The sequence below is a fragment of the Haemophilus sp. HN_Hi10 genome, from assembly GCF_049821985.1.
Classification (GTDB): domain Bacteria; phylum Pseudomonadota; class Gammaproteobacteria; order Enterobacterales; family Pasteurellaceae; genus Haemophilus; species Haemophilus influenzae_D.
On sequence record NZ_CP187495.1, the window covers coordinates 1,842,645 to 1,924,886 of the forward strand.

An 82,242-nucleotide genomic window follows, 5' to 3' on the forward strand; every position below is an offset into this window, starting at 1 on the left:
CATGGCATTGATTTTGAAAAATCCATGACCAACGAAATGAAAACAGGCAAAAATGCGATTGAAGCCTTTATGAGCATAATTGATCAGGTGCTTGCAAGCGATAGAACGTATCAAAAACTGCTAAAAAAACTTAATAACGCAAAAGACGATAAAGAAGCTCAGGCTATTGCAGAGCATATAGCGAAATATGTGGAAACCACAAAACTTGCTGAAGTGATGCCAGATATTCAAGCAGGCACGGCAATGTTTGCAATGCGTCGGGATAAAAATACGGCTCAAAATGTAGATGAGCAATATGCCATTGCTGAAAAAGGCGACTTCAACAAAGAAGATTTTGATTTTATGCGCCAACAAAATTCAGTTCGTTTTCAGATTGCTAAAAACAAACAGGAAATGAATTCAATTGAAAACTGGAATGGTGCAAATGATAGATTAGGAAATGCCGCAGACTGGTTAAGTGAAAATATAGAAGAATTTCCAAATTTAACCAAAGCCGTTGTTGGTGCGACTGACGCGTTACAAATTTTCAGTGCAGGACTTGCTGGGTTTTCTCTAGTTGATTTATTAACAGGTGGGAAAATGGGGGGCGGTGCTTTAGGTAAAGTGACCCAAGGTGCAGCAACAACATCCGCGATTGCGAATGGAGCTGGCAAATTACTCAATATCGGCGGAAAAGCCGCTACCGCAACAGGTGCGGCAATGGGTGTAGGTGGTTTAATGATTGCTGGAGAAGAACGTACAACGGAAGAAGCAAAGGCTGAAGAAAAAGCTGAGGCGAAAACTGCTCAAGAAAAACAGCTTGAAAACCAATTTTATCCCAATGCTTACGGTGGCAATAAACCGACCACAACCCATTACGCACCGCAAGGTTTCGGTTATAACAAAAATTCTGTATGGGGGACGGCTTCTCGCTCGGGCGAAGTGGCTGAAATTGCACGTAAAGATGAAGTTGCCGCTTTACGCCTTGAGCGAGGCACTCTCACTCAAGCCCAATATGATGAGCGCACGCGCCAAAGTGCGGTAAAAATTGCGGAAATTCGCAATCAGGGGAAAGGCTATTCAGGTTTATCTGTAGCAGCTAATGACACCGACTCCGCTTTAAGTCGCACACTGGGTGATTTATCTAGCTTGGCTAACTATCAAGCGGATTTTTAGCATTTTGGGCAAACCATTCGCGACGGATTAAAAACCGCCATTGAAAGCCAAAATTTTACAATTCAAAATCAAATTAAGATTGATATGGATGGGCGACCTGTTTATGAAGGGGTTGCTGAAAATATCTATCAATCAATGAAACGGGGGTAACTATGGGTTGGACAATGCCTGTACAACGTGCAAGTTTTCGCGGTGTGCGTTTTGATGTGCTTTCGGTGGATGATGATGTCTATCGCTCGACCATTGAGCATGCTTATCCTTTCGTCAATGGCGCAGACGTGGAAGATTTGGGATTAAATCCATTAACCGTGCGTATGCAAGCCGTATTTTATGGGACAGGCTATTATACGGACTTTAAGAAGTTTTTAAGCGTGTTACAAAAATCAGGGGCAGCAACATTAGTGCATCCGATTCGTGGGCGTTTGCAAAATATGATTTGCACTGGGGCGAGTTTTCACCACGAAGCAGAAATGATTGATTATGTGGCGTTAGATTTGACTTTTATTGAATCTACGCCAGCTAAACCGATTTTTGTCTTTAATTATTCCCTATTGGCAAAAATAGATGCCTTACTGACTGAATTAGAAAATTTTGTTGATGATGTGATGGCATTGTATGGCGAATTTATGGAGATTGTTGCCTTTGCCGCTAATACAAAATCACGTTTGTTGGGTGTTTATGGCGCATTATTTGGCTGTTTTGAGCAAGTGCGCGGGTTATTTGATTTTGACAAAACCAAGTATGGTGTGTCGCCTGTCGTGACACAAGATAACTTTAAAGCAAAATCTAGCCGTGCTGTGCGTGATTTGGTGACAATGATTGATTCTGGGTTGCGCCAAATTGCTTCGTGCAAGGACTTAACCCTGCGTGCAAAATTTGATGAGGTACTCCGCACAATACGTCAAATCAAGCATATTCCTGCTGATTTAGTGAGTGGTAAGAATATTAAATCTGCCAAAGAACAAGCGGCGTTGAAATCATTAACGACCTCTTTTAGTAAGGACGATACTGAATCTGTGCATTTAATGATGCAGTTAGCCTCTAGTGTTGCTTTGTTGCGTATTGCCACTGAATTGGTAGAGGACGATGATTTATTGCCACAGGATATTGATTACATCACGACTCAAGTGCGGTCACAAATTATGGATAATTTACAATTGTTACGCAAACAAGTGGACGATGAACATCGTGGGGAAAATATCACGGTATTAAGCACGCCTAATACGAGTTTTTATACTGCTGCGCACAATACGGCAGAACAATTACGCAATAAAGCGCATAAGTTTACTCAACTTGCCCTTGCGGCAATTAATCGTAAACCGCCTTTAATGGTGCGTGAGGTGCCATTTAGCGGTACTGTGCAACAAATTGCACATGCATTTTATCAGGATTACAAACGTGCAGATGAATTATTAAGATTGAATCCGCAGATCCGTTATCCGAATTTTATTGAGCGTGGGGAGTGGTTAAATAGCTATGTCAAATAATTACCCTTATGAAAATGATGTTACGGTGGAAGTGGACGATAAAGCCCACAATAGCTGGAAAAGTTATGATATTGATAGTGACTTTTTAATCCCTGCCGACGCCTTTAAATTTGATTTGGGCGTGCCTTCAAACAGCACGGTTTTACCTGATTTTTCGGGGGCTGAAGTGAAAGTGCGTATTAATGGCGAGCTGGTAATGACAGGTATCGTAGATACAACACAGCATACATACTATGAGTAAAACTAACCGCACTTATAGCCTCAATGGGCGCGACCGTGCGAGTATCCTTGTGGATTGCTCGGCACCCATTACCAATGTGAAAGGCTTGACTGTGTTGGATTCGGTAAAAAAAATTGTCGAACCCCTTGGTATTAAAAAAGTGGCGTTGCGTGCGGAAAATAACCCAACATTAGATAAAGTCGATATTGACGTGGGCGAAACAGCATGGAACGCGGCAATGCGTTGTGCGAACTCGGCAGGCTTGCACTTGTGGTTTGAACCCAATGGAGAGCTGATTGTGGGCGGTGCGGATTACAGCACGCCACCTGTGGCGACCTTGTGTTGCATGAAAGACGGCAAACGAAACAACTTTGAGCAGGCGGATTTAACGTTTGATGTATCAAATCGTTTTAGCGAAGTCACTTTTCTTGCACAAAGCCACGGCAAGCAAGGACAAGATAACAAAAACGATCTGAAATGGGTTTATCACGATCCTGAAATGACCACCTACAAGCCGAAAACCGTGGTGGTGTCTGATGTGGATAATTTGGAAGCCTTGCAAAAATGGGCGAAAAAATACATTGCGGACAGTGTGCTGGAAGGTTTTACCCTTACTATCGTTGTACCCGATCACAAAATGCAAGACGGCACATTATGGCAACCAGGGCAACGTGTACATGTAATTTGCGAAGAATATGATATTGATGCCATTTTCTTTTTAATGGGGCGTCGTTTTACGTTGAGCCGAAACGGTGGCACACAAACGGAACTACGCTTTAAACAAGATGGCATTTGGACACCAGACTCTTACAGCGCAAAAGCAGAAAAAGCTCGCAAGCGCAAAGGCAAGAAATTAATAGCTACTAACGGACATGGCAGCTGGGTGGATGCGAATTAAGGGGACAAAATGAGACGATTAAGCCAAGCCATTCAACAAAAGGCGCAAGGTGCGGTGGACGAAATCCGTCAAGCCTTTCGTGGTGTATTGCACTTGGTGAAAAGTGCGGACAATATTCAAAAAGTTCAGGCCTCAGGTCTTGCCGATGAAACCTTGCAAGATGTGGAGCTGATGCAGCAGTTTGGTTTTACCTCTGTGCCTCCCACAAATACGCAAGCGGTGATTTTACCCATTGGCGGACAAACCACCCACGGCATTGTGATTGCGACCGAGAGCGGTTCTTTCCGCGTAAAAAATCTGCAAGGTGGCGAAGTGGCCGTTTATGATGAAAGTGGCTCTAGCATTGTGTTAAAAAAGGGGCGGTTAATTGAGATTGATTGTGATGTGTTAAAGATTAACGCTGCAACAAAAGTGGATATATCAAGTCCATTGGTTGAAACCGATCAGGTCTTTACTGCCCAAGGGCAAATCAATGGTAATGGTGGTATGGCTGTGCAAGGTGGCAGTGATGCAATCTTTACTGGTGATGTACAACAACGTGGTGGTAGCTTTACGACTGACGGCGACGTGACAGCTGGTGCAATTTCATTAAGGAACCATAAACATACTGGCGATAGCGGAGGCAAAACCACTAAACCTGAATAATCTAACCTTAAAGGAGATGCTGAAACCCTGCATCTCCTTTCTTTTTACCTCTTATCTTATTCTGTCAATATGGACAGAGAGATCAGCCCGTTTACTGGGGACTATACAAGTAAACAAATCAGTACCCTTGCCAACGCAGCGTATATCAGATTGACCACACCATTAGGTTCTTGGTGGGCAGATGGGCGTGTAGGCTCTCTGCTCCATCTTATTCCGCGCGAAAAAGATTTGTCGCGCATAGGTTTAATTGCACAACAATATGCCGAAGAAGCCTTGCAACCCTTGATTGATGATGGACGTGCGGACGAAATTATTGTCAATCATACCCAGCCACATAACGGTGTATTGATGTTAGATATATCCATCCGAGATAACCGGGGCGAAACCTATCATTTTAAACACCCGGTAAAAGTCATTTAAAAAGGGTTTAAACCATGTTTATTGTGCCGAGTTTAGAAGATATTCGCCAAGCGATTTTGCGCGATGTGCAGTCATTAGAGCCGAGTGCTGATGTGAGCATAGATAGTGACTATTATGCACGTGCCAGTAGCCTTGCTGCCGTAGCGGAAGGTATTTACGCTCATCAAAAATGGATTATTAAACCATTCTTTCCCGATACTGCCGACACAGATTTTCTTGAAAAACATGCTGGCTTGCGTGGTATTCGCCGTCGTAATGCGACTTATGCCAGTGGCCGTGGCGCAACTGTAACCGGTACCCCCTGATACGGTGATTAAAGCTGGATTACAAATTAAAACAGACGATAACCGATTTTATGAAACCACCGAAAGTGTAGTGATTTCTGCAAGTGGTTCTGCCGTTGTTGCCGTGCGAAGTCTTGCGACAGGTGCCAGCCAAAATATTAAAACTGCGACAAAAGCAAACTTTATGGCGGCACCTTTAGGCGTGCAATCTGATGTGGTGCTAAATGATGTAATTGGTGCAACGGATGCGGAAAGCGATGCGTCTTTGCTTGAACGTTTGCTTGAGATTATTCGCCGACCACCTGCTGGGGGCAATCGTTATGACTATCGTACATGGGCATTATCGGTGGATGGCGTGGATGCTGCTTATGTTTACCCGTTGCGTCGTGGGCTTGGTACGGTAGATATTGCGATTACATCAAATAACGATGTGCCAAGCGATGAAACAATACGTCGCTGCCAAGAATATATTGATGATGTGCGCCCAGTAACCGCGCGAGAAAGCAAAGTGGTGAAACCTGATGTAACGAAAGTCAATTTTAATATTCAGGTGAAAATCAGCGGCGTGACCTTGCCCGAAATTAAGGCAGCGATTTCCACCGCACTTGCAGATTATTTTAATACGTTAATCCCAGGCGATGATTTGATTGTGTCGCAATGTGAAGCGGTAGTAAATAACTTGGTCGGTGTGGTTGATCGTAAGTTTACGGCACCTATCACTAATCTAAAAGCGGATGTGCGTACAAAAATTGAGTGGTTTCGGTTAGGTCAAATCACCGTTACGGAGATGGCATGATGCAAACTGACCACAAAAAGGTGTTAGCAAAACTTTATCCGCCTGTTTCATACGACGTAAATGGAGAGCGTTTTTTAGCACAGTGTGAGGTGGATGGTAATGCCTTTGACCGATTACAAAAAAGTGCGGTGGATTTATTGCAAATTATTGAACCTACTACCTCCAATACAATGTTGTCCGATTGGGAACGTTTATGCGGCATAAAAACAGATTATAGCAATAACTATCAAGCACGAGTAAAACGTGTCATTGCCAAGTTAAATGCGATTGGGGGATTATCTATTCCCTATTTTAAACGGATTGCGGAAAGTATTGGATATCGCATCGAAATTAAAGAGTTTTCTCCCCTTGCTAATGATTTGCCAACGACGGGAGATTTGGTTCAATTTCGCAACGAAGAGCGTGATAACTTGATTTTTATGTGGCGAGTATCGGTGCTTAATGGCGATGACAATATTGTGTATTTTCGCGCAGGTAGTTCCTTTGCGGGTAATCATTTAGTGGAATTTGGTGACCCAATTATTGAGGAGTTCTTCCGAGATTTAAAACCCGCACACACCTACTGTTATTTTGCTTATCAAACAGGATCTTAATATATGAAAAGTTTAATGCCTCAAATTGATTCAAATGATGGCCTTTTTCACAACGGTAATCCAGCAACAGGCGAACAAGGCACACGAGTAACCGATACGTGGCTTAATAATTTGCAAGACCGAGTACGCGATGTACAAGCGGAAGTGCATTATGTGTTGCAAAAAGCGGGGTTCAAGCCCGTAGAAAATAAGCAAACTCAGCTTTATGAGGCGATTGTTAAGATTATTGATGACAACCGAAAGACGGCAAGTTTAACTCAAAAAGGCGAAACCAAACTTTACACAGGCTACGATAGCCAAAGTGAAGATTTAGCATTGACGCCTAAAACCGGTTATCAGTTAAAACAGCTTATTGACTCCAACACACGCTCGCTTGGCAATGTTATCCCCAACAGCAAAAAATCCAGTGTAGTCAACAGTAACAGCAACGATACCGTGGCAACCTCTGCAGCAGTCAAGACAGCTTACGATAAAGCAGTCTCTGCCGAAGAAAACAACCTCTATCAGAAAATCTATGTTGGTAAAGATAATTTGCAATTAGATCTAACAGATCGCCAGCAACTCATTAATCTTTTTGGCTATAGCTACCGCATTAACGGGCATTTATCATTCACCGCACATAACAATGCGCAAAGTAATATCACCGGCTTACCGTTAACCACAAAAAGCCCGATTGCTGTCACATTTTATATTATTGGTGGTTATTCGTCTGTTTATTGTCATTATCCACTTTTAGGTCGCTCATTTTTTAGTCGCATCAATTTTAATAACACGGCACTTACATATAAATGGATTGAGTTGCTTACCAACACTGGGGAACAAACCATCAATAATCAACTGGTTTTAGCAACAAGAGGTTGGAGTAAAATCAAGTTTTCAATTGATAGCGGGGGGGTATGGCGTGTTGAAATGAATCCAAACAGCGAAACTGACCCACGTTTTAATTTTGTGTACAAAATGAAAGATAACACGTCACGTTATTGCTCTTTCCCAGTATTAAGAAAAAATGAAGTCGTTGCGTATCAAGACTGGGTTAATGCACAAATAGCCGACAATTTCACGCGTGGTAAACTGACCACACAAAATCTTAATGACATTAAAGCCTACGGTATTTACGCGCAAGAGGCGAATAGAGATGCTACACCTGAGCGAAATTATCCGACCAATTTTGCCGGGACGTTGATTGTCTATCCATCGGCTTATAACGTCATGCAGAAATACATCAATTTCCGCTCGGGCGAAACCTATCAACGGAATGTCAATATTGACTTGCGCACATGGAGCGAGTGGCGGCGGATTGATGGGCTTAATAGCGTATCTCGTTCAGGTGATAAGATGACTGGCTCATTAATGATTGAGGGCAGTGCACCAGGGGGATTTGCCAATGGACTTATGCTTAAAAATAAAGCTGGGGGTCAAAATACAGGCGTATTTGTTGATTTTTATCAAACCGATAACATCCCTCGCGCATCAATGTTAATGAGGGATGCTGGTAATAATTCAACCCAAATTGAATTTCTGAACACTCCGGAAGGAGCGGATTGGTATAGAGATAGCCGACAAGGAGTGCTTACAATTTCATCGACTGGGGGGTTGTGGAGTAAATCTTACGGCTGGCTGCATGATCACTTTGCCAAACAAGATGATATTCGCAATGTTTGGAACGAATTAAACAACACCTACCGAAAAAATAGATACCGACACCAGTATTATCCGCACCATTACAACAGTGCAGAAGTGTTTGATATACCAATGGCAGATAATGGTGTAATGCGAGTAATTATTATGAATGTAACTATTAATGGCTACGCTAAAGTCAATCTACCTGAAGCATTTAATGGGAGCTGTGTGGTGCAAGCAACCGATGTTGGTGGCGGTCAAAAGCGTGTTGGTGCAAATATCCAAAATGGGAATGTTGTTGAAATCCACAATAGTGGACAAACAGACTTTCAAATTTTAGCTATAGGCTGGTATGGATGGTAAAAAATATGATGTTATTTAATATAGAAACAAGCATGTTCGCACCTGATTGTCTAGTAACAGATAATCAAAATTGGATTGAAGTGAGCGATGAAGAAATTGATGGTATTTCTGCCAGTATAACCGGCGGTGGTGCGGTTTGGGCTGAAAATGGCAAAATCAAATGCTCGGGCAAGGCACCGAGTCGATTTCATGTTTTCAACATGGCGACTAAATCCTTTGAGCTATCGGAGGAAAAACAAACCGCACTTTTAGCCGAAACCCAAACTCGCCTTATCGCCAACATCGATGAGCACGCAGCAAAAATCTACAGTACATGGACACGCTTTGAGAGTGAGTATCGTGAGCGTCAAGCCGCAGCAGAAGCCTTTAAAGCGGCAAATTATGAAGGTGATTGCAGTCGATATATCTCAGATTTTGCGCAACGTGCCAGACTGGATAATAAGACCGCTGCAAACCTGATTTTGACACAGGCAGCAGGCTTGGAAAAGTTGCAAGTTGAGTTGGCTAACCAACGTATGCGCAAGTATGAAGTCAAAGCCCCTAATCTTACGCTTGAGCAACTGCAATCAATCCATGATGACATTATCAAACAAATGGATAACTTGATGGAGGCATATCAAAATGGCTAAGGTGTATTTGGCGATGTACAAACACAAACGCGACTGGCGCAAAGAGCCATTCAAAGCGATAGCCGACCGCATTACTCGATTTTTTACCAAAGGCAACTATTCTCACTGCGAGATTGCCATTGAGCGCATTGAGTTTGGCAATGGGCATCATTATGAGCATGCGACAGTGTATGACTGCTACTCATCATCGGTACAAGACGGTGGCGTGCGTTGCAAACAGATTGATGTGTCCGATAACACCAAATGGGATTTAATCCCACATCAACGATGTCACCGAGGCGCAAATCAAAGCCTGTTTTAACCGCACTTCTGGCAAAAAATATGACTGGTGGGGAGCATTAGGCATCGTGCTTGGAACCAAACAAAAACGCTCAAAGTATTTTTGTAGTGAGTGGTGCTTCAATGCGATTTTGGGCAGTGAAGAAGGCTGGCGGTTTAGTCCAAATCAACTGGCCGTAATGTTCAATAAAAGAAGAATTTAAAAGGGGGGGGGTTACCCTGCACAAAGTTTAATTCAGTAAAGAAAAGACGGCGATAACAACGGCACTAGGAATGCTCGTTGTTACCAGCTACGCAGAACGAACCTGCATATAGCCATATGCCGCCTACCTTGTGCAAGGCGGGCGGATTGTAACAAATCTTTTAACTAGGAGAAATATATGCAGTCAATTAAAGCAATCCGTTACACATTTTGTAACAAATTATTGGCGAAAGTGGGGATAGTTGGTTATTTAGAAATCAAATGCCCTCGTTGCAAAACCGTTAATACTACACGTTAATTTGATTTGAGTGTCAGAATGCCTTGAGCATCGGAACGCCATAGAATAGAAAGGAAAAACTATGGCAAATCAAAACACCTTTAAACAAGCTCCATTGCCGTTTATCGGACAAAAACGAATGTTTCTTAAACATTTTGAAACAGTTTTAAATAAGAATATTAAAGGTGATGGCGAAGGCTGGACGATTATTGATACATTCGACGGCTCGGGCTTATTAAGCCACGCAGCCAAAGTAATTAAAACCAAAGCACACGTAATTTACAATGATTTTGATGGATATGCGGAGCGATTGGCGCACATTGATGACATTAACAAGTTGCGTGCCGAGCTTTACTCTGTAGTTGGTAACGCTACGCAAAAAAATAAACGTATGACGAAGGATTGCAAAGCAGAATGCATCAGAATCATTCAAAACTTCAAAGGGTATAAAGATTTAAATTGCTTAGCGAGTTGGTTATTGTTCAGTGGGCAACAAGTAGCAACGCTTGATGACTTATTCCAACATGATTTCTGGCATTGTATTCGTCAGTCTGATTATCCAAAGGCAGACGGTTATTTGGACGGCGTAGAGATTGTACGTGAATCATTCCACACGTTACTACCGAAATTTGCTGATAATCCCAAAGCATTATTTGTGTTAGATCCTCCGTATCTATGCACACGCCAAGAGAGCTACAAGCAAGTAACTTACTTTGATTTAATCGACTTTCTACGTTTGATTAACATCACACGACCGCCTTATGTATTCTTTAGTTCTACTAAGAGCGAGTTTGTGCGGTTTATTGAATATATGGTCGAGGACAAAGTGGATAATTGGCAGACTTTTGACAACGCACAGCGCATTGTAGTCAATGCTTCGGCTAGTTATACAGGCAAGTATGAAGATAACATAGTTTATAAATTTTGAGTATGCTTTAGCCATTGAAAAGGCGTAAAATGATTGCGGAGTGCGGAGGAGGTAACTATGAATAAGCTCAAAATTGATAACGGCGATGAGTATATCGAAAAATTAGTAGCATTTGTATCTCAGTTTTACGCCGACAACCCAATATTTACCGAACTAAACTTAACAGATGAACAACAAAATCTTCTTATGGATAAGCTAATCATGCCAAAATTCAAAGATATTTATGATGTTTCTTATCAAGCATTAAGGCAAAGCTATTTTAAGTTGAATGGCTAATAACAGGATTTAAACGCCCTTTAAATAGTAATTAAAGGGCGTTTTTATTTGCTTTAAAGTTGTGATTCATTTTGCATAAATATTTTTTGGTTTATGCAAAATAAAAGCCTATTTTATGCAAAAAGATTCGCAAAATTATACAATTAGCTTATTTTTCATTTTTGATATTGGAGAAAATATTTGCCAAAATTGGACCCGATACATTGTGCCAGAAACTAAATAAAGCACTTGGTACCGTTGCAATTGGGTTGAAATGTGTGGCAGCCAGTGCGGCGCCTAAACCTGAGTTTTTGTTAAAAAGAATGAAAAGAGCGGTCAATTTAAAGACGTTTTTTGAGATGTCTATCCCTAACTTGTATTTATAGGTGGCTAGGAAGTGTTTATTTGCCAAGCATTTTCATCAAGCAATTGACCAAAATGACTTTCTACAAGAAGGCGAGTGATGTTATTTTGAGGATTAGTGAAGCTCTCTCTTGGTGTACCCGATTCGATAATTTCACCTTGATCCATCACCAAGACTTGATCAGCAATGTGTTTGATAATGCCTAAGTTTTGCCCTACATAAATATAGGAAAGCCCCAAATGTTCTTGTAAATCTAAAATTAAGTTAAGTAATTGAACACGTACAGAAGCATCTAATGCGCTAAGAACATCATCAATAATAATAATTTCAGGCTGAAGAATCAGTGCGCGAGCTAAGGCGATCCGCTGTTTTTGGCTCATTGAGAGATGTTTAATTTTAAGATTAGTATAATCGGGATAAAGTCCCACTAATGAAAGCGTTTCAAAGATCTTTTGATTGCGTGTTTCTTCATCCCAATCGGTAATTAATTTCAATGGTGCGTCTAAGGCTTGTCCTATATTTAAGCGAGGGTTAAATGCTGAATTCGCATCTTGGAAAACCATTCGGATATGCTGTGCTCGATTATGAAAATCTTCAAATTGTAACGGTAAATCATTGAATAATATTTTTCCTGAAGTTGGGGGGTAATCCCTGCGATCATTTTAACTAAGGTTGATTTACCCGAACCATTTTTACCAATGATCGCAAGCGTTTCTTTGCGATTAAGTGAAAAGCTTATCTCTTTTACTGCATAAAACTGCTCTGTGCCAAAAAATTTAGCCGGACCTTCAAAGGTTTTGCTAAGATTTTCCACTTGTAGTAAAGGCATTATTCACTTCCTTTTGATTCTGTATTGAGCGTAAGTGGTGACGTTGTCATTTTATCTTTAAACTGCCTTTCTCGGATATTTATTGGATGATGGCAGGAAAACTCGTGCTGTTTAATGCGATATCGGCTTGGCTTTTGAATACATTCACGTTGTGCGAAAGGACAGCGAGGCCCTAATCGACACCCCATCGGCATTTGTTCCAGAATGGGGACAATGCCTTCCAATGTTCCCAATCGGCTTTTAAAACTTAAGGGGCGACTAAAGTCGGGAACTGAGTAGAGTAATGCTTGTGTATAAGGATGATGAGGCATTTCTAATAATTGCTCGGTTGGGCCAGACTCTGTATTTTGACCACAATAAAGCACAGAAATGCTATCACACCATTCACTAATACTTTTCAGATCATTACTCGCTAATAAAATCGTTGTGCCTTGGTTTTGATTCATGCTTGAAAGTAAGCGGAAAATTTGTAATGCTGTAATTGACTCCAAAGAATTGGTGGGCTCATCCGCAATTAATAAGCGAGGCTGATTTGCAATCGCTACTGCGATCATGACTTTTTGACCTTCACCTTCTGTGAGATCGTCAGGATAATGCCATAATGTCCAGGTGATCTTTAATACCTACACGGTGTAGTAATTCAATTGCTCGACGTTTTTTCCAGCCGAACCATTGCCACCAATGACCTTTAAATGTCCAGTTCGGAATACTCTGAATAAGCTGTTTGCCGATTCTTCGGCTTGAATCTAGGTAGCTTAATGGATTTTGGAAAATCATTGAAATTTCTTTACCAACGATTTTTCGACGTTGATTCGGTGTTAGTTTAAGTAATTCAACATCATTAAAACGAAAACGGTCAGCCGTAACAATCCAGTTATCTTTAATGGAATTACTGATTATTTTAGCGATTAAACTTTTACCGGAACCGGATTCACCAACAAGTCCTAGAATTTCCCCTTCATTGACTGAAAGATTGACGCCGTCCACAATTTTTATACGGCCGTTTGGTGTTTGAATTTCAATATTAAGATTGCGAATATCTAACAGCGCCATGGGTTACTCGTAATATTTATTGATTGCTTTACACAATCCGTTAGTAAAAATAATGCTCAATAAAATGGTAAAAATAATAGCAAAACCGGGTAATAACACTGTCCATGGTGCAAGATAAATTAATTCTAATGAATCTTTAATCATTGCGCCCCATTCAGGCATTGGACGTTGTGCACCTAGAGAAATAAAGCTTAATGCTGCAATATCTAAAATAGCAACCACAAATGCACGGGCGATTTCTTGCGTATAGGCAACACTAATATTCGGCAAAATGGTGCTTTTTAATAGCTCCCAGTTTGAAATCCCATCTAATCTTAGTAAGAGAACATAGTCTTTCTTCAGCTCTTGTTGAATGGCTTGATAAATGGCATGTACAAAATACGGCAAAATAGCTAATAGAGTAGCAAATATGGCATTCATCAAGCTCGGTTCCATTAATGTTGAAATGATAATGGCAATCAACAAAATAGGAATGGATAAAAACGCATCAAAAATATGGCCTAAGACACGAAATTTAATCCCTTCTGACATGCCCGCAAGAATACCTAATGCACCACCAATAATCGCTACAGCAATGACGACTAAAAGAGATGAACCAAGGGTATAGTGCGTTCCCATGATGAGTCGACTGAATACATCACGACCGAGATCATCGGTTCCAAAGAAAAAGGCAATACGGCCTTTTTCGACCCAAGATGGCGGCATCAATTCTTCTCCCACAAATTCCATGCTTTCGTTATAAGGCATGATTAGCTTGGGAAAAAGTGCGATAAAAATAAGAAAAACAAATAAATATAAACTAAATAACGCTACACGATTTTGACGAAAAAGCAACCAAATCTGAAAAAAGGAGGTACTTTCACGAAATTCATCAGGTTCTCTATCTTGCATACCATCCCTTCTTATTAAATGGATCTAATATAAACATGAGTAATTTGGCTAAGGTATCAATAATGATTATACAAATACCAATTACCACTACACCGGCAGAAATGCTATTGTAATCTTGTTGGGTTACAGCATTTATGAGCCAAAGTCCAATACCAGGCCAGCCTAAGACTGTCTCTACTAGCATACATTGTGTTAACACTAAGGTAAATACACGAGTAAACTGTGGAATTAATAATGGAAATGTATTTCGAAAAACATAACGTCTTAAGATCATCCATTTTGACCATCCACGAGTTACTGCTGCTTTAGCATATTCTTGCTGAAGTAGATAATTTGCTCGTTGTTGAATAATACGGATAAATTCCATTGTTGGTAGAATGCAAAGCACCAATGTGGGCAAGGCTAAATGTTGTAAAACGTTCTGTACTATTTTTGTTCGGTAAGTCACATCTAAAAACCACATATCAATGATGGGAAAACCTGTTATTGGTTTGATTTCATAGAGTAAATTATATTGTCCAATTGCTGCAATTTCCCAATTTTGAATTGCTGCAACATAAAGCAAAATAGGGGCTAACCAGAAACTAGGAATCGATAAACCAACATTCGAGATACTTTGCAATGTTCGTGAAAAAGCACCTTGATTATAGACCGCACTTAATACACCCAAAGGAATACTTAAAAGACAAGCTAATAAGAGCGCAGTAAAGCAGAGTTCTAATGTGGGTGGTAAGACGGTGAAAATTAAATCTTTTAAGGATTTTCCGCCGTTATAAGTAATGCCCAAATCGCCTTGTAATAATGATGTTAAATAGTGATAGTAAGTACTATAAATATTATTGGTAATAAGAGCAGCATTAAGCGGATCACGCATTAAAATGACAAAGCTTAGCAAAGAGAGAATCAATAATAAGATAATCACCCAAACTATATGTCTAATTGCTGAAAGGAGCATTATTTTTTCTCCTTAGTTTTCATAAAATATAAAGTAGAAAAATTGATGCTACCAAATGGTGTCATTTCTATGCCTTTTACGTGCCACTTGCGACTAAAAGTCGTTGAACGTTTGCAATTGGCACAATAGGTAATTCATTTAAATGATTAGTCGACAGTGCACGATCCATCATCTTATCAAATTCAGGGTTACACCAATTTGATAAATTTGTGATTTCATTTTGAGTATCACAACTTAAAATCGGGCGCATAAAACCATCAGGATCAAGGTTTCCTGCAAGCCACCCCGTTAAAATCAAATCGTAATCTTCAGTGTGATTGCGTAATTGTTCGGTTAAAAATGTACGTGTGACTGACCGCACTTTAACATCCACTCCAACCTTTGCTAAATCCCATTTGATAAGTTCAGCCATTTTAATGGGGGCAGGATTATATACTTGCTCTTCGTTTATTACCCACATTTTCAATGCTAATTTCTTATCTCGTAAGATTTTTTCCGCTTTTGAAGGCTGATAATCATAAGTAAAATCAGGTGTGTTAATCGCCGAAGCCCAAGAAATATCAGGAATAATATTATTCGCTACAGTTGCCGTGTTATGATAAATGTTTCGTACAATTCTAAAACGGTTTAAGCTTTGCGAAATGGCTTGACGAATAGTTTTATCCTGCATTAACGATTTTTGAAAATTGAAAGCTAAATAAGCTAAATTCATCCCTTCTGTTGATTGTAAATAATAAGAGGCATTTTTTTCACTTAACAAACCAAGTTGGCTGATTTCTGGAGAAGAAGCAATCTGACATTCATTATTAAAGAATTTTATTAAACGACCACTGCGCTCAGCTGAAAGATCTACAATAATATTTTTAATTTTGGCTTCTTTTTTCCAATACTCCTCATTACGTATTAAGCGAACATATTGATTATAAACGTAGTCTTTTACTTGGTACGGCCCCGTGCCGACAGGATGAGTATCCAATTGGGAGAGGTTATCATCAGCACTTAATTGGTATGCATATTCTTGCGAGAAAATAATAGAGTATTGACTGGCAAGATGCGACAGAATTGAGGCATCAGGTTCAAACAGTTCAATTTTGACCTGATAAGGATTCGTTGCTGTGATACTTTTAATTTTTTGATTCAGCTTAATACTTTCAAAATAGGGAAAGTGAACCTTCTTGGCTTGCTCGTGAAAGATTCTATATTGTGGATTTTTATAGGTTACTACATCGTCTGAAAGTGTCGGTAGATAAGTATCATGCCCTAAAACACGATTAATCGAAAAGACCACATCTTCTGCATTAAACTCACGTGTTGGGGTAAACCAAGGCGTACGATGGAATTTCACCCCTTGACGAAGATTAATGAGAATTTGTTTGCCATCAGATGAAATTGAATAGGATTGTGCTAACACAGGAACAAGTGCTGCACTGTGGTCTTTCATATCAAACAATTTGTTATAAATTTGCTCCGTCACCACATTCATACTGGTACCTGCGTCTGCAGTTTGCGGGTTAAAGGAAAAACCCGATGCATTTGTGCAGTATGTTAAGCCATTTTCTGTCAGCATTTTAGGTATGCGCGGGGCAGCTTGTGCCAGATTAATTAGGCTCAACCCACACAATAAAAAACAAAAAGTGACATTTCGATGTAACATAGCTTTATTATTAAAGACCGTTTTTTGATAAATTGAGTGAATTGTAAAATAATCAATCGTGGATTTGACCGCACTTTGCGCTTGGCTGTAACCGGGTTAAGTCGAAGCGGTAAAACGGCTTTTATTACGAGTTTGATTAATCAACTGTTACATATTAATCAAGAGGAAAATGCTCATCTTCCTTTATTTGAGGCTGCCCGAAATCAGTCTATTTTGGCGGTAAAACGAGTGCCTCAACAGGATTTAAGTATTCCACGTTTTGATTATGAAGCGAATCTCAATGATTTAGTGAATAATCCACCACAATGGTGCCAATCTACTCGAGGGGTGAGTGAAACACGTCTTGCTATTCGTTTTGAACGTCAATCGGGCTTACTTCGTCATTTTAAAGAACGTGGCACATTATACTTGGATATTTTCGATTATCCTGGTGAATGGCTATTGGATTTACCTTTGCTGAATCTAGATTTTCAACAATGGTCACTTGAACAAGCTAAAATTACATCGGGTATTCGCCAACAGTTTGCCCAAGAGTGGTTGGATAAACTGAAAAAGCTCGACTTAAGTGCGGTCGTCAATGAAGATGTTTTAGCGCAGATTGCAAAATCTTATACCGACTATTTACTTGCTTGCAAAGCAGAAGGAATGCAATTTATTCAACCAGGCCGATTTGTCTTGCCTGGGGAATTAGAAGTCGCACCTGTTTTGCAATTTTTCCCGTTATTGCATTTGTCGGAAGAACAATGGCAAAAACTGAAAAGAGAGGCGAAATCCAATAGCTATTTTGCCGTGTTAAATAAACGATATGATTATTATCGTAATAAGGTGGTGAAAGGCTTTTATGAAAATTATTTTTCTACTTTTGATCGCCAAGTAATTTTAGCGGATTGCTTAACGCCACTAAATCATAGTCAACAAGCCTTTATTAATATGCAAACGGGGCTTAATCAGCTTTTCAAAAATTTCCGTTATGGGAAACGCAATTTACTTAATCGCTTGTTTTCCCCGAATATTGATAAGCTCATGTTTGTGGCAACAAAAGCCGATCATATCACGACAGATCAAATTCAAAACTTAATTAGTCTGATGCGCCAATTGGTGCAAGAAGGCGGTCGTCATGTAGAATTTGAAGGGATTGATACAGAATATACGGCAATTGCTGCGATTCGAGCGACAAAACAAGTTTTAGTTAATCAAAACGGTAAACAAATCAAAGCTATTCAAGGTGTGCGTTCTTTAGATAAACAACTGATTACACTTTATCCAGGATCTGTTCCAAGTAAACTACCTAATGCTGAGTTCTGGTCAAAACAATCTTTTGACTTTGATTCCTTTGAACCTCAAGTTTTACAACAAGGTGAAAGCATCCCGCATTTAAGAATGGATGCAGTTTTACAGTTTTTATTGGCGGATAGGTTTGATTAATTTTTATCCGGATGTAAGGGAAGGATCACTCGATTATAAAAACTACCATTAATCATGGTTTTATTCAGATGATATTTGCGGTAAGCCTCAAATACAGGCATATCAGGCTTGGTTGGATTTTGCCAAAATGAAGCCAAATCCCCTTGGTGTGTAAGACCTTCAAAATGATAATTAGCACGCCCAAGCGTAATAACGGGCATTCCATGTAATAAGGCTGAAATACCACTCGTACTGTTTAATGTTACCATGCCTTTTCCATGGCGAAGTAGAACAGGCAATGACACATCGTACACATAGAATAGTCGCCCTTTTAATTGAGGATAGCGGCTTTCAAACTCTAGAATAACAGACTCATAATGAATAAAACCTCTATCCATTGGGTGGTGCTTAATGATCAAGTTTAAATGATTAGGCGCAGATGTAGCAAAAGACTGTAGTACTTCAGCTAAGAATTCACCGACGCTATTGAAGTCGCAATGTACTTTTACTTGGCTGTCATCGTAAACTTGCAGTGGTACAATAAAAAAATAACCGAGTTCTCCTTTTGTTACTTTTTTTGCAAACGAGCGATCACGCAAGTAATAACAAGTCCGCTTAATGCCTGATGTAACCCAGAGTTTTATATAGTATTTCAGATTCAGAATACGGTGGTGCTGGTATTTCGGGTAATTATCTCGCCCCAAATAAGCTTTAATATAATAAGCGATTGCCACTTTTGCCATCGATAAAAAACCTTTGGCTAATTTAAGTGGTACAGCTGGCTCAGGTAAATTTTCGGCTTGCTCAAGATAGAAATCTGCTTGACGAGGAAGAGGAGAGAACGCATTTACCCCTTGTTTTTCGAGTGTGACGTAATCAGGACGGAAATAGCCTTCTTCAAACACCCAAAATGGAATTTTTTCATCTTGTAATATTTTTTTTGCAATTTTGTGGTATTTACGGTTGTCACCAAAGCAAACCATCGCATCAATATTGTGTTGTTTGCAAAATAGTTGCAAGTAAGGGTAGAACTCACTCACTGAGCCACGATAAGCAATCGTGTTTTCAATCGATGACGGATAAAAATGCTCATCGCCACCGTTAAAATTGATTTTATAAACGGTTTTTCCTTGTCCCACTAACCAAGCTGAAAGATCGGTAAAAAAGTGGCCGATTGGTCCTTGCAAAAGTAAAATCCGTTTCGAACTTTGGACTAATTCATCTAAATAGTGGTTCATACGAAAATGATTATTGATTATATGATTAAGACATATTGCCATAACTGCATTGTTAAGTACGCAATGTGCGCACTAAATGCTGTAATTTGCCATATTGTTTTGCCAACCAATGGCGATGAATGCCACTGTGATTAAGCGCTAAACGCTGTGCTTTTAAAATTTCAATCGCTGTTTGAGCATTGGTTAGCTCACCCGTATTCGGATTAACATATTGTGGATAATAGACCAATGTGCCAGCAATAAGTTCTAACAATGAAAGTTTTCGATTGCGGCGGTTAAAAGAGCAGTGATCAACGGTCAATCCCCAGTGGCTATAAAATGGCAAACCATAACAATGCACCGTTTTGTTTCTTAGCAAGGCTTCAAAACCTGCAAGAGATGTCATGGTGTGTAGTTCATCCACGGCATTGATGCAGTCAAGCACGTTTTCTGTTTTTGCAATTTGATCCGCTAATTTGACCGCTTGCGATTCTGCAATATGACCAATGCGATTACCACTTACAACATCCGGGTGTGCCTTATAAACGATATAAGCTTGAGGATTTGCGGCGCGTACTGTTTTTAATAAATCTAAATTAGTGCGAATATTCGGTGAGGCAGTTCGAATAGAGGCATCGTCTTCGACCTGTCCTACCACTAAAATTTTCTTTTTGACTGTATTCGGTAAAGAAAATGTTCCTTCACCGACATTATATTTACCGATATGTTGCGATACCAACACATGTTGTAGCTGACTGGCTTCGATTAAATCTGCTTCGGTAAATTGTTGATGCTGCAAAATCTCTTCTAAGCGAGAAGGACTTTCTGCATTGAAATAGATACCTAAATCGTCACACACTAAAGAAAGTGGTGCAACCAAGTTTGAGCCAAGCCCAACTGAACGAATAAACCCATCTTCCATTCTGAGCACGTTAATATTATGCGCTTTAGCATAATTTAGCGCGGCTTCTTTACCCGTTCCCCATAGTAACAAGCGGTCATTTTTTGTGAATGTTTTACCATTGAGTTTGCTCACATCTTTAACAAAATGTAGCTTGCAGCTTGGTAAACGGAAAAACGGTTTAATAACCGCACGTTTCCACAAGGATATTCCAACGCAATAGAGATTGCCTTGTAAGCGCAAGTTAAGTGCTTTGGTGTGAATGATGTGGTTAATGACATCAAAAATCGTTCCCGATTTGCCGGTATTCGGATTCAAATAACGAGTATATTGAAAATACGCCGCATAAAACAGTTGTAAAATTGACCGCACTTTACGGCGCTCACTTTGTGCTAGCGCTTTAGCATTAGGATGACGATCATCCGTTACGCCCCAGCCAGCAAACCATGGTACGCCAAAAGTCACCACTGGTTTACCCACTAATAATGCTTCAAACCCCATTTGAGAGGTAACACAATAAACTTTCTCTACGGCTTTAATTAGCGAAATCGGATTGACGGGATCACCAAAAAAATGCACGTCGCTTGGATTATTTTCATTTGGCGAAAAATAACCCTGCTTTTTACCACTTAATACATCAGGATGGGTTTTCACTAAAATTTTGGCATTGGGATTTTCTGTAATGGCAGCTTGTAACATTTGTGCAAAATGCTCAGTATCGGCTTGACCATATTTAACCGCTATATCGCCAAAGGTTTGGTCGATAACAAGCACTAATGGCTCGTCACCTTCTTTCTCATAATCCACTAATGTTTGGTTATATTTTGAAAGTTGATACGTCACAATTTGTGTCCGAGCCTTTTCCGCTAAAACCTCATCACATTCACCTGCCTGAATAAGCTGTTCCAATGTTGAGGGACGAGTCGTGTCGTAATAAATACCTAATTTATCCACGACCATAGAAAGTGGTGGATAACCATCAACCCCTAGACCAAGAGAACGTAAAAAACCGTCTTCTAAGAGCAAATAAGGCTGATGAAAAATGGTTGCAAGGAACTTAGCTCTCTTTCCACTTTTTTTATGTCCCCAGCCAATTCGAATGGCATTTTTTGTTTTTCGGTCGAAGCTAATTTTGCCTTGTAGTAATGTGGAAAAACGATGTCGATTTTTCCACAGACCGAAATCTAAGAGCGTAATAACATATTGATACACAATAATTAGTCTAATCCTATAACATCAGCAATTTGTTTTAACCGATGAGCCCAAGTATGATGATTAGCTACATAATCCGCACCGGCTTTTGCTCGTTCTAAATCTAGTGGGTTTGGGCCATATTTTAGTCGATTAAATAGTTCTAACATTTCTTCTTCAGAGTGAACAGTGTAGCAATAATCTTTAAATAAACGTTCTACGGCTAGTGATGGATTGGTTACTGAAATACCCCCGCAAGCAAGAATTTCTATCAATCTACGAGAAAACATTGTCGGTGAATCTGTAACAGTGTTGACATTTAAAGAAACTAAGTAATCCTTATAGATTTTTGCCGTATCAGGATATTTCAAAGCTGGATGAATATTAATTCCCTCTAAATTCGGATAACGATAATTTTGCGATTTTCTATCTGAATTTCGATCAAAAACAGCTAATCCCAATCCACTTATTAGCGCAGTTGAAAATAAGCTATTTTGCCATTGTCGTCTAACATCATGAATATGGTGGCTGTAACTACCTACAAAGTTTGCTTTATGATATTTAAAATTAAAACCAGTAAAAGAATGAAACTTTGGTTGCACTGCAAACATTAATGTATGGACAGAAGCATTTTCCCCCATCACTGCTTTATATTTAGGAATGCAATTTTCATCAACAGTAAACACATGATCAAAGTGCTTCGCAGAATCAATAAAGCGATCAAAATGAACAGCATCCTCTTTATTCCAAAAGACTGTTGGAATATCTTTTTCTTTTGCATTTTCAACTAATCGAACTAATTTTTCATTAGTTCGATTAGGATAATCTGGATAAGAAGCTATTTTGTATTTCCAACAGTTTCGGTAGCCTTGCCAAGCTGATTCAACGAGTAATATTGGATTATTAATTTTATTAAATAAAAACCATGATTCTCTTACCTTAGTGTCATTCTCTAAATTTAACGAATGGCTTGTAAGAGAATCACTGATTAAGTAAATTTTCATTTTTTAATAATTATAGTCCTTTCCACATTACATATAATCTTAATGCATTTGCTAGCATAGCTTCTTGTCTTTTCGGTTTATCAAAATGCAATGGTATCATAGATAAGAACAAAAGAATGGTTGCTGGCAAAATATATTTATTATTGATATTAGGAATCAAATTTTTTTCCATGAATTTATTTTGAATTAGTTTTATTCTTTCACTAATGCTAAATTTAATTTTAATGCCATTTGATTCAGAATGTTCTAGCTCAAAATAATCTGAAATAATAAAATCATATAACCCAATAAAAGAGTGACACAATTTAGCTAAATCATATGTCTGGTTGCCATAAATCGTTTTTTCTTTATTTAGGTTAATTCCTCTTGGATCAATAACTTTAATTGTATTACATCTAGAGTCGAACATAATATTACTAAAACATAAGTCACCATGAAGTATTGATGGAATGATAGGGAGTTCTAGAGTTTTATTTATACATTCTTCAGCGATTTTATATATAGATGGTAATGTCTTGCCATCGTATATAGTTTGTTTATGAATATCTAATTTAATTTTTTGGGCATATTCGTGTAATCTTTCAAACGTTTTATTTTTGTATAGCCCAATAGAATCTAAAGTAATTTTCTCTGGATCTTCATTAATTAAAAAATCTGGGGTTCTGCATTCGTTCATATATAATGAAATTGAATCGAAAATTTTTTCCCAAAACTCTGGAGGATTTGAACCGTGAACAAAAATCTCATTTAATGGAAGATAAGGTAAATATTCCGTTTCATAAAATACCAGTCCATTAACTTCACCACTTTGTAATAGCTGTGGCGTAAATCTTTTTAGATGAGGTGGTAGGGAAGCGAACCAATTTGCTTCAGCCTCTATTTTGATTGATGGAGCCCCTGACTTCCAAACAATCCCGTTAGCAATTTTTAAGTGATTAAATGCCCTTTGAGTAGTTATTTCTGAACGAGAACGGAAATATGTATTAATATGCCCAAAATCATACCAATGTTCTACTTCTTCATATACACAAGGTATTTCTAACGAGTATTTATGGATTGATTCAGTAAATTTCCCTTGTGTTTTAGCTAAACTACGAATAAATTTTTTAATAGATGAAAATGCAAAATATCCACACCAGGCTAATCTAGAGAAAGAATTATTTTGATATTCCCATTCATAGTTATCATTTGTTCTTGCTACGGCAATACAATTTTCTTTTGTCGGTATTTCACTGAGTAGTGTATCGCCGTGAAGTAAACGTAATACTTCATTATCATTATAGTCAATGGTATTTAATGCATACAGCAATGCCATTCCTAAAGATATTCCTGTAGGAATAAATATAGGGATTATGTTTAGACTACTAATAAGTTTTAATGAGTTCTTGTCTAATTCAAAATTGTCTGGTAAAGATAAATATATCCTCTCTTCGTTGAATACTTTTCTTAAATTATTCACTTGAAATGTGAAAAGTTTTTTATTCCCGATAGGTAAAAAAGAAGGTGGAATAGCACCAAACTCATTTCTAAATTCAGGAATAACATAATCAGCGGAATTAATAATGATCATTCTGAGGTATCCATTTTTGTGATTTTTCTTATTTCTTCATAAGTTAATGAAGTAAACTCATCAGGTCTAATTGCTCTATCATCAATATAGAACCCATCATGTCCACACCATGGTTTACCAATATAAATTTCATCATATGGCACATTATAGGAATTAAGCCATTGAATAATAGTTGGAAGTGTATAAATATTTATTTTTCCAATGTTTCCTTCAAAAGTTCTCATGTTTCTGCTAGAAGAAATAACTATTTCAAAACCATTTTTTTTATATTCTATTAATTTATCTATAACATCTTGAATTGGTGAGGCGCTTGCATAATTACCATCTTGGGTTAGTGTTATAGTGTTATCTAAATCAACAATTAATCTTTTCATTTTGTTTGTCACTTTTGTTTTTCTAATATATCGAGATATTCCTCTGGCGTGCCACAAAATAAAATATTCTCGATATTAATAAGATCATAGAGGATAGTATTATTTTCTCTAATTAAAGTATTGTATAAAGGTGCTATGTAAAATTCTTCTTTTACTTTTTCATTCTTTGCTTTTGCCTTTAAAAAGGCATTTTCAAATAGAGATTTTTTGCTAAAGTAATATAGTCCATCGCTACAAAAATCAGAGATTCTTTCTTTTTCTGCTGTTTTAATTACTTTCAAGGTATTTTCTTCTGCTAGTGCGAATGACCAATGATCTCCTTCACCTTTAAACACTTCTAAGTAACCATCACATGAATTAACCCATTTAGGTTTAATAAAATTAATGATTTTTGAATCAATATTGAAAATATATACTTCATCGTCAGCTTCTATATGCTTTAAGCCTTGATAAACAGTATCTGCTTGTCCCAATGTCTCTTTATCAAGGCAAACTAGATGAAAGTTTTTGATGCCTAAATGAGAAATTTCTTTCTCTATAAATTCTTTAGTATTATAAATATCTCTATATACGAAAATAAATGTATCAGTTTCAAAGTATTTCTCAAATGAACGGACTGACCACGAGAAAATACTTTCATCTTTCAGCATTAATTGATATTTAGGTTTTGTATATCCAGCTTTAAAGAAACGAGAGCTTAACCCTGCCATAGGAATAATAAATAGGCTCATATTTTCCTCATTTAATTATTTATAAATATCCATATCTCTTAAGACATTAAGAGGTATAAGTTTAGTTCCTGATAATCTAGATTTTTGCAGAGAACTAGGTGTTTCTAATAGAGATAGTGCATTTCCCCAAGCTTCTAATCCGCAGTTTATGTGTCCATGGTAAGCTCCCTTCTCTAAAGTATTGCTAGTAAACTGATATGATATTGTTGAATGATTGTGACATTTAAGTATAGGCAATATTGAATCTGGTTTACCTATCCATAATTGATCTCCCATTCCAAAGCCCCATTCTAAGAATAGATAATTTGATGTATCAGTAATTAAAGTTTTATATTCGTTTAATCTTTTATCTAAAATAAGAGGAGTACTATCTTTGAAAAAATAATCAGGTCTTATTTTGATTATAAGATCATATTGTTTAAAATATTCTTCTCCTAAAGTATTTACCCAATATGCATTATGGTAATACATTTTTTCAGAGTTAGACATCAAGTTATATGGGTACTCAGTATATTTTTTTATATTAAATTGGATAAGATTACACCATTGAAGATAGTTTGAAATATTATCTTTTATTATTGTTTCTATAGTATCATTGGAGAGATATGAATTTATCGCAGTATCAAATTTTGAGAAATCAAAAATATCTTGTTCTTTAGCAATAAAATCACAAGCCTCTTTTTCAAATATACGATAGCTATTTTGTGCATTAAATCTTGTAGAACCTATATTATCCCAAGTGCTAATATATGCATCTACGCTACCAAGAAATCTAAATTTAGAGGCAAATCTAGGAATTGCTTCTTCATATCCTCGCAATTGTCCACATATAAGCAGGGCAATTTTCATTAGCATATTTTTAGAATTGTTGTTTTTCCCTTGAGATACTTTGTTTTTTAAAGAGTTAAGACGAAACTCCAATATATCCTTATAGGTAGAATTAATTTTAGAGTTGGCTTTTATAAATAATGAGATTAAATTTATCTCATCTTTAATGCTTACGTAGTTTTTCTTCGTTAGTGCTAATAGTAAGTTTATAAAGAAGATGGGGTTTATTCTTCGTAACACAAAGATGAATAAAGGATTTTTAAATAATGTAATAAAGAAATCCATTATTTCATCTTTTACGAGTACATATACAAGTTGTTGTTGATTCAAGTTGTTAATAATATCAATTATTTCATATTCTTTTAATTTTAAGAATATACTTGGTGCAAAATAAGCAACGTTGACATTAAATGTTTCAGATGATGGTTCAAATTTCCAATCTTTCTCGCTCAAGAATTTGTTAATCATTATACTAACACGTTCCCAGCTACCCCAGCTTTTAGCGCCCATAGAATAGACATAGCGAGTATGACTAATCAAGTTACTACGATGGAATTGCTCAACTAGTTCATTAATATCAAGTAAATTATTTTCTATTAGAGATTGTATGTTTTCTTCAGAAAAAATTAATTCTTTCATTTTTTTCATCCTTTATTTTTATTTAGTCTGGGTAATATAGATATAATACTCTCTTTATCTTTTAATTCAACTTTAAATAAATTAGGGTGATTTATTTTACTCATCGGACTCCCTGTCTCAATAAGGGCAATTATATCAGATTTACTACCTAAATAATCGCTAATTTTAGATGGTAAATAAGGATTATTAACTTTTAGTCCTTCAGTTTCTGCGTCCATAACAACTAGTGCATCGAATTGGTCCGATAAATGCAGAAAGTCAAAATAAGAAACATAAGGTTGAATAATGATTAAATCATGCAATTCTTTCGGTGTAGTTTCTAGAATGCTCTCTCTATTTTGTTGAGTATAGATATAGAGTCTGAATGATTCTCTTAATTGGTTTGGTAATTCTTTCCAAGCATCAACAAAAGGCGTAAATCCTCTATTGACATAGAATGAGCCGAAGTATGCTAAGTTTGTATAGTTGTTATCTAACTCAATTTTAGCGCAGGAAATTTCATAGAAATTTCTTGGGAGCGTTGGTTGAGGTAAGATCACAGCTTTACTTCTTATTATATCTTTATGAGACTCATCAGCATAAGAAAGCATATATTCTAATTGGTTCTCATTAGTGAAGATTAATTCATCTGCATATAAATATGGTAGTGCTTCACACCAATAAAATAAATTATTGTTAATATATGTCTCAGTTTTACCTGAGATAAATCCATGGTGAATTAACCATTCAATAGGTAATTCTTCAAATCTTGCTTTACCAGAAACGTCCATTAAAACTGGATCTGAAAATTCTGCACTCCATTTCAATTGCGGATATTTTATTTTTAATATCGCAGCTGCAAAGTGAGAGGCTGGCCACATTGCTCGGCTATAAATTGATTTATAGACCCGTCTTTTAGTAAACAATTTTGCAACTTCAACTAATGTATTAGTTGCAAATTGTTCAATAGAATGCCAGTTTGAAAACGATTGAGGGCTATTTAATTTTATTGTTTCTCCTAGATAAGGATCTGCAATGAGCATTAATTCTTCATCAATAGGCCTTACCTTATCCATATTGTTATAAATAATATCAACAGGCTTATTCATTTCTCTAATTCGTTTACTCATTACTACACCAGAGGTATCAATAAATGGTGCAAAGCAATAAGAAATAATAAGTGTATCACTAAATAGAGCATTTATATCTCGAATGATATGGTTATTTATTTTGAGATTTTGAATATCTCGTATGCATTTAGAAAAATCATCAGGATTTTTCTTGAGATATCTAGTGATAAAGCCGGATTGAGCCTTAATTTTACTCTGAATAAACTGATTAATATATTGATTATAAGTTCCTTTAATTAAATCGGAGAGTTTTTTGATAACTTCTAAACGTTGCAATACATTAAAATCATAAGATTCTTTTTGGCGAGATACGGAGTTATCCCGAACAACGCGTTTATAATTTGCATATTGATATTCAGGGACTAAGCTAACTCTTGGCATAAATTTAGCAAGTACTTCGCTCCAAAATACCACATCTTCACCACTGCGCAGATTTGAATCGTATTCTACAGATTTCACCATATATGTTGGTACAAGTTTGCAAGCATTCATAGTCAGTGTTGAAGTGACATCATTATATTGGATATCATCTTTTAGAATAGCTTTATCAAGTTGTTTAGTTATTGGACTTACAACAATTTCTTCCCCATACACATCTTCAATACCAGTTAATGTTAATGTGTTATACATAGCTTTACTGTATAAGCTAGAAAGGAATTTTGTGTCTACATAATCATCATCATCAATAAATGTAGTCCAAGAAAATTTGGCTTTCTGAATAGCGAAATTTCGAGCTTTGCTTACATTAGCTTCTTTCAAAGAATAATATCTTAAATTAAGATTAGGATTTTCCAACTTATATTGTCTTAATAACTCTTCTGTGCCATCTTTAGGACCATTCATCACAACAATAATTTCAAATAGGCTATAACTTAGGTCTTGATTATTTAAAGAATCTAAGCATTTCTTAATAGTATTAACTCCTTTATATGTTGGAAGAATGATACTAATACCATTTGTATAGTGAGATATGCCTACTTTATTATGTACAGATATTTTTCCTTTTATATCCCAAGGAACAATATCTAATTTTATATTTTCACAATCTAAAGGTGGGATAATAAATAAATTATCCTGTTGATCTTTCTCTGTATTAAGGTAGAAATAGTATTTCCCCAGTTTTTTACTTTGTGGTAATTCAATACTAGATTCTAGTGTATTATTATCTTTATCTAAGAATGTAATAGCTGCCAGTGCTTGTTTAGTCTGCTTAGGGGTTTCTTCACTATCAATGTTGATTGATAAGACAAGTTGGTCAATATTTTTGCAAGCAATAGTTTGAAAGAACCCTCTGTTTCTTAATTCAAGCCGCTCCACTGCGAAAAGCTCAATAAAATCCTTAAACTCTTTTTGAGGTAGACTTGTCCATTGAGTAATAGTACGGCGACCTTTCCAATTAATAGTTAAATAATCAGGTTTGCGAAGTGTAACTGATATTTCTGTACGTTGTTGTTTTTTAGTTCTCTTCTCAAAAGGTAGTGTGTAAAGTGTTTTAATTAAATGTTTAAAGCCTGTCCATGATTTAAAACCAAAAATGAGGGCGTATCCCAATCGAAATGACATTGAGTGCTCATAACTAAGAGCTTTTTTTTCTAATTGTTCTTTCTGTCTAGTTAAGTTAGATTTTTCTTGTAACCATTCTCTATGGACGACTTCAAATTCACGGATCGCTTTAGTTAAATTTTTCTTTTCTTCCTGTAAGAAATCAATTTTATTTTGTAATCTTTGGATTCGTTTATCTTGTTCAATAGCTGTATTGTGAAACAGCGTTAAGCTTGTATTAAACTGAAAAAATTCTTGCTGCGGTACTATTTTTTCTTCATAAGAGTGATATTTTTTTTGATTTTTTTTGATTTTTTTTCTTTTAGACATACCTATTCCTATTATTTAGGGGACAAAAGCCCCCTTATCTTTAATTACCAGATCCCTTTCATATCTACTACCACTACATTGTTACCAAAGTGCGGTTTGTTTTCAACGAATTCTTTATGGTTAACTAATAATACAGCAACATCTGCAGTTTTTAGGCTTTCTTGGTAGTCTAGTAAAGTTAGTTTTTTGTCACTATGGTTTGCTTCTGCATTATAGTTTGGTTCAACCGCTTTTACTTGATTTGGATATAAATTCATTAATTTCTCAGTAATCGCTAATGCTGGACTTTCACGTAAATCATCGATATCTGGTTTGAAAGCTAATCCATAACAAACGATGTTGATTTCATTTGTTGATTTATTTGTAAGGTTTGCTGCTTTTTCTACAGCTTGTTTGACTTGCTCAATAACCCAATTAGGTTTGTTGTCATTTACTTCTCGTGCAGTACGAACTATATTTGCTAAATCGGGTGTTTTATCTACAATAAACCATGGATCAACAGCAATGCAATGACCACCGACACCACAACCGGGTTGAAGAATATTTACACGAGGATGGCGGTTAGCTAGAGCAATTAACTCCCAAACATTAATATTTAAGCGTTCAGAGATCAAAGAGAGCTCATTCGCAAAGGCGATATTTACATCACGAAAAGCATTTTCAGTAAGCTTACTCATTTCAGCCGTACGTGCATTAGTTTTCACTAGATCGCCTTTTACGAAAATTTTATAAACATCAATTGCTTTATTTGAACATTCGTCAGTAATACCACCGATAATTCGGTCATTTTCTACTAACTCGCGAATAACCTGGCCTGGTAATACGCGCTCAGGGCAATAAGCAACATAAACATCAATATCATCGATGTTACTATTTTCATGTGGGAATTTTAAATCTGGGCGTGAAGTTGACAGCCATTCAACCATTTGCTCAGTGGTACCGACCGGTGAAGTAGATTCTAGAATAACGGTATCTCCTTTTTTGAGAACAGGAGCTAATGCTTTTGATACAGCTTCAATATAGCTTACATCTGGTTCATGATCACCTTTAAATGGAGTTGGCACTGCGATTAGAAATGCATCAGCCTGCTCAGGCTTAGTAACTGCTTTTAATAATCCATCGGCTACTGCTTTTTGAACAATTTCACCTAAACCAGGTTCAACAATGTGAATTTTTCCTTGATTGATAGTATCAACAGCATGTTGGTTAACATCTACACCGATAACTTTAGTACCTTGTGCGGCGAACATTGCTGCGGCAGGTAAACCGATGTAACCTAAACCAATAACTGAGATTGTTTTGTTTTTCATATTGTTTATTTCCTATTTTATAAAAGATTATTTTTTAAAAGTGTTTCTACGATACGATGGGAAGCCATGCCGTCTCCATAAGGATTTTTTGCCATTGACATTTTTTCGTACAAATATGGATTATCTGTTAATAGAGAAAATTCTTTTACAATAGTATCTGTATCTGAACCTACAAGTTTCACAGTTCCAGCTGCTACTGCTTCAGGTCTTTCTGTTGTATCACGCATAACTAGCACTGGTTTTCCTAAGGATGGAGCCTCTTCTTGCACTCCACCTGAATCACTTAGAATAATATGAGAACATGACATTAAATAGACGAATGGCAGATATTCTTGTGGTTCAATAAGATGGACGTTCTCAATATTTGAAAGCATTTCTAGTAATGGTCTTCTTACGTTAGGATTAAGATGTAGAGGAAGTACAAATTCAAATTCAGAATATTTCTGCGCTAATTCTAATATCGCAAGCCCGATATTCTTAATACCATCACCATGATTTTCTCGACGATGAGCTGTAATTAAAATGATTTTTTTATCATATTTAGTAAATGGAAAACATTCTTCCATTTGAGTTCTTAAAATAGGATTTTTTAATTTCTCAGTTACTATTAAAAGTGCATCAATAACCGTATTCCCTGTAATAATAATGCCTTCTGGCTTTTTATTCTCTGCAATTAAATTCTTTTTTGCAGTTTCAGTTGGAGCAAAATGTAAAGATGTTAACATTGACGTTAAACAACGATTCGCTTCTTCAGGCCAAGGTGAATATATATTTTGCGTGCGCAAACCAGCTTCAACATGACCGACAGGAATTTTTTGATAAAAAGCAGCTAAACTTGCAGCAAAAGTTGTAGTTGTGTCTCCGTGAACTAAAATATAGTGAGGTTTGAATTCTTCTAAAACTGGAGTTAGTTTTTCAATAATACTCGTTGTAATTCCCTGTAGTGTTTGAGATTCTTTCATAATATTCAGATCATAGTCCGGTTCAATTTCGAATAGGGAAAGAACTTGATCTAACATTTCACGATGTTGTCCTGTTACACAGACTTTAGATATGATTTGTGGGTTTTCTCTAAGTTGATGTACTAAAGGCGCCATTTTTATTGCCTCAGGTCGTGTACCGAAAACAGTCAGTATTTTCATATGTGGTTTCCTTTAAGTTAGGTTAGTAAAATGAGAAAAATTTTTACATGTAAAAGTGAGTTTACACTTTCCCCTATATCTCAATAATATCGAATGAGAAAGACAGAATATTTCATATAATTCAGCGCCTCTGCATATAATATCATAGATAACTCAGCTAAGAAAGATATGGGAGATCTAGTTGCTTTCATCAAAGAGTTTCTTGTCGTTAAATCCTTAAAACAACTATTGACATATCAGTAAATTCAATAGTATTTTTTTATTTCTAGAATAAATGGTATACTCCTAAGGTTGATTTTCGAATACGGAAGAATGAAGGAGAGAGAGCTGCGATGCATTTTTTCATCTTTTTCACAATTTATTTTCTTGTATTCATTTATATTTTTCTTAGATTTTATAGGAATGAAACATTCAATGAAAAATTATCCATTAAGAGCGGTCAGCTTTGCCTTGATATTTGGACTTTCCGCTTGTTCTTCGCTACCCACTTCAGGGCCGAGCCATTCTGCAGTGTTGGATATAAACCAAGGGGCTGATGCATCGGAATTAGCTACAAAAGTTAATGTTGTTGAGTTAAATGAATTACTTGTGCAACAAATGTATATGGCACAACAAAGTCAACGCTTTTCAGGGTTTGCAGATGTGTCTGGTAGCAGCGGTTATGCTGGTGCTGTAAATGTAGGTGATGTATTGGAGATTTCCATTTGGGAGGCGCCTCCTGCAGTATTATTTGGTACAACCTTTAGTAGTGAAGGACAGGGCAGTGGCCATGTTACGCAATTGCCTTCACAAATCGTGAATAAAAATGGTACGGTAACCGTACCATTTGTTGGAAATATCAGTGTCGTAGGTAAGACACCAGAGGTTGTTCAAGCTCAGATTGTGGCAAGCCTTAGACGTAAAGCAAATCAACCACAGGCAGTAGTTAAAATTGCTAACAATAATTCAGCAGATGTGACTGTTATTCGTCAAGGTAATACTGTGCGTATGCCATTAACTTCAAATGATGAACGTGTTTTAGATGCAGTGGCTGCAGTAGGTGGGTCAACAGAAAATATTGAAGATGTGACTGTTCAGCTTACGCGAGGAAATCAAGTGAAAACATTGGCATTTGAAACCTTAATTGCCGATCCTAAGCAAAATATTGTATTACGTGCAGGGGATGTGATTTCACTTTTAAATACGCCATATAAATTCACAGGGCTAGGCGCTGTAGGTAATAATCAACAGTTACGTTTTTCTAGCAGTGGTATTACGCTTGCTGAGGCAATTGGTAAAATGGGCGGTTTGATTGACACGCGTTCTGACCCACGAGGTGTCTTTGTATTCCGTTATACGCCGTTTGCACAATTAGACTCTAAAGCACAGCAAGAATGGGCGGCTAAGGGGTATGGTAATGGCATGGAAGTGCCAACCGTATACCGTGCGAATTTATTACAACCGGAAACCATGTTTTTATTACAACGCTTCCCTATCCAAGATAAAGATATTGTGTATGTGTCGAATGCACCGCTTTCAGAATTCCAAAAATTCTTGAGAATGATTTTCTCGATTACCTCGCCGGTAACGAGTACGACCAATACGATCAGAAGTTATTAATTTAAGGGGATAATATGACAACCGAAAACCCAGTGGCACCGAAGAAAAAGAAGAAATCACTTTGGAATAAAATGAATTCGCTTTTTGGATTAACTGTATTGATTCCAACTGCTTTTTCTGCAGTATATTTTGGTCTGTTAGCATCTGATATTTATGTTTCAGAATCTAGTTTTGTAGTACGTTCTCCTCGTAGTCAGTCTTCTTTAAGCGGAGTTGGTGCATTATTGCAAAGTACGGGTTTTTCTCGTTCACAGGATGATACTTACTCTGTGCAAGAGTATATGCGTTCACGTACAGCACTATCAGCATTAGAGCAAAGTTTGCCTCTTCGCACTTTTTATTCTGAAAAAGGCGATTTATTAAGCCGCTTTAATGGGTTTGGTTTGAATGATACACAAGAGGCATTCTATCGTTATTTTAAAGAACGTTTGAGTGTTGATGTGGATTCTATTTCTGGCATTGCAACATTGCGAGTGCATGCTTTTGATGCTGAAGAAGGTTATCAAATCAATGAGCGCTTATTGAAAGAAGGTGAATCATTAATCAATAGATTAAATGAGCGTGCAAGAAAAGATACGATTGAATTTGCTGAGCAGGCCGTAAAAGATGCAGAGAAAAATGTGAATGAAACTGCACAAGCATTGAGTCAATATCGTATTAAAAATAAAATTTTTGATTTACCGGCTCAATCTGGAGTGCAAATTTCATTAATTTCAATGTTGAAAAGTGAATTAATCCGAGTTGAAACTCAATTAGCACAATTAACTTCAATCACGCCAGATAACCCACAAGTACCCGCATTGCAAATGCGCCAGAAAAGTTTGAAAAGAGAAATTGATGAACAAACACGTCAATTATCAGGTAATGGAAATTCAGCTGCAACACAAACTGCAGATTATCAACGTTTAGTCTTAGACAATGAGCTTGCTCAACAACAATTGACCGCAGCAATGACATCTTTACAAAACACTCGCGGAGAAGCCGATCGCCAACAACTTTATTTAGAAATAATTAGTCAACCAAGTAAACCTGACTGGGCATTAGAGCCAAGTCGTATTTATAATATCATTGCGACCTTTATTGTCGGTTTAATGTTATATGGTGTATTGAGTTTACTTATCGCAAGCATAAGAGAGCATAAAAACTAATGAAATATGGTGATCAAACAACGTTTAAACAATCATTAGCGATTCAAGGGAAGGTGATTAACGCATTACTTATGCGTGAAATAATCACTCGTTATGGGCGTAAAAATATTGGCTTTCTATGGCTGTTTGTTGAGCCTTTACTCATGACTTTTTTTATTGTGATGATGTGGAAATTTATTCGTGCTGATAAATTTTCAACTTTAAATATGATTGCTTTTGTCATGACGGGCTATCCTATGGCGATGATGTGGCGCAATGCTTCGAATCGTGCAATTGGATCAATTTCAGCAAATCTTAGCTTACTTTATCATCGAAATGTTCGTGTGTTAGATACTATTTTTACACGAGTTTTACTGGAGGTGGCGGGGGCTTCTATTGCTCAAATTCTTTTTATGGTAATCCTGGTGATGATCGGTTGGATTGATGCGCCACAAGATGTGTTTTATATGCTTATTGCATGGTTTCTCATGGCTATGTTTGCTTTTAGCTTAGGCCTAATTATTTGTGCTATCGCTCAGCAATTTGAGGTTTTTGGTAAAATTTGGGGGACCTTAAGTTTCGTATTGTTACCTATTTCAGGAGCATTTTTCTTTGTACATAATCTTCCATCACAGGCTCAATCTATTGCACTTTGGCTTCCAATGATTCATGGTACGGAAATGTTTCGTCATGGTTACTTTGGGGATACGGTAGTCACTTATGAGAGCATCGGATTTTTAGTCGTAAGTGATTTGGCTTTATTGCTAATTGGCTTAGTGATGGTTAAAAATTTCAGTAAAGGGATTGAGCCGCAATGATTCGTGTGAATAAAGTGTGTAAAAAGTATCACACTAATAGTGGTTGGAAAACGGTACTAAAAGATATCAATTTTGAGTTAAAAAAAGGTGAGAAAATTGGGATCCTAGGACGAAATGGAGCAGGCAAATCAACACTTATTCGGTTGATCAGTGGAGTAGAACCCCCAACAAGCGGCACTATTGATCGTTCAATGAGTATTTCTTGGCCATTAGCTTTTAGTGGTGCATTTCAGGGAAGCTTAACCGGGATGGATAACCTGCTTTTTATCTGCCGTTTATGTGATGTTGATCCTGAATATGTGACTCGTTTTACAAAAGAGTTTTCTGAATTAGGTGATTATCTTTATGAACCAGTTAAGAAATACTCTTCAGGGATGAAAGCTCGGCTTGCATTTGCTCTTTCGCTTTCTGTTGAATTTGATTGTTACTTGATCGATGAAGTAATAGCGGTGGGAGACTCTCGATTTACAGAGAAATGCAAGTATGAATTATTTGAAAAGCGCAAAGATCGTTCAATTATTTTGGTTTCACACAGTCCAAGTGCAATGAGAGCTTATTGTGATAATGCGGTAGTATTGGAAAATGGCATCATGCATCATTTTGAAGATATGGATAAAGCATATCAATACTACAATGAAACGCAAAAATAATTAATAATCAGTAATTTAATTTACGATCAATAGGGAAATTAAGTCAATTTAATTGTCAAATATTTAATATAAACCACTATTTTTTTATTGGTATTTAAGTAGAATTAATTTGAGTCTTTCTAAAGTAAAGGAGCTTATGATGAAAATGAAAACTCTCTTAGCATTAGCAATCAGCGGAATTTGTGCTGCTGGCGTGGCAAATGCACATGACCATATGGCAAAACCAGCAGGTCCTTCAATCGAAGTAAAAGTACAACAATTAGATCCTGCAAATGGTAACAAAGATGTAGGGACTGTAACCATTACTGAATCAAATTATGGTTTAGTGTTTACACCAAATCTACAAGGTTTAGCTGAAGGTTTACATGGTTTCCATATTCATGAAAACCCAAGCTGTGAACCAAAAGAAAAAGACGGTAAATTAATAGCAGGTTTAGGCGGCTGGCGGTCACTGGGATTCTAAAGGTGCAAAACAACATGGTTACCCATGGCAAGATGATGCTCACTTAGGTGACTTACCGGCTTTAACAGTATTACATGATGGTACAGCAACTAACCCTGTTTTAGCTCCACGTCTTAAAAAATTAGATGAAGTTCGTGGTCACTCTATTATGATTCACGCAGGTGGCGATAACCACTCAGATCATCCTGCTCCACTTGGCGGTGGCGGTCCACGTATGGCATGTGGCGTGATTAAATAAGTCGATTCTTAAAGATAAAAAGTGAGGTCAATTTCTAAAGAGTTTTAAAACCTCTCAAAAATCGACCGCACTTTTATTTTTTTATCACTTTATTTAATCACTTCCGTTGTATATTCCAATTTGTGAATGGCATTAATCAATTGCTCATCAACCACTTTGGGGTCTTCTACAACAGTAACGGTTCTATCTTTAATGGAGGCTTTAGTGGAAATCACGCCATCAATATTGCGTAACTCTTTATTCACTAAATAAGCACAAAGCTGGCAGTTCATTTCATTCACTTTTAGCACAACTTGCTTTGTTTCTTCCGCCTGAGCGATAAAGAAGGTGAATAATGAAAGTAAAAGTGCGATCGTTAATTTCTTCATTTTTTGTTCCTAATTAGAAAGCTCTAAAATCCACGGTAAAATGGTTGGATAAGTTAAGAAAAAGAGCATGACAATAAATACAATCCAATATAAAACAATGAGCTTTTTACGGGAAATATATTTGCTACAAATGATTTTTTTGGAAAACATCAACAGCCAAAATCCATAGGTAAAGGCACATAATGAAACGATAAGCATAGGAATACGCAAATAATCATATTCGCCCAAGCCAATCAACCATGTAGATGACACGCCAAATACTAAATAGATCAAAGGCGCAATACAGCACAACGTTGATGCCACCGCGGCACTAAGTGCGGTGGCTATGGCAATCCAAAAGGATTTATTAGAGTTTTTTAGAGACGTAGTCATATTTAAATTCTTTTGGATCAAAGGAATTTAACGGATCGCCACCCACTTCAGCATACGGATAGCCGAAGTTATTGATTGGAGCCAGTTCTGGTTGTGGATATAAATCGAAGTCACGGGCATGATTAAATCCGACCCAGTTTGCTTCCCAGTTACCAAACAAATATTTTGCTACGGCCTGTGTATCTTTATCTTCAACAGATTTTTTCTCAGCTAAACGCATTTTGGCAACGTCTGCGGAATCCACTGGTACCCAACCAAAACCAGCAAGGTAGAATTCAGCACGGCAGTGCTGACCGCCACTTACGTTTGCGATGCCTTGTTCATTCGCACTACCGAAAGCACCTTTGGAATATTTGCCCATTTTCTCTGCCGCACCTAAGCGAATACCAAAAATTTCACGGGCTGGGATGTCTGCCGCACGAGCAAGCGCCACAAATACAGAGTTAATATCGGTACATTTACCTTTTAATACGCCAGTAGTAAGAATTTTTTCTACATCGCCGTCGCCACAACCTAATACAGAATTATCACGTTCCATATTTTTTACGATCCAATGGTGAATAAGTTCTGCTTTTTTCAATGGATTAGTTTCTTTACCTACGATTTTGTCAGCAAATTCTTTCACAATGCCATCAGTTTTAATATGTGGAGTAGCTTTTAAGTACTCTTGTACATCCACTGAATACTGAATATCTTTTGGCGGAGTATAATTCTCTAAAGCACCTTTCACCATCGGTTCACGGTCTTTTGTTTCAATGACCATCGTGACTTTTAAATCACGTTTTTGTGCATCTTTATCCCAAGTGGCAAATAAGGTTTTCGCACCGTATTTATTGTTTTCTGTTATATAGGCATTCATGTAATTACCTTCAAAATGAATCGATTTCACTTGTTGGTATTCTCCATTAAATGGCAATGGAACCCATAAATTGGTTTGTCCTTGCGAGCCTTTTGGTGCAACTAAATCGTAGGTTTGCGTGAATTCGTAAAGATGGGCGTCTGTATTGTAGTTGGGAATAATGGTGTTTGCATGGGCTAACGAGCCACACGCAGAAAACACCGCAACCGCGATAAGTTTCTTCATGAAAAGATCCTCTAGTTAATAATAGTTAAACTTAACATATTAGATAAACTAATACGCCACTATGCTAACGGATTTTTAAATCTATAGTCAATTTGTTATTCCAAAATTTATAAAAACATCAACCTACTAAAATACCCTATAAATAATGTACCTATTAATAATTAGTTGATTTGGCTCAAGTAAAACTTCTATACAAAGATTATAATTAACTCGTTTTAGTTATTACTCGATCTTACTGTGGGGGACGATATTATGAGTAACTTTAATCAAATAAGTCGCCGAGATTTTGTCAAGGCGTCATCTGCGGGAGCTGCACTGGCAGTTTCAAATCTTACTTTACCTTTCAATGTAATGGCTAAAGAGACACAATACCTCAATGAAAATAGCCAGGAACGTATTGTTTGGAGTGCTTGTACAGTAAACTGTGGTAGCCGTTGTCCATTACGAATGCACGTAAAAGATAACCGAATCACTTATGTGGAAACCGATAATACGGGGACAGAAACATATAATCTTGATCATCAGGTTCGTGCTTGTCTACGTGGACGTTCTATGCGTCGTCGGGTGTATAACCCAGACCGTTTAAAATATCCAATGAAACGTATAGGTAAACGCGGAGAAGGTAAATTCAAACGAATCAGTTGGGATGAGGCTTTAACTGAAATTGCAGACGCATTGAAACGCAATATCAAAAAATATGGCAATGAATCAATTTATTTAAACTATGGTACGGGAACACTCGGTGGCACAATGGCTAAATCTTGGCCACCTGCATCCACTATGATCGCTCGTTTTATGAATTGTATTGGTGGATATTTAAACCATTATGGTGATTACAGCACCGCACAAATTGCAGTCGGTTTAGATTATACCTATGGTGGTGGTTGGGCATTGGGAAATGGAATGGCTGACATTGAAAACACCAAATTAATAGTGTTATTCGGTAATAATCCTGCAGAAACTCGTATGAGTGGAGGTGGTTTAACTTATTGTATTGAACAAGCCAAAGCTCGTTCCAATGCCAAAATGATTATTATCGATCCTCGTTATAATGATACTGGTGCAGGGCGTGAAGATGAGTGGATCCCAATTCGTCCGGGTACTGATGCAGCCCTTGTTGCTGCCCTTGCTTATGTAATGATTAAAGAAAATCTCGTGGATCAACCTTTCTTAGATAAATATTGTGTTGGTTATGATGAAAAAACATTACCCGCTGACGCCCCTAAAAATGGTCATTATAAAGCCTATATTTTAGGTTATGGTGATGATGATGGTATCGCTAAAACCCCTGAATGGGCGGCTAAAATCACTGGTATTCCAGCGGAGAGAATTATTAAACTCGCACGTGAAATTGGTAGTACAAAACCTGCCTTTATTTCCCAAGGCTGGGGGCCTCAACGTCGTAGTAATGGAGAATTAATCTCTCGTGCCATTGCGATGTTACCAATCTTAACGGGTAATGTTGGAATTCACGGCGGTAACACTGGTGCACGTGAAAGTGCGTACAGCATTCCATTTGTGCGGATGCCTACGCTGAAAAATCCCGTGAAAGCAAGCATTCCAATGTTTTTATGGACAGATGCAATTATTCGAGGCACAGAAATGACCGCACTTACAGATGGTATTCGTGGTGTTGATAAATTATCTTCCCCCATTAAAGTAATTTGGAATTACGCAAGTAACTGTTTGATTAATCAGCATGCACAAATCAATCGTACCCACGATATTTTACAAGATGATACCCAATGTGAAATGATCATTACTATTGATAATCATATGACATCTACTGCCAAATACAGTGATATTTTATTACCAGATTGTACAACTTCAGAACAAATGGATTTCGCTTTAGATGCCTTTGTATCCAATATGGCCTATGTCATTTTTGCAGATCAAGTGATCAAACCATCTTTTGAATGTAGACCTATTTACGATATGTTGAGTGATTTAGCTGAGAAAATGGGCGTAAAAGAAAAATTTACTGAAGGAAGAACACAAGAGGAATGGTTACGCCATATTTATGAGCAATCTCGAGAAAAATTACCTGAATTACCTACTTTTGAAGAATTTAGACAACAAGGTATTTTTAAAAAGGTTGATCCTAATGGCTTTAAAGTTGCATACAAAGATTTCCGTGATAATCCAGAAGCCCATCCACTTAAAACGCCATCTGGCAAAATTGAAATTTATTCTTCTCGTCTAGCTGAAATAGCAAAAACTTGGAAATTAGCAGAAGATGAAGTGATTCATCCCTTACCTATTCACGCCCAAAGTTTTGAGCATTACGGTGATCCATTAATGGAAAAATATCCGTTACAACTAAGTGGTTTTCACTATAAAGCGAGAACCCATTCAACTTATGGCAATGTGGATGTATTAAAAGCAGCTAATCCACAAGAAGTTTGGATGAATCCTATTGATGCAGAACCTCGTAATATTAAAAATGGCGATATGATTCGTATCTTTAATGATCGAGGCGAAGTACGTATTAATGTAAAAATTACCCCCCGTATTATTCCAGGGGTTGTGGCATTAAGCGAGGGGGCTTGGTATGCACCAGATAAAGATCGTATCGATCATTCAGGTTGCATTAATGTACTTACGACACAACGCCCATCACCGCTTGCGAAAGGTAATCCGCAACATTCTAATTTAGTTCAAGTGGAACGTTTGTAGGGGGATAATTATGGAACAATATGGTTTTTATTTTGATTCTGAACGCTGCACAGGCTGTAAAACTTGTGAATTAGCCTGTAAGGATTACAAAGATCTTGGCACAGAAGTCAATTTTCGTCGTATTTATGAATATACAGGTGGTCAGTGGAATCAACAAGCAGATGGATGCTGGCATCAAAATATATTTGCTTATTATATGTCTATTTCTTGTAATCATTGTGCAGATCCTGCTTGTACAAAAGTTTGCCCAACTGGTGCAATGCACAAAAATGCAGATGGTTTCGTGATCGTCAATGAAGAAATTTGTATCGGTTGTCGTTATTGCCATATGGCATGTCCTTATGATGCACCGCAATATGATGCACAAAAAGGTCATATGACAAAATGTGATGGATGTTATTCTCGCGTAAAATCAGGTCAAAAACCGATTTGTGTTGATGCCTGCCCACTACGAGCATTGGATTTCGCTCCTATTGATGAACTTCGAGCAAAATATGGCACACAAGCCTCCATCGCACCACTACCACCGGCTGATATCACTCAACCAAATTTAGTGGTAAAACCCAATAAACACGCTCGTTTAAGTGGCGATACAAGTGGGTTCTTAGGAAACCCAAGAGAGGTGTAAGATGAATACAGGATTATATGAACTGCCACTAGTATTTTTTACAGTTTTGGCACAAAGTGCGGTCGGTGCTTGGCTTGTTTTCACATTTGTACTATTTAATGAGAAAAATACAAAAAGTAGCACTTATATTCATAAAGTAATGTTTGTGATTTTGGCTTTGCTAGGTATTGGATTTATTGCTTCCATTATGCATCTTGGCTTACCTATACGTGCATTTAATTCACTTAATAGAGTCGGCTCATCAATGATGAGTAATGAAATTGCCACTGGTGCAATATTTTTCGCATTAGCAGGTTTCTACTGGCTGATTGCAATTTTAGGTAAAATGCCAGTTTCACTTGGAAATGTATGGCGAATTGTGACCGCTCTTATCGGCATACTATTTATGTATGTAATGAATCAGGTTTACCATATTACAAGCATACCAACTTGGAATAATGCATTAACCTCTTGGTCATTCTATCTTACCGTTGTATTAGGTGGATTAACATTAAGCTATGCGTTATTAATCCCTAATAAACAACGTGAATATCAGCTTCAGCATCTGCCAAGTTTATTTGCCATTGGAGTATTATTGGTCGCAATAGTAGCCATATATCAAGGCTTCAATTTACACAATATTCACAGTGCTATTCAAAATGCCGCTGACCTCGTACCAAATTATGCCATAATGACCGTAACTCGCTTATGTTTACTTTCCATTGTAGCTTTCCTCTTATTCCGAGTGAAAAACATAGGACTATTAGGTATTTCCGTTCTATTAACGTTAGTAGCTGAAGGCATCGGTCGCGTATTATTTTATGGATTACATATGACTTACGGCATGACGATTGGTGGTTAAATTATGTTGAGGCGTATAGCATACGCCTCAATTTTTAGAAACGTTAATTAGTAATATTTAACCAACCCTCATATCCCCATTCACTAACGACAAATTGTTTTCGGAGATACTATGCAAAATACTCTTCAACAAATTTCTATTTATGGGCGTTTACTCGGTGCAGTATTTTACTATGAGCCTAATGATGCACGACTTACTGATATTTTGACATTCTTTCGCCAACCAAATTGGATGCAAGAATGGGAAATTTCATTTGATGTAAAAACACATAAAAAAATCACCGCACTTATTGAAAAAGGGCTGCAACAAAATATCACTGAACAATATCAGTATTTATTTATTGGTCCAAATGAATTACCTACGCCACCTTGGGGATCCGTATATCTTGATCCTGAATGTGTTATTTTTGGTAATTCTCTCTTAGCATTACGCGATTTCTTACAACAACATCAAATCGCATTTCAAACACAACAAGATGAACCAGAAGATCATATTGGCTTAATGCTAATGCTTGCTGCATATTTAGCAGAAAATCAACCGCACTTATTAATCGAATTTCTACGTGAACACTTCTTAACTTGGGCGTATCATTTCCTTGAACAACTAAGCAAAATAGAAAATTCTGATTTTTATCAAGCTCTTGCATTACTTACCATAAAAACTTTACAACAATGGCAAGTAGATTTACATATTAATGTACCGACAGTAAGATTTTATCGATAATGAAAAACGAAGCCTATTATCAGGCTTATTTAAGCCACCATCACATTTCTCGTAGAGGACTATTGCGTCATGTATTTCCAGCTACAAAATCAACAATAGAAAAAACGCAGTTTCGTCCTCCCTTTTCAGCACGAGAAGATTTATTTTCCGCCGTCTGCAATGGTTGTGGGGAATGCGCTTCAGCTTGCCCTAATGGTTTAATTCAACTAAAACAGCAACAAGCCACCCTTGAAATTAACTACGCACCTTGTGATTTGTGTGGTAAATGCGCAGAAGTTTGTCCGACAAATGCACTACATCCTAATTTTCCAGCGGATACATTACTTCGTCCACAATTTTCCTCAGCCTGTTTAATCCTACAAAATCAAACCTGTCCAGACTGCCAAACCGCTTGCCCACAACAAGCAATCTCCAGCACTTTAGAGATTGATAATGAACGTTGCAATGGATGCGGAGAATGTAAAATTACCTGTTTTGTCGCAGCCATTACACTTAAATAAAAATCTTGAGACTGTACTAAATAACGACTAAAAATCCCATTTAGTATTCAGGCTTCTCAAACGAAATGGCAAGGTTTATACCATCGTTGTCCCTAATGCACAATCAGCGATATTATTGCCAATTATCCGAGAGAAAGTTAAGCCTGATAGCATTGTGTACACGGATACCTTTCGTAGTTATGATGTGCTTGATATCAGTGAATTTAGCCATTTTCGGCATTAATCACAGCTTGCATTTTACTGAAAATCACAACCACGTGAACGGAATTTAAAATTTTTGGAATCAAGCAAAATGCCATTGACGCAAGTTAGAAACTCAAGAACTGGAAGATTTGTCGGGCAGTCAAATAGTTTTTGTGGTTGCGGATACACTTATTAAAGAAGAATGGATTAAAACTTTTCAAGCGAATCCCAAATTGGTTGTAGCAATAGGTTGTTGCATTCCTAAAAAAATTGGGCTTGATGGCTGTTCTATCAGTGAAACACAGATACAAATATATGCAAAAACGATACTGGCAATTATGTTTAGCGTTTCATATAATTTTTTCCGTCTTGACTGGTAAAATATGAGATATGCTTTACTTCAGCAGGAGAAACAAACCAAAGCTATTTATATTGAATCTATGGAAACAACAGAACTAGCTAAATCAGCATTAAAAAAACTAGTGGATGAGAAAATACCATTAACACAGATCAAAGCAGTACTTTACTAACCTAAATGGCATTTAACCTATTCTGCCTTTGATTAGGCAAGCTTTTAATCTTGTGCCTAATTCCACTAAAACACCTCAAAAACTCACCGCACTTTATTTAATTTCCAAGGCACTAGTTAAAAAATGTGCATCAGTATAAATTTTCAATACAAAAAGTGCGGTCAAAATTTTCAAGGTTTTTGTATTTATGAATAAATTAAAGATGGCATTGTTTGTTGGGGCTCTTGTGAATTTATTTGCTTGTACCACAACACATCAGCCGAAAGAGACCATTAAATCTCGATTTTTAAAGAATAATATTAGCCAAGCTGAATTAAATATCATTATCGTTGTAATAATAAAGAAACTGGCAAAATTTCTAATTTAACGACTTATTTTCCGCTTTCTCGAGAAAGTCGTATGAAAGAGAATTTTGGTTTTTATTTTCAGTTAGATAATGGCAAGGCGATACCTTTTGATCATTCATACACACTGACACTGAATGCGCGTGGTACAAAATTTGAAGCGATTTATCGTTCGTATGATCCAATTCAAGGAAGTTATGTAGATTTAATCGTGCGATCTCAAAGTTCAATTTACTACAAGAATCAACAAGGCAAGCAAGTAACTTAGTTAAGTTGCAAAGGTGGTTAATTTTATCTAAGCAATGATTTTTTTCAAATATCAGTGGTTTTACCATTCTTTAAAAATAATAGATTAAATACGATTTCTATCATTAATATCTATACAACATAAAAATTCATTAAATCTCTCTTGATATTCTCCCTATAATGGTGTTAAATCGCTCACATATTGTGAGGTTATATCTAATTAAAATTATGTGTCAATTACTCGGAATGAATTGTAATACGCCGACGGATATTGTTTTTTCTTTTGAAGGTTTCCGTCGTCGCGCAGGTTTAACAGATTGCCATTCAGATGGCTTTGGGGTCGCTTTTTTTGAAGGACGAGGTGTACGTATTTTTCGTGATAATCAAACAGCCAGTCTTTCCCCCATCGCAGATTGTGTAAAACAATATAATATTAAATCTCTTAATGTCATTGCGCATATTCGTAAAGCAACACAAGGCGAAGTCAATATTGAAAACACCCATCCGTTCATTCGTGAAATTTGGGGACAAAACTGGGTTTTTGCACATAATGGTAATTTAAAAAACTTACCAGATATGACAGATCATTTTTTACAGCCAATAGGTTCTACAGATTCTGAAGCTGCTTTCTGTTATATGGCTGAGTATCTTAAAAATACTTTCCGCAAAAAACCAAGTGAAATGGAAATTTTTGAAGCAATTCAAAAAGTAACACAAGAACTTGCTCAACACGGTACGTTTAATTTCATTCTTTCTAATGGCGAGTGGATGATTGCACATTGCTCAACAAACTTACATTATGTTATGCGAAAAGCACCTTTTGGCAAAGCTCACCGTATTGATGATGATGGAGTAATTGATTTTAGCAATTATGCAAAAGCAGGAGATAAGGTCAATATCATCACAACATTTCCTTTAACCAAAGATGAATCTTGGACAAAAATGGAAAATGGTGGATTTGTATTTTTTAAAAATGGAGAGAAAATCGCCGAAGTTATTGGGACGCCAAAAGAAGCGATTGATGATGGTACTTTAGGTAATAGGACAATAAATTCTGCTATTTAAATATCAATATAAATAAACCCGCCCTTATTTTTATAAAAGAATTTTATATCTTTTATAAGAATTATAAAAATCAAAAACCTCTAAAAAAAAAGGTAAGAATAGAAAATACTATTCTTACCAACTAAATCTTCAATATTTTTTATAAAGCAATATTTAAATAAGGAATATGAATATCTAACCAGCGATAATCCAAAGTCCACCTAGAAGATCAAGCATAAAATTATTTAAAAATAATAAGATAAACACAACAACCATAGGAGAAAAATCAATCATTCCTAATGTAGGTAAGAATCGACGGATTGGTTTTAAAAGTGGTTCAGAAAGTTGATAAAAGGCATAACTTATAGAATTATTACCTCGATTAAACCAACTTAAAACAGCCCCAATAAAAAGCACATAGAAAATAGCTAAACCAATGCTTTTCAATACAGTTAATACGCCCAATACTAAGAGTACATTTACTGATAAACCAAAATAAATAATACCTTTCAACATACCGATAATAAATACTAACAGTAAAGCAGAAGTATCGATATTTTTCACAGTAGGCGCAATTTTACGTAGAGGTTTTAATACTGGATCAGTCATTTTGACTGCAAATGTTGAAACGGGACTGTAATAATCCACTCGAGCAAACTGTAACCAAGCTCGTAAGATCAATACAAGTGCGTAAAGATTAATAATTGATCCAATAAATAATGCGGTTTGGGATAATTCCATCATAACCATCCTTTTCTTCTAAAATAAATATATGGTGTCAGTGCGGCTGCGATCATTAATCCAATTGCCATTGGATAGCCATATTTAAAATGTAATTCAGGCATAAAATCAAAGTTCATACCATAAGTGGATGCAACTAATGTTGCAGGAAGAAACATCACAGAAACAACTGAGAAGAATTTCATAATTTTGTTCTGTTCAATATTGATATAACCCATTGCAGCTTGCATTAAAAAGTTTACTTTTTGGAACAATGATTCATTATGAGGCTGTAAAGATTCAATATCTCGTAAGATTTCTCGTGCTTGTTCTAACTGATTAGTTGGTAAGCGAGTTTTGCGAACCAAGAAACCTAATGCACGTTGGGTATCCATCAAGCACAAACGAACTTTTGAACTCGTATCTTCTTGTTCTGTGAGTGTATTTAATGCTTCATCAAAGGCTTCATCTTGTTTTCCGTTTAAAATAACACGACTCAACTCTTCCAAATCTGCATAAACATTTTCAATCACGTCCGCTAATTGCTCAATTTTCGTTTCAAATAAATCCAGCAAAACTTCATAAGAATTACATTCTAACAAACGCTGGCTACGTGAACGCATACGATATAAACGGAATGCAGGTAGCTCGCGATCACGCAACGTAAATAAACGACCATCACGAATAGTAAAAGCGACACTCGCTAAATCAGCATAATTGTCTTCATCTTCGCAATAAAAAAATGAGTGCAGGTGTAAACCATCTTCATCTTCAAAGAAACGGGCGGAAGCTTCAATATCTTCCAATTCTAGAAAAGAGGCTAAGCTCTGACCTAAGCCTTCTTGTAGTATTTCACGTTCTTCGCCTGTTGGCTCAAGTAAATCAAGCCAAATGGCAGTATTGAGATCAGTTTGGTCTTCGTCAATGCGAACCAAGCGGGAATCATTGATAGCAAACGCGTTGATCATTTCATACTCCTTGTAGGATTATGAACAGCTAACAGTGAACAAATTAAAGAAGAAACGAAAGTGCGGTGAAAAATCGCAAAGTTTTCGTTAAGAGATGCCGAAACAACGGTAAATTTACCGGCGAACGCGCACCGATAATAAAAAGGCGGGCGTCTAGAGCGATATTCGGTATCGACTATGACTGTCCAAAGTGTGTGTCCTTCTCGTTAAAAAATCGGGCGAATGTTACGCTTGAAAGTGGTGTTCGTCAAGTTTTATCAAAAAACGATGACAACATTTCGCCCTTATTTGAAAACTAATCTCTAAAATTATTAAATTGGAATGGTTGGCCTAATTCAGCGCCTTTAACAAGTTGAATGACTGCCTGTAAGTCATCGCGTGACTTACCTGTCACACGCACTTGTTCGCCCTGAATTTGAGTTTGAACTTTGATTTTAGAATCTTTTACCAATTTAGTAATTTTCTTCGCCATCTCTGTTTCAATACCCTGCTTAAGTTTGATTTCTTTACTATAAAGTTTACCGTGGTGTTCGCTTTCTGCGGGAATATCTAAGGAACTGTGCTCAATACCACGTTTAATGCAAGATCCAATTAAAATCTCAATTAATTGCTCAAGTTGGAAATCAGATTCTGTGGTAATTTTAATCGTTTCATTTTTTTCATTTAATTCAATTACCGCTTCTACACCACGAAAATCATAACGCGTGCTAAGCACACGGTTTGCATTTTCCACTGCATTACGGACTTCGTGTAAAGTGATTTCAGAAACAATATCAAAAGATGGCATAGTCTTCTCCCATTTTATTAAATTCGATCATTGGCACTTAAAAGGCATAAAAGTGCGGTTAAGTCGGCGAAGTTTACCACAATTTGCGCTTGTTGTTGCACTTTAGGTTTTGCATGGAACGCAACACCCAGCCCCGCCACATTCATCATTGCCAAGTCATTTGCACCGTCACCGATAGCAATAGAATATTGTGAATCAATACCGTATTCCTCTAACAAACGTTGTAATGTTTTAGCTTTATATTGGGCATCAACCACATCGCCTTTAACTAAGCCAGTGAGTTTTCCATCTTCAATATCAAATTGATTTGATGCAGCAAAATCAAGCTGTAATAACGCTTTCAAATAATCCGCAAAATAAGTAAATCCGCCTGAAGCAATTGCGGTTTTCCAGCCATATTTTTGTAAGGTTTGGATAGTTTCGATTAGTCCAGACATTAGCGGTAAATTCTCTCTAACTTGCTGCAAAATGCTTTCTGGCGCACCTTTTAATGTGCTAACTCGACGACGCAAACTTTGCTCGAAATCTAATTCACCTCTCATTGCGCTTTCCGTAATCGCAGAAACAAGTTCGCCAACACCCACTAGTTTCGCAATTTCATCAATACACTCAATTTGAATAGCGGTAGAATCCATATCCATCACGAGCAATCCAGCTTGAGACAATTTAGGGCTGAAATCTAATTTAGCAATATCTACTTCAACACCATTCGCAAATTTAACGAAGTCAGCAACCCATTGCCCTTTCAACAAAACCACAATATTTTGTGCTACCATCCAAACATCAAAAATCTGAAAATTTTGACCGCACTTTTGTTGAAATTTTTCTAGCGTGCTTATGTCCAATTTCGTACCGTATAAAACAAAAAAGTCCCCCCCCTGTATTAGTGCTTCATTGGCTAAAAGTGCGGTAGGAAATTGTGGGTATTTTTGTGTAATACTTTCGAAACGTTGAATTTGCATAAAAATCCTGTAAGTTGCTAAAAAATTGAATTATTCTAACTGATCGTAACAAATAATTAAGAAGATTCTATTACGTATAATTCTTCACAATAACACAGAAAGTGCAGTTAATTTTAGAATATTTTATCTGTTATTATATGACACCTATGTTAGATATTTTCATATCCCAATTCTAAAGAAATCTGTTCCGCCGTCTTCCTGATTTCTTGTAAAAAAGCATCTGTACCAAATTTATTGAGTCTATAAATAGACATTGAAACTGAGATAGCGTATTCCACTTGACCAAATGAATCAAAAATTGGGCAAGCAATACAGGTTACGCCTAGTTCATTTTCTTCTCTATCCATCGCATAAGCTGTTTGACGGATTGTTTCAAGTTCAAGTTTTATATCATCTAATTCTGTAATCGTATGACGAGTTAATTGTTTAATTTCCTTTTGATGCGATTGCCAATAATGAGAAAGATAATCTACTTTTTTTTCATACGCTAAGAAAATTTTTCCCATTGCAGAGCAATATAATTTCAAGTATTGACCAATGTAAGCTCGTGTTTTTAACATTCCATTAGTCGGCTCTAATTTATAAATCATAATAGCATGATCATCTTCCCTTTTTGAGAAATTGATAGTTTCGCCTAATTTCAGATTAAGTTGTTCTAAATAAGGTGAAGCCACGTGAATAATATTCATAGACGATAACACTTTTTGACCAATACTTAAACATTTTATGGTTAATCGATAACTACCAGCAGCATTTGCTGGTTTGACATAACCTTCATTTTGTAATCCTTGTAACAACCGATGTACGGTACTTTTATTTAAATTAGCAAGTTCAGCTAATTTAGCAAGTGGGCAACCGTTAGGATAATCACTAAGAATATCTAATAATCGTAATCCTCTGATTAAAGCTTGATTACCTAAACTTTTTTCTTTTTCCATTTTTACCTCAATATTAATTTCATAATATGAAATATTATCACAAAAAAAATGAGATCTAGATCGCAAAATCAGTAAAATTATTTTAACATATTGATTTATAAATAATTTATTTATTTTACATTTATTGACTGCTCTTTCTTATTTTTGTAAATTATGAAACATAGTTTTACTATATGAAATACAGGAAGGAAAAAATGAGAGTTTCTTATGATGAATTAAAAAATGAGCTTAAGCGTGTTTTATTAGATCGTCAGCTTACTGAGGAATTAGCAGAAGAATGCGCTACTGCATTTGCAGATACAACACAAGCTGGTGCTTATTCACATGGTGTAAATCGTTTTCCTCGTTTTATTCAACAACTTGAACAGGGAGATATTGTACCCAATGCAATCCCTACAAAAGTATTAAGTTTAGGTTCTATAGAACAGTGGGATGCACATCAAGCAATAGGTAATTTGACTGCCAAAAAAATGATGGATAGAGCAATAGAGTTAGCTTCACAACATGGCGTCGGTGTAATAGCGCTTCGTAATGCTAATCACTGGATGCGAGGAGGATCTTACGGTTGGCAAGCTGCTGAAAAAGGTTATATCGGGATCTGTTGGACAAATGCATTAGCGGTAATGCCCCCTTGGGGAGCTAAAGAATGCCGTATAGGGACGAATCCATTAATTATTGCAGTTCCTACCACACCAATCACTATGGTGGATATGTCTTGCTCAATGTATTCTTATGGAATGTTAGAAGTCCATCGTTTAGCAGGTCGTCAAACCTTTGTTGATGCAGGTTTTGATGATGAAGGAAATTTAACTCGTGATCCCTCTATTGTAGAAAAAAACCGTCGTTTGCTCCCTATGGGATTTTGGAAAGGTTCTGGTTTATCTATCGTGCTGGATATGATTGCAACCTTACTATCGAATGGTGAATCGACAGTTGCTGTAACTGAAGATAAAAACGATGAATACTGTGTTTCTCAAGTGTTTATCGCCATTGAAGTAGATCGCTTAATTGATGGTAAAAGCAAAGATGAAAAATTAAACCGCATTATGGATTATGTAAAAACAGCAGAACGATCTGATCCAACTCAATCTGTTCGCCTGCCTGGCCATGAATTTACCACTATTCTTTCTGATAACCAAGCTAATGGTATTCCAGTGGATGAACGAGTTTGGGCAAAATTAAAGACGTTATAACAGCAATATGTTTCCAGTAAAACGCCATAATATAAAACGAATCACATTTGTGATAATCAATTGGAGGTGTAATGATGAGATCTCTCGCCCACTTTATTAACAAAGCACTAGAGATACTTTGTATTTCTATTTTAGCCTTGATGTCCATTCTAGTGTTTTTGAATGTCGTTTTACGCTATGGATTTAATAGTGGTATTAGTATAACTGAAGAAATTTCTCGTTATCTCTTTATTTGGCTGGCATTTTTAGGTGCGGTGTTAGCTTTCAATGAGAATCAACACGTTAGTGTCACTGTTTTGGTAAACAAGCTGCCTCCATTTGGTCAAGCTATACTTAAATTTATTACAGATATGATGATGCTGATTTGTTGCTATCTCATCATTGCGGGCAGTTGGATTCAATTTCAGCTTAATCTTAATAATTTCGCTCCTATTTCTGGATTACCTCAGGGACTAACTTACTTTGCAAGTGTAATCGCAGGCATTTTAGTTAGCGCACTACTGATTACTCGCTTGATAAGCACAATATTCTTTATATTCAGAGGAGAAGTAAAATGACAGTGATTATTTTTCTTTCCGTCTTGCTTGGTACCATTATTCTTGGTGTACCTGTTGCCTTTGCCTTGCTAATTTGTGGAATAGCACTAATGATCCATCTAGACTTTTTTAATGCACAAATACTTGCACAACAACTTGTCAGTGGCGCAGATAGTTTTTCTCTAATGGCTATTCCCTTTTTTATCCTTGCTGGTGAAATAATGAATGAGGGAGGACTTTCTAAACGTATTATTGATTTACCTATGAAACTTGTAGGTCATAAACGAGGAGGGCTGGGATTTGTTGCTATTTTAAGTGCAATGATTATGGCAAGCTTATCTGGTTCGGCTGTTGCTGATACTGCTGCTGTAGCTGCTATGTTACTACCAATGATGAAAACCACAGGCTATCCAATACATCGTTCTGCAGGTTTAATCGGCACTGCTGGTATCATTGCGCCCATAATTCCTCCATCAATTCCTTTTATTGTCTTTGGCGTTGCCAGTGGTGTATCTATCACTAAATTATTTTTAGCAGGTATTTTTCCTGGCGTGATGATGGGATGTTGCTTAGCTATTTTATGGTGGCGGCAAGCTAAACGCCTTAATTTAATGACATTTTCAAAAGCGACGAAGCAAGATCTTTGCTTTTCTTTTAAAAATAGTATTTGGGCATTAATGCTACCAGTAATCATTATAGGAGGATTTCGTTCAGGTATATTTACACCTACAGAAGCTGGTGTAGTTGCGACATTTTATGCATTAATTGTTTCTCTCTTTATATATCGTGAATTGCCCTTAAAACATTTGCCAAAAGTATTGTTAGCTGCAGCAAAAACTACCGCAGTTGTTATGTTTTTGGTTGCCGCAGCCAATGTAACTGGCTACTTAATTACTGTTGCTGAACTTCCCACAATACTGACAATATTGCTTGAACCTTTAATTGAAAATCCAACTATTTTACTTTTGGTCATTATGCTTGCTGTATTTGTGATAGGAATGGTAATGGATTTAACACCAACAGTCTTAATTTTAACCCCCGTTTTAATGCCACTTGTGGAAGAAGCTGGAATTGATCCAGTTTATTTCGGCGTATTGTTTATCTTAAATACCTCAATTGGCTTAATTACACCGCCCGTGGGCAATGTGTTGAACGTTATCACTGGAGTATCAAAGCTTCCTTTTGATCAGGCTGCGAAAGGTATTATGCCCTATTTAGGGATGATGATTATGTTATTACTTACCTTTATTTTTATTCCAGAACTAATTTTAATGCCACTACAATGGATCCAGTAAAACAAATTTTCTTAACACAAGGAGACTTTTATGAAACTTTTCAACTTCAAAAAACTTAGCATGCTAATCGCTGGTTTTACGTTAGTTACTTCTCCAGCATTAGCTGAAATATCACTACGTTTTGGCTATGAAGCGCCACGCTCAGATAGCCAACATAGTGCGGCTAAAAAATTTAATGATCTTTTGATGAAAAAAACGAAAGGTGAAATCAAATTAAAATTATTTCCCGATAGTACTTTAGGCAATGCACAAACAATGATTAGTAGTGTAAGAGGAGGAACAATTGATCTCGAAATGTCTGGATCACCAAATTTTACAGGATTAGAACCTAAATTAAATGTCATTGATATTCCTTTTATTTTTAAAGATCGTGAACACGTTTATAAAGTATTAGATGGCGAAGTGGGACAGAATTTATTAAAAGACTTAGAGAAACAAGGATTAAAAGGCTTAGCATTTTGGGATGTAGGTTTCCGCGCATTTTCAAATTCTAAACAAACAGTAACAAAACCTGAACATATTAAAGGGTTAAAAGTACGGACAAATCAAAATCCGATGTACATTGAGGCATTCAAATTACTAGGAAGTAATCCTGTTCCAATGCCATTAGCAGAACTTTACACGGCATTAGAAACTCGAGCTGTAGATGCGCAAGAGCATCCGATTGGAATTTTTTGGTCTTCAAAACTCTATGAAGTACAAAAATATTTAAGTTTGACTAATCATGGCTATACACCTCTCATTGTTGTGATGAATAAAGCAAAATTTGATTCACTTTTACCAGCCTTACAAACAGCTATTATAGAAGCGGCTAAAGAAGCTGGACAATTCCAACGAGATCTGAATGTAAAAAACGAACAAAATATTATTAGTAAATTACGTAAACAAGGAGTTGAAGTCATTGAAAAAGTCAATACAGAGCCCTTTAAAACCTTGATTGAAGAAAAAGTTCGCAAAAGCTTTATTGAAAAACATGGCGATGATTTATTGAAGAAAGTGGATGCATTATCGGAATAGTCAATAGGCTGGATTTTATACAATAAAAATCCAGCCCATAAAAAACTAAGGAGAATATATGCACTACTATCTTGGTATTGATTGTGGTGGTACGTTTATAAAAGCAGCGATTTTTGATCAAAATGGTACTCTACAAAGTATTGCACGCAGAAATATTCCTATTATTAGTGAAAAACCCGGTTATGCTGAACGGGATATGGATGAATTATGGAATCTTTGCGCACAAGTTATTCAGAAAACTATAAGACAAAGTAGTATTTTGCCTCAACAAATAAAAGCTATTGGTATTTCTGCACAGGGTAAAGGCGCGTTTTTTTTAGACAAAGATAATAAACCATTAGGGCGAGCAATCTTATCATCTGACCAACGGGCACGCGAAATTGTGCAATGTTGGCAAAAAGAAAACATACTACAAAAATTTTATCCTATCACACGCCAAACTCTTTGGATGGGACATCCTGCCTCGATTTTACGCTGGATAAAAGAAAATGAACCTAGTCGATATGAGCAAATTCATACGATTTTAATGTCTCACGATTACCTTCGATTTTGTTTAACTGAAAAATTGTATTGTGAAGAAACAAACATTTCTGAATCTAATTTTTACAATATGCGAGAAGGAAAATATGACATTCAGTTAGCTAAGTTATTCGGTATAACAGAATGTATAGATAAATTACCTCCAATCATTAAATCAAATAAAATTGCAGGATATGTAACTTCCAAAGCAGCAGAACAATCTGGTTTGGTAGAAGGAATACCTGTTGTTGGAGGATTATTTGATGTGGTATCCACTGCATTATGTGCTGATTTGAAGGATGATCAACATCTTAATGTTGTATTAGGGACGTGGTCTGTTGTTAGTGGAGTGACCCATTATATTGATGATAACCAAACAATTCCTTTTGTGTATGGCAAATATGCAGAAAAAAATAAATTCATTATTCATGAAGCAAGTCCAACATCAGCAGGTAATTTAGAGTGGTTTGTAAATCAATTTAATTTGCCTAACTATGATGACATTAATCACGAAATTGCAAAACTTAAACCCGCAAGTAGCTCAGTGTTATTTGCACCTTTTTTATATGGCTCTAATGCTAAGTTAGGTATGCAAGCAGGGTTTTATGGAATTCAATCTCATCATACCCAAATACATTTACTCCAAGCAATTTATGAAGGTGTGATATTTAGCCTAATGTCTCATTTAGAAAGAATGCAAGTACGTTTTCCTAATGCAAGCACGCTTCGCGTAACTGGTGGACCAGCAAAATCAGAAGTTTGGATGCAAATGCTTGCGGATATAAGTGGTATGAGACTAGAAATCCCTAATATTGAAGAAACTGGTTGCTTAGGTGCAGCATTGATGGCGATGCAATCCGAAAGTGCGGTTGAAATTTCTCAAATATTAAATATTGATAGGAAAATATTTTTACCTGATAAAAATCAATATAGTAAATATCAGCATAAATATCATCGCTATTTAAAGTTTATTGAAGCATTAAAAAATTTAGACTAAAAAAGGAAAAGTTATGAAAAAACATAAAATCGGTATTTATGAAAAAGCATTACCGAAAAATATTACTTGGCAAGAGCGTTTATCTCTCGCTAAAGCATGTGGCTTTGAATTTATTGAAATGTCTATTGATGAAAGCGATGACAGATTATCTCGTTTAAACTGGACAAAATCAGAAAGAATAGCTCTGCATCAATCTATTATTCAAAGTGGAATAACTATCCCCTCTATGTGCTTGTCGGCTCATCGTCGCTTCCCTTTTGGCAGTAAAGACAAAAAAATTCGTCAAAAATCCTTTGAAATTATGGAAAAAGCCATTGATCTTTCGGTGAATTTAGGCATTAGAACCATACAGTTAGCAGGTTATGATGTGTATTACGAAAAACAAGATGAAGAAACAATCAAATATTTTCAGGAGGGTATTGAATTCGCTGTAACTCTTGCTGCATCAGCTCAAGTTACTCTTGCTGTCGAAATTATGGATACGCCTTTTATGAGTTCTATTTCTCGTTGGAAAAAATGGGATACCATCATTAATTCTCCGTGGTTTACCGTTTACCCAGACATAGGAAATTTAAGTGCTTGGAATAATAATATTGAAGAAGAACTTACATTAGGCATAGATAAAATATCAGCTATTCATTTAAAAGATACTTACCCCGTCACTGAAACAAGTAAAGGACAATTTAGAGATGTACCTTTTGGTCAAGGATGTGTTGATTTTGTTCATTTTTTTAGCCTATTAAAAAAATTGAATTACAGAGGTGCATTCTTAATTGAAATGTGGACAGAAAAAAATGAAGAACCCTTATTAGAAATTATTCAAGCTCGTAAGTGGATAGTTCAACAAATGGAAAAGGCAGGATTATTATGTTAGCACAATTAAAAAAAGAGGTTTTTGAAGCCAATTTAGCATTACCTAAACATCATTTAGTGACTTTTACTTGGGGTAATGTTTCAGCAATTGATCGTGAAAAAAATTTAGTCGTCATTAAACCATCTGGTGTAGATTATGATGTAATGACAGAAAACGATATGGTTGTCGTAGATTTATTTACAGGAAATATTGTTGAAGGCAATAAAAAACCTTCTTCTGACACACCAACTCATCTTGAGCTTTATCGACAATTTCCTCATATTGGTGGTATTGTTCATACACATTCTCGACATGCCACAATTTGGGCTCAGGCTGGCTTAGATATTATTGAGGTGGGAACTACACATGGCGATTATTTTTACGGCACGATTCCTTGTACTCGTCAAATGACAACAAAAGAAATAAAAGGTAACTACGAATTAGAAACAGGAAAAGTGATTGTCGAAACTTTTCTTTCGAGAGGAATTAAACCTGATAATATTCCTGCGGTATTAGTGCATAGTCATGGTCCATTTGCTTGGGGAAAAGATGCAAATAATGCGGTACATAATGCCGTTGTTTTAGAAGAAGTTGCTTATATGAACCTATTTTCTCAGCAACTTAATCCTTATCTATCTCCTATGCAAAAAGATCTATTGGATAAACATTATCTACGCAAACATGGTCAAAATGCCTATTATGGTCAATAAATTGAGGACAGAATTATACTGCCTTCCTCATATTATTTAAGGAAAAATGATGGGAAAACCTTTATTACAAATCGCTCTTGATGCTCAATATTTAGAAACTGCATTAGTTGATGTAAAACAGATTGAGCATAATATAGATATTATTGAAGTAGGAACAATTCTTGCATGTTCAGAGGGGATGCGTGCAATGCGAATATTACGTGCATTATATCCTAATCACATTCTTGTTTGCGATCTTAAAACAACAGATGCAGGTGCAACTTTAGCAAAAATGGCATTTGAAGCTGGGGCAGATTGGCTTACCGTATCAGCAGCAGCTCATCCAGCAACAAAAGCAGCTTGTCAAAAAGTAGCAGAAGAATTTAACAAAATTCAACCTAATCTTGATGTACCAAAGGAAATTCAAATTGAACTTTATGGTAATTGGAATTTTGATGAAGTAAAAAACTGGCTTCAACTTGGTATTAAACAAGCCATCTATCACCGTTCAAGAGATGCAGAATTATCTGGTTTAAGTTGGTCAAATCAAGATATTGAAAATATAGAAAAATTAGATTCATTAGGTATCGAATTATCTATTACAGGAGGTATTACTCCTGACGATCTCCATTTGTTTAAAAATACAAAAAATTTGAAAGCGTTTATTGTGGGTAGAGCATTAGTTGGTAAATCAGGTCGAGAGATAGCAGAGCAATTAAAACATAAAATAGGGCAATTTTGGATATAAAGGCAGAATAGTATAAAATAGCTGCCACCTAATTTTCACATAGTAACCTTGTAAGGTATTGTTACAAGTATTTGCACTCACTTTCTGTCAAGATTAGGAAAATAACAAAATATTCACAGGAGAACAAAATGGCAACTCGTAGACAATTAGCCAATGCAATTCGTGTCTTAGCAATGGATTCTGTACAAAAAGCGAAATCAGGTCACCCTGGAGCGCCAATGGGGATGGCGGATATTGCTGAAGTATTATGGCGCGACTTTTTAAAACACAATCCAACTAATCCTAAATGGGCTGACCGAGATCGTTTTGTACTTTCTAACGGCCATGGTTCTATGTTGATTTATAGTCTTTTACATTTAACTGGCTATGATCTTTCTATCGAAGATTTAAAACAATTCCGTCAATTACATTCTAAAACCCCTGGCCACCCAGAATATGGTTATGCGCCCGGTGTTGAAACCACGACTGGCCCTCTTGGTCAAGGTATTACCAATGCTGTTGGTATGGCAATTGCAGAAAAAACACTTGCAGGTCAATTTAACCGTGAAGGCCATGAAATTGTCGATCACCATACTTATGTGTTCTTAGGCGATGGCTGTTTAATGGAAGGAATTTCACACGAAGCTTGCTCTTTAGCAGGAACATTAGGTCTTGGTAAATTAATCGCATTCTACGATGACAATAATATTTCCATTGATGGTCATGTTGATGGTTGGTTCAGCGATGATACTGCAGCACGTTTTGAAGCTTATGGCTGGCAAGTAATTCGTAATGTAGATGGTCACGATGCAGAGCAAATTCGTGCTGCTACCATTCTTGCTCAAGCAGAAAAAGAAAAACCAACGTTAATAATTTGTAAAACCATCATTGGTTTTGGTTCTCCAAATAAATCAGGCTCTCACGATAGCCACGGTGCACCATTAGGCGATGAAGAAATCGCTTTAACTCGCAAAGCACTTGGTTGGGAATATGCGCCATTTGAAATTCCAGCTGAATACTATGCTGAATGGTCTGCAAAAGAGAAAGGCTCAGCAGCAGAAAAATCTTGGGAAGAAAAATTTGCCGCCTATGCAAAAGCCTATCCTGAATTAGCAGCAGAATTTAAACGTCGTGTAAACGGTGAATTACCAGCAAATTGGGCGGCAGAATCTAAAACGTTCATTGAAAAATTACAAGCTAACCCAGCAAGCATTGCGAGCCGTAAAGCATCACAAAATGCAATCGAGGCGTACGCTCACGTATTACCTGAATTTTTAGGTGGTTCTGCAGACTTAGCAAGCTCTAACTTAACCTTATGGAGTGGTTCTAAACCGATTCGTGCGCATGAAAACGTAGGTGGTAACTACATCAACTACGGTGTGCGTGAATTTGGTATGTCTGCCATTATGAACGGTATTGCTTTACACGGAGGTTTCATTCCTTATGGTGCAACTTTCTTAATGTTCTACGAGTATGCACACAATGCGGTACGTATGGCGGCATTAATGAAACAACGCGCTTTATTCGTTTACACTCACGACTCTATCGGTTTAGGCGAAGATGGCCCGACACACCAACCTGTAGAACAAACGACTTCACTACGCTTAATTCCAAACCTTGAAACATGGCGTCCATGTGACCAAGTGGAATCTGCTATTGCATGGCAACAAGCGGTTGAACGTCAAGATGGCCCAAGTGCGTTGATCTTTACCCGTCAAAATCTTGCTCAAATGAACCGCACTTCTGCACAATTAGATGCAGTTAAACGTGGTGCTTATGTGTTAAAAGATTGTGATGGCACACCTGAGTTAATCTTCATTGCGACAGGTTCTGAAGTGGAATTAGCAGTAAAAGCTGCAGATGTATTGAGTGCTGAAGGTAAAAAAGTGCGTGTTGTTTCTATGCCAAGCACTAATCGTTTTGATAAACAAGATGCAGCATACCGTGAAAGCGTATTGCCTGCAGCTGTAACAAAACGTGTTGCAATTGAAGCGGGTATTGCTGACTTCTGGTATAAATACGTTGGATTCAACGGTCGTGTTGTCGGTATGAATAGCTTCGGCGAATCCGCACCAGCAGATCAATTATTTAAACTCTTTGGTTTCACTGTTGAAAACGTGGTAGCGAAAGCAAAAGAAATTCTTTAAGATTCATATAATTAGCTCCTTGATATTCAAGGAGCTATTTTATTGGCTATTAAAAATTATTGTGAGATATGAAATAAAGAAAGGAATAGATGTATACTTAATTTCTCAGCTATCTAACGAAAACTACAACTTTTTATTTTCTGCAGTTTCTGGCTCTAAATCTAATTTTGCCATTAATAACTGATCGCCATCTTCTTCTGGATTATCTGTAACAAGTAATTTATCGCCATAGAAAATCGAATTTGCCCCCGCCATAAAACACATCGCTTGCATTTCTTCAGTCATACCACTGCGACCTGCAGAAAGACGAACATAACTTTTTGGCATGGTAATACGTGCAACAGCAATCGTTCGCACAAACTCCGTCCAATCTAATTCTTCCGCATCGGCTAAGGGTGTACCTTCAACCTTAACGAGTTGATTAATCGGCACTGACTCAGGTTGCGGATCAAGATTTGCAAGGCTCGCGATTAATCCTGCTCGTTCTTTACGAGTTTCATTCATCCCCACAATGCCGCCACAACACACTTTTAACCCAGCTTTGCGTACTTTTCCTAAAGTGCTAAGACGATCATCAAAACGGCGTGTACCAATCACTTCCGCATAATGTTCTGGCGCGGTATCAAGATTATGATTGTAATAATCTAATCCAGCTTCTTTTAAATCTTCTGCCATACCGTCTTGCAATAAACCAAAGGTACCGCAAGTTTCTAAACCAAGGGATTTCACTGCTTTAATAATTTCTGTGACTTTCTCAATATCTTTTGGCTTAGGGCCTCGCCAAGCTGCTCCCATACAAAAACGCCCTGCACCACGCGCTTTCGCAATTTTTGCTTTCGCAATAATTTCATTAACATCTAATAACTGTTGATTTTGTACGCCAGTATGATAACGGGCTGATTGAGGGCAATAACCACAGTCTTCTGGGCATCCACCCGTTTTGATAGACATTAACGTGGATAACTGAATCGTGCGAGGATTAAAATGCTTACGATGAATTTGCGCTGCTCGGTAAACTAATTCCAAAAATGGCGTTTCAAATAACGCCTCTACTTTGCAAACAGACCAATATTCTACACTTGGATGAGGTGTAATAGAGTTAATTTGTAATTTTTCCGCTAACATATTTTTCCTTTGAAAGTGCGGTTAAAAACACCACGCTTTTTATACTTTCTTAATTGATGAATTAGTGTATATGGTAGAAACAATCAATTCAACGTTATGAATGAAACTAATTTTACACCCCTTTTTGTAATTGACTTATCTGACCATTTTCCACCACTAACATCTGATCTATCGAACCGATTAATTCCGATGGTTGGTGGGTAACAAGTAGCAATGTTAAATCTTTCTCGTCACAAAGTTTAGCGATTAAAGCCAGCATTTCTACCCGAAGTTTCTGATCTAATGCAGAAAAAGGCTCATCTAATAACAAAATTGGCTTATCTCGCAACAAACAACGTGCCAATGCCACTCGTTGTTTTTGCCCCCCTGAAAGAGAATTCGGTAAACGCTCTAAATAATCGCCCAATCCTACGGAGCAAGCGGCCTGTTCAATTTTTTCCTGCTCAAGTGCGGTTAATTTTAAAGAGGGTTTTATTCCTAAGGCAAGATTTTGTTGTACAGTCAAATGGGGAAATAAGTTATTTTCTTGAAATAGCATAGAAACAGGACGCTCGTAAGGCGCACTACGCGTATGATTTTTATCGTTTAACCAAATTTCTCCTTGAGCAGGAAATTCAAACCCAGCAATTAAATTCAATAAAGTACTTTTCCCCGCGCCACTTTCGCCAATAATTGCAACACGTTCGCCAGCATTTACGCTCAAATTAAAGCACATCGGTAAGGTTTTATCATTCAAAATCACATTATTTAGATAAATCATCGGCATCCCTATATGTGTGAATAAAGGCAAACAATATGCCACAAAGCAATAATAAAATCCCTGCGGTTACAGCTGCATCTTGATTACGATAATTCCCTAGCTGCTGATATAACAAATGCGGTAGAGAAGTAAACTCTTGATTGCCAAATAACGCAATCGCCGTAAAATCGCCGAGAGATAACGCTAAACCTAAAGCAAAAGCATAACGCAGCGGTGCGCGCAAGGTTTTCCATTCAATCAGATAAAAACGTTGCCAACCCACAATTCCTAGACTATTACACAGATTTTCGTAATAACGCATATTGTTATGAAAAGGTGCGCTTAAAATACGTAAAACAAAAGGCATTGCACTTAAGGCATTACAAAACACAACGATGATAAACAAATCAATATTGGAAAAATCACGATCTTGTAATAATAAAAACAACCCCATCGCAAGTACTAAAATCGGGATGGCTAAAATTACCATTCCAGCATTAATAATAAATTGCGATATTTTTTGATAATTCAACCATTCTAAACGGCGTGATAAAAGCAATAAGGCAATTGCCATCGTTAATGCAAGTAATGCGGACAAGGGTGCGATAGAAAGTGAATAGCCTAAGGCACGCCATAGCTGAGAATTATGCCAAACTGTGAGTAAATTTGATGAACTCAATGCGCTAATAAGAATATTCAATACTGGAGAAAAAAGGAAAAAGACAAAAACAAGTAAAACCAAAATATGGAAAATTTTGACCGCACTTTTAGGTTTCTCAAACCAAATATTACTATTGCTCAAACCATTTTGATTAGAAGGCGAAAAACGCGATGTTAAGCTAAATAAAACCAAGCAAAATACAAATTGCAACATAGCAAAAAGTGCTGCTTTCGGCAGATCAAATTCAAATAAAATCGCTTGGTAGATTGCTGTTTCTAATGTTGTATATTGAGGCCCACCACCTAGCGTAAGAACAACGGTAAAACTGGTAAAACACAGCATAAAAATCAAGCTAAATGTGGGCAAACATTGCTGACGAAAAACAGGCCACTCCACCAATTTAACGAATTGCCAACCTTGTAAATTAAGCTGGGCTGCAAGCTGACGTTGCTGATAAGGGATACTTTGCAAACTTTGTAAGAAAAGCTGTGCTGCCAGTGGAATATTGAAAAAAAGGTGGGCAATTAAAATTCCCGACAGTCCGTAAATATGCCCCTGCCACGACATTCCAAAAAGATTAGCAAACCAAGCTAACCAACCGCTTGAACCATAAATACCGATCAAACCAAAAATTGCCACTAAAGCAGGTAAGACAAAAGTTAGCGACATTAATTTTAACAACCACTTTTTTCCAAAAAATGGCTTATAAAATAATGCCCGAGCGAGAAGTAAACCAAAGAAAATAGATAAAACGGTAGAAAGTAAAGCTTGCCCAAAACTGAAAAGAATCAGATGCTGTAGATAATCATCAGTAAACCAAGCTCGCCATTGTAATTCATCGCCCAATGTAAAGATTGAACTTAACGCACTTCCATAAAAAAGCGTAATCACGCCGATGACAACAACGCCGCCCACATAATGACGCAGGCGGAATTGTGGATGATGAAATAACGACAGCATCAAATTATTTTGTTAATGTAGTTTGCCAAGTGCTGATCCAATTTTTTAACTGCTCAGGATTCACTGTTGGATTAATTGGTGTTTGCATTTTTTGTTGAACTTTAAGCGCATCAAAATGCGGTTCAATTTCGCCTTGAATAACTGGCAACATAATATTGGCTGTCACAATATGTTTTTGTGCTGTAGGCGAAATTAAAAATGCCATAAAATCATCCGCACATTGATTTGGATGGTTGGCAACTCTTGCCGCTAATTCTACTTGAGTAATATGCCCTTCCGCAAAATCTGTCGCCGCATAATTATCTTTTTTCTCAAAAAGTTGATGATAAAGTGGCGATGTGCTGTAACTTAATACTAAATCCGCTTCGCCTTTTAAGAATGCACCGTAAGTATCTGACCAGCCTTTACCCACTGTTACCGTATGCTTATCTAAATTTTTCCAAGCAGATTGAATTTTATCTTCAGGATAAATTACATTCATCCAAACCAATAAACCACGTCCCACACTGCTGGTGCGAGGATCTTGATAAATCACACGAAGATCTTGGCGTTCAACCAATTCTTTCAAACTTTTCGGTGGGTTTTGTAATTTGGTTTTATCATACACAAAAGCATAGTTACCGAAGTCGAAAGGCAAGAAGGTCTTATTTGTCCATTTTGTTGGTAAATCAAGCGGAGTTAAATCCACGTTATTTGGTGCAAAAATACCTGTTTTTTCAGCTTGTTCTAAAACAAAGTTATCTAAACCTAGCACAATATCCGCTTTGGTTTTCTTCCCTTCCAAACGAACACGGTTAAGTAACACGCCACCGCTTTCAAAAGGCGTAAAATTAATCGCACATTGTGGATGGGCTTTTTCAAAATCTTGTTTTACTTTTGGCCCCGCACCCCATTCAGAAGTGAAAGAATCGTAGCTATATACGTTCACACTTTGCTGTGATTGTGCTAATGCTGCAGTGGAAAAAAGTGCGGTAGAAATTAAGGTTAATTTAAGAAGGTTCATTATTACATCCTTATTTATGATTAAAAGGCAGCAATAATGACGAAAAGGAGATAAGGCTATATTCCTAGTTTCCTACGTCAGTATTAACTGTTTCAGGTTCACGGGTATGATCTCAGCGTATTGCACCCCGACTAGGCTTGCTAGTGTATTAAAATTTACTCAAGTTGCCAACGGCTTTTTAATGTATTCTGTGTGTAAAGAATAAAAAAGCCCTGTGAAACAGGGCATTCATTGGAGGTTAGAAAATTAAAAGATTATACGATCACGATTTTTCTCTAGTGTTGCTTTGCCAATTCCTTGTACTTCTAAAAGCTGTTCTACATTAGTAAAATTACCGTGTTTTTCACGATATTGCACAATAGCTTCCGCTTTTTTCGCACCAATGCCAGTTAGGGATTTTTGAATTTCACTGGCAGTTGCTATGTTAATATTCAATTTATCTCCCATCATAGCTGGTGCTACTTGTGAATCCGTTTGAGTGGTCACAACAGCTTGAGTTGTTTGCTCAACCACCTTGTTTTCAGCAAAAGTGGAACCAGCTGCAAGTGACCCACACAATACAACCGAAGTGAATAATGTTTTCATTAATTTCATAGAGGTTTCCTTATAATATGAATCGTTGATCAACAATCAACACACCTATTTTTTCCTGCCTTGCAAAAACCCTCAAGAAACTGACCGCACTTTTGCGATCTCGATCGCAAAAATTCTTAATTTGAATGAAAAAACAAAGGGCTTATCATTTACGACAAGCCCTTAATATTAATTAACTTCTTTTATTCTCAGCTCTTTTGGCACCTCAAAGAACATATTTTCTTCTAAACCTTGCAGCTCTTCTATAGTATCCGCACCAAACTCTTTTAAGCGGGAAATAATCGATTGAACTAATTCTTCGGGTGCAGACGCGCCAGCTGTAATCCCTATGGTTTTTACATCATTAAACCAATCATCTTGAATATCGGAAGGATCATCAAGAAGCTGTGATTTAATCCCCATTCGAGACGCCAATTCAGCTAAACGATTTGAATTTGATGAGTTTTTAGACCCCACAACCAACACTAAATCTGATAATTTAGCCAATTCTCGCACCGCTTCTTGACGATTGGTTGTCGCATAACAAATATCGTTTTTATGTGGCCCTTGAATAGCGGGATATTTTTCCTTTAATGCAGCAATAGTTTCTGCTGTATCATCTAGCGATAAAGTGGTTTGCGTCATAAAGGTTAAATCATCATTGTCTTGCATTGGCAAACGTGCAATATCTTCTACTTTTTCAATCAAGAAAATTCCGCCATCTTCATTACTATACTGCCCCATTGTGCCTTCAACTTCAGGGTGTCCTTTATGTCCAATCAAAATCGCTTTTGTTCCCTTTCGACTTGCACGAGCAACTTGCATATGCACTTTGGTCACCAAAGGACAGGTTGCATCAAATACTTTGAGATTGCGGTCTTTCGCTTCTTGTCGAACGGCTTGAGATACACCGTGCGCAGAAAAAATCACGATCGCACCATCAGGTACCTCGCTTAATTCTTCCACGAAGATCGCACCACGATCACGCAATCCGTTCACAACAAATCGGTTATGCACCACTTCATGACGAACATAAATCGGTGCGCCATGAATTTCTAAGGCGAGTTCAACAATACTAATAGCACGGTCTACACCGGCACAGAATCCTCGTGGATTGGCTAAAATTATCTTCATTTCTGACCGCACTTTTCTACTTGTTTATCTTGTACTTTTTTCTTTTCGCTCTTAAACGCATCCAATGCTAACAACCCTGCACCAATACAAATGGCAATATCGGCGATATTAAACACTGGATAATGATAAATATCCCAATAGAAATCAAAGAAATCCACGACGAAACCATTGTAAGCGCGATCTGCCATATTCGCTAATGCACCACCAATAATCAGTGCATAAGCAGAATTTTGGATTTTTTGTTCGGCATTATTTTTTGCTAAAAAATAAACCAACATGCCTGAAATAGCCAATGCCAACAAAATAAAGAAATATTGTTGCCAGCCACTATGATCTGCCAAGAAACTAAATGCTGCGCCATAATTGCGAACATAAGTCAGGTTAAAAACAGGCAGCACATTAACACTTTCATACAAATCAAATTTTTGTACCACAATGTATTTAGTGAGCAAATCAACCACAAAAGCGACCGCACTTAACCATAAAAACGAAAGCCCTGATTTTTTGGACATACTATTTCCCTTTTAAAAAAATTCCGCTCATTCTAGCACAAGCCGATAAATGATAAAGCACGATCTCATTTACTGAACGGCTTCTGGTAATTTTGCTGGATCATCAGCCAACTCTTTAACATTTACAACGTTATTCCAATCAAATACCTTAATTTCCTGTTTTTCAGGATGGAAGAAATCCACGCCTTGTAAATGTTTTTCCTTAATTCCCATCCAATCAGCAAAACCATAAACAAAATTAAATGCCGATTGTGGCATTTTTATTTTTTCTAGCTTTTTACTATCACTCGAAAACATAACGAAAGGAATTTCATAATTTTGTTTATAAAGATTATTTGGATGCAATGATAAACCTTCAGAATCCTCATAATGAGCAAGCCCATGATCAGAAAAGTAAATCACCGAATAGGGTTCATTTTGCGATACTAACTGCGAATTTAATTTTTCTAAAAACTGATCCGTATATTTAATCGATTCTAAATAACAAGACATAGATTGATTAATAAAATAATTTTTAACCTCGTACGGAAGACGCTCACAAAAGGCTGGATGTGAGCCCATTAAATGAATCACAATTAATTTTGGATTCGTAATATTTTCTTTTAAGGCTTTATCTAATACAGGCAACATTTCATCGTCATAAACTTTTTTAGAGTTATAACCTAACGGCTTCATAAAAATCGTTTCATCTGCACTTTGACCAATACGAGAGGCCATCGTATCAAATTCCCCAATTTTGCCTTGATTAGAAATCCAATAAGTTTTCACGCCCGCTTTTTTGGCTAAAGAAATAATATTATCCGTATAAACCGTTTCCCCTTTTTCTGCTCGATATAGGGTGTGTTGTAAAGACGGTTGCGTATTCGGTGCTGCAGAATAATAATTTTCAAAAACTGTGCCTTTCACACGCTCTAAAAATGGCGTAGTTTTCAGTGGAAAGCCATATAACGACATATAATCTTTTCGCATACTTTCACCAATAATTAAAATATAATTTTTATATTTTGGCGTAAAAGATTGAATATCCCATTGAGACGGCGCATTAACGGATTGATTTAGAAAATCTCGTTGTTCTAAATACAGATCATTCATTCGATCAAATTCAGAATAAAAAAGAACGGGATAAAAACGGAATTTATAGGCGTAGTTCCAATTAGAAAATTGATTATAAGAAAAAACTAATAATAGGCTGATAACAACCATATTTAGCCATTTAAATGCTTGTTGTTTAACATAAAAACTTAATTTCATTAAAGCAACAAATAAAATGATATAACTAACTTGAAATAAAAATATCCAAAAAGGAATGGTTGTGTAATATTCTAAGGTTTCATTAATATTCGTTTCATAAACAGAAGCGATAATCCCCAAAGATGGAATTCCATAGAAAAAACCAGCAGAGCAATAAAATAGCGCACTGAGGAATAATACAGTAATTAATATTCGCCCAAGCCAAGGGGTAAAATAAAAAGAAATCGCCGTGATAACAAATAAAATTGCGTAATCTGAAACGGGAATATTCTCACTTAATACATTGCCTAATCCCATATTGGTAAATATGGAAAAGAGAAACAATAAAAAATAAAACCATATTGTTTTGGAATGAATTATTTTTTTCCCGAACATCATTAACTTCCTTTTGCACAAAAGTAAAAAAGTGCGGTGAAATTTACCGCACTTTTGAGCAAAATTTATCTCAAATTATCATTTAACCTGTTATTGTTGCACTTCATCATCTTGATTGATGAAAGAGTCATTTACCTCAATTTTCGCTCTCTCACGTAATCCCTGTATTAACTGAAGTTGTAATTCAGATTGATGACTACGCAATAATTGCATACCAAATTGCGACAATTCTTTTTCACTTAAACTGCTTTGTTCAACCTTATTCAAGGCAACAACAACCACATCGCCATTTGAATTATGCACCACTTGATAAAGAGCTTCATTTGATTTTGGTTTAGCAATTGAAAATATACCATTTGTTAAAATAGGATCTTTATTTTCACTTAACGTAAAAGTCTGCTCACTTGAGAAATTAATGCCATCTATTTTTGATTCAGGGTTTTCACTTAATTTTTTCACTGCTTGTTGTGCTTTTTCATTAAGCACATTCTCAGCTTTCTGACGTTTTAAGAAAGTTTCAATATCTATTTTAGCCTCTTCTAAACTTTTTACGCCCTCTGCTTTGCGATCTAACACACGTACAATAATTGTGTGATAATCGCCTACATTAATTGGTTCAGAATTCATACCAACATTCGTAGTATCTGATTCAAATATTGTGTAAATAACATTAGGGAAATTTAATCCAGCTGGCACATTTTGACGAGAAAAATATCCGCTCTCTTGAACCTTAACACCTGCTGCTTGTGCTGCAGTATTAAGAGACTTACTGTCTTCAAAAGCCTTATCACTCGCTTGTTTTTCTAAAGAAAAATAACGACTCTCCATCAAAGATTTACGAACTAAATCTGCAATTTGAGCTTTCACATTCTCTAAACTTTGCGCTTTACGTTCTTGTACTAACACAATATGGTAATTGCCGTCCACATTGATTGGTTGGCTATATTGCCCTACCTGCAATGCAGCTGCGGCATCTTCAAAGGCTTTTGGTAATTCATTCGCATTTACCCAGCCTAAATCCCCGCCATTCTCGCCAGAAATTTTATCCAAAGATTTCGTTTTAGCGACATCAGCGAAATTTGCCCCTTTCTGTAATTCCTCATAAGCCACTTTCGCATCTTGTTCATTTGCAAATTGAATATGTGCTAAACGCTGAGTCATAAATTGTGCTTTATTATCTTGATAATATTGTGCAATTTCTATATCTGTAACTTGAAGATTTTTACTTATGTTATCTGCAGAAAGATCAATATACTGAACTTTAACCTGCTCTGGCTGAACAAAAGATTTTTGATTAGCTTCATAATAAGTTTTGATTTCATCATCAGATACTGATTGTTTTGCCATTTCATCTGCAAGAGATAAAGTTGCTAAACGAGCTAAACGCTTTTGAAAGAAAATTTCTGCACTATTTTTTACTTGAGCAGGAACAATAAATTCACTGTTAGCAACGCCATTTTGTATTTGTTCAAGAGGTAACGAAGCACGTAAAATTGAAGCGTAACCATCTGACGTTAAATGATTTTGTTGTAATATTCGTTGATAAACAGAATTATCAAATTTACCCTTTACTTGAAAATTAGGATCAGTCACGATTGCACGTTTAATCATTTCATCACTCACGCCTAATTTTAATTCTTTAACATATTGGCGAAGTAATTCTTGATCAATCATTAGATTAACGATGTTTTGACGAAGTGCGGTAACAAATTCAGGAGAATCGGACTGACCCATAAACGCCTCTCCCTCACGTTGTGCGCGTATTTCAAATTCTTGATTATAGCGATTTAAAAAATCTTGTTGAGAAATCACTTCGCCGTTCACTTTTGCCGCATAAGTATCATTTGAGCTAAAAAGATAGCCAGACATTCCACCAACTAAAAACGATACAGTAATCAAACCTAAGATAAATTTAGAAATCTTTGAGTTTGTTAAATTGTGCATTTTTTCAATTAACATTCTATAACCCTTGTTATAAATATAAAATTTTCCCGATTATAATCTAAACGTAAAAAATTAGCATCTTAAAAAGTGAAAACACCTAGTTCGTAAAGCAAGCTAATACTAATTTCTGTCAACAAGACCCTACCAAATATTGCCGCTTTTGATTTGAATTTTTGCCCAAGAAAATGACCGCACTTTATCCTTCCTATTTTCCAATGCAGAAAGAGCTAAAAATATTACCGAGTAAATCATCAGATGTGAATTGACCCGTAATTTCACTTAAATAGCTTTGAACTAAGCGTAATTCTTCCGCTAAAAGTTCTCCCGCGTGAAATTCAGTAAGTTGAACCAAACCGATTTGTAAATGCTCTGCGGCTTTCTCAAGTGCATCTAAATGACGACGACGAGCTAAAAATCCCCCTTCGATACCTGTTTGAAAACCCATTGCTTGTTTCAAATGCTCACGTAAAAGTTTTACACCATCATGCGTTTGAGCAGAAAGACTAATAATTTGATAACCACCCTGTTCGCTTTCACTTGCTTGTTCGCCATTTAAATCAATTTTGTTTCTAACAATAGTAACTGGCAAGGTTGAGGGTAATTTTGCTAAAAATTCTGACCGCACTTTGGTTAAATCTACACTTTCAGGATCGCTACTATCTAACATCAAAATAATACGATCGGCTTGCTCAATCTCTGTCCAAGCACGAGAAATCCCAATTCGCTCCACTTCATCGGTTGCATCTCGAAGACCTGCGGTATCAATAATATGCAATGGCATACCATCAATATGAATATGCTCACGCAATACATCACGGGTTGTACCTGCAATATCCGTAACGATAGCCGCTTCGCGACCAGCAAGTGCATTAAGCAAACTCGATTTGCCTGCATTCGGACGACCGGCAATCACGACTTTCATACCTTCACGTAAAATAGAACCTTGTTTAGCTTCAGAACGAACATTTTCTAGCTGATTAATAATACCACGTAAGTTTGCTTCAATTTTTCCATCCGCCAAGAAATCAATTTCCTCATCAGGAAAATCAATGCTTGCTTCCACATAAGTACGTAAATAAATCACAGAATCAACCAATTCATTTACTTTTTTAGAAAACTCGCCTTGTAAGGATTTCAATGCTGAGCGTGCCGCTTGTTCTGATGTTGCATCAATTAAATCTGCAATGGCCTCTGCTTGGGCAAGATCAAATTTATCATTCAAAAAAGCTTGTTCAGAAAACTCGCCTGGTCTCGCCAAACGGATTCCGTCAATTTGTAAAATACGTTTGAGTAATAAATCTAATACAACCTGCCCACCGTGACCTTGCAATTCCAATACATCTTCACCAGTAAATGAATTTGGCGATTTGAAATAAAGCGCAATCCCTTGATCTAAAATAGTGCCATCAGCATCTTTAAAAGGAAGATAATCTGCCATTCTTGGCTTAGGGCATTTACCTAATATAGCTTGAGCAACTTCTGTTGCTAAAGGTCCAGAGACTCTTAAAATCCCAATACCACCACGACCTGGCGCAGTAGCTTGAGCAACGATTGTTTCTTTCATATAAAACCTATTATTGTCTGGGGAAATATGATATTACCTAGGGTAAGTATACCCTAGGTTTATCCCAGTGCTACCCCTTTGGGGTAGAGCTTGACGTTCCCCAGAGGGGAACTATTATTACTATAATTAACCGTGGGTATACTTACCCACGGTTGATTGCCTAGGGTAGGTACACTACTACTTAGGGTAGGTATACCCTAGGTTTATCCCAGTGCTACCCCTTTGGGGTAGAGCTTAATGTTCCCCAAAGGGCAACTATTATTACTATAATCAACCGTGGGTATACTTACCCACGGTTGATTGCCTAGGGTAGGTATACCCTAGGTTTATCCCAGTGCTACCCCTTTGGGTAGAGCTTGACGTTCCCCAGAGGGGAACTACTATTACTATAATTAACCGTGGGTATACTTACCCACGGTTGATTGCTTAGGGTAGGTACACTACTACCTAGGGTAGGTACACACTACCTAGGGTAGGTATACCCACGGCAGTAAAATAAAGAAAGGCACATTCTGTGCCTTTCTTTTTGCCTGTTCGTGACTATTTCTTACGAGAATGCAACCCTTTTTTCTCTAAACCACGATAAATTAATTGCTGTTGGGCGATTGTAATTAAGTTGGAAACTAACCAATACAACACTAAACCTGCAGGGAACCACAAGAAAAAGAACATAAAAACTAATGGCATAAAATTCATTACTTTTTGTTGTGTTGGGTCAGTTACTGGTGTTGGAGACATTTTTTGCAACAAGAACATTGAGATACCCATTAAAATAGGGAAAATGTAATAAGGATCTTGTGCCGATAAGTCTTGGATCCAACCAAAGAATGGTGCATGACGTAATTCAACGGCTTCTAAGAACGTCCAGTATAATGCGATGAAAATTGGCATTTGAAGAAGAATTGGCAAACAACCACCAAGTGGATTTACTTTTTCCTCTTTATAAAGCTTCATCATTTCTTGGCTCATACGTTGGCGATCATCTCCAAAACGCTCACGCATTTCTTGAATTTTCGGTTGCAACATACGCATTTTAGCCATTGAAGTATATTGTGCTTTCGTAAGAGGATACAAAATTGCTTTCACTACAATTGTTACACAGATAATCGCTAAACCCCAGTTAGACACAATCCCTTGAATAAAGGTTAATAACCAGAATAACGGTTTAGCAATAAACCAAGCCCAACCATAATCAACAGTTAAATCTAAATTATTTGCGACAGTTGCCATTTGATTTTGAAGTTTAGGACCAGTCCACAATGAACTTGTAATCGTCTCTTGGCTACCAGCAGGAATAGTGACAACAGGACCACGATAACCAATTGATGCAACATTATTTTTACTATCTGTAATTGTGTAAAGTTGATTATTTACATCTTGATTTGGGATCCACGCAGAAACGAAATAATGTTGTAACACTGCAACCCAACCAGCTTTAGTATCAATAGAAAGATTATTATCTTGCATATCAGCAAAACTATATTTTTTATAGTTAGTTTCTGAAGAAGAATATGCACCGCCAGTATAAGTAGGCATTGCAACATTACCAGAGCTTTCAACAATAGAATGTTTCAATTGACCATAAGGCTCAACTTCAATGGCTTGACCACTTTGGTTATCAATCTTGTAATCTACGCCTAAATCGTAGCTACCACGTTTTAATACGAAGATTTTTTGATAAGTTACGCCATCTTTTTCAAAAAGAAGAGGTATAGAAAGAGATTCTTGACCCTCTGCTAATTTAAAATTATCGCCTTCAATTTGATATTGCGCACGACCAGAACGAGTATCAATACCGTTTTTACCAATTAAACCACTTTGCGCAATATAAATATGCTCTTTAGTATCTTTTAATAATTCAAACGGTGTTTTTGAATCCAATTCTGCATCATATTTTAATAATTCAGAGCTAATTACATCGCCACCCAATGTATCAATTTTCAAACGGAACACATCGTTTTCAAGAGTAATAATACGACCACGAGTTTGAGAATCAGCTATGGCTTGTGAATTAGAAGGGGAACTTGCCGGAACGTCAGAAGTGGCAGTTATTGAAGTTGTTTGTTCAGTTTGCACAGGTGGATTTTTATCCAACTGCCATTGCTGATAAACAAGGAAAGAAATAAAAATCAGTGCAAGCACTAATAGGCTACGTCTTGAGTCCATTATTTTTTCTCATCATTATTATTGGTTTTTGGTGGAACAGGATCGAATCCACCTGCGTTTAAAGGATGGCATTTTAATACACGTTTCAGCGTAAGCCAACCACCTTTTAATAATCCGTGTGTTTTTAATGCTTCAATACCATAGCAAGAACAAGTAGGCACAAACCGACAACGAGCCCCAATAAACGGACTAATCATAATTTGATAAAGACGGATAATCTTAATTAAGATTTTTGTGCCAAACGAATGTGTCTCTGCCATAATTTTTCGAGTATTTGTGCAAATGTATTATTGTCGAGTTTTCCAATACCATTTTTAGCTACAAAAACAAAATCATAAGCAGGCAAACGATGCTGTGATAAACGAAAACTTTCTCGTACTAAGCGTTTAATTCGATTACGCTCGTGGGCGCGTTTTAAATGTTTTTTAGCAACGGTCAAACCTAAACGCGGATGTTCAAGATTATTTTTTCTAGCAAGGATTGTAATTTCGGGAGTACTAGCTCTGAATGGCTGTTCGAAAACATTTTTGAATTGAATGGGAGTTAATAAACGTAACTCCCTTGAAAAGTTTAGCTTAACCACTAAGAATTGTGATTATGCAGATAAACTTTTACGACCTTTAGCACGGCGACGCGCTAAAACTTGACGGCCATTTTTAGTTGCCATACGAGCACGGAAACCGTGAGTACGACTACGTTTTAATACAGAAGGTTGAAATGTACGTTTCATTTTAATTTACCTAAATACAATTAAGAGTGAATAAAATAGAGCGCAATTCTAGTCATAAAATGCGCGTTCGTCAAATAAGAAACGGAAATTTTTTAAAAAATTTCAAACTAATATTAAAAATATAGTGTATGCACATTTGATAATGTTAGAGATAACTCAATAGGTTAGTTTACAACCTTAAAATATTTTTCCAATTTCGAGATAAATTCTATTTTTATCATAACGATAAAAAGCATGATTACTAGTGGATTTTTGATAATCCCACGATAATTTGGGTGTTAGCCCCATAAAATGTATATTTCGATGCCATAAAGTAATTGTGGTTGTGTATTCACGATTTTTTTGCTGTATCCCAATCAAATCTTTCTCTCTATATACTCGATTGGCATAACTAAAAGTAAGACGTGATGAAATACCATAAGACCAATCCTGCCCCCAACCAAGTCTCAATGTCTTTTGTTGATAAGCATTATCTAATGCTTGTGTATTTTCTCTATGAAAATCCATGCCAGCAAACCAAAATTGGGTGCTTTTAGGTAAATAAAATAGTGTTGATGAAATGAAATAATAATTACCATCTAAATGTTTTCGGATTTTATAACGAGATTTTCCATACTCAAGTGCGGTAGAAATTTGCCAAGTTTTACTTAGCCAATCTACCATTTCTAAACGAATACCCAATTTATCCGCATATTGCTTCATTGTATTCGTTCCAGAGCTACCGCCTGCATACCAACGCTTTTCTTGAAAAGGAAACAACGAGACTTCAACTGAGGCGGTTTGATAACCTAAACCACCACCTATACGCAAAGTAGCCTCATTGTATTTTTTATTATCCCAATAATATTTTCCATTTCCATTAAACATAGTTTTACTAAAAAAATGATCTGCCCATGGCCATTTTTTTTCTACCGATAAAGAATACCCTACCCCCTTCCCACTTTCTTTTTCCCAAGCGGTCCAATTACCAATTTTTGTGCCACTTTTTGGAGCGTTATTCAAATTATCATCATTTAAAAAATTTAATCCTACTTGCCATATCCATTGATTCCGCTGATTTAGTGTTAAAAGATACTGATCAATAACACCTAAAAATTTTTCATCATCTACCTCTGTACGTAATTTTTCAAATTGAATTTTGGCAGCTTCATTTTCATAGTTAAAAAATAGAGCTTGAGCTAATTGATAACGTAAAGGTAGTAAAGATGCGTTTCGAGCGAATAATTCACGATAATAAGCAATAGATTGAGTTAAATCACCTTGTTCACGAGCTTCAATAGCCTTTGCCCAAGTTAGCAAGAAATTATCTTGTTGAGGAAATTGTTTATATAGTGGTAATAACAGTTGAACTGCCTGAGTGTTATTTTGATATAAAGCAGGAATTAACCCACGCAAAACAAGTCTTGGATGTTGTGCTAATTGGCTTTTGGAAAGAGAAATAATATGCCTATTTGGTATTTCTTTCTTAGGCATAGAAGAAAAAGAGGAGGTTTTTAATTCCGCACTTTGAATCGTATTTGTCAATGTATCATTTTTAGGACGTGCAACATCTGCCCAAGCTACATTCGTTAATGATAAGCCTATTAATGATAAGCCTATTAATGATAAGCCTATTAATGATAAGAAAGAAATTTGTTTTACGCCATTTTTCATATTTTATCCATGAACTTAAAAAACTCTGACTTGACATTATTAAAAAAAAAGATCGATAATGCAAATTATTATCAATTTTGTATAGGTATATAATTCTATGAAATCTGTTTCTCTTATCTCTGGTGGACTTTCCTTTTTACTAAGCGCTTGTAGCGGGGGAGGTGGTTCTTTTGATGTAGATGACGTCTCTAATCCCTCCTCTTCTAAACCACGTTATCAAGACGATACCTCGAATCAAAGAACAAAATCTGATTTGGAAAAGTTGTTCATTCCTTCTTTAGGGGGAGGGATGAAGTTAGTTGCTCAAAATTTTACTGGTGCTAAAGAACCTAGTTTCTTAAATGAAAATGACTATATATCATATTTTTCCTCACTTTCTACAATTGAAGAGGATGTTAAAAAGAACAATAAAAACGGGGAGTCCACTATTGGCTTAATTAAGGAACCTAATGGAACATCACAAAATTCTAATTCACAAAAATACGTTTATTCTGGTTTGTACTATATTGAGAATTGGAGCGACTTTTCCAAACTCCGAGAAAAAGAAAAAAAAGCTTATTCTGGCTATTATGGTTATGCCTTTTATTATGGTAATAAAACTGCAACAAACTTGCCAGTAAGCGGTGTAGCTAAATACAAAGGAACTTGGGATTTCATCACTGCAACTAAATATGGCCAAAATTATTCTTTGTTAAGTAATTCTGGCAGTCACGCTTATTCTCGACGTAGTGCAATTCCAGCAGACATTGATTTAGATCGTCAGACGGGCTTAATAAGTGAATTTAGTGTAGATTTTGGTAAGAAAAAGCTCACTGGAGGACTTTATTATAATTTACGTGAAACAAAGGCTAATGAATCACAAAAGAGAACACATCAACTCTACGATCTAGAAGCTGAAGTGTATAGCAACCGATTCAGAGGTAAAGCAAAGCCAACCGAAAAAAATTCTACAGATCATCCCTTTACCAGCGAGGGAACATTAGAAGGTGGTTTTTATGGGCCTAATGCTGAAGAACTAGGGGGAAAATTTTTAGCTGGCGATAAACGAGTTTTTGGGGTATTTAGTGCCAAAGAAACGGAAGAAACGCCAAAAAAACCCAAATTATCCAGAGAAACCTTAATTGATGGCAAGCTAACTACTTTTAAAACAACCGATGCAAAAACCGATGTAAAAACCAATAAAATAACCGATACAACAGCCAATACAAAAACCAATGAAAAAAACTTTACGACAAAAGATATACCAAGTTTTGGTGAAGCTGATTATCTTTTAATTGATAATTACCCTATTCCTCTTTTCCCTGAAAATACAAGTGACTTCGCAACAAGTAAACTCCATAAGGTAGGAGATAAAACCTATCAAGTAGAAGCATGTTGCAATAATCTAAGCTATGTAAAATTTGGTATGTATTATGAAGACCCATTAAATGGAGAAAAAGAAAAAGAAAATGGCAAAGAAAAACAAACGAAAAAACCTATCGACACTTATTATCAATTCTTATTAGGTCTCCGTACTCCCAACGCCGAAATACCTACAATGGGAAACGTGAAATATCGCGGTAATTGGTTTGGTTATATTAGTGATGGCACGACATCTTACTCCCCCAGTGGTGATAAGGAACGCAATAAAAATGCTCCCGCCGATTTTAATGTTGATTTTGTCAATAAAAAGCTAACAGGCGAATTAAAACGAGCCAATACTGGAAATACCGTATTTAGAATTAATGCAACCTTTCAAAAAGGTAGTAATGACTTCAAAGGTACAGCAACCGCAACAAATTTTGTAATAGATGGTAACAATAGTCACACTGGAAATACCTCAATTAATATTACAACTGAAGTAAAGGGGGCATTTTATGGACCTGATGCTTCTGAATTAGGCGGTTATTTCACCTATAACGGAAACAATCCTACAGCTAAAAATTCTGAAAGTTCCTCAACCGTACCTTCATCACCCAATGCAAGAGCTGCCGTTGTGTTTGGCGCTAAAAAACAAGTAGAAACAACCAACAAGTAGAAAAAACCAAATAATGGAATACTAAAAATGACTAAAAAATCCTATTTTCGCCTAAGTATTATTTCTTGTCTTTTAATTTCACACTATGTAAAAGCAGAAACTCAAAGTATAAAAGATACAAAAGAAGCTATATCATCTGAAGTGGGCACTCAAAGTACAGAAGATTCAGAATTAGAAACTATCTCAGTCACTGCAGAAAAAATAAGAGATCGTAAAGATAATGAAGTAACTGGGCTTGGCAAAATTATAAAAACTAGTGAAAGTATCAGCCGAGAACAAGTATTAAATATTCGTGATCTAACACGCTATGATCCAGGTATTTCAGTTGTAGAACAAGGTCGCGGTGCAAGTTCTGGATATTCTATTCGTGGTATGGACAGAAATAGAGTTGCTTTATTAGTAGATGGTTTGCCTCAAACGCAATCTTATGTAGTGCAAAGCCCTTTAGTTGCTCGTTCAGGATATTCTGGTACTGGTGCAATTAATGAAATTGAATATGAAAATGTAAAAGCCGTCGAAATAAGCAAAGGAGGCAGTTCTTCTGAGTATGGTAATGGGGCACTAGCTGGTTCTGTAACATTTCAAAGCAAATCAGCAGCCGATATCTTAGAGGGAGACAAATCATGGGGAATTCAAACTAAAAATGCTTATTCAAGCAAAAATAAAGGCTTTACCCATTCTTTAGCTGTAGCAGGAAAACAAGGTGGATTTGAAGGGGTCGCCATTTACACTCAACGAAATTCAATTGAAACCCAAGTCCATAAAGATGCATTAAAAGGCGTGCAAAGTTATGAGCGATTCATCGCCAAAAAAGATGAATCTTCAGACGCATACTTTGTGATGAAAGATGAGTGTCCAAATGATTATGACAGTTGTATACCTTCAGCCAAACCACCTGCGATTTTATCCACCCAAAGCGAAACTGTAAGCGTTTCAGATTATACGGGGGCTAACCGTATCAAACCTAATCCAATGAAATATGAAAGCCAGTCTTGGTTTTTAAGAGGAGGTTATCATTTTTCTGAACAACACTATATTGGTGGTATTTTTGAATTCACACAACAAAAATTTGATATCCGTGATATGACATTTCCCGCTTATTTAAGATCAACAGAAAAACGGGATGATAGAAGTGGCTCTTTTTATCCAAAGCAAGATTATGGTGCATATCAACGTATTGAGGATGGTCGAGGCGTTAAATATGCAAGTGGGCTTTATTTTGATGAACACCATAGAAAACAGCGTGTAGGTATTGAATATATTTACGAAAATAAGAACAAAGCGGGAATCATTGACAAAGCAGTGTTAAGTGCTAATCAACAAAACATTATACTTGACAGTTATATGCAACATACGCACTGCAGTCTTTATCCTAATCCAAGTAAAAATTGTCGTCCAACACTTGATAAACCTTATTCATACTATCATTCTGATAGAAATGTTTATAAAGAAAAACATAATATGTTGCAATTGAATTTAGAGAAAAAAATTCAACAAAATTGGCTTACTCATCAAATTGTCTTCAATCTTGGTTTTGATGACTTTACTTCAGCGCTTCAGCATAAAGATTATTTAACTCGACGTGTTATCGCTACGGCAAATAGTATTCCAGGGAAAGTTGGTAAAACTAATAACCACAGAAATGGTTACAAAAACCGACCTTACTTATACCCAAAACCAAAAGCATCTTTTGATGGACGAGATCTTTGTAATTATAAAGGTAGCTCCTCTAATTACAGTGACTGTAAAGTGCGGTTAATTAAAGGGAAAAATTATTATTTCGCAGCACGCAATAATATGGCATTAGGGAAATACATTGATTTAGGTTTAGGTATTCGGTATGACGTATCTCGTACAAAAGCTAATGAATCAACTATTAGTGTTGGTAAATTTAAAAATTTCTCTTGGAATACTGGTATTGTCATAAAACCAACGGAATGGCTTGATCTTTCTTATCGCCTTTCTACTGGATTTAGAAATCCTAGTTTTGCTGAAATGTATGGATGGCGGTATGGTGGCAATAATAGCGATGTTTATGTAGGTAAATTTAAGCCTGAAACATCTCGTAACCAAGAGTTTGGTCTCGCTCTAAAAGGGGATTTTGGTAATATTGAGATCAGTCATTTTAGTAATGCTTATCGAAATCTTATCGCCTTTGCTGAAGAACTTAGTAAAAATGGAACTACTGGAAAGGGCAATTATGGATATCATAATGCACAAAATGCAAAATTAGTTGGCGTAAATATAACTGCGCAATTAGATTTTAATGGTTTCTGGAAACGTATTCCCTACGGTTGGTATGCAACATTTGCTTATAACCGAGTAAAAGTTAAAGATCAAAAAATCAATGCTGGTTTAGCCTCCGTAAGCAGTTATTTATTTGATGCCATTCAGCCCAGCCGTTATATCATTGGTTTAGGCTATGATCATCCAAGTAATACTTGGGGAATTAATACAATGTTTACTCAATCAAAAGCAAAATCTCAAAATGAATTGCTAGGAAAACGTGCATTAGGTAACAATTCAAGGGATGTAAAATCAACAAGAAAACTTACTCGGGCATGGCATATCTTAGATGTATCGGGTTATTACATGGCGAATAAAAATATTATGCTTCGATTAGGGATATATAATTTATTCAACTATCGTTATGTTACTTGGGAAGCGGTGCGTCAAACAGCACAAGGTGCGGTCAATCAACATCAAAATATTGGTAACTATACTCGCTACGCAGCATCAGGACGAAACTATACCTTAACATTAGAAATGAAATTCTAAATTAAAATGCGCCAGACAGGTTAAGCACGCTATCTATATCGCACTGGCGCATTTCTTTTCAGTTCTATAATCTTATGAAATGAAAACTCAACACTAGATTTTTTAGAAGATCTTTTCACACATTTATTGTAAAATCTCCGACAATTTTGACCGCACTTTTATAATAAAAACAACAAGGATCCTTTT

67 protein-coding genes, 10 pseudogenes and 1 riboswitch (1 of these 78 cut by a window edge) are annotated in these 82,242 nt (G+C 36.6%); of the genes and pseudogenes, 38 read left to right on the forward strand and 39 right to left on the reverse strand.

Features of this window, described 5'->3' with window-relative positions; genetic code table 11:
* The 13 genes and pseudogenes from ACPT8Q_RS09160 to ACPT8Q_RS09220 all read left to right on the forward strand — a co-directional run.
* A protein-coding gene (locus ACPT8Q_RS09160) for a phage tail tape measure protein (protein ID WP_230304883.1) crosses the window boundary here: on the forward strand, window positions 1–1,155 show its 3' portion. 711 nt of this gene lie to the left of the window's left edge; 1,155 of the gene's 1,866 nt are visible here — the last part of the coding sequence; its start codon lies off the left edge, out of view; the stop codon is at window positions 1,153–1,155.
* A gap of 152 nt (window positions 1,156–1,307) precedes the next feature.
* The gene (locus ACPT8Q_RS09165; protein WP_050948608.1) at window positions 1,308–2,642 is read left to right on the forward strand and encodes a DNA circularization protein; all 1,335 of its coding nucleotides are present in this window, start codon (window positions 1,308–1,310) and stop codon (window positions 2,640–2,642) included.
* Window positions 2,632–3,760 (forward strand): annotated as a pseudogene (locus tag ACPT8Q_RS09170) (phage baseplate assembly protein). The gene ACPT8Q_RS09165 and the pseudogene ACPT8Q_RS09170 overlap by 11 nt, the downstream one beginning before the upstream one ends.
* Window positions 3,761–3,769: 9 nt before the next feature.
* A complete protein-coding gene (locus ACPT8Q_RS09175) occupies window positions 3,770–4,405 on the forward strand; it encodes a phage baseplate assembly protein V (RefSeq protein ID WP_061671254.1) in 636 nt (211 codons plus the stop codon).
* 69 nt (window positions 4,406–4,474) lie between these two features.
* A complete protein-coding gene (locus tag ACPT8Q_RS09180) occupies window positions 4,475–4,825 on the forward strand; it encodes a phage GP46 family protein (protein ID WP_050948610.1) in 351 nt (116 codons plus the stop codon).
* 14 nt (window positions 4,826–4,839) lie between these two features.
* Window positions 4,840–5,905 (forward strand): annotated as a pseudogene (locus ACPT8Q_RS09185) (baseplate J/gp47 family protein).
* Window positions 5,902–6,498 carry a YmfQ family protein gene (locus ACPT8Q_RS09190; protein WP_171970161.1) on the forward strand — a complete coding sequence of 199 codons (597 nt, stop codon included), beginning with the start codon at window positions 5,902–5,904 and terminating at the stop codon, window positions 6,496–6,498. The pseudogene ACPT8Q_RS09185 and the gene ACPT8Q_RS09190 overlap by 4 nt, the downstream one beginning before the upstream one ends.
* 3 nt (window positions 6,499–6,501) lie before the next feature.
* On the forward strand, window positions 6,502–8,481 hold the full coding sequence (locus tag ACPT8Q_RS09195) for a pyocin knob domain-containing protein (protein WP_050948611.1): 1,980 nt from the start codon (window positions 6,502–6,504) through the stop codon (window positions 8,479–8,481).
* Between the two features lie 32 nt (window positions 8,482–8,513).
* Entirely contained in the window at window positions 8,514–9,110 is a 597-nt protein-coding gene (locus ACPT8Q_RS09200) for a hypothetical protein (RefSeq protein ID WP_230304882.1), read from the forward strand.
* Window positions 9,103–9,592: pseudogene (locus ACPT8Q_RS09205) on the forward strand (enoyl-CoA hydratase). Before ACPT8Q_RS09200 ends, ACPT8Q_RS09205 begins: the two are co-directional and overlap by 8 nt.
* A gap of 177 nt (window positions 9,593–9,769) precedes the next feature.
* A complete protein-coding gene (locus tag ACPT8Q_RS09210; protein WP_050948612.1) occupies window positions 9,770–9,889 on the forward strand; it encodes a Com family DNA-binding transcriptional regulator in 120 nt (39 codons plus the stop codon).
* 61 nt (window positions 9,890–9,950) lie between these two features.
* On the forward strand, window positions 9,951–10,796 hold the full coding sequence (locus tag ACPT8Q_RS09215; RefSeq protein ID WP_050948613.1) for a hypothetical protein: 846 nt from the start codon (window positions 9,951–9,953) through the stop codon (window positions 10,794–10,796).
* 57 nt (window positions 10,797–10,853) lie between these two features.
* Window positions 10,854–11,072, forward strand: coding sequence for a hypothetical protein (locus ACPT8Q_RS09220; protein ID WP_021034860.1), 219 nt, complete (start codon window positions 10,854–10,856; stop codon window positions 11,070–11,072).
* Between the two features lie 148 nt (window positions 11,073–11,220).
* Here ACPT8Q_RS09220 and ACPT8Q_RS09225 read toward each other — a convergent pair.
* From ACPT8Q_RS09225 to ACPT8Q_RS09250, 6 genes and pseudogenes are all read right to left on the reverse strand, one after another.
* Window positions 11,221–11,364, reverse strand: a pseudogene (locus ACPT8Q_RS09225) (bile acid:sodium symporter family protein); the annotation flags it as partial.
* A gap of 77 nt (window positions 11,365–11,441) precedes the next feature.
* Window positions 11,442–12,244: pseudogene (locus ACPT8Q_RS09230) on the reverse strand (ATP-binding cassette domain-containing protein).
* Window positions 12,244–13,297, reverse strand: a pseudogene (locus ACPT8Q_RS09235) (oligopeptide/dipeptide ABC transporter ATP-binding protein). The pseudogenes ACPT8Q_RS09230 and ACPT8Q_RS09235 overlap by 1 nt, the downstream one beginning before the upstream one ends.
* 3 nt (window positions 13,298–13,300) lie before the next feature.
* The gene (locus tag ACPT8Q_RS09240) at window positions 13,301–14,188 is read right to left on the reverse strand and encodes an ABC transporter permease subunit (RefSeq protein WP_050948614.1); all 888 of its coding nucleotides are present in this window, start codon (window positions 14,186–14,188) and stop codon (window positions 13,301–13,303) included.
* The gene (locus tag ACPT8Q_RS09245) at window positions 14,178–15,143 is read right to left on the reverse strand and encodes an ABC transporter permease (protein ID WP_050948615.1); all 966 of its coding nucleotides are present in this window, start codon (window positions 15,141–15,143) and stop codon (window positions 14,178–14,180) included. Before ACPT8Q_RS09245 ends, ACPT8Q_RS09240 begins: the two co-directional genes overlap by 11 nt.
* Window positions 15,143–16,797, reverse strand: a pseudogene (locus ACPT8Q_RS09250) (ABC transporter substrate-binding protein). Before ACPT8Q_RS09250 ends, ACPT8Q_RS09245 begins: the two are co-directional and overlap by 1 nt.
* A 36-nt stretch (window positions 16,798–16,833) precedes the next feature.
* On the opposite strand from ACPT8Q_RS09250, the gene ACPT8Q_RS09255 reads away from it, so the two are divergent.
* Entirely contained in the window at window positions 16,834–18,222 is a 1,389-nt protein-coding gene (locus tag ACPT8Q_RS09255) for a YcjX family protein (RefSeq protein WP_061671255.1), read from the forward strand.
* On the opposite strand, the gene ACPT8Q_RS09260 is transcribed toward ACPT8Q_RS09255, so the two are convergent.
* From ACPT8Q_RS09260 to wecB, 10 genes are read right to left on the reverse strand one after another with little or no spacing between them, the layout of a single operon-like run.
* Window positions 18,219–19,439 (reverse strand): capsule biosynthesis protein, encoded by a 1,221-nt coding sequence (locus tag ACPT8Q_RS09260; protein WP_050948617.1) that lies wholly within the window; start codon window positions 19,437–19,439, stop codon window positions 18,219–18,221. The two genes, ACPT8Q_RS09255 and ACPT8Q_RS09260, sit on opposite strands and share 4 nt — an antisense overlap.
* A 52-nt stretch (window positions 19,440–19,491) precedes the next feature.
* Window positions 19,492–21,495, reverse strand: a complete 2,004-nt coding sequence (locus tag ACPT8Q_RS09265) for a capsular polysaccharide biosynthesis protein (protein WP_230304887.1) — start codon at window positions 21,493–21,495, stop codon at window positions 19,492–19,494.
* Window positions 21,496–21,536: 41 nt separating this feature from the next.
* The gene (locus ACPT8Q_RS09270; RefSeq protein ID WP_061671256.1) at window positions 21,537–22,514 is read right to left on the reverse strand and encodes a CgeB family protein; all 978 of its coding nucleotides are present in this window, start codon (window positions 22,512–22,514) and stop codon (window positions 21,537–21,539) included.
* A gap of 10 nt (window positions 22,515–22,524) precedes the next feature.
* Window positions 22,525–24,084, reverse strand: a complete 1,560-nt coding sequence (locus tag ACPT8Q_RS09275; RefSeq protein ID WP_050948620.1) for an EcbG — start codon at window positions 24,082–24,084, stop codon at window positions 22,525–22,527.
* Window positions 24,081–24,470 carry an HAD-IIIC family phosphatase gene (locus ACPT8Q_RS09280; RefSeq protein WP_374955865.1) on the reverse strand — a complete coding sequence of 130 codons (390 nt, stop codon included), beginning with the start codon at window positions 24,468–24,470 and terminating at the stop codon, window positions 24,081–24,083. The genes ACPT8Q_RS09275 and ACPT8Q_RS09280 overlap by 4 nt, the downstream gene beginning before the upstream one ends.
* Window positions 24,467–25,189 carry a glycosyltransferase family 2 protein gene (locus ACPT8Q_RS09285; RefSeq protein WP_050948621.1) on the reverse strand — a complete coding sequence of 241 codons (723 nt, stop codon included), beginning with the start codon at window positions 25,187–25,189 and terminating at the stop codon, window positions 24,467–24,469. The genes ACPT8Q_RS09280 and ACPT8Q_RS09285 overlap by 4 nt, the downstream gene beginning before the upstream one ends.
* A 15-nt stretch (window positions 25,190–25,204) precedes the next feature.
* Window positions 25,205–26,656, reverse strand: a complete 1,452-nt coding sequence (locus ACPT8Q_RS09290) for a hypothetical protein (RefSeq protein WP_050948622.1) — start codon at window positions 26,654–26,656, stop codon at window positions 25,205–25,207.
* Window positions 26,657–26,661: 5 nt separating this feature from the next.
* On the reverse strand, window positions 26,662–29,637 hold the full coding sequence (locus tag ACPT8Q_RS09295) for a glycosyltransferase (protein WP_061671257.1): 2,976 nt from the start codon (window positions 29,635–29,637) through the stop codon (window positions 26,662–26,664).
* 44 nt (window positions 29,638–29,681) lie between these two features.
* Complete coding sequence (wecC, locus tag ACPT8Q_RS09300; RefSeq protein ID WP_050948624.1) at window positions 29,682–30,947, reverse strand: UDP-N-acetyl-D-mannosamine dehydrogenase; 1,266 nt, start codon at window positions 30,945–30,947, stop codon at window positions 29,682–29,684.
* Between the two features lie 17 nt (window positions 30,948–30,964).
* Window positions 30,965–32,089 (reverse strand): non-hydrolyzing UDP-N-acetylglucosamine 2-epimerase, encoded by a 1,125-nt coding sequence (gene wecB, locus ACPT8Q_RS09305; RefSeq protein WP_050948625.1) that lies wholly within the window; start codon window positions 32,087–32,089, stop codon window positions 30,965–30,967.
* A gap of 414 nt (window positions 32,090–32,503) precedes the next feature.
* On the opposite strand from wecB, the gene ACPT8Q_RS09310 reads away from it, so the two are divergent.
* The 5 genes and pseudogenes from ACPT8Q_RS09310 to sodC all read left to right on the forward strand — a co-directional run bounded on the left by ACPT8Q_RS09310 (window position 32,504) and on the right by sodC (window position 36,984).
* Window positions 32,504–33,688: a polysaccharide biosynthesis/export family protein gene (locus tag ACPT8Q_RS09310; protein ID WP_050948626.1), complete on the forward strand. Its 1,185-nt coding sequence runs from the start codon at window positions 32,504–32,506 to the stop codon at window positions 33,686–33,688.
* Window positions 33,689–33,702: 14 nt separating this feature from the next.
* The gene (bexC, locus tag ACPT8Q_RS09315; RefSeq protein ID WP_050948627.1) at window positions 33,703–34,836 is read left to right on the forward strand and encodes a capsule polysaccharide exporter BexC; all 1,134 of its coding nucleotides are present in this window, start codon (window positions 33,703–33,705) and stop codon (window positions 34,834–34,836) included.
* Window positions 34,836–35,633, forward strand: a complete 798-nt coding sequence (bexB, locus tag ACPT8Q_RS09320; protein WP_050948628.1) for a capsule polysaccharide exporter permease BexB — start codon at window positions 34,836–34,838, stop codon at window positions 35,631–35,633. Before bexC ends, bexB begins: the two co-directional genes overlap by 1 nt.
* Complete coding sequence (gene bexA, locus ACPT8Q_RS09325; RefSeq protein ID WP_050948629.1) at window positions 35,630–36,283, forward strand: capsule polysaccharide exporter ATP-binding protein BexA; 654 nt, start codon at window positions 35,630–35,632, stop codon at window positions 36,281–36,283. Before bexB ends, bexA begins: the two co-directional genes overlap by 4 nt.
* Window positions 36,284–36,422: 139 nt before the next feature.
* Window positions 36,423–36,984, forward strand: a pseudogene (sodC, locus tag ACPT8Q_RS09330) (superoxide dismutase [Cu-Zn] SodC).
* A gap of 89 nt (window positions 36,985–37,073) precedes the next feature.
* Here sodC and ACPT8Q_RS09335 read toward each other — a convergent pair.
* From ACPT8Q_RS09335 to ACPT8Q_RS09345, 3 genes are read right to left on the reverse strand one after another with little or no spacing between them, the layout of a single operon-like run.
* Entirely contained in the window at window positions 37,074–37,352 is a 279-nt protein-coding gene (locus ACPT8Q_RS09335; RefSeq protein WP_050948630.1) for a heavy-metal-associated domain-containing protein, read from the reverse strand.
* Between the two features lie 9 nt (window positions 37,353–37,361).
* Window positions 37,362–37,724, reverse strand: a complete 363-nt coding sequence (locus tag ACPT8Q_RS09340; RefSeq protein WP_050948631.1) for a mercuric transporter MerT family protein — start codon at window positions 37,722–37,724, stop codon at window positions 37,362–37,364.
* Window positions 37,699–38,808, reverse strand: a complete 1,110-nt coding sequence (locus tag ACPT8Q_RS09345; RefSeq protein WP_050948632.1) for a transglutaminase-like domain-containing protein — start codon at window positions 38,806–38,808, stop codon at window positions 37,699–37,701. Before ACPT8Q_RS09345 ends, ACPT8Q_RS09340 begins: the two co-directional genes overlap by 26 nt.
* Window positions 38,809–39,060: 252 nt before the next feature.
* Here ACPT8Q_RS09345 and ACPT8Q_RS09350 point away from each other — a divergent pair, with 252 nt between their 5' ends.
* The 8 genes and pseudogenes from ACPT8Q_RS09350 (at window position 39,061) to ACPT8Q_RS09385 (ending at window position 46,544) form a co-directional block, all read left to right on the forward strand.
* Window positions 39,061–41,484, forward strand: coding sequence for a DMSO/selenate family reductase complex A subunit (locus tag ACPT8Q_RS09350; protein ID WP_061671258.1), 2,424 nt, complete (start codon window positions 39,061–39,063; stop codon window positions 41,482–41,484).
* Window positions 41,485–41,494: 10 nt separating this feature from the next.
* Window positions 41,495–42,112, forward strand: coding sequence for a DMSO/selenate family reductase complex B subunit (locus ACPT8Q_RS09355; protein ID WP_038441398.1), 618 nt, complete (start codon window positions 41,495–41,497; stop codon window positions 42,110–42,112).
* A gap of 1 nt (window position 42,113) precedes the next feature.
* Complete coding sequence (locus ACPT8Q_RS09360; RefSeq protein ID WP_050948634.1) at window positions 42,114–42,953, forward strand: dimethyl sulfoxide reductase anchor subunit family protein; 840 nt, start codon at window positions 42,114–42,116, stop codon at window positions 42,951–42,953.
* Window positions 42,954–43,064: 111 nt separating this feature from the next.
* Window positions 43,065–43,676 carry a Tat proofreading chaperone DmsD gene (dmsD, locus tag ACPT8Q_RS09365; protein ID WP_050948635.1) on the forward strand — a complete coding sequence of 204 codons (612 nt, stop codon included), beginning with the start codon at window positions 43,065–43,067 and terminating at the stop codon, window positions 43,674–43,676.
* Window positions 43,676–44,176, forward strand: a complete 501-nt coding sequence (gene napF, locus ACPT8Q_RS09370) for a ferredoxin-type protein NapF (protein ID WP_061671259.1) — start codon at window positions 43,676–43,678, stop codon at window positions 44,174–44,176. The genes dmsD and napF overlap by 1 nt, the downstream gene beginning before the upstream one ends.
* Before the next feature lie 43 nt (window positions 44,177–44,219).
* A pseudogene (locus tag ACPT8Q_RS09375) lies at window positions 44,220–44,445 on the forward strand (transposase); the annotation flags it as partial.
* 631 nt (window positions 44,446–45,076) lie between these two features.
* Window positions 45,077–45,501: pseudogene (locus tag ACPT8Q_RS09380) on the forward strand (hypothetical protein).
* A 206-nt stretch (window positions 45,502–45,707) separates the two neighbouring features.
* Entirely contained in the window at window positions 45,708–46,544 is an 837-nt protein-coding gene (locus ACPT8Q_RS09385) for a class II glutamine amidotransferase (protein ID WP_014550958.1), read from the forward strand.
* Between the two features lie 174 nt (window positions 46,545–46,718).
* On the opposite strand, the gene ACPT8Q_RS09390 is transcribed toward ACPT8Q_RS09385, so the two are convergent.
* The 5 genes from ACPT8Q_RS09390 to ACPT8Q_RS09410 form a co-directional block, all read right to left on the reverse strand.
* The gene (locus ACPT8Q_RS09390; RefSeq protein WP_021034832.1) at window positions 46,719–47,264 is read right to left on the reverse strand and encodes a YggT family protein; all 546 of its coding nucleotides are present in this window, start codon (window positions 47,262–47,264) and stop codon (window positions 46,719–46,721) included.
* Complete coding sequence (corA, locus tag ACPT8Q_RS09395) at window positions 47,264–48,211, reverse strand: magnesium/cobalt transporter CorA (RefSeq protein ID WP_021034831.1); 948 nt, start codon at window positions 48,209–48,211, stop codon at window positions 47,264–47,266. The genes ACPT8Q_RS09390 and corA overlap by 1 nt, the downstream gene beginning before the upstream one ends.
* 295 nt (window positions 48,212–48,506) lie before the next feature.
* Window positions 48,507–48,998 carry a YajQ family cyclic di-GMP-binding protein gene (locus ACPT8Q_RS09400; protein WP_005629625.1) on the reverse strand — a complete coding sequence of 164 codons (492 nt, stop codon included), beginning with the start codon at window positions 48,996–48,998 and terminating at the stop codon, window positions 48,507–48,509.
* 17 nt (window positions 48,999–49,015) lie between these two features.
* The gene (gene serB / locus ACPT8Q_RS09405; RefSeq protein WP_050948638.1) at window positions 49,016–49,960 is read right to left on the reverse strand and encodes a phosphoserine phosphatase; all 945 of its coding nucleotides are present in this window, start codon (window positions 49,958–49,960) and stop codon (window positions 49,016–49,018) included.
* Window positions 49,961–50,109: 149 nt separating this feature from the next.
* Window positions 50,110–50,898 (reverse strand): IclR family transcriptional regulator, encoded by a 789-nt coding sequence (locus ACPT8Q_RS09410; RefSeq protein ID WP_050848370.1) that lies wholly within the window; start codon window positions 50,896–50,898, stop codon window positions 50,110–50,112.
* 194 nt (window positions 50,899–51,092) lie between these two features.
* Here ACPT8Q_RS09410 and yiaK point away from each other — a divergent pair, with 194 nt between their 5' ends.
* The 9 genes from yiaK (at window position 51,093) to tkt (ending at window position 60,871) form a co-directional block, all read left to right on the forward strand.
* The gene (gene yiaK, locus ACPT8Q_RS09415) at window positions 51,093–52,091 is read left to right on the forward strand and encodes a 3-dehydro-L-gulonate 2-dehydrogenase (RefSeq protein WP_040035137.1); all 999 of its coding nucleotides are present in this window, start codon (window positions 51,093–51,095) and stop codon (window positions 52,089–52,091) included.
* Between the two features lie 74 nt (window positions 52,092–52,165).
* Window positions 52,166–52,648, forward strand: a complete 483-nt coding sequence (locus ACPT8Q_RS09420) for a TRAP transporter small permease (protein WP_012055359.1) — start codon at window positions 52,166–52,168, stop codon at window positions 52,646–52,648.
* Window positions 52,645–53,922, forward strand: a complete 1,278-nt coding sequence (locus ACPT8Q_RS09425) for a TRAP transporter large permease subunit (protein WP_061671260.1) — start codon at window positions 52,645–52,647, stop codon at window positions 53,920–53,922. Before ACPT8Q_RS09420 ends, ACPT8Q_RS09425 begins: the two co-directional genes overlap by 4 nt.
* A gap of 30 nt (window positions 53,923–53,952) precedes the next feature.
* Window positions 53,953–54,939 carry a TRAP transporter substrate-binding protein gene (locus ACPT8Q_RS09430; RefSeq protein WP_040035138.1) on the forward strand — a complete coding sequence of 329 codons (987 nt, stop codon included), beginning with the start codon at window positions 53,953–53,955 and terminating at the stop codon, window positions 54,937–54,939.
* 58 nt (window positions 54,940–54,997) lie between these two features.
* Window positions 54,998–56,455: an FGGY-family carbohydrate kinase gene (locus tag ACPT8Q_RS09435; protein ID WP_050948639.1), complete on the forward strand. Its 1,458-nt coding sequence runs from the start codon at window positions 54,998–55,000 to the stop codon at window positions 56,453–56,455.
* 13 nt (window positions 56,456–56,468) lie between these two features.
* Window positions 56,469–57,329, forward strand: coding sequence for an L-ribulose-5-phosphate 3-epimerase (locus ACPT8Q_RS09440; protein ID WP_005647851.1), 861 nt, complete (start codon window positions 56,469–56,471; stop codon window positions 57,327–57,329).
* Window positions 57,323–58,018: an L-ribulose-5-phosphate 4-epimerase gene (gene araD, locus ACPT8Q_RS09445; protein WP_042611468.1), complete on the forward strand. Its 696-nt coding sequence runs from the start codon at window positions 57,323–57,325 to the stop codon at window positions 58,016–58,018. The genes ACPT8Q_RS09440 and araD overlap by 7 nt, the downstream gene beginning before the upstream one ends.
* Window positions 58,019–58,067: 49 nt before the next feature.
* A complete protein-coding gene (locus ACPT8Q_RS09450; protein WP_050948640.1) occupies window positions 58,068–58,745 on the forward strand; it encodes a 3-keto-L-gulonate-6-phosphate decarboxylase UlaD in 678 nt (225 codons plus the stop codon).
* Between the two features lie 128 nt (window positions 58,746–58,873).
* Window positions 58,874–60,871 (forward strand): transketolase, encoded by a 1,998-nt coding sequence (gene tkt / locus ACPT8Q_RS09455; RefSeq protein ID WP_061671261.1) that lies wholly within the window; start codon window positions 58,874–58,876, stop codon window positions 60,869–60,871.
* 123 nt (window positions 60,872–60,994) lie between these two features.
* Here tkt and bioB read toward each other — a convergent pair whose 3' ends face one another.
* The 15 genes from bioB to ACPT8Q_RS09530 all read right to left on the reverse strand — a co-directional run bounded on the left by bioB (window position 60,995) and on the right by ACPT8Q_RS09530 (window position 77,261).
* Complete coding sequence (bioB, locus tag ACPT8Q_RS09460; protein WP_014550962.1) at window positions 60,995–61,996, reverse strand: biotin synthase BioB; 1,002 nt, start codon at window positions 61,994–61,996, stop codon at window positions 60,995–60,997.
* A gap of 112 nt (window positions 61,997–62,108) precedes the next feature.
* Complete coding sequence (gene thiQ / locus ACPT8Q_RS09465) at window positions 62,109–62,756, reverse strand: thiamine ABC transporter ATP-binding protein (protein WP_005669738.1); 648 nt, start codon at window positions 62,754–62,756, stop codon at window positions 62,109–62,111.
* Window positions 62,740–64,356: a thiamine/thiamine pyrophosphate ABC transporter permease gene (thiP, locus tag ACPT8Q_RS09470; protein ID WP_050948642.1), complete on the reverse strand. Its 1,617-nt coding sequence runs from the start codon at window positions 64,354–64,356 to the stop codon at window positions 62,740–62,742. The genes thiQ and thiP overlap by 17 nt, the downstream gene beginning before the upstream one ends.
* 4 nt (window positions 64,357–64,360) lie before the next feature.
* The gene (gene thiB, locus ACPT8Q_RS09475; protein ID WP_050948643.1) at window positions 64,361–65,359 is read right to left on the reverse strand and encodes a thiamine ABC transporter substrate binding subunit; all 999 of its coding nucleotides are present in this window, start codon (window positions 65,357–65,359) and stop codon (window positions 64,361–64,363) included.
* 52 nt (window positions 65,360–65,411) lie between these two features.
* Window positions 65,412–65,499, reverse strand: a riboswitch (TPP riboswitch).
* 106 nt (window positions 65,500–65,605) lie between these two features.
* Window positions 65,606–65,953 carry a helix-hairpin-helix domain-containing protein gene (locus tag ACPT8Q_RS09480; protein WP_050948644.1) on the reverse strand — a complete coding sequence of 116 codons (348 nt, stop codon included), beginning with the start codon at window positions 65,951–65,953 and terminating at the stop codon, window positions 65,606–65,608.
* Between the two features lie 168 nt (window positions 65,954–66,121).
* Window positions 66,122–67,066 (reverse strand): 4-hydroxy-3-methylbut-2-enyl diphosphate reductase, encoded by a 945-nt coding sequence (gene ispH, locus ACPT8Q_RS09485; RefSeq protein WP_005659294.1) that lies wholly within the window; start codon window positions 67,064–67,066, stop codon window positions 66,122–66,124.
* A complete protein-coding gene (gene lspA / locus ACPT8Q_RS09490; protein ID WP_050948645.1) occupies window positions 67,063–67,578 on the reverse strand; it encodes a signal peptidase II in 516 nt (171 codons plus the stop codon). The genes ispH and lspA overlap by 4 nt, the downstream gene beginning before the upstream one ends.
* Window positions 67,579–67,647: 69 nt before the next feature.
* Window positions 67,648–69,207 carry a phosphoethanolamine transferase gene (locus ACPT8Q_RS09495; protein WP_050948646.1) on the reverse strand — a complete coding sequence of 520 codons (1,560 nt, stop codon included), beginning with the start codon at window positions 69,205–69,207 and terminating at the stop codon, window positions 67,648–67,650.
* 87 nt (window positions 69,208–69,294) lie between these two features.
* Window positions 69,295–71,163, reverse strand: coding sequence for a SurA N-terminal domain-containing protein (locus ACPT8Q_RS09500; RefSeq protein WP_050948647.1), 1,869 nt, complete (start codon window positions 71,161–71,163; stop codon window positions 69,295–69,297).
* A gap of 190 nt (window positions 71,164–71,353) precedes the next feature.
* On the reverse strand, window positions 71,354–72,712 hold the full coding sequence (gene mnmE, locus ACPT8Q_RS09505) for a tRNA uridine-5-carboxymethylaminomethyl(34) synthesis GTPase MnmE (protein WP_050948648.1): 1,359 nt from the start codon (window positions 72,710–72,712) through the stop codon (window positions 71,354–71,356).
* A 540-nt stretch (window positions 72,713–73,252) separates the two neighbouring features.
* Entirely contained in the window at window positions 73,253–74,878 is a 1,626-nt protein-coding gene (yidC, locus tag ACPT8Q_RS09510) for a membrane protein insertase YidC (protein ID WP_050948649.1), read from the reverse strand.
* Window positions 74,878–75,138 (reverse strand): membrane protein insertion efficiency factor YidD, encoded by a 261-nt coding sequence (gene yidD, locus ACPT8Q_RS09515; protein ID WP_005659282.1) that lies wholly within the window; start codon window positions 75,136–75,138, stop codon window positions 74,878–74,880. The genes yidC and yidD overlap by 1 nt, the downstream gene beginning before the upstream one ends.
* The gene (gene rnpA, locus ACPT8Q_RS09520) at window positions 75,102–75,461 is read right to left on the reverse strand and encodes a ribonuclease P protein component (RefSeq protein WP_005647913.1); all 360 of its coding nucleotides are present in this window, start codon (window positions 75,459–75,461) and stop codon (window positions 75,102–75,104) included. The genes yidD and rnpA overlap by 37 nt, the downstream gene beginning before the upstream one ends.
* Before the next feature lie 12 nt (window positions 75,462–75,473).
* A complete protein-coding gene (gene rpmH, locus ACPT8Q_RS09525; protein ID WP_005539760.1) occupies window positions 75,474–75,608 on the reverse strand; it encodes a 50S ribosomal protein L34 in 135 nt (44 codons plus the stop codon).
* Window positions 75,609–75,785: 177 nt separating this feature from the next.
* On the reverse strand, window positions 75,786–77,261 hold the full coding sequence (locus ACPT8Q_RS09530) for a surface lipoprotein assembly modifier (RefSeq protein WP_425627522.1): 1,476 nt from the start codon (window positions 77,259–77,261) through the stop codon (window positions 75,786–75,788).
* Between the two features lie 97 nt (window positions 77,262–77,358).
* Between ACPT8Q_RS09530 and ACPT8Q_RS09535 the strand changes: the two genes are divergently transcribed.
* Entirely contained in the window at window positions 77,359–79,278 is a 1,920-nt protein-coding gene (locus ACPT8Q_RS09535; RefSeq protein WP_061671264.1) for a transferrin-binding protein-like solute binding protein, read from the forward strand.
* A 27-nt stretch (window positions 79,279–79,305) separates the two neighbouring features.
* Entirely contained in the window at window positions 79,306–82,056 is a 2,751-nt protein-coding gene (locus tag ACPT8Q_RS09540) for a lactoferrin/transferrin family TonB-dependent receptor (protein WP_061671265.1), read from the forward strand.
* Window positions 82,057–82,242: the final 186 nt, after the last annotated feature.

Excerpts from the sequence above, each read along its gene's own strand:
- ACPT8Q_RS09165 (WP_050948608.1), top strand. The coding sequence starts at position 1,308 with ATGGGTTGGACAATGCCTGTACAACGTGCAAGTTTTCGCGGTGTGCGT.
- ACPT8Q_RS09175 (WP_061671254.1), top strand. The coding sequence starts at position 3,770 with ATGAGACGATTAAGCCAAGCCATTCAACAAAAGGCGCAAGGTGCGGTG.
- ACPT8Q_RS09180 (WP_050948610.1), top strand. The coding sequence starts at position 4,475 with ATGGACAGAGAGATCAGCCCGTTTACTGGGGACTATACAAGTAAACAA.
- ACPT8Q_RS09190 (WP_171970161.1), top strand. The coding sequence starts at position 5,902 with ATGATGCAAACTGACCACAAAAAGGTGTTAGCAAAACTTTATCCGCCT.
- ACPT8Q_RS09195 (WP_050948611.1), top strand. The coding sequence starts at position 6,502 with ATGAAAAGTTTAATGCCTCAAATTGATTCAAATGATGGCCTTTTTCAC.
- ACPT8Q_RS09200 (WP_230304882.1), top strand. The coding sequence starts at position 8,514 with ATGTTCGCACCTGATTGTCTAGTAACAGATAATCAAAATTGGATTGAA.
- ACPT8Q_RS09210 (WP_050948612.1), top strand. The coding sequence starts at position 9,770 with ATGCAGTCAATTAAAGCAATCCGTTACACATTTTGTAACAAATTATTG.
- ACPT8Q_RS09215 (WP_050948613.1), top strand. The coding sequence starts at position 9,951 with ATGGCAAATCAAAACACCTTTAAACAAGCTCCATTGCCGTTTATCGGA.
- ACPT8Q_RS09220 (WP_021034860.1), top strand. The coding sequence starts at position 10,854 with ATGAATAAGCTCAAAATTGATAACGGCGATGAGTATATCGAAAAATTA.
- ACPT8Q_RS09240 (WP_050948614.1), bottom strand. The coding sequence starts at position 14,188 with ATGCAAGATAGAGAACCTGATGAATTTCGTGAAAGTACCTCCTTTTTT.
- ACPT8Q_RS09245 (WP_050948615.1), bottom strand. The coding sequence starts at position 15,143 with ATGCTCCTTTCAGCAATTAGACATATAGTTTGGGTGATTATCTTATTA.
- ACPT8Q_RS09260 (WP_050948617.1), bottom strand. The coding sequence starts at position 19,439 with ATGAACCACTATTTAGATGAATTAGTCCAAAGTTCGAAACGGATTTTA.
- ACPT8Q_RS09270 (WP_061671256.1), bottom strand. The coding sequence starts at position 22,514 with ATGAAAATTTACTTAATCAGTGATTCTCTTACAAGCCATTCGTTAAAT.
- ACPT8Q_RS09275 (WP_050948620.1), bottom strand. The coding sequence starts at position 24,084 with ATGATCATTATTAATTCCGCTGATTATGTTATTCCTGAATTTAGAAAT.
- ACPT8Q_RS09285 (WP_050948621.1), bottom strand. The coding sequence starts at position 25,189 with ATGAGCCTATTTATTATTCCTATGGCAGGGTTAAGCTCTCGTTTCTTT.
- ACPT8Q_RS09290 (WP_050948622.1), bottom strand. The coding sequence starts at position 26,656 with ATGAAAGAATTAATTTTTTCTGAAGAAAACATACAATCTCTAATAGAA.
- ACPT8Q_RS09295 (WP_061671257.1), bottom strand. The coding sequence starts at position 29,637 with ATGTCTAAAAGAAAAAAAATCAAAAAAAATCAAAAAAAATATCACTCT.
- wecC (WP_050948624.1), bottom strand. The coding sequence starts at position 30,947 with ATGAAAAACAAAACAATCTCAGTTATTGGTTTAGGTTACATCGGTTTA.
- wecB (WP_050948625.1), bottom strand. The coding sequence starts at position 32,089 with ATGAAAATACTGACTGTTTTCGGTACACGACCTGAGGCAATAAAAATG.
- ACPT8Q_RS09310 (WP_050948626.1), top strand. The coding sequence starts at position 32,504 with ATGAAAAATTATCCATTAAGAGCGGTCAGCTTTGCCTTGATATTTGGA.
- bexC (WP_050948627.1), top strand. The coding sequence starts at position 33,703 with ATGACAACCGAAAACCCAGTGGCACCGAAGAAAAAGAAGAAATCACTT.
- bexB (WP_050948628.1), top strand. The coding sequence starts at position 34,836 with ATGAAATATGGTGATCAAACAACGTTTAAACAATCATTAGCGATTCAA.
- bexA (WP_050948629.1), top strand. The coding sequence starts at position 35,630 with ATGATTCGTGTGAATAAAGTGTGTAAAAAGTATCACACTAATAGTGGT.
- ACPT8Q_RS09335 (WP_050948630.1), bottom strand. The coding sequence starts at position 37,352 with ATGAAGAAATTAACGATCGCACTTTTACTTTCATTATTCACCTTCTTT.
- ACPT8Q_RS09340 (WP_050948631.1), bottom strand. The coding sequence starts at position 37,724 with ATGACTACGTCTCTAAAAAACTCTAATAAATCCTTTTGGATTGCCATA.
- ACPT8Q_RS09345 (WP_050948632.1), bottom strand. The coding sequence starts at position 38,808 with ATGAAGAAACTTATCGCGGTTGCGGTGTTTTCTGCGTGTGGCTCGTTA.
- ACPT8Q_RS09350 (WP_061671258.1), top strand. The coding sequence starts at position 39,061 with ATGAGTAACTTTAATCAAATAAGTCGCCGAGATTTTGTCAAGGCGTCA.
- ACPT8Q_RS09355 (WP_038441398.1), top strand. The coding sequence starts at position 41,495 with ATGGAACAATATGGTTTTTATTTTGATTCTGAACGCTGCACAGGCTGT.
- ACPT8Q_RS09360 (WP_050948634.1), top strand. The coding sequence starts at position 42,114 with ATGAATACAGGATTATATGAACTGCCACTAGTATTTTTTACAGTTTTG.
- dmsD (WP_050948635.1), top strand. The coding sequence starts at position 43,065 with ATGCAAAATACTCTTCAACAAATTTCTATTTATGGGCGTTTACTCGGT.
- napF (WP_061671259.1), top strand. The coding sequence starts at position 43,676 with ATGAAAAACGAAGCCTATTATCAGGCTTATTTAAGCCACCATCACATT.
- ACPT8Q_RS09385 (WP_014550958.1), top strand. The coding sequence starts at position 45,708 with ATGTGTCAATTACTCGGAATGAATTGTAATACGCCGACGGATATTGTT.
- ACPT8Q_RS09390 (WP_021034832.1), bottom strand. The coding sequence starts at position 47,264 with ATGGAATTATCCCAAACCGCATTATTTATTGGATCAATTATTAATCTT.
- corA (WP_021034831.1), bottom strand. The coding sequence starts at position 48,211 with ATGATCAACGCGTTTGCTATCAATGATTCCCGCTTGGTTCGCATTGAC.
- ACPT8Q_RS09400 (WP_005629625.1), bottom strand. The coding sequence starts at position 48,998 with ATGCCATCTTTTGATATTGTTTCTGAAATCACTTTACACGAAGTCCGT.
- serB (WP_050948638.1), bottom strand. The coding sequence starts at position 49,960 with ATGCAAATTCAACGTTTCGAAAGTATTACACAAAAATACCCACAATTT.
- ACPT8Q_RS09410 (WP_050848370.1), bottom strand. The coding sequence starts at position 50,898 with ATGGAAAAAGAAAAAAGTTTAGGTAATCAAGCTTTAATCAGAGGATTA.
- yiaK (WP_040035137.1), top strand. The coding sequence starts at position 51,093 with ATGAGAGTTTCTTATGATGAATTAAAAAATGAGCTTAAGCGTGTTTTA.
- ACPT8Q_RS09420 (WP_012055359.1), top strand. The coding sequence starts at position 52,166 with ATGAGATCTCTCGCCCACTTTATTAACAAAGCACTAGAGATACTTTGT.
- ACPT8Q_RS09425 (WP_061671260.1), top strand. The coding sequence starts at position 52,645 with ATGACAGTGATTATTTTTCTTTCCGTCTTGCTTGGTACCATTATTCTT.
- ACPT8Q_RS09430 (WP_040035138.1), top strand. The coding sequence starts at position 53,953 with ATGAAACTTTTCAACTTCAAAAAACTTAGCATGCTAATCGCTGGTTTT.
- ACPT8Q_RS09435 (WP_050948639.1), top strand. The coding sequence starts at position 54,998 with ATGCACTACTATCTTGGTATTGATTGTGGTGGTACGTTTATAAAAGCA.
- ACPT8Q_RS09440 (WP_005647851.1), top strand. The coding sequence starts at position 56,469 with ATGAAAAAACATAAAATCGGTATTTATGAAAAAGCATTACCGAAAAAT.
- araD (WP_042611468.1), top strand. The coding sequence starts at position 57,323 with ATGTTAGCACAATTAAAAAAAGAGGTTTTTGAAGCCAATTTAGCATTA.
- ACPT8Q_RS09450 (WP_050948640.1), top strand. The coding sequence starts at position 58,068 with ATGGGAAAACCTTTATTACAAATCGCTCTTGATGCTCAATATTTAGAA.
- tkt (WP_061671261.1), top strand. The coding sequence starts at position 58,874 with ATGGCAACTCGTAGACAATTAGCCAATGCAATTCGTGTCTTAGCAATG.
- bioB (WP_014550962.1), bottom strand. The coding sequence starts at position 61,996 with ATGTTAGCGGAAAAATTACAAATTAACTCTATTACACCTCATCCAAGT.
- thiQ (WP_005669738.1), bottom strand. The coding sequence starts at position 62,756 with ATGATTTATCTAAATAATGTGATTTTGAATGATAAAACCTTACCGATG.
- thiP (WP_050948642.1), bottom strand. The coding sequence starts at position 64,356 with ATGCTGTCGTTATTTCATCATCCACAATTCCGCCTGCGTCATTATGTG.
- thiB (WP_050948643.1), bottom strand. The coding sequence starts at position 65,359 with ATGAACCTTCTTAAATTAACCTTAATTTCTACCGCACTTTTTTCCACT.
- ACPT8Q_RS09480 (WP_050948644.1), bottom strand. The coding sequence starts at position 65,953 with ATGAAATTAATGAAAACATTATTCACTTCGGTTGTATTGTGTGGGTCA.
- ispH (WP_005659294.1), bottom strand. The coding sequence starts at position 67,066 with ATGAAGATAATTTTAGCCAATCCACGAGGATTCTGTGCCGGTGTAGAC.
- lspA (WP_050948645.1), bottom strand. The coding sequence starts at position 67,578 with ATGTCCAAAAAATCAGGGCTTTCGTTTTTATGGTTAAGTGCGGTCGCT.
- ACPT8Q_RS09495 (WP_050948646.1), bottom strand. The coding sequence starts at position 69,207 with ATGATGTTCGGGAAAAAAATAATTCATTCCAAAACAATATGGTTTTAT.
- ACPT8Q_RS09500 (WP_050948647.1), bottom strand. The coding sequence starts at position 71,163 with ATGTTAATTGAAAAAATGCACAATTTAACAAACTCAAAGATTTCTAAA.
- mnmE (WP_050948648.1), bottom strand. The coding sequence starts at position 72,712 with ATGAAAGAAACAATCGTTGCTCAAGCTACTGCGCCAGGTCGTGGTGGT.
- yidC (WP_050948649.1), bottom strand. The coding sequence starts at position 74,878 with ATGGACTCAAGACGTAGCCTATTAGTGCTTGCACTGATTTTTATTTCT.
- yidD (WP_005659282.1), bottom strand. The coding sequence starts at position 75,138 with ATGGCAGAGACACATTCGTTTGGCACAAAAATCTTAATTAAGATTATC.
- rpmH (WP_005539760.1), bottom strand. The coding sequence starts at position 75,608 with ATGAAACGTACATTTCAACCTTCTGTATTAAAACGTAGTCGTACTCAC.
- ACPT8Q_RS09530 (WP_425627522.1), bottom strand. The coding sequence starts at position 77,261 with ATGAAAAATGGCGTAAAACAAATTTCTTTCTTATCATTAATAGGCTTA.
- ACPT8Q_RS09535 (WP_061671264.1), top strand. The coding sequence starts at position 77,359 with ATGAAATCTGTTTCTCTTATCTCTGGTGGACTTTCCTTTTTACTAAGC.
- ACPT8Q_RS09540 (WP_061671265.1), top strand. The coding sequence starts at position 79,306 with ATGACTAAAAAATCCTATTTTCGCCTAAGTATTATTTCTTGTCTTTTA.